This is a genomic window from Paraburkholderia lebeckiae (genome assembly GCF_050436325.1).
GTDB classification, from domain to species: Bacteria; Pseudomonadota; Gammaproteobacteria; order Burkholderiales; family Burkholderiaceae; genus Paraburkholderia; species Paraburkholderia tuberum.
The window spans coordinates 1671601-1786248 of record NZ_JBNDLZ010000003.1; the positions used below are offsets into that span (position 1 = coordinate 1671601).

The 114648-nt window shown below is 65.1% G+C and carries 103 protein-coding genes and 3 pseudogenes (1 of these 106 only partly in view); 54 read left to right on the forward strand and 52 right to left on the reverse strand.

What is annotated here, in order from left to right; all coding sequences use genetic code 11:
• Positions 1-99 precede the first annotated feature (99 nt).
• The 4 genes from ctaD to OKW44_RS25565 all read right to left on the reverse strand — a co-directional run bounded on the left by ctaD (position 100) and on the right by OKW44_RS25565 (position 5314).
• The gene (gene ctaD / locus OKW44_RS25550) at positions 100-1713 is read right to left on the reverse strand and encodes a cytochrome c oxidase subunit I (RefSeq protein ID WP_018419307.1); all 1614 of its coding nucleotides are present in this window, start codon (positions 1711-1713) and stop codon (positions 100-102) included.
• Positions 1714-1757: 44 nt separating this feature from the next.
• Positions 1758-3410, reverse strand: a complete 1653-nt coding sequence (gene coxB, locus OKW44_RS25555) for a cytochrome c oxidase subunit II (RefSeq protein ID WP_026225577.1) — start codon at positions 3408-3410, stop codon at positions 1758-1760.
• A gap of 64 nt (positions 3411-3474) precedes the next feature.
• Positions 3475-3951, reverse strand: a complete 477-nt coding sequence (locus OKW44_RS25560) for a DUF2244 domain-containing protein (protein ID WP_018419305.1) — start codon at positions 3949-3951, stop codon at positions 3475-3477.
• Positions 3952-4348: 397 nt separating this feature from the next.
• Positions 4349-5314: a methyltransferase domain-containing protein gene (locus OKW44_RS25565; RefSeq protein ID WP_026225576.1), complete on the reverse strand. Its 966-nt coding sequence runs from the start codon at positions 5312-5314 to the stop codon at positions 4349-4351.
• A 121-nt stretch (positions 5315-5435) separates the two neighbouring features.
• Between OKW44_RS25565 and OKW44_RS25570 the strand changes: the two genes are divergently transcribed.
• Positions 5436-6182, forward strand: coding sequence for an amidophosphoribosyltransferase (locus OKW44_RS25570; RefSeq protein WP_018419303.1), 747 nt, complete (start codon positions 5436-5438; stop codon positions 6180-6182).
• An 18-nt stretch (positions 6183-6200) separates the two neighbouring features.
• Positions 6201-6671 (forward strand): tRNA (uridine(34)/cytosine(34)/5-carboxymethylaminomethyluridine(34)-2'-O)-methyltransferase TrmL, encoded by a 471-nt coding sequence (gene trmL, locus OKW44_RS25575; RefSeq protein WP_018419302.1) that lies wholly within the window; start codon positions 6201-6203, stop codon positions 6669-6671.
• On the opposite strand, the gene OKW44_RS25580 is transcribed toward trmL, so the two are convergent.
• The 5 genes from OKW44_RS25580 to OKW44_RS25600 form a co-directional block, all read right to left on the reverse strand.
• Entirely contained in the window at positions 6644-7204 is a 561-nt protein-coding gene (locus OKW44_RS25580) for an O-acetyl-ADP-ribose deacetylase (protein WP_018419301.1), read from the reverse strand. The genes trmL and OKW44_RS25580 overlap by 28 nt on opposite strands.
• A gap of 97 nt (positions 7205-7301) precedes the next feature.
• Positions 7302-8300, reverse strand: a complete 999-nt coding sequence (locus OKW44_RS25585) for an NAD(P)H-dependent glycerol-3-phosphate dehydrogenase (protein ID WP_018419300.1) — start codon at positions 8298-8300, stop codon at positions 7302-7304.
• A 22-nt stretch (positions 8301-8322) separates the two neighbouring features.
• On the reverse strand, positions 8323-8799 hold the full coding sequence (secB, locus tag OKW44_RS25590) for a protein-export chaperone SecB (protein ID WP_018419299.1): 477 nt from the start codon (positions 8797-8799) through the stop codon (positions 8323-8325).
• Between the two features lie 147 nt (positions 8800-8946).
• Positions 8947-9207, reverse strand: a complete 261-nt coding sequence (gene grxC, locus OKW44_RS25595; protein ID WP_018419298.1) for a glutaredoxin 3 — start codon at positions 9205-9207, stop codon at positions 8947-8949.
• Positions 9204-9629, reverse strand: a complete 426-nt coding sequence (locus tag OKW44_RS25600; RefSeq protein WP_018419297.1) for a rhodanese-like domain-containing protein — start codon at positions 9627-9629, stop codon at positions 9204-9206. The genes grxC and OKW44_RS25600 overlap by 4 nt, the downstream gene beginning before the upstream one ends.
• A 137-nt stretch (positions 9630-9766) precedes the next feature.
• Here OKW44_RS25600 and gpmA point away from each other — a divergent pair, with 137 nt between their 5' ends.
• The 3 genes from gpmA to OKW44_RS25615 all read left to right on the forward strand — a co-directional run bounded on the left by gpmA (position 9767) and on the right by OKW44_RS25615 (position 13435).
• Complete coding sequence (gene gpmA / locus OKW44_RS25605) at positions 9767-10513, forward strand: 2,3-diphosphoglycerate-dependent phosphoglycerate mutase (RefSeq protein ID WP_018419296.1); 747 nt, start codon at positions 9767-9769, stop codon at positions 10511-10513.
• Positions 10514-10866: 353 nt separating this feature from the next.
• Positions 10867-12444 carry a S41 family peptidase gene (locus tag OKW44_RS25610; protein WP_018419295.1) on the forward strand — a complete coding sequence of 526 codons (1578 nt, stop codon included), beginning with the start codon at positions 10867-10869 and terminating at the stop codon, positions 12442-12444.
• A 232-nt stretch (positions 12445-12676) separates the two neighbouring features.
• Entirely contained in the window at positions 12677-13435 is a 759-nt protein-coding gene (locus tag OKW44_RS25615; RefSeq protein ID WP_018419294.1) for a HesA/MoeB/ThiF family protein, read from the forward strand.
• 99 nt (positions 13436-13534) lie between these two features.
• On the opposite strand, the gene ptsP is transcribed toward OKW44_RS25615, so the two are convergent.
• From ptsP to OKW44_RS25650, 7 genes are all read right to left on the reverse strand, one after another.
• Positions 13535-15277, reverse strand: coding sequence for a phosphoenolpyruvate--protein phosphotransferase (ptsP, locus tag OKW44_RS25620; RefSeq protein ID WP_018419293.1), 1743 nt, complete (start codon positions 15275-15277; stop codon positions 13535-13537).
• Between the two features lie 365 nt (positions 15278-15642).
• On the reverse strand, positions 15643-15912 hold the full coding sequence (locus tag OKW44_RS25625) for an HPr family phosphocarrier protein (RefSeq protein WP_018419292.1): 270 nt from the start codon (positions 15910-15912) through the stop codon (positions 15643-15645).
• A gap of 124 nt (positions 15913-16036) precedes the next feature.
• Positions 16037-16564 carry a PTS sugar transporter subunit IIA gene (locus OKW44_RS25630; protein ID WP_018419291.1) on the reverse strand — a complete coding sequence of 176 codons (528 nt, stop codon included), beginning with the start codon at positions 16562-16564 and terminating at the stop codon, positions 16037-16039.
• A gap of 233 nt (positions 16565-16797) precedes the next feature.
• Positions 16798-17754, reverse strand: coding sequence for a glutathione synthase (gshB, locus tag OKW44_RS25635; protein ID WP_018419290.1), 957 nt, complete (start codon positions 17752-17754; stop codon positions 16798-16800).
• 103 nt (positions 17755-17857) lie between these two features.
• Positions 17858-19147: a glutamate--cysteine ligase gene (gene gshA, locus OKW44_RS25640; RefSeq protein WP_018419289.1), complete on the reverse strand. Its 1290-nt coding sequence runs from the start codon at positions 19145-19147 to the stop codon at positions 17858-17860.
• Positions 19148-19398: 251 nt separating this feature from the next.
• The gene (locus tag OKW44_RS25645) at positions 19399-20865 is read right to left on the reverse strand and encodes an ammonium transporter (RefSeq protein WP_280784395.1); all 1467 of its coding nucleotides are present in this window, start codon (positions 20863-20865) and stop codon (positions 19399-19401) included.
• Between the two features lie 46 nt (positions 20866-20911).
• On the reverse strand, positions 20912-21250 hold the full coding sequence (locus OKW44_RS25650) for a P-II family nitrogen regulator (protein WP_013088261.1): 339 nt from the start codon (positions 21248-21250) through the stop codon (positions 20912-20914).
• Between the two features lie 389 nt (positions 21251-21639).
• Here OKW44_RS25650 and OKW44_RS25655 point away from each other — a divergent pair, with 389 nt between their 5' ends.
• Together OKW44_RS25655 and OKW44_RS25660 are read left to right on the forward strand one after the other, a co-directional pair.
• Positions 21640-21894 carry an accessory factor UbiK family protein gene (locus OKW44_RS25655; protein WP_018419287.1) on the forward strand — a complete coding sequence of 85 codons (255 nt, stop codon included), beginning with the start codon at positions 21640-21642 and terminating at the stop codon, positions 21892-21894.
• A gap of 120 nt (positions 21895-22014) precedes the next feature.
• On the forward strand, positions 22015-23625 hold the full coding sequence (locus OKW44_RS25660; RefSeq protein ID WP_018419286.1) for a YifB family Mg chelatase-like AAA ATPase: 1611 nt from the start codon (positions 22015-22017) through the stop codon (positions 23623-23625).
• A gap of 332 nt (positions 23626-23957) precedes the next feature.
• Here the strand turns inward: OKW44_RS25660 and OKW44_RS25665 are convergent.
• Positions 23958-24642, reverse strand: a pseudogene (locus tag OKW44_RS25665) (hypothetical protein).
• Between the two features lie 205 nt (positions 24643-24847).
• Here OKW44_RS25665 and OKW44_RS25670 point away from each other — a divergent pair.
• Positions 24848-25384 (forward strand): TlpA disulfide reductase family protein, encoded by a 537-nt coding sequence (locus OKW44_RS25670; RefSeq protein WP_018419284.1) that lies wholly within the window; start codon positions 24848-24850, stop codon positions 25382-25384.
• A gap of 59 nt (positions 25385-25443) precedes the next feature.
• Here OKW44_RS25670 and OKW44_RS25675 read toward each other — a convergent pair whose 3' ends face one another.
• From OKW44_RS25675 to OKW44_RS25705, 7 genes are all read right to left on the reverse strand, one after another.
• On the reverse strand, positions 25444-26793 hold the full coding sequence (locus OKW44_RS25675) for a sigma-54-dependent transcriptional regulator (RefSeq protein WP_018419283.1): 1350 nt from the start codon (positions 26791-26793) through the stop codon (positions 25444-25446).
• A gap of 31 nt (positions 26794-26824) precedes the next feature.
• Entirely contained in the window at positions 26825-28891 is a 2067-nt protein-coding gene (locus OKW44_RS25680; RefSeq protein WP_018419282.1) for a sensor histidine kinase, read from the reverse strand.
• A 45-nt stretch (positions 28892-28936) separates the two neighbouring features.
• Positions 28937-30217, reverse strand: a complete 1281-nt coding sequence (locus tag OKW44_RS25685; RefSeq protein WP_026225572.1) for a dicarboxylate/amino acid:cation symporter — start codon at positions 30215-30217, stop codon at positions 28937-28939.
• 376 nt (positions 30218-30593) lie between these two features.
• Complete coding sequence (gene ugpQ, locus OKW44_RS25690; RefSeq protein ID WP_026225571.1) at positions 30594-31346, reverse strand: glycerophosphodiester phosphodiesterase; 753 nt, start codon at positions 31344-31346, stop codon at positions 30594-30596.
• Positions 31347-31457: 111 nt separating this feature from the next.
• Positions 31458-32465, reverse strand: coding sequence for a lipoyl synthase (gene lipA / locus OKW44_RS25695; protein ID WP_018419279.1), 1008 nt, complete (start codon positions 32463-32465; stop codon positions 31458-31460).
• Between the two features lie 13 nt (positions 32466-32478).
• On the reverse strand, positions 32479-33204 hold the full coding sequence (lipB, locus tag OKW44_RS25700) for a lipoyl(octanoyl) transferase LipB (protein ID WP_018419278.1): 726 nt from the start codon (positions 33202-33204) through the stop codon (positions 32479-32481).
• A gap of 119 nt (positions 33205-33323) precedes the next feature.
• Positions 33324-33650 (reverse strand): DUF2917 domain-containing protein, encoded by a 327-nt coding sequence (locus OKW44_RS25705; RefSeq protein WP_026225570.1) that lies wholly within the window; start codon positions 33648-33650, stop codon positions 33324-33326.
• Between the two features lie 98 nt (positions 33651-33748).
• Between OKW44_RS25705 and OKW44_RS25710 the strand changes: the two genes are divergently transcribed.
• Positions 33749-34732 carry a transcriptional regulator GcvA gene (locus OKW44_RS25710; RefSeq protein ID WP_018419276.1) on the forward strand — a complete coding sequence of 328 codons (984 nt, stop codon included), beginning with the start codon at positions 33749-33751 and terminating at the stop codon, positions 34730-34732.
• Positions 34733-34753: 21 nt separating this feature from the next.
• Here the strand turns inward: OKW44_RS25710 and OKW44_RS25715 are convergent, their stop codons facing one another.
• The 10 genes from OKW44_RS25715 to OKW44_RS25760 form a co-directional block, all read right to left on the reverse strand.
• Complete coding sequence (locus OKW44_RS25715; RefSeq protein WP_018419275.1) at positions 34754-35023, reverse strand: DUF493 family protein; 270 nt, start codon at positions 35021-35023, stop codon at positions 34754-34756.
• A complete protein-coding gene (locus tag OKW44_RS25720) occupies positions 34995-35954 on the reverse strand; it encodes a D-amino acid aminotransferase (RefSeq protein ID WP_018419274.1) in 960 nt (319 codons plus the stop codon). The genes OKW44_RS25715 and OKW44_RS25720 overlap by 29 nt, the downstream gene beginning before the upstream one ends.
• Before the next feature lie 13 nt (positions 35955-35967).
• Positions 35968-37197 carry a D-alanyl-D-alanine carboxypeptidase family protein gene (locus tag OKW44_RS25725; protein ID WP_018419273.1) on the reverse strand — a complete coding sequence of 410 codons (1230 nt, stop codon included), beginning with the start codon at positions 37195-37197 and terminating at the stop codon, positions 35968-35970.
• A gap of 321 nt (positions 37198-37518) precedes the next feature.
• Complete coding sequence (locus OKW44_RS25730; RefSeq protein WP_018419272.1) at positions 37519-38163, reverse strand: alpha/beta hydrolase; 645 nt, start codon at positions 38161-38163, stop codon at positions 37519-37521.
• A 26-nt stretch (positions 38164-38189) separates the two neighbouring features.
• Positions 38190-38513 carry a (2Fe-2S) ferredoxin domain-containing protein gene (locus OKW44_RS25735; RefSeq protein ID WP_018419271.1) on the reverse strand — a complete coding sequence of 108 codons (324 nt, stop codon included), beginning with the start codon at positions 38511-38513 and terminating at the stop codon, positions 38190-38192.
• A 104-nt stretch (positions 38514-38617) separates the two neighbouring features.
• Positions 38618-39775, reverse strand: a complete 1158-nt coding sequence (locus OKW44_RS25740; protein ID WP_018419270.1) for a VanZ family protein — start codon at positions 39773-39775, stop codon at positions 38618-38620.
• A gap of 31 nt (positions 39776-39806) precedes the next feature.
• Positions 39807-40433, reverse strand: coding sequence for an ABC-type transport auxiliary lipoprotein family protein (locus OKW44_RS25745; RefSeq protein WP_018419269.1), 627 nt, complete (start codon positions 40431-40433; stop codon positions 39807-39809).
• A 30-nt stretch (positions 40434-40463) separates the two neighbouring features.
• On the reverse strand, positions 40464-41435 hold the full coding sequence (locus OKW44_RS25750) for an MlaD family protein (RefSeq protein WP_018419268.1): 972 nt from the start codon (positions 41433-41435) through the stop codon (positions 40464-40466).
• A gap of 46 nt (positions 41436-41481) precedes the next feature.
• Positions 41482-42360, reverse strand: coding sequence for an ABC transporter ATP-binding protein (locus OKW44_RS25755; protein WP_018419267.1), 879 nt, complete (start codon positions 42358-42360; stop codon positions 41482-41484).
• Positions 42357-43490: an MlaE family ABC transporter permease gene (locus OKW44_RS25760; RefSeq protein ID WP_018419266.1), complete on the reverse strand. Its 1134-nt coding sequence runs from the start codon at positions 43488-43490 to the stop codon at positions 42357-42359. The genes OKW44_RS25755 and OKW44_RS25760 overlap by 4 nt, the downstream gene beginning before the upstream one ends.
• A 147-nt stretch (positions 43491-43637) precedes the next feature.
• On the opposite strand from OKW44_RS25760, the gene OKW44_RS25765 reads away from it, so the two are divergent.
• From OKW44_RS25765 to OKW44_RS25775, 3 genes are all read left to right on the forward strand, one after another.
• On the forward strand, positions 43638-44576 hold the full coding sequence (locus OKW44_RS25765; protein WP_018419265.1) for a biotin--[acetyl-CoA-carboxylase] ligase: 939 nt from the start codon (positions 43638-43640) through the stop codon (positions 44574-44576).
• Positions 44573-45412 carry a type III pantothenate kinase gene (locus OKW44_RS25770; RefSeq protein WP_018419264.1) on the forward strand — a complete coding sequence of 280 codons (840 nt, stop codon included), beginning with the start codon at positions 44573-44575 and terminating at the stop codon, positions 45410-45412. The genes OKW44_RS25765 and OKW44_RS25770 overlap by 4 nt, the downstream gene beginning before the upstream one ends.
• A gap of 159 nt (positions 45413-45571) precedes the next feature.
• Complete coding sequence (locus OKW44_RS25775; RefSeq protein ID WP_018419263.1) at positions 45572-45811, forward strand: hypothetical protein; 240 nt, start codon at positions 45572-45574, stop codon at positions 45809-45811.
• 67 nt (positions 45812-45878) lie between these two features.
• On the opposite strand, the gene rfaE2 is transcribed toward OKW44_RS25775, so the two are convergent.
• The 6 genes from rfaE2 to OKW44_RS25805 all read right to left on the reverse strand — a co-directional run bounded on the left by rfaE2 (position 45879) and on the right by OKW44_RS25805 (position 52193).
• Complete coding sequence (gene rfaE2 / locus OKW44_RS25780) at positions 45879-46361, reverse strand: D-glycero-beta-D-manno-heptose 1-phosphate adenylyltransferase (protein ID WP_018419262.1); 483 nt, start codon at positions 46359-46361, stop codon at positions 45879-45881.
• Positions 46362-46521: 160 nt separating this feature from the next.
• Entirely contained in the window at positions 46522-47397 is an 876-nt protein-coding gene (locus OKW44_RS25785) for a ferritin family protein (RefSeq protein ID WP_026225569.1), read from the reverse strand.
• Positions 47398-48016: 619 nt separating this feature from the next.
• Positions 48017-48829, reverse strand: a complete 813-nt coding sequence (locus OKW44_RS25790; RefSeq protein ID WP_018419260.1) for a PhaM family polyhydroxyalkanoate granule multifunctional regulatory protein — start codon at positions 48827-48829, stop codon at positions 48017-48019.
• Between the two features lie 82 nt (positions 48830-48911).
• Complete coding sequence (locus OKW44_RS25795) at positions 48912-49769, reverse strand: enoyl-CoA hydratase/isomerase family protein (protein ID WP_018419259.1); 858 nt, start codon at positions 49767-49769, stop codon at positions 48912-48914.
• A gap of 54 nt (positions 49770-49823) precedes the next feature.
• Positions 49824-51077 carry an ABC transporter substrate-binding protein gene (locus OKW44_RS25800; RefSeq protein ID WP_026225568.1) on the reverse strand — a complete coding sequence of 418 codons (1254 nt, stop codon included), beginning with the start codon at positions 51075-51077 and terminating at the stop codon, positions 49824-49826.
• A 132-nt stretch (positions 51078-51209) separates the two neighbouring features.
• On the reverse strand, positions 51210-52193 hold the full coding sequence (locus OKW44_RS25805; protein ID WP_018419257.1) for a fumarylacetoacetate hydrolase family protein: 984 nt from the start codon (positions 52191-52193) through the stop codon (positions 51210-51212).
• 146 nt (positions 52194-52339) lie between these two features.
• Here OKW44_RS25805 and OKW44_RS25810 point away from each other — a divergent pair, with 146 nt between their 5' ends.
• From OKW44_RS25810 to OKW44_RS25840, 7 genes and pseudogenes are all read left to right on the forward strand, one after another.
• Positions 52340-53266 (forward strand): IclR family transcriptional regulator, encoded by a 927-nt coding sequence (locus tag OKW44_RS25810; RefSeq protein WP_018419256.1) that lies wholly within the window; start codon positions 52340-52342, stop codon positions 53264-53266.
• A 41-nt stretch (positions 53267-53307) separates the two neighbouring features.
• Positions 53308-54627: a DUF3108 domain-containing protein gene (locus OKW44_RS25815; protein ID WP_018419255.1), complete on the forward strand. Its 1320-nt coding sequence runs from the start codon at positions 53308-53310 to the stop codon at positions 54625-54627.
• Between the two features lie 151 nt (positions 54628-54778).
• Positions 54779-55567: an alpha/beta fold hydrolase gene (locus OKW44_RS25820; protein WP_018419254.1), complete on the forward strand. Its 789-nt coding sequence runs from the start codon at positions 54779-54781 to the stop codon at positions 55565-55567.
• A gap of 117 nt (positions 55568-55684) precedes the next feature.
• On the forward strand, positions 55685-55942 hold the full coding sequence (locus OKW44_RS25825; RefSeq protein ID WP_018419253.1) for a BTH_I0359 family protein: 258 nt from the start codon (positions 55685-55687) through the stop codon (positions 55940-55942).
• Between the two features lie 293 nt (positions 55943-56235).
• Complete coding sequence (locus tag OKW44_RS25830) at positions 56236-57306, forward strand: homocysteine S-methyltransferase family protein (RefSeq protein WP_018419252.1); 1071 nt, start codon at positions 56236-56238, stop codon at positions 57304-57306.
• 67 nt (positions 57307-57373) lie between these two features.
• Positions 57374-60103: pseudogene (gene metH, locus OKW44_RS25835) on the forward strand (methionine synthase); the annotation flags it as partial.
• A gap of 189 nt (positions 60104-60292) precedes the next feature.
• Positions 60293-60490 (forward strand): hypothetical protein, encoded by a 198-nt coding sequence (locus OKW44_RS25840; protein ID WP_018419250.1) that lies wholly within the window; start codon positions 60293-60295, stop codon positions 60488-60490.
• Positions 60491-60621: 131 nt separating this feature from the next.
• Here the strand turns inward: OKW44_RS25840 and OKW44_RS25845 are convergent, their stop codons facing one another.
• Positions 60622-60948, reverse strand: a complete 327-nt coding sequence (locus OKW44_RS25845) for a DUF1840 domain-containing protein (protein ID WP_018419249.1) — start codon at positions 60946-60948, stop codon at positions 60622-60624.
• 462 nt (positions 60949-61410) lie between these two features.
• Between OKW44_RS25845 and argS the strand changes: the two genes are divergently transcribed.
• The 6 genes from argS (at position 61411) to OKW44_RS25875 (ending at position 68378) form a co-directional block, all read left to right on the forward strand.
• Positions 61411-63201, forward strand: a complete 1791-nt coding sequence (gene argS, locus OKW44_RS25850) for an arginine--tRNA ligase (RefSeq protein WP_018419248.1) — start codon at positions 61411-61413, stop codon at positions 63199-63201.
• Positions 63202-63280: 79 nt separating this feature from the next.
• Positions 63281-64084, forward strand: a complete 804-nt coding sequence (locus tag OKW44_RS25855; RefSeq protein ID WP_035470531.1) for an SPOR domain-containing protein — start codon at positions 63281-63283, stop codon at positions 64082-64084.
• Between the two features lie 176 nt (positions 64085-64260).
• The gene (locus OKW44_RS25860; protein WP_018419246.1) at positions 64261-64899 is read left to right on the forward strand and encodes a thiol:disulfide interchange protein DsbA/DsbL; all 639 of its coding nucleotides are present in this window, start codon (positions 64261-64263) and stop codon (positions 64897-64899) included.
• 15 nt (positions 64900-64914) lie between these two features.
• Positions 64915-65688, forward strand: a complete 774-nt coding sequence (locus tag OKW44_RS25865) for an SDR family oxidoreductase (RefSeq protein ID WP_018419245.1) — start codon at positions 64915-64917, stop codon at positions 65686-65688.
• A gap of 3 nt (positions 65689-65691) precedes the next feature.
• Entirely contained in the window at positions 65692-66510 is an 819-nt protein-coding gene (locus OKW44_RS25870; protein WP_018419244.1) for a helical backbone metal receptor, read from the forward strand.
• Positions 66511-66791: 281 nt separating this feature from the next.
• Positions 66792-68378: an ABC transporter substrate-binding protein gene (locus tag OKW44_RS25875; RefSeq protein ID WP_018419243.1), complete on the forward strand. Its 1587-nt coding sequence runs from the start codon at positions 66792-66794 to the stop codon at positions 68376-68378.
• Positions 68379-68737: 359 nt separating this feature from the next.
• On the opposite strand, the gene OKW44_RS25880 is transcribed toward OKW44_RS25875, so the two are convergent.
• Entirely contained in the window at positions 68738-69811 is a 1074-nt protein-coding gene (locus OKW44_RS25880; protein WP_018419242.1) for an MBL fold metallo-hydrolase, read from the reverse strand.
• Positions 69812-69969: 158 nt separating this feature from the next.
• On the opposite strand from OKW44_RS25880, the gene OKW44_RS25885 reads away from it, so the two are divergent.
• From OKW44_RS25885 to bioB, 11 genes are all read left to right on the forward strand, one after another.
• The gene (locus tag OKW44_RS25885; protein ID WP_018419241.1) at positions 69970-70374 is read left to right on the forward strand and encodes a MerR family transcriptional regulator; all 405 of its coding nucleotides are present in this window, start codon (positions 69970-69972) and stop codon (positions 70372-70374) included.
• A gap of 39 nt (positions 70375-70413) precedes the next feature.
• Positions 70414-72231 carry a bifunctional isocitrate dehydrogenase kinase/phosphatase gene (gene aceK / locus OKW44_RS25890; RefSeq protein WP_018419240.1) on the forward strand — a complete coding sequence of 606 codons (1818 nt, stop codon included), beginning with the start codon at positions 70414-70416 and terminating at the stop codon, positions 72229-72231.
• A 70-nt stretch (positions 72232-72301) separates the two neighbouring features.
• Positions 72302-73510: an acetyl-CoA C-acetyltransferase gene (locus tag OKW44_RS25895; RefSeq protein WP_018419239.1), complete on the forward strand. Its 1209-nt coding sequence runs from the start codon at positions 72302-72304 to the stop codon at positions 73508-73510.
• Positions 73511-73538: 28 nt separating this feature from the next.
• Entirely contained in the window at positions 73539-74216 is a 678-nt protein-coding gene (locus OKW44_RS25900) for an SDR family oxidoreductase (protein ID WP_018419238.1), read from the forward strand.
• Positions 74217-74249: 33 nt separating this feature from the next.
• Entirely contained in the window at positions 74250-75380 is a 1131-nt protein-coding gene (locus OKW44_RS25905; RefSeq protein WP_018419237.1) for an acyl-CoA dehydrogenase family protein, read from the forward strand.
• A gap of 7 nt (positions 75381-75387) precedes the next feature.
• The gene (locus tag OKW44_RS25910) at positions 75388-75843 is read left to right on the forward strand and encodes a YchJ family protein (protein WP_018419236.1); all 456 of its coding nucleotides are present in this window, start codon (positions 75388-75390) and stop codon (positions 75841-75843) included.
• 619 nt (positions 75844-76462) lie between these two features.
• On the forward strand, positions 76463-77770 hold the full coding sequence (locus OKW44_RS25915) for a dienelactone hydrolase family protein (RefSeq protein WP_018419235.1): 1308 nt from the start codon (positions 76463-76465) through the stop codon (positions 77768-77770).
• A gap of 340 nt (positions 77771-78110) precedes the next feature.
• A complete protein-coding gene (bioA, locus tag OKW44_RS25920) occupies positions 78111-79472 on the forward strand; it encodes an adenosylmethionine--8-amino-7-oxononanoate transaminase (RefSeq protein WP_018419234.1) in 1362 nt (453 codons plus the stop codon).
• Positions 79472-80656: an 8-amino-7-oxononanoate synthase gene (bioF, locus tag OKW44_RS25925; protein ID WP_018419233.1), complete on the forward strand. Its 1185-nt coding sequence runs from the start codon at positions 79472-79474 to the stop codon at positions 80654-80656. Before bioA ends, bioF begins: the two co-directional genes overlap by 1 nt.
• On the forward strand, positions 80653-81393 hold the full coding sequence (bioD, locus tag OKW44_RS25930) for a dethiobiotin synthase (RefSeq protein ID WP_018419232.1): 741 nt from the start codon (positions 80653-80655) through the stop codon (positions 81391-81393). Before bioF ends, bioD begins: the two co-directional genes overlap by 4 nt.
• Before the next feature lie 51 nt (positions 81394-81444).
• The gene (gene bioB, locus OKW44_RS25935) at positions 81445-82545 is read left to right on the forward strand and encodes a biotin synthase BioB (RefSeq protein ID WP_018419231.1); all 1101 of its coding nucleotides are present in this window, start codon (positions 81445-81447) and stop codon (positions 82543-82545) included.
• Positions 82546-82648: 103 nt separating this feature from the next.
• Here bioB and OKW44_RS25940 read toward each other — a convergent pair.
• Both OKW44_RS25940 and OKW44_RS25945 read right to left on the reverse strand, forming a co-directional pair.
• A pseudogene (locus OKW44_RS25940) lies at positions 82649-82891 on the reverse strand (sulfate ABC transporter substrate-binding protein); the annotation flags it as partial.
• A 3-nt stretch (positions 82892-82894) separates the two neighbouring features.
• Complete coding sequence (locus tag OKW44_RS25945) at positions 82895-83497, reverse strand: RBBP9/YdeN family alpha/beta hydrolase (protein ID WP_018419230.1); 603 nt, start codon at positions 83495-83497, stop codon at positions 82895-82897.
• 316 nt (positions 83498-83813) lie between these two features.
• On the opposite strand from OKW44_RS25945, the gene OKW44_RS25950 reads away from it, so the two are divergent.
• The 6 genes from OKW44_RS25950 (at position 83814) to OKW44_RS25975 (ending at position 87989) form a co-directional block, all read left to right on the forward strand.
• Positions 83814-84755, forward strand: coding sequence for a 2-hydroxyacid dehydrogenase (locus tag OKW44_RS25950; protein WP_018419229.1), 942 nt, complete (start codon positions 83814-83816; stop codon positions 84753-84755).
• Between the two features lie 116 nt (positions 84756-84871).
• Positions 84872-85798 carry a hydroxymethylglutaryl-CoA lyase gene (locus OKW44_RS25955; protein WP_018419228.1) on the forward strand — a complete coding sequence of 309 codons (927 nt, stop codon included), beginning with the start codon at positions 84872-84874 and terminating at the stop codon, positions 85796-85798.
• 34 nt (positions 85799-85832) lie between these two features.
• On the forward strand, positions 85833-86354 hold the full coding sequence (locus OKW44_RS25960) for a YbaK/EbsC family protein (protein WP_018419227.1): 522 nt from the start codon (positions 85833-85835) through the stop codon (positions 86352-86354).
• A 5-nt stretch (positions 86355-86359) separates the two neighbouring features.
• Positions 86360-86605, forward strand: a complete 246-nt coding sequence (locus OKW44_RS25965; protein WP_018419226.1) for a DUF1289 domain-containing protein — start codon at positions 86360-86362, stop codon at positions 86603-86605.
• On the forward strand, positions 86602-87075 hold the full coding sequence (locus OKW44_RS25970) for a MaoC family dehydratase (RefSeq protein ID WP_018419225.1): 474 nt from the start codon (positions 86602-86604) through the stop codon (positions 87073-87075). Before OKW44_RS25965 ends, OKW44_RS25970 begins: the two co-directional genes overlap by 4 nt.
• Positions 87072-87989: an MBL fold metallo-hydrolase gene (locus OKW44_RS25975; RefSeq protein ID WP_018419224.1), complete on the forward strand. Its 918-nt coding sequence runs from the start codon at positions 87072-87074 to the stop codon at positions 87987-87989. Before OKW44_RS25970 ends, OKW44_RS25975 begins: the two co-directional genes overlap by 4 nt.
• Positions 87990-88279: 290 nt before the next feature.
• On the opposite strand, the gene OKW44_RS25980 is transcribed toward OKW44_RS25975, so the two are convergent.
• The gene (locus OKW44_RS25980; protein ID WP_018419223.1) at positions 88280-89218 is read right to left on the reverse strand and encodes a DMT family transporter; all 939 of its coding nucleotides are present in this window, start codon (positions 89216-89218) and stop codon (positions 88280-88282) included.
• Positions 89219-89329: 111 nt separating this feature from the next.
• Here OKW44_RS25980 and OKW44_RS25985 point away from each other — a divergent pair, with 111 nt between their 5' ends.
• Positions 89330-89800 (forward strand): Lrp/AsnC family transcriptional regulator, encoded by a 471-nt coding sequence (locus OKW44_RS25985; protein ID WP_018419222.1) that lies wholly within the window; start codon positions 89330-89332, stop codon positions 89798-89800.
• A gap of 49 nt (positions 89801-89849) precedes the next feature.
• Here OKW44_RS25985 and OKW44_RS25990 read toward each other — a convergent pair whose 3' ends face one another.
• Complete coding sequence (locus OKW44_RS25990) at positions 89850-90740, reverse strand: alpha/beta fold hydrolase (protein ID WP_018419221.1); 891 nt, start codon at positions 90738-90740, stop codon at positions 89850-89852.
• 316 nt (positions 90741-91056) lie between these two features.
• Between OKW44_RS25990 and OKW44_RS25995 the strand changes: the two genes are divergently transcribed.
• Positions 91057-92016 (forward strand): NAD(P)H-dependent flavin oxidoreductase, encoded by a 960-nt coding sequence (locus tag OKW44_RS25995; protein ID WP_018419220.1) that lies wholly within the window; start codon positions 91057-91059, stop codon positions 92014-92016.
• A gap of 38 nt (positions 92017-92054) precedes the next feature.
• On the opposite strand, the gene icmF is transcribed toward OKW44_RS25995, so the two are convergent.
• The 4 genes from icmF to OKW44_RS26015 all read right to left on the reverse strand — a co-directional run bounded on the left by icmF (position 92055) and on the right by OKW44_RS26015 (position 98765).
• Positions 92055-95435 (reverse strand): fused isobutyryl-CoA mutase/GTPase IcmF, encoded by a 3381-nt coding sequence (gene icmF / locus OKW44_RS26000; RefSeq protein WP_018419219.1) that lies wholly within the window; start codon positions 95433-95435, stop codon positions 92055-92057.
• 118 nt (positions 95436-95553) lie between these two features.
• Positions 95554-96486: a LysR family transcriptional regulator gene (locus OKW44_RS26005; protein WP_018419218.1), complete on the reverse strand. Its 933-nt coding sequence runs from the start codon at positions 96484-96486 to the stop codon at positions 95554-95556.
• Between the two features lie 151 nt (positions 96487-96637).
• On the reverse strand, positions 96638-97723 hold the full coding sequence (locus OKW44_RS26010; protein WP_018419217.1) for a porin: 1086 nt from the start codon (positions 97721-97723) through the stop codon (positions 96638-96640).
• Positions 97724-98228: 505 nt separating this feature from the next.
• Positions 98229-98765, reverse strand: coding sequence for a hypothetical protein (locus OKW44_RS26015; RefSeq protein ID WP_035470529.1), 537 nt, complete (start codon positions 98763-98765; stop codon positions 98229-98231).
• A gap of 556 nt (positions 98766-99321) precedes the next feature.
• Here OKW44_RS26015 and OKW44_RS26020 point away from each other — a divergent pair.
• From OKW44_RS26020 to OKW44_RS26060, 9 genes are all read left to right on the forward strand, one after another.
• Positions 99322-100347 (forward strand): bile acid:sodium symporter family protein, encoded by a 1026-nt coding sequence (locus OKW44_RS26020; protein ID WP_018419215.1) that lies wholly within the window; start codon positions 99322-99324, stop codon positions 100345-100347.
• A 370-nt stretch (positions 100348-100717) separates the two neighbouring features.
• Positions 100718-101704 (forward strand): LacI family DNA-binding transcriptional regulator, encoded by a 987-nt coding sequence (locus tag OKW44_RS26025; RefSeq protein ID WP_018419214.1) that lies wholly within the window; start codon positions 100718-100720, stop codon positions 101702-101704.
• Positions 101701-103002, forward strand: a complete 1302-nt coding sequence (locus OKW44_RS26030) for an AGE family epimerase/isomerase (RefSeq protein WP_018419213.1) — start codon at positions 101701-101703, stop codon at positions 103000-103002. Before OKW44_RS26025 ends, OKW44_RS26030 begins: the two co-directional genes overlap by 4 nt.
• The gene (locus tag OKW44_RS26035; protein WP_018419212.1) at positions 102999-103907 is read left to right on the forward strand and encodes a carbohydrate kinase family protein; all 909 of its coding nucleotides are present in this window, start codon (positions 102999-103001) and stop codon (positions 103905-103907) included. The genes OKW44_RS26030 and OKW44_RS26035 overlap by 4 nt, the downstream gene beginning before the upstream one ends.
• Positions 103908-104139: 232 nt before the next feature.
• Positions 104140-105498, forward strand: coding sequence for an IS110 family RNA-guided transposase (locus OKW44_RS26040; RefSeq protein WP_280784411.1), 1359 nt, complete (start codon positions 104140-104142; stop codon positions 105496-105498).
• Positions 105499-105671: 173 nt separating this feature from the next.
• Entirely contained in the window at positions 105672-105902 is a 231-nt protein-coding gene (locus OKW44_RS26045) for a hypothetical protein (protein ID WP_018419210.1), read from the forward strand.
• 77 nt (positions 105903-105979) lie between these two features.
• Positions 105980-106225, forward strand: coding sequence for a hypothetical protein (locus tag OKW44_RS26050; protein WP_018419209.1), 246 nt, complete (start codon positions 105980-105982; stop codon positions 106223-106225).
• Positions 106226-106460: 235 nt separating this feature from the next.
• Positions 106461-107438: an ion channel gene (locus OKW44_RS26055; protein ID WP_018419208.1), complete on the forward strand. Its 978-nt coding sequence runs from the start codon at positions 106461-106463 to the stop codon at positions 107436-107438.
• A 243-nt stretch (positions 107439-107681) separates the two neighbouring features.
• Entirely contained in the window at positions 107682-111269 is a 3588-nt protein-coding gene (locus OKW44_RS26060; RefSeq protein WP_018419207.1) for an indolepyruvate ferredoxin oxidoreductase family protein, read from the forward strand.
• A gap of 17 nt (positions 111270-111286) precedes the next feature.
• Here OKW44_RS26060 and OKW44_RS26065 read toward each other — a convergent pair whose 3' ends face one another.
• Both OKW44_RS26065 and OKW44_RS26070 read right to left on the reverse strand, forming a co-directional pair.
• Positions 111287-112003, reverse strand: a complete 717-nt coding sequence (locus OKW44_RS26065; protein WP_020565941.1) for a copper homeostasis protein CutC — start codon at positions 112001-112003, stop codon at positions 111287-111289.
• Between the two features lie 35 nt (positions 112004-112038).
• Positions 112039-113325: an EAL domain-containing protein gene (locus OKW44_RS26070; RefSeq protein WP_018419204.1), complete on the reverse strand. Its 1287-nt coding sequence runs from the start codon at positions 113323-113325 to the stop codon at positions 112039-112041.
• A 322-nt stretch (positions 113326-113647) separates the two neighbouring features.
• On the opposite strand from OKW44_RS26070, the gene OKW44_RS26075 reads away from it, so the two are divergent.
• Positions 113648-114648: the 5' portion of a Na+/H+ antiporter gene (locus tag OKW44_RS26075; RefSeq protein WP_018419203.1), read on the forward strand. The gene runs 655 nt beyond the window's last position; 1001 of the gene's 1656 nt are visible here — the first part of the coding sequence; it begins with the start codon at positions 113648-113650; its stop codon lies off the right edge, out of view.

The window sequence follows — 114648 nt, forward strand, 5'->3', positions numbered from 1 at the left end:
CTGAGTACGGTTCTTGACTGGCGAGGCCGCCGCGCGAAGCGCCCGAGTCCGGTGGCGGCATGTCGCGCCGCCGGAACCCGGCACCTCGCCGGAATAGGCTTACTCGACGGTCGGCGGATGCTCGAACGTGTGGAACGGAGCCGGGCTCGGTACGGTCCACTCGAGGCCCGTTGCGCCGTCCCACGGCTTGTCGCCCGCTTCTACGTGCTCGCCACCGCCACGGTAGGCCGGCAGCGCCACCGCGAACAGGAAGTACACCTGTGAGAGACCAAAGCCGAACGCACCGATCGAGATCACCTGGTTCCAGTCGGTGAACTGCGCCGGGTAGTCGGCATAACGACGCGGCATGCCGGCGAGACCGACGAAGTGCATCGGCAGGAACGCGAGGTTGAAGAAGAACATCGACGCCCAGAAGTGGATCTTGCCGCGCGTTTCGTTGTACATCCAGCCGGTCCACTTCGGCGACCAGTAGTACCAGCCGGCGAACAGCGCGAACAGCGACCCCGCCACCAGCACGTAGTGGAAGTGCGCGACCACGAAATAGGTACCGTGATACTGGATGTCGAGCGGCGCCATGGCGAGCATCAGACCCGACAGGCCGCCGAACGTGAACACGATCAGGAAGCCGACCGCGAACAGCATCGGCGTTTCGAACGACAGCGAACCGCGCCACATCGTCGCGACCCAGTTGAACACCTTCACGCCGGTCGGCACCGCGATCAGCATAGTCGCGTACATGAAGAACAGCTGGCCCGTCACCGGCATGCCGGTCACGAACATGTGGTGCGCCCACACCATGAACGACAGGATCGCGATCGACGCGGTTGCGTACACCATCGAGCTATAGCCGAACAGCGGCTTGCGCGAGAACGCCGGGATCACCTGCGAGACGATCCCGAACGCCGGCAAGATCATGATGTACACCTCGGGGTGCCCGAAGAACCAGAAGATGTGCTGGTACATGACCGGGTCGCCGCCGCCTGCCGCATTGAAGAACGACGTGCCGAAGTGACGGTCGAACAGCACCATCGTGATCGCGCCCGCGAGAACCGGCATCACGGCGATCAGCAGGTAAGCGGTGATCAGCCATGTCCATACGAACATCGGCATCTTCATCAGCGTGAGGCCGGGTGCGCGCATGTTCAGGATCGTCACGACGATGTTGATGCCACCCATGATCGACGAAGCACCCATCAGGTGGAGCGCGAAAATCGCGAAGTCCATGCCCGGGCCCATCTGCGTGGAGAGCGGCGCGTACAGCGTCCAGCCCGCGGCGGTCGCGCCGCCCGGCGCGAAGAACGAGCCGACCAGCAGGACGGCCGCGACCGGCAGCAGCCAGAAGCTGAAGTTGTTCATCCGCGCGAAAGCCATGTCCGATGCGCCGATCTGCAGCGGCACCATCCAGTTCGCGAAGCCGACGAACGCCGGCATGATCGCGCCGAACACCATGATCAGCCCGTGCATGGTGGTCAACTGGTTGAAGAACTCGGGACGCATGATCTGCAGACCCGGCTCGAACAGCTCGGCACGGATCATCAGCGCCATCACGCCCCCGGACAGGAACATGGTGAACGAGAAGATCAGGTACAGCGTACCGATGTCCTTGTGGTTGGTTGCGAACAGCCAACGGCGCCAGCCGTGCGGCGTTTCGTGGGCATGGTCGCCGTGCACATGCTCGTGGCCCGCGACTACATCGTGTCCGATGCTAGACATGACAATCTCCTAAAGCGAATTCTGCGGTGCTGACCATGAACACGTCAGGCTGCCGGGCTAATCTGAACGCGCCGGGCTTCCTTCGCGTCGGTGCCGCCGGTGATCGTTTCCGGCTTCTTCAAAATAATATGGTCTTCGGCAATGCCGGCTGCTTTCAGCGCGTCGCGAACGGCTTCGGCACGACTCTTCGCGAGCTTCGCGTTGACGTCGGCGGAGCCGGTTGCGTCGGTGAAGCCCGACAGCGTGAATTTCGCGTCCGGATGCGCCTTCGCGTAGGCCGCGGCCGCGTCGACCGCCGCTTTCGCGTCGGCCGGCAGCGTGCTCTTGCCGGTCTCGAAGTAGATGCTCGCCGGCAGCGCGGCCTCTGCGTTGTTCGAAGCAGCCGCGCCAGCCTCGTTGCCCGATGCGGCCGGTGCGGAAGCCGCTTCCGCGCCCGATGCTGCTTCCCCGCCCGATGCCGCAACGGCGCCGCTCGCGGCAGCACCGGCGTTGGCCAGATGATCGCCGCCTTCCGGCAGCTTGCCGTTGCGTGCGTCGGCGACTTGCTTCGGCTGCAGAATGTCGCCCGTGTGGTTGCCCCACGAGTTACGTTCGTACGTGATCACCGAGGCGATTTCGACGTCGTTCAGCGTCGGCGCCCACGAAGGCATCGCGTTCTTGCCCTTCAACACGAGGCTCACGTGCTGCCCGATCGGACCGTTGGCGATCTTGCTGCCGTCGAGCGCCGGGAACGCGCCCGCGCCCTTGCCGGTCGGCTGGTGGCAGACCGCGCAGTTCGACGCGTAGACCTTGCCGCCGCGTTCCATCAGCTCGGCCATCGTGTAGGTCTTGTTCGGATCGTCCTGGCCGGCGGCCATTTTCTTCTTCTGCTCGTCGACCCATTTCGCGTAGTCGTCGGCAGACAGCACCTCGACGACGACCGGCATGAACGCGTGTTCCTTGCCGCACAGTTCCGTGCAGAAGCCGCGGAACGTGCCGGTGCGGTTGGCCTTGAACCACGTGTCGCGCACGAAGCCCGGAATCGCGTCCTGCTTCACGCCGAAGGCCGGCACGTACCAAGAGTGGACCACGTCGTTCGCGGTGGTGATGATGCGGATTTTCTTGTCGACCGGCACCACGAGCGGGTTGTCGACTTCCTGCAGATAGAGCGTGGAGATCGGCTCGCGCCCTTCGGTTTGCGCGCGCGGCGTGACGAGCGTGGACAGGAAGCCGATGCCCTCGCCCGGCCCCTTCACGTAGTCGTAGCCCCACTTCCACTGGTAGCCGGTAACCTTGATCGTGAGGTCGGCGTTCGAAGTGTCCTTCATCGCGACGACGGCCTTGGTGGCGGGCAGCGCCATCAGCACGACGATGATGAACGGCACGATCGTCCAGATGATTTCGACGGTGGTGCTTTCGTGGAAATTGGCAGCGTTGTGGCCTTTCGATTTGCGGTGCGCGAAGATCGAATAGAACATCACGCCGAACACACCGATAAAGATCACGGTGCAAAGGCCCAGCATGAACATATGGAGGCTGAACAGCTCCTCAGCGATTCTCGTTGCAGGCGGCTGGAGATTGATCGCGTTGACGGCGGGGCCGCCCGGAGCATCGCCCACTGCCAGGGCGGCACCGGCGAAAAGCAGTCCGCTCGTCGCCAGCACGCTCATGAGCGCTCGCTTGATTGTTTTCATAGCTTCCTTACCCAAATTTTCCATTCAAACCCCTCGACCCCGCTGGCAGCGTGTCGCGCCCCCTTGAACGTCGCGCGTCCAGCACCATCTAACAGCGTGCCAGCCACATACGCAGTTCGCCTGCGAACTGCGCGCGCCGATTCTGCGCGAGATGTTGCCCGATCATGATCGTCTGCCCGCGCGAGACCAGCTTGATCTGATCGCGCGGCGTTGCGCCCGGCTCTATCCGCACCCAGCGCGGATTGAATTCGAACTGCATAATCTGCTCGGCACTGACCTGCTCGATCACGAGCCGGTTCGGAAACAACCGGATGCGCTCGTAATCGACAGCATGTCGCGCATATATTGCAAACGCGATACCTACGGCCAGCAATTCGATTCCGGTGAACGGCAACACCAGCCAGGCCCCGACCAGAAACAGCATGAAAGCAATTGCCAACGAGAACAACGCAAGCGACACGTACAGACAGACGAATTGCCGCGGCGATATCGAACAGTTGCGCTTCATGGTCCAGTCCCTGAGGATCGGTTCTGAATCCGCCAGCAGATAATCTGATGCGCCCATCGCTGCCTCCTGCGAATCGTCGCGTCCGGCCTGCCTTCTTTTACTTCCGGATGCATCTCGCGGCCGCCGTTCGTGTCACTGTTTACAGCATCACTCGCGACCGCGCCAACCCCTACCGCATCACTTCATTTTGCAGCCCCCGCGCCCTCGGGCTTGCCACCCCAAATGTGGGAACCTCGGGTGACAAACTGACGCATTATAGGCGCGATCCATAGCATCGACAAGCAAGCCCCGATCGGCCCGCAAGCCAGGCGCGACAAGCCTTCGCGCCATTTTGCCCGGCATTTTGCGGCTCTTTTGGAGGGCAAATCCCAGGCATAACGGATGTCCTCTTTACCGCTTTTGCAACACGTCAGCCGCACCGTCGGCAAGCAGTTGATGACAGCGCCGCAATCTGCTATCCACGCTTGCCCGGACCTCGTCCGATGTCCTCGAGCCGCACAATGCCATGTCCTTCCGCCGTGGTGCGCGGCACGGCCTTCCATGCGTGTCCGTAGATCACCTCGAAGGTCAGCGCGATCGTGCCGTCGGCGCGCCGACGCGCTTCGAGCGCGGCGAGCAGGGCTTTGTGCAACCGACGCGCGAGCGCGCCGTCATGCGCATCGCGCTCGAACGGATACGCGCCCCAGCGGCGCACGTCCGCGAGCAGCGACTCAGGCGACCTGTAGGTGATCGTCAGCGTCTCCTGGTCCATCACCGGAATCTCGAAGCCCGCCTCGACGAGCATGTCGCCGAGATCGTGCATGTCGACGAAGTCGATCACATGCTTGCGAGACGCGACGCCGTGCGCGGCCTCGATCTCGGCGTAGGCACCACGCAACTCTTTCAGCGTGTCGGGGCCGAGCGTGCTGAACATTAGCAGGCCGTTGACCTTCAGCACGCGCTGCCATTCGGGAAAGACCAGATCGGGCCGCGAGTGCCAGTGCAGCGCGAGGTTGGACCAGATGAATTCGAATGCGCTGGACGTGAACGGCAGCGCGGAGAAATCGGTTTGCGCGAAGCGCGGGCCACGTGCGCCGAGCGCCTTGCCGAGCGAGGCGGGAAGAAAACGCCGCCAACTGGTGTCGCCGGCATCGTGACGCAGCGCGCGGCGGAGCATGCCGTGCGACAGATCGGCGCCGAACACCGGCGCCTCGGGAAAGCGTTCGCGCAATGCGGGGAGGTCTTCGCCCGCGCCGCAACCGGCGTCGAGCACGCTCGAGGGCGCCACCTTGATGTAATCGAGACGCTCGCGCATGCGCTGCGCAATCTCTCGCGGCAGGAACGCAACCTCGTCGAAGGTAGCGGCGCGACGATCGAAAATACGCCTGAGGCGCCGTGAATCGTAGGCCGGACGGCCAGATTGAGCGGAGGTTGGGGACATGTGTGTCGTGCTGGCGTGAGCTCGAAGTATACTCGTTCGTTCCCCTTCATTCAGCGAGAACGGCTTTCACCGGCGCTCATTCGTGCGATTCCAGTCATTTTCTTCGTCGTGTCGAAATCAGATGTCGCGTTTTGCGCGCGGTCTGCATTCGGCATGGCCGCGGGCCTTGAACGCCGCGCTGCCGAATCTGTGCGCGCTGTGCGGCAATTTGTCGCATAAGACGTTGTGCGACGGTTGCGACGCGGCCTACTGGAATGAGAGCCGGCTGCGCTGCACCGTTTGCGCGGTGCCGTTGCCGGCGTCACGCTGGGTCGCGCAGGCGCGGTATCGCTGCGCGGATTGCGTGGCCGAGCCGCCGCCGTTCGACGCGAGCTTCGCGCTCGCCGACTATCGCGCGCCGCTCGATACGCTCGCGGTCGGCCTGAAGTTCCGTGCCCGGCTGATGCTCGCGCGAGACTTCGCGCAACGCCTCGCGCGGCTCGCCGAAGCCAATTGGCACGACGCGGCCGAGCGGCCCGACGTGATCGCGCCAGTGCCGCTCGCCGGCCGCCGTCTGGTCGAGCGCGGCTACAACCAGGCCTGGCAGATCGCGCGGCCGCTCGCCCGGGCGCTCGGCGTGCGCAGCGACCCGACGCTGCTCGAACGAACGCTCGACACCGCGCCGCAATCGCGCCTCGATCTCGATGCGCGCCGGCAGAACGTCGGCCGCGCGTTTCGCGTCGCGCGCCCAGTGCGCGGCCTGCACGTCGGCATCGTCGACGATGTGATGACGAGCGGCGCGACGCTCGAAGCGCTCGCGCATACGCTGAAGGCCGCCGGCGCGCGGCGGGTTACGAACTTCGTCGCGCTGCGCACTCCGAAAAACTAGCTTTTACGTGGTCTTCTTATGTTCAACGTCGTTCTCGTAGAACCCGAAATTCCGCCCAACACCGGCAACGTGATTCGCCTGTGCGCGAACACCGGCGCCCGGCTGCACCTGATCGAGCCGCTCGGCTTCCCTCTCGACGACACCAAGATGCAGCGCGCCGGCCTCGACTATCACGAGTACGCGGAAATGAACGTGCATGCCGATTGGGACGCGTTCATCGCGAAAGAAACGCCCGATGCGTCGCGCATGTTCGCATTCACGACCCGCGGCTCCGGGCGCTTTCACGACCACGCGTTTCAACCGGGCGACTGGTTCGTGTTCGGCGCCGAAACGCGCGGCCTGCCCGGCACGGTGCTCGAGCGCTTTGCAAACGAACAGCGCGTGCGTCTGCCGATGCGTCCCGGCAATCGAAGTCTGAATCTGTCGAATACGGTGGCGATCGTGGTGTTCGAAGCGTGGCGTCAGGCCGGCTTCGAAGGCGGCGCCTGACGGCGTTCGAGCTCGGCCTCGTAGCGTGCGAACATCGCGTCGTCGAAGCACGCGAACGTCACGTGCTTCATGTGTGGTGTGCGCGGCAACGTGTCGAGTACGGTCGCGACCGCGATGCTGACCGCATCGTCGGCGGGGAAACGGTAGATACCGCAGCTGATCGCTGGAAACGCGATGCTCGTGCACTGAGTTTCGCGCGCGACTTCGAGTGAGCGCTGATAGCACGATGCGAGCAGGTCGGCTTCGCCATGCGCGCCGCCACGCCACACTGGACCGACCGCATGAATCACATGCTTCGCGGGCAGACGATAGCCGGCGGTGATTTTGGCGTCGCCGGTCGCGCAGCCGCCGAGCGTTTCGCATTCGCGCAGCAACTCCTTGCCGGCCGCGCGATGAATCGCGCCATCGACACCGCCGCCACCGAGCAGCGAAGTATTCGCGGCATTGACGATCGCATCGACGGCGAGCGTCGTGATATCTACCACGCGCGCTTCGAGCGTGCACGTGCCTCGACTGAGATTGAAGGTGGGCATGGCAACCTCGCTGACCCGAGTCTCGTTAACGAAGTGGACAACCGGGCGAGGTAGCCGTTCAACGCGAATTTCCGCTAAACGGCTGAGAGAAAAGGCTTTATTCCGCCTTCGAGTCGCGCCGCAGCAGCGCGCTAACCGCATCGCGCGGCGCCACGCCGTCGAACAGCACCGCGCAGACCGCCTGCGTGATCGGCATTTCGATTGCATGAGCACGCGCGATCGAGAGTACCGCCTGCGCGCAGCGCACGCCTTCGGCCACGTGACCAAGACCGCCGAGGATGTCGCGGAGTGTGCGGCCCGTGGCGAGTTGCAGGCCCACCGTGCGGTTGCGCGACAGATCGCCGGTAGCAGTCAGAATCAGATCACCGAGGCCGGTCAACCCGGTAAAGGTTTCCGCGCGCCCACCGAGCGTCACGCCAAGCCGCGACATTTCGGCGAGGCCGCGGGTGATCAGCGCCGCGCGTGCATTGAGGCCGAGGCCGAGGCCATCGGCGATGCCCGTGGCGATGGCGAGCACGTTTTTCACCGCGCCGCCCACTTCGACGCCGACGACGTCGTCGCCGGTATAGATGCGCATCGCGCCGTGATGGAACGCCGCGACCGTGCGTTCGCGGCACGCCGCCGACGAGCTCGCGATCGTCAACGCAACCGGTAGCCCCTGCCCGACTTCGCGCGCGAAGCTCGGTCCGGACAACACGCCGTTGCTCGCATGCTCGGGCAATTCCGCCGCGACCGCCTGATGCGGCAACAACTGCGAATCCGCTTCGAACCCCTTGCACAGCCACACGATATGCGCAGGCACCTTGCCCGCATCGCGCATCGCCCGTAACAGACCGCGTAGGCCAGCCACGGGCGTCGCGACCACGCATAGCGCGTCATCGTCGAGCGCGTGATCGAGCGCTACGCCGAGATCCGCTTCGTAACGAAGCGCGGGCGGCAACGCGACGCCCGCCAGATAGCGGGCGTTTTCATGCGAAGTGGAAAGCTCGGCGATGAGCGCGGACTCGCGCGCCCACAACACCGTGTCGTGCCTTACGGCCAGATGGCCGGCGAGGGCGGTGCCCCAGGCGCCAGCGCCGAGAACGGCGATTTTCATAGCCGGCACTGCGCGCGGCGCCTTAATGCGTGACGCCTTTTTGCGCCGCGCCGTCCTGCTGGGCCGCGCTCATCTGAGCGAGACGCTGCTCGTACAGCGCCTGGAAGTTGATCTCGGCGAGGTGGATCGGCGGGAAGCCGGCGCGGGTGATCGCATCGGCGATGTTCGAGCGCAGGTACGGGAACAGGATGGTCGGGCAGGCAATCCCGACGAGCGGATCGATCTGCTCGGCAGGAATGTTGCGAATGTCAAAAATGCCGGCCTGTTTCGCTTCGATCAGGAACGCGACCTTGTCCGACACCTTGGCCGTGACCGTGCCCGTCACGAGAATTTCAAACACGGATTCGGCGAGGCGCTCGGCCTTCACGTCGACTTCGACTTCGACCGACGGCATTTCCTGCTCGAGGAAGATGCCCGGCGAATTCGGCTGCTCGAGCGACATGTCCTTCAGATAGATGCGCTGGATGTTGAAGAACGGCTGGTTATTCTCGTCGGACATGATGGTGATTCCTGATAGGTGTGCATGGCGGCGGCCGATGCACGCATGGGCCGCCAGATTATTGCGCCGGCTCGCCGGCTCCACGAGGAGCGCGTGCGCCGGCTTATCGAGTGGTCCGCCCGCTCGCGCGGCGCGAAACGCGCGAACTCAGGCTGCTTCGAGCAGCGGCGTCAGACCGCCCGCGCGATCGAGCGCGGAAAGGTCATCATAGCCGCCCACATGCGTCTCGCCGATGAACACCTGCGGCACCGTGCGACGACCGGTCCGGGTCATCATCTCCTCACGACGGGCCGGGTCCTTGTCGATCAGTACTTTCTCAACGAGCTCGACGCCGCGCGACTTTAAAAGACGTTCGGCCATCTGGCAATACGGGCACACCTGGGTGCTGTACATGATCACTTTGTTCACTTGGCTGCTCCTTGTTTCACAACCGGCATACCGGCTTTCTGCCAGGCGTCGACGCCGCCCTCGAGAACATGGACTTCCGCGTATCCCGCTTCCTGCACGATACGCGCGGCCTTGTTCGATTGCTGGCCGGTCTGGCACACCAGCAGCACCGGGTTGCTCTTGTTCTTCGCGAGTTGCGTGACTTTCGCCTGCAACTCTGCGAATTCGAAATGCCGTGCCGCGGGCAGGTGCCCCTTGGCGTAATCGGCGGACGGCCGCAGATCGATGACCGCCGCGTTGCGCCGGTTGATCAGTTGGGTGGCTTCAGCGGCCGACAGGCCGCCACGTCCACGCCGACTGATGGTCGGCCACAGCAGCAACCCACCAGAGATAAGGACGATTGCGATCAGGACAAGGTTTGTGTATTCGGTGAAAAACTTCACGGAAGATCCGCCGGAAAGAGAGAAATCGAAAGGGCCAACCCGAGCATTATAAAATAACCGTTTGACGCGATGGCGATGCGCCGCCCGAGGCGCCGCACAGCGCGAGACCGCTTCCTCACTACCGACCGGCAACTCTCATGTACAAACTCGTTCTCATCCGCCACGGCGAATCGACTTGGAACAAGGAAAACCGCTTCACCGGCTGGGTCGACGTCGACCTCACCGAGCAGGGCAACCTCGAGGCGCAGCAGGCGGGCGTGCTGCTCAAGGAATCGGGCTATACGTTCGACATCGCCTACACGTCGGTGCTCAAGCGCGCGATCCGCACGCTGTGGCATGTGCAGGACCAGATGGATCTGATGTACCTGCCCGTCGTGCATTCGTGGCGCCTGAACGAACGCCACTACGGCGCGCTGTCGGGTCTGAACAAGGCCGAAACCGCCGCGAAGTTCGGTGACGAGCAGGTGCTGGTCTGGCGCCGCAGCTACGATACGCCGCCGCCCGCGCTCGAGCCCACCGACGAGCGCGCGCCGTACACCGATCCGCGCTACGCCAGGGTGCCGCGCGAGCAGCTGCCGCTGACCGAGTGCCTGAAAGACACGGTCGCGCGCGTGTTGCCGCTGTGGAACGAGTCGATTGCGCCCGCCATCAAGTCGGGGCGCAGCATCCTGATCGCCGCGCACGGCAACTCGATCCGCGCGCTGGTCAAGTACCTCGACAACATCTCGGACAGCGACATCGTCGGCCTCAACATCCCGAACGGCGTGCCGCTCGTCTATGAACTCGACGAGAACCTGAATCCGATCAAGCACTACTATCTCGGCGACCAGGACGCGATCGCCAAGGCGCAAGCCGCGGTCGCAAGCCAGGGCAAGGCGGGCTGATCCGGCATTTCCGGGCGCGGCCCCACGCCACGAAAACGCGCGGGGCCGCACGCAGACAACCGGACCGAAGAAATTCTGTATTGCGCCCGGCGGTCAGATTCAGAGGCCCGCTGCAGGGTTCACCGTAGCGGCGACCGCATCCGCTGGCCTTGCGCGGCAACTCTCAGTCCCGACCCGCCGAGTGCCATGTCGTACGGCTCGCCATCCGCGGGCCGGGTCGCAAGAACCAGGACCTTCCCGTACTGTCGAAGCACGATTGCCTGCACCGCGCCCTGAGCAGGCGGGTGTGCAGTTATACTTGTCCGTCCAATCTTTATCGACGCTGCCACGCGCTTCCGACCGCAACAGACTCTATGCGAAAGAACCTGAAAAATATCGGCCTGATTGCCGCGGGCCTTGCTACCGGTGTCTTTGCCACCCTGCAATACTCCGCCTCGGCCCAGCAACCCGCTAGCGCCGCGGTCGCCCCGCTGCCGCTAGACCAGCTCAGGCTCTTCGCCGAAGTGTTCGGGCAGATCAAGCACGAATACGTCGAACCGGTCGACGACAAGAAGCTGCTCACCGCCGCGATCAAGGGCATGGTGTCGAGCCTCGACCCGCACTCGTCGTACCTCGACAAGACCGACTACCAAGAGCTGCAGGAGCAGACCAAGGGCCGCTTCGCGGGCCTCGGCATCGAAATTTCGTCGGAAGACGGGCTGATCAAGGTGATTTCGCCAATCGAAGACACGCCCGCGTTCCGCGCCGGCATCCGTCCGGGCGACCTGATCACGCGCATCAACGACAAGCCCGTGCGCGGCATGACGCTCGATCAGGCGGTCAAGCAGATGCGCGGCGACCCGGGCACCAAGGTCACGCTAACCATCTTCCGCAAGACCGATGAGCGCACGTTCCCGCTCACCGTCACGCGCGCGATCATCAAGGTGCAGTCGGTGAAGGGCAAGATCGTTGCGCCGGGCTTCGCGTACGTGCGCATCACGAGCTTCCAGGAACGCACCACGCCTGACCTCGCGGCCAAGCTGCAAGATCTCGCGCGCCAGGAGCCGAACCTGAAGGGTCTCATCCTCGACCTGCGCAACAATGGCGGCGGCCTGCTGCAAAGCGCGGTCGGCGTCGCGGGCGCGTTCCTGCCGCCGAATTCGGTGGTGGTGTCGACCAACGGTCAGATTCCGGATTCGAAGCAGATCTATCGCGACACCTACGATAACTACCGTCTGCAATCGTTCGACAGCGATCCCCTCAAGGACGTCCCGGCCATCTTCAAGACCGTGCCGATGATCGTGCTGACCAACGCGTATTCGGCGTCGGCGTCGGAAATCGTCGCGGGCGCGCTGCAGGATCAGCACCGCGCGCTGATTCTCGGCAAGACCACGTTCGGCAAGGGTTCGGTGCAAACCGTGCGCCCCATGACGGCCGACACCGCCCTGCGCCTGACCACCGCGTATTACTACACGCCGAGCGGCCGTTCGATCCAGAACAAGGGCATCCGCCCCGACCTTCCTGTCGACCAATACGCGGACGGCGATCCGGACGACGCGCTCGTGACCCGCGAAGTCGACTACTCGAATCACCTTGCGAACACGCAGGATCCGAACGAGAAGAAGGAAGCGGAGCAACGCGAGCAGGAGCGCATGGACCAGTTGCGTCAGCTCGAAGAGCAGAACGACAAGAAGACGCCGGAACAGCGCCAGAAGGAGCGTGACCGCAAGCCGGTCGAGTTCGGTTCGGCCGACGACTTCATGCTGCAACAGGCGGTCGACAAGCTCGAAGGCAAGCCGGTTCAGGAATCGAAGTCGCTGATGGAGCGCCGTCTCGCGCAGAACAAGCCGGGCACGTCGGCCTCCGCGCCGGTCGCGGTGAAGCCGACGCAACCGGTGCCGGGCGCATCGGGACCGGCGCCGGCTTCGGCACCGGCTCCTGCTGGCAAGTAAGCTGGCAAAGGGAGCGAACCCCCACGTGTCTTCGCAGCACGATCGTCTGCGAAGACACGCCACAACAGTTTCAGCGAAAGCCCCCGCCTAACCGGTGGCGCATCACGGCAAGCCGCAACAGCCACCCTCTCCGCGCGATTAAAATATCAGCCACGAATGCGCGCCGCGGCCCCTCGGCCTGCCTCTCCTTGCGCGACACAGCGACATAGCGACACACCCCACGCGCCCCGCCATGAATGACGATCAACTCCTTCGCTACTCCCGCCACATCCTCGTCGACGAAATCGGCATCGAGGCGCAGCAGCGTTTTATCGACGCCCACGCGATCATCGTCGGCGCGGGCGGGCTCGGTTCGCCAGCCGCGCTGTATCTTGCGGCGGCGGGCGTCGGCCGTCTGACGCTCGTCGATGCCGATACGGTCGACCTGACCAATCTGCAGCGGCAGATCCTGCACGTGAGCGCGTCGGTTGGACGTAGGAAGGTCGAGTCCGGGCGCGACATGCTCGCGCAGATCAATCCCGAGGTCGTCGTCAACGCGGTGGCCGAGCGCGTCGACGATGCGTGGCTCGACCGCGAGGTGCCGCACGCGAGTGTCGTGCTCGATTGCACCGACAACTTCGCGACGCGTCACGCGATCAACCGCGCGTGCGTCAAGCATCGCGTGCCGCTCGTGTCGGGCGCGGCGCTGCGCTTCGACGGCCAGATCAGTACTTTCGATTTCCGCGATGAAGCGTCGCCGTGCTATGCGTGCGTGTTTCCCGAAGACCAGCCGTTCGAGGAAGTCGCATGCTCGACGATGGGCGTGTTCGCCCCGACGGTCGGCATCATCGGCTCGATGCAGGCTGCCGAAGCGCTGAAGGTGATCGGCGCAATCGGCACGCCGCTCGTGGGCCGCCTGACGATGCTCGATTCGCTGCGGATGGAATGGAACACGATGCGCATCGGACGTCAGCCGGATTGTCCGGTGTGCGGCCACGCGCACGGCTCTTGAGGCGGTTCTGCACTGCCCGTTCGCGTGACGCCGAAATAGCAAAACGCCGCACATGTGCGGCGTTTTTTCGTTCAACGAGGCACAACGATGCGCGTCAGATCAAACCAGCGCGACCCGCTTGAGCGCCGCCTGCACCTCCTCCGGCTCGAACGAAGCCAGCACGTCGGCAACGGGTTTTTCGAGCGTCTTCAGATGCGAGCGCAGCACCTCCTGCTTGACTTCGAGGAGTTGGCTCGGATGCATCGAAAATTCGGTCAGACCCATGCCGAGCAATAGACGCGTCAACGCCGGATCGCCCGCCATCTCACCGCACACCGACACGGGCACGCCCGCGCGTTTCGCCTCGCGCAGCGTAAACGCGATCAGATGCAGCACGGCCGGATGCAGCGGGTCGTACAGATGCGCGACCGCGTTGTCCGCGCGATCGATCGCGAGCGTGTACTGAATCAGATCGTTGGTGCCGATCGACAGGAAATCGAGCCGCTTCAGAAACAGCGGCAACGCGATCGCGGCCGCCGGGATCTCGATCATCGCGCCCACCTGCACGTTCGGATCGTAAGCGATTCCCGCGTCGTCGAGTTGACGCTTCGCTTCGCGGATCAGATCGAGCGTCTGGTCGATTTCCTGCGCGTGCGCGAGCATCGGGATCAGGATCTTCACCCTGCCGAACGCCGACGCGCGCAGGATCGCGCGCAACTGCGTGAGGAACATCTGCGGCTCCGACAGGCTCCAGCGAATCGCGCGCAAACCGAGCGCCGGATTCGCGGCGGTCTCGTAGCCGTCGCCGCCCATCGAATCGAGCGGCTTGTCGGCGCCGACGTCGATCGTGCGGATCGTGACCGGCAAGCCGTTCATCAGTTCGACCGCGCGACGATACGCGCTGAACTGCGCCTCCTCTTCGGGCATCCGGTGCTTGTGATTCATGAACAGAAACTCGGTGCGGAACAGACCCACGCCGGTCGCGCCCGATTCGACCGCCGCGCGCGCGTCGTCCGGCAACTCGATGTTCGCGCACAGTTCGATGCGCGTGCCGCACAGCGTTTGCGTCGGCGAGAACTTGAGCCGTTGCAGCTTGCGCTGCTCGAGTTCCTTCTCGCTTTGCCGGTACGAGTATTCCTCGAGCACGATCGGCGCGGGATCGACGATCACGATGCCGTGGTCGCCATCGACGATGATCAGATCGTCCTGGCGGATCAGCGCGCTCGCATGCTGCACGCCAACCGCGGCCGGAATGCCGAGGCTGCGCGCGACGATCGCGGTATGCGACGTGCGCCCCCCGAGATCGGTGACGAAGCCCTGAAACGTCTGCGTCTTGAACTGCATCATGTCGGCCGGCGCGATGTCGTGCGCGACCACGATCATCTCGTCGCACGCGCCATGCACGTTGCCGACGATGCCCGGCGCGCCCGCGAGCGCCTTCAGCACGCGCTCGACGACCTGCTCGATATCGGCCTTGCGCTCGCGCAGGTATTCGTCTTCGATAGTGTCGAAATGGCGCGACAGTCTTTCGAGCTGTTCGGTCAGCGCCCATTCCACGTTGTAGCGGCGCGTGCGGATCAGGTCGATGGTTTCCTGAACGAGCATGACGTCGTTCAGGATCATCGTGTGAACGTCGATGAACGCGCCCATTTCGCTCGGGGCATCCGCGGCAAGATCGGCGCGCAATACGTTGAGTTCTTCATGCACGCGTTGCTGAGCCGCGCGAAAACGCCCGACCTCCCCTTCGATCTGGAGCGGTTCGATCAGATAGTGGTCTACGTCGAGTGCTGCCGGGGCGATCAGATAGGCCCGCCCGATGGCGATACCGCGTGACACGGGAATTCCATGCAGCGTGAATGACACGCGCACCTCCTCTAGTTGTGTAATGCCGCGGCAAACCGCTGCAATGCTCTCAGACTGTACTGGGCATTATAAATTCCGCGCCTTTTTGAAGTAAGTCAGCGGTGTGTGCAGCGCAGCACGGATTATCGCAATGCGGTGCCCTCGTACCCGGCGAAGCTTTATACCCGTCGCGCAAAACATATGGTTTAAACATTGAAAACGCATGTCGCCTTAGCACTCTTCCCGATGGCTTTCGCGCCGCTTCTAGATCCCTTTAGTCTCGATTAACAGCGCGCCTCTTCTGATATTCAGATGTCGGCGCACGAAAAAAAACCGCGGACTGAGCCGCGGCATTTTCGGGTTTGTCGAACGCAAAACGCGCGGCTTTATTGACCTTCGCCAAATTTATCGGCGATCAGTTTCAGGAGCGCGTCCATCGCGTCCTGTTCGTCGGTGCCTTCCGTTTCGATCAGCACGGTACTGCCGATGCCCGCGGCCAGCATCATCACGCCCATGATGCTCTTCGCGTTGATACGACGGCCATTGCGGCTCATCCAGATTTCCGCCTGGTAGTTGCCCGCGAGTTGCGTCAACTTGGCCGACGCGCGCGCGTGCAGCCCCAGCTTGTTCACAATTGTCGTTTCCTGTTGCAGCATGTGATGGTCCGAAGCGCGGGTGAATGAAATGGTGAAAAGTGTTACTGCAAAGCGGCTTCAATGCGATCGGCACCGTTGTGAAACCGCTTGAATCCGTCGAAGCTTGCCTGCGAACCAGCCCGGCTTACAGGCCGGTCGCGTCGGTCTTTTGCGTCAGATCGGCATCGGCCGGCAAAGCGGGAACACAGTCGGCGGCCGCCGCGTCAGGCGGCAGCGCCGGCAGGCACTCGGCAGCGCACGCTGGCGGCGTGACCGGTGTCGGCATCGCCGGTCCAATCGCGTGCACGCCCTTGGTCGCGCCGGCGAGCGCCTTGTCGACGAGCGTGTCGAGCGGCGTCGCGCGATAGCAGACCGCGCGCACCAGCATCGGCAAATTGACGCCGCACAGCACACGCACGTCCGGCACGGTGGCGAGCCGGCCCGCGATGTTGGCCGGCGTCGCGCCGAACATGTCGGTCAGCACGAGCGCGCCGTTCTCTTCCTTCAGCCGCACGACTTCCGAATTCGCGAACGCGACGACCTGCGCAGGATCGCAATCCGGCGACACGTCGATCACGCCGATACGCGCCGGCAAACCGCCATAGATGTGGGAAACGCAATCGCGCAACGCGGTGGCGAATGGAGCGTGCGCAATGATCAGAATGCCTGCCATGTCAGCCTTACTGCAAAAGAACGGCCCCAAAACCGTGGACCGGGACTCGAGCCCGGATCGCCATCGCCCCGAACCGGCCGTGGGTCGCGAGGGCGGGAATGCATCGTCGGGCGAGCGGGCATTGTAGCAGCCTCATTTTCGCGCCAATTCCGACGGCACGCCTGATGCGGATTTACTACACAGATTGGGGGTGCCGCCGGGCAATCAAGGCCGCTGCGTCGGCGCGCCACGCGTCAGCCGACCGCGCGCTCCAGCGCCTCGACGAACATCGCGGCGACGTCGAAGCCGGTCTGGTCCATGATCTCGCGGAAGCACGTCGGGCTCGTGACGTTGACTTCGGTGAGCCAGTCGCCGATCGCATCGAGTCCGACCAGCAGCAGGCCGCGCGCCGCCAGCACCGGCGCGAGCGTATCGGCGATCTTGCGATCCTGCTCGCTGAGCGGCCGCGCGACGCCCAGTCCGCCGGCCGCCAGATTGCCGCGCACCTCATTACCCTGAGGAATACGCGCGAGCGAGTACGGCACCGCTTCGCCGCCGATCAGCAGGATGCGCTTGTCGCCTTCCTTGATCTCGGGGATGAATTTCTGCGCCATCACCGAGCGCGCGCCGTCGTGGCTCAGCATTTCGACGATCGAGCCGAGGTTCATGCCGTCCGCCTTCACGCGGAATACGCCCATGCCACCCATGCCGTCGAGCGGCTTCAGGATCACGTCGCCGTGCTGTTCGTGGAACGCGCGCAGACGCGCCGGGTCGCGCGTGACCAGCGTCGGCGCGACGAACTGCGCGAACTCGCCGATTGCGAGCTTCTCCGAATGATCGCGGATCGCCTGCGGTTTGTTGAAGATGCGCGCGCCGCCACGTTCGGCCAGTTCGAGCAGCCATGTCGACGTCACGTATTCCATGTCGAACGGCGGGTCCTTACGCATCACGACCGCGCCGAAGCTCGCGAGCGCGCGCGGCGTGGCGGCATCGGCGGCGAACCAGACATCACGACGCAGATCCGTGGTATCGCCGACGATCGCAATGCGCTCCACGTTCGCCTCGACATCGCCGCCCGTCCACGCCAGATGCTTCGGCTCGCAGGTGTGAACCGTGTGACCGCGCCGCGCCGCTTCGGCCATCATCGCGTAGGTCGTGTCTTTGTAGACCTTGAAATGGCTGAGCGGATCGGCGATGAAAAGAATGTCCATGAAAGTCCCGGTGCGCCCTGACAGGCGTGACATTGTTCGTCAATATAGTGTTTGAAGACGGCGATGGCGGCCCGCGTGCCGCCATCTTGCCGCGCGGGGTGGCTTAGACCTGGATGGCTTCGGGATCGGTCTTTTCGAGCTCGACCGATGCGGCCAGCAGGCCCAGCCGCGCCACGACGCCATACATATAGAAGCGGTTCGGCGGCGCCGCGCCGGGCTTCGCGTGCGCATCGGGCAGCGCCGTGTGTTCGAAGCCGAGCGGCACGAAGTGCATGCCCGGCGCGTTCAGGTTCTGGTCGCGCTCGCGGCTGCCGTGCACGCGATAGAAGCCGCCCACCACATAGCGGTCGATCATGTAGACGACCGGCTCGGCGACTTCCTCGCCGATGCGCTCGAACGTGTAGACGCCTTCCTGCACGATTACGTCGTGCACTTCGAGGCCATCTTTGGTCGCGGCCATGCGCGTGCGTTCGCGCTTCGTCAACGCGGCGACTTCCGACGCGTCGTGCACGGTCATCACGCCCATGCCGTAGGTGCCCGCATCGGACTTGATCACGACATACGGTTTTTCGGAGATGCCGTACTCGCGATACTTGCGCGCGATCTTCTTCAGCACGCCGTCGATCGCATCGGCAAGGGCTTCCTCGCCTGTGCGCTGCTGGAAGTCGACGCCCTCGACGTGCGCGAAATACGGATTGATCATCCACGGATCGATCTCGACCATCTTCGCGAACTTCTTCGCGACGTCGTCATAGCACGAGAAATGCATCGACTTGCGACGCACCGCCCAGCCCGCATGCAGCGGTGGCAGCAGATACTGCTCGTGCAGGTTTTCGAGCACGGGCGGAATACCGCCGGACAGATCGTTGTTCAGCAGGATCGAGCACGGGTCGAAATTTTTCAGACCAAGGCGCCGCTGCGAGCGCTCGAGCGGTTCGAGCACCAGCTTCTGGCCGTCCGACAGCGCGATCGTGACCGGGCCGTTGATGGTTTCGTCGAGCGTGCCGAAGCGTACGTTCAGACCCGCCTGGCGCATGATCGACGCAAGCCGGGCGACGTTTTCGAGGTAGAACGCGTTGCGGGTGTGACGCTCGGGAATGACGAGCAGATTCTTCGCGTCCGGGCAGATCTTTTCGATCGAGGCCATCGCGGCCTGCACCGCGAGCGGCAGAACTTCCTGCGGCAGATTGTTGAACGCGCCGGGAAACAGATTGGTGTCGACCGGCGCGAGCTTGAAGCCCGCGTTACGCAGATCGACGGAACAGTAGAACGGTGGCGTGTGCTCCTGCCATTCGAGCCGGAACCAGCGTTCGATAGCGGGCGTGGCGTCGAGGATCTTCCGCTCGAGGTCGAGCAGCGGGCCGTTTAACGCCGTAACTAGGTGCGGAACCATTGATCACTCGCAGACTGGAGAAAAAAGATTGTAGAGCAAATGCTTTGTCCATTTGGGGACGGTTTCTCCATTCGCAAGCAGACTCGAATGCATTCTCCCTATCCCGATGATAGGCGCGGAAAATCGCCGTTCGCAACCCAATCAGCAAGAAAAAAGCCCGCCATGAAGGCGGGCGAAATTGCTGCGCTTGCTTAACCATTTTTCTTACTGACGGGCCCGCGAGCGCGGGCCGAACCGGGACAGGTTCTCCGTTATTCGACTTTCTCGCCATGCAGGCTCACGTCGAGGCCTTCGCGCTCCTGCTCTTCGGTCACGCGGATGCCTATCACCATGTCGATGATCTTCAGCAGCACGAAGCTCACCACGCCGCTGTAGATCAGCGTCGTCAGCACGCCCTTCGCCTGCAGGATCACGCTGCCGTCCGCGCCGCCGATGTCCTTGACCGCGAACACGCCGGTCAGCAGCGCACCGATGATCCCGCCGATGCAGTGCACGCCGAACGCGTCGAGCGAATCGTCGTACCCGAACTTGTGCTTGAGCCACGTGGCCGACCAGAAGCAGACCACACCCGCGACGATACCGATCACGAGCGCCCCGAGCGTGCCAACGAAGCCCGACGCCGGCGTAATCGCCACCAGACCCGCGACCGCGCCCGACACGATACCGAGCACCGACGGCTTACCCTTGGCCGCCCATTCGGCGAACATCCACGCGAGCGCCGCCGCGGCGGTCGCCACCTGCGTCGCGAACATCGCGAAGCCGGCACGGCCGTCCGCTGCCACGGCCGAACCCGCGTTGAAGCCGAACCAGCCGACCCACAGCATCGCGCCACCGATCAGCGTGAGCGTCAGGTTGTGCGGCGCCATCGCTTCCTTGCCGTAGCCGACGCGCTTGCCGAGCACCAGACAGCAGACCAGACCCGCGATACCGGCGTTGATGTGCACCACCGTGCCGCCCGCGAAGTCGAGGATGCCCGCGCTAGCCAGCCAGCCGCTCGGCTCCCACACCATGTGCGCGATCGGCGAGTAGACGATGATCGACCACACCGTCATGAACACCAGCATCGCCGAAAACTTCATGCGGTCCGCGAACGCACCGGTGATCAGCGCCGGCGTGATGATCGCGAAGGTCATCTGATAGACGAAGTAGACCGTCTCGGGGATCGTCGGCGCGAGGTGGCTGACGGTCAGCGTCGTGGCCTTGTCGCCCTTGATATAGTTCATGCCTGTCATGAATACGCGCGAGAAGCCGCCGATGAACGAGCCGCCAGGCGTGAACGCGAGGCTGTAGCCCACCACGGTCCAGACGATCGTCACGACACAGGTGATCGCGAAGCTTTGCATCAGCGTCGCGAGCACGTTCTTCTTGCGGACCATGCCGCCGTAGAACAGCGCGAGACCCGGGATCGTCATGAACAGGACCAGCGCGGTGGAGGTCAGCATCCACGCGGTGTCGCCGGAGTTGATCTTCGATGAATCGACCGAGAACGGTGCGGTCGGGGTGGCCGGCGCGGCGGCGGCGGCGGCCGATGCGTCGGCGGCGGGAGCCGAGGCAGCCGGGGCAGCGGCTGCGGCAGAGGCGTCCGGTGCGGGCGCGCTCGCCGTCGTATCGGGAGCGGAGGCGGCTGCGGGAGCGGACGCATCGTCCGCGAGGGCGGTGCCGACACCGCCCGCGAGCAGCGAGCCGGCCATCAGCAGGGACATCATTAGTTTGCGCATCTTGGTTTTCCTCTTGTCGCTATCCGTGTCGCTATGTTCTGGTCTTTTACAGTGCGTCCGCGCCGGTCTCGCCGGTGCGGATCCGAACCACCTGCTCGATCGGCGTGACGAAGATCTTGCCGTCGCCGATCTTGCCGGTACGCGCGGCGCGCTCGAGCGCCTCGATCGCCTGATCGACGATGTCGTCCGATACCGCCGCTTCGATCTTCACCTTCGGCAGAAAGTCGACAACGTATTCGGCGCCCCGATACAGCTCGGTGTGGCCCTTCTGCCGTCCGAAGCCTTTGACTTCGGTCACCGTGATGCCCGACACGCCGATCGCCGACAGGGCTTCGCGCGCTTCATCCAGCTTGAACGGCTTGATGATTGCGGTAATGAGTTTCATGAAATCCTCGCTAGTTGTTGCTGATCCGTTGGGCCCCGTGGCGTACCCCTGACGGCGGTCTCCTGCGCTACCGGGAAAAGCGCCCTGGCAGTGCGCGCGCGGGGCAGTAACAGCAACTCCTATGCCATGTCGTGTCGGAGCGCGCCTCGCGCGCGTGGCGCAGCGCGCCCGAGCGGCCTTGTCCGAACGGCCAGCGGCGCGGCGGGCGGTGGCGCGGCGGGGGGATCGTTGCTAGAGTGTTCGAACGTTCTGAACGCGCGCGCGCGCACCAAACACGCTCACGCGGCCGCGGCAACCAATACGTCGCGCGCACCAGGATCGCCCGTTCGCCATAACGGGGCACGGGCGCAATGAAACATGCACACTTTTTGTGCACCAAGGGGAACACGATGAAACAACCAAACGACGTTTTTAGCGACTTCCAGGCTCGCGTCAGCGATCTGTTCAAGAATTCGCCGGCCAAGGATGTCGAACGCAACGTCAAGGCAATGCTGTCACAGGGCTTCTCGAAGCTCGATCTGGTCACGCGCGAGGAATTCGATACGCAGACCCAGGTGCTCGTGCGTACGCGCGCGCGACTCGAAGAACTCGAGCGCCGCGTCGCAGAGCTCGAGCAGAAATTGCCGCTCACGCAGACGCCGTAAGCGCTGCTGGCAGCTTTCGCGCTGCGCAGTGCCGCACATCACAGGCAAGCGGGCCGTGACGTCATCAGCGTTTTAGGGGATTCGCGCGCGCTGTGAGCGCGCCGTCCGACGGGAGAGAATATGTCGCTTGCCGTGGTGCGCAGCCGCGCGCCGGCCGCTGGCCGTGCGCCCGAAGTGACCGTCGAGGTTCACCTCGCCAATGGACTGCCGTCCTTTTCGATCGTCGGCCTGCCCGACCTGGAAGTGCGCGAGAGCCGTGAACGCGTGCGCGCGGCGCTGCAGAACTGCGGTTTCGATTTTCCAGTCCGCCGCATCACCGTCAACCTCGCGCCCGCCGATCTACCGAAAGAATCCGGTCGTTTCGATCTGCCGATCGCGCTCGGCATCCTCGCCGCAAGCGGGCAGATTCCCGCCGAATCGCTGCTCCATCGCGAGTTTGCCGGCGAGCTCTCGCTGACCGGCGCGCTGCGGCCGATGCGCGGCGCGTTCGCGATGGCCTGCGGCACCGCCCGCGGCGCTCTGGCGAACGCCGGCGACGCCGACGCTTCCTCCGAAGCGCGTTCTGCGTTGCCCGCCCTCCTCGATCAACTAGCCGCACCGGCCTTCCATACCCCACAGCTTTACCTGCCGGCCGCGAGCGCGGCGGAAGCGGCGCTCGTGCCCGGCGTCGACGTGTTCGGCGCCGCCGATCTGCCGTCGCTATGCGCGCATCTCGCAGGCTCGGCGGACGCGCGTCTTGGTCCGGTCGCCGCGCCCGAGCTCAACGAGCACGCCGCTGCCTCGGCGCCGGACATGGCCGACGTGATTGGCCAGCGCGCCGCTCGGCGCGCACTCGAAGTCGCGGCGGCCGGCGGCCATCACGTGCTGCTGATCGGGCCGCCCGGCGCCGGCAAGTCGATGCTCGCGGCACGCCTGCCCAGCTTGCTGCCGCCCATGACCGACGACGAAGCGCTCGCCTCCGCCGCGCTACTGTCCGCGAGCCGCATCGGCTTCAAGCCGTCGCAGTGGCGCCAGCGGCCGTTTCGCGCGCCGCACCATTCGTCGAGCGCGGCCGCGCTGGTCGGCGGACGCAATCCGCCGCAGCCTGGCGAGATCACGCTCGCGCATCTGGGCGTGCTGTTTCTGGACGAGCTTCCCGAATTCGATCGCGTGGTGCTCGAAACGCTGCGCGAGCCGCTCGAAGCTGGCCGCATCACGATCTCGCGCGCCGCCTGGCAAGCGGATTTCCCCGCCGCCTGCCAACTGATCGCCGCAATGAACCCGTGCCCGTGCGGCTGGCGCGGCGATCCCGGCGGGCGCTGCCGCTGTACGCCGGAAGTTGCGGCGCGCTATTTGCGTAAATTGTCGGGACCGCTGCTCGACCGCATCGACATCCAGCTCGAAATTCCAGCACTGACCGCCACCGAACTCGCGGCACGCGCCGCCACCGCCGGCGAAGCAAGTGTGGCGATCGCGCAGCGCGTGAGCGTTGCGCGCGAGCGGCAACTGGCCCGGCAAGGCAAGACCAACCGCGAGCTGGACGGACGCGAAGTCGACGATGTATGCCGCCCGGACGCAGCGGGCGAGGCGCTGCTGCGCGAAGCCGGCGAGCGCTTTGGCTGGTCGGCGCGGGCGTACTACCGGGTGTTGAAAGTCGCGCGCACCGTCGCGGACCTGGCTGGCGCGGCTATGCCGAGCGCCGCGCAGGTCGCCGAGGCAATCCAATACCGTCGCGCTTTTGGCTCGTTATGAGGAGAAAAAACGACTGTCAAGACTTGACTTATTCACATATGCGCGATCCTGTTAGATTTTGATACAACTCAAAAGCGCGCAGACGAGCACCCCGCTAAGCCACTGATTTAATTGTATTTTTTTAAATTCCCTATGCCTGTGGATTTTGCCGGAAGGCCCGCCTGATGGGCTTTTGCGGCCATTGAGGCCGACTTCTCAACAGAGTTATCCACAGGCTGTGCGCGTAACTCAAAAATCTCAACGTAAACCGGCAATTAGCGTACAAACCTGCGAAGGAACTTTCACTGCGTTCGGCACTCCGAGGTGCGCCCTACAGGCCAAAAATACCGCATTTAGTACAGCTGGAACGACGAAAAAAACTGGTCGACCTGGTCTTGCGGCAGCGGTTGATCGGCAATGATCGCCGCCTGGTACACGTGCCGGCCGCGCGCGACGAGCCGCGCATACACCGTGCGCGTCTCGTGCTTGGCGCCCGCCGCGCCGCTCACCGTCATTTCCAGCCCCGGTATCTTGCCGCCCGCCGCCAGCGGGATTTGCGCTGGGTGAGCATCGGGCGTCGCGCCGACATTGCGCGCCAGTCCTGCGCGCAGGAAATCGAGTGCGGCACGCTGGGTCGCGTCGCTGTCGTCGGGCAGCATCACGGTGCCGACCGCAAAGACCGCATTGCCCGCTTCGGCGGTCTGCATTGCCATCTGCATCGGTGTGCCGCCGATCTGCACCGCGCGCTGATCGTCGCCCGGCTTCGCTGGGAAGTCGACCGTGTAGCCCTTGTCGTTGTTCATCACGGAGCCGCCAGTCGAAGGTCGGTGAGCAGGCGCTGAGCGCGACGCCGAGCGCCAACGCGGCCGTCGCCGCGCCGATCACGGTTCGAGCGTGACCGGATCGCGTGAATGCGCGGAGAAATAGGTCCGCCGGTTGGAAGATGCCCGCACGGCGGGCGGACAATCGGCTGATCAACGGAAAACGGAAAGAAACGCGGGCAACTAAAGAGCAGACGCGAAGAACGGTTCGGAGCATGGGACGGAAGATCGGACTTCTCGGAGCGTAAAGCGCCATTATCCGCTGATCGACTGCCGGGCCGACGCGCGGAGCGCAGCCGTCCCGTCATTTCGGCGCAGCCGAACCCATTGGAGCTAGAATAGAGGAGCTGTTCAGTACCGGCCCGCGGGCCACCACACCGCCCCATTGTTCCGCGCCGCGCGCGACTCACGAGGTTCCGTCCATGAGTGCCAATTCACCGACCGCCGTCCGGCGCAAGAACCCGCTTCGCTATCTGATTGCGGTGGCCGTGGCCATTGCGCTCGCCGTCGCAGGTTACTTCGCGTTTGCCGGCCAGCAGCGCGTCCCGGATGCGACCTTCACGCTGCTATCGGGACAGAAGCTCACGACCGCGGACCTCAAAGGCAAGGTTTATCTGGTCAACTTCTGGGCAACGAGTTGCGACACGTGCATGAAGGAAATGCCGCAGATGGTCGAGACCTATAACCGCTTCAAGGGCCAGGGCCTCGAATTCGTCGCGGTGGCAATGAACTACGACGCGCCGATGTACGTGACCAACTACACGCAAACGCGTCAGCTGCCGTTCAAGGTGGCGATGGACGACGGCTCGGCCGCCAAGCAGTTCGGCAACGTGCAGCTCACGCCGACCACCTTCGTCGTCGATAAAGACGGCAAGATCCTGAAGCGCTATGTCGGCGAGCCGCAGTTCGCGGAACTCGACCAGTTGCTCGCGAAAGCGCTGAAGGCTGGCGCGGCTTAAGCCGGCGCAACCAGATCCCCACGCGCCGGCGCAACCTCCCGCCGCCGGCGTCCGCCTCCTCACCGCTCCCCTTCCCCTTTGGCCGCAAGGCCATATCGCTTGATCTTCTCGTAGAGCGTCGCCTTGCCGAGCTGCAGCCGGTCCGCCGCGACCGCAACCACGCCCCCCGCCTGCTCCAACGCCTCGGCGATCATCGCGCGCTCGAACTGCTCGACACGCTCCTTCAGCGGATGGGTGGCCCCGCCGTCTTCGCCGAACGACAGCACCGGTTCGTCGGCGATGCCGAGCACGAAGCGGTCGGCGGCATTACGCAGCTCGCGCACATTGCCCGGCCAGTCTCGCTGCATCAGACTCGCACGTTGGCGATCAGTGAGCATCGGCGCCGGCCGCTGATAACGGACGGCAGCATCGAGCAGGAAATGCTCGAACAGCGGCACGATGTCCTCGCGACGCTCGCTCAAAGGCGGCAGCGCGATCGTCACCACGTTGAGCCGGTACAGCAGATCGCGCCGGAACGAGCCATCCGCGACGTGCTCGGCCATGTCGCCTTTTGCAGCCGCGACCACGCGGCAATTGACGCGAATCGGCTGATTCGAGCCGAGCCGTTCCAGCACGCCGTCCTGCAGCACGCGCAGCAGCTTGACCTGCAGCGCGAGCGGCATGCTCTCGATCTCGTCGAGAAACAGCGTGCCGCCCGACGCATGTTCGAGCTTGCCGATCCGCCGTTTGGCCGCGCCGGTGAACGCGCCCGGCTCGTAGCCGAACATCTCCGATTCGAACATCGGCTCGGGCAGCGCGCCGCAGTTCACTGCGATGAACGGCTTGTCACGCCTTGGCGACAGCTCGTGCAGGCTGCGCGCGATCAGCTCCTTGCCCGCGCCGGTATCACCGTTGATCAGGACGGACGCATCGGTCGGCGCGACGTTGGCGATCAGCCGCCGCACCTGCTCGATCGCCGGACTGCGGCCGATGATGCGCGGCGCGACCGCGTTCTGCCCGGCCAGCTCACGGCGCAGCGCGAGGTTTTCGAGCACGAGCTTGCGGCGCTCCAGCGCGCGCCGTACGGTTTCGATCAGCCGCTCTGACGCGAACGGCTTTTCGATGAAGTCGTAGGCGCCATCGCGCATCGCCTGCACGGCCATCGAGATATCGCCGTGGCCGGTGACCAGAATCACCGGAACGTCGGGCGCTCGCTCGTGGCACTGCGCGAGCAGGTCGAGACCGCTCGCGCCGGGCAGCCGGATATCGCTGACGATCACGCCGGAGAAGTCCGCGCTGATCAGCTTCGCCGCGGCCTCGACCGACGCATGGCCGACCACGTCGAAGCCCGCCAGTTGCAGGCTCTGCACGCTCGCGCGGCGCACCAGTTCGTCGTCTTCGATATACAGCACTTGCAGGCCGTCGTTCATTGCGTGTTCCGGGTGATGCTTCGGGGTGAAATCAGGAGCCCGCAGTCAGCGGATCGTGCGAGGGGCTGGTCTGCACGCGCGCGCGACGCAGCGTCAACACGAATGATGCGCCACCGTGCGGCGCGTTGCGCGCGACGAGCGAGCCGCCGCAATCGCGCGCGATCGACGATGAAATCGCTAGACCAAGGCCGAGCCCCTGGCCCATTTCCTTCGTCGTGAAAAACGGTTCGAACAGGTGCGGCAACACGTCGTCGGGAATGCCGGGGCCGTTGTCGCCGACCGCGATCGACAGGTTCGCGACGCCGGCCGCCACCTCGACCGTGATACGCGGCGGGTTCATGCCGGCGGTTGCGTCGAGCGCGTTGCCGAGCAGGTTGATCAGCACCTGTTCGAGCCGCAGATCGTCGCAATTCGCGACCAGCTCCGGATGATCGTCGGCGAGATTCAGCGGCGTGCGCGCGCCGCCTGCCGCAGCGGCGGCGGCGGTGTCGGTGTCGGCCTCGGTATCGATCAGCACGAACTCGAGTTCGACGCCCTGCAGGCGCTTTTGCAGCAGCCCGACGACGTTGCGCAGGGCCCGCACGATCGACGCGCGCGCGCTGCGCGGCCGCGCACGGCCGACGAACAGCTTCAGCTGGTTCGTGATCTTGCCCATGCGCTCGGTGAGCGCCGCGATCGCTTCGAGATTCTCACGCGCCGATGCCTGATCGCCGCGTTCGAGCAGCACGCGCGTGTTATCGGAAAAACTGCGCAGCGCGGCAAGCGGCTGGTTCAGCTCGTGCGTGATGCCGGCCGCCATCTGGCCGAGCGCGGCCAGCTTGCTCGCCTGGATCAGTTCGTCTTGCGCGGCGCGCAGTTCCTGCTCGGCGCGTGTACGCTCGCCGACTTCCTTGTGCAACTGCTCATTCGCCTCGGACAGATCGGCGGTGCGCTCGGCGACGCGCTGGTTCAGCTCGGCATAGGCCTTCTGCAGCAGCGCGCGGCTGCGCATCATTTCGCGCACACGCGCGCGCCGCATGCGCCAGTAGAACGCGAGCAGCACCAGCGACACATAGCCGAAGCCGGTGACGATGGTCGCCTTGCGCGCGTCGGCATCGACCGGATCGACCGGCGACATCGTGATCAGATGCCAGTCCGGCTCGCCCATGGCGTGACGTGACGCGAGAAAGCGCGGCGCGGAGCGCCCGCCGCCGATGCGCAGGATCTGCGCATTACCTTGGAGCATGCGCTCGACCGTCACCGGTAGCGGCTCGATCGGCTGCTGCGCGTACTGGCGGGCCTGGTAGATCGAATCGGCGATCTGGCCGGGCAGCGGCCGAATCGTGTGGTACTTCCATGCCGGAACCGACGACAGGAAGATCACGCCATGATCGTCGGTAACGACGAGCGGCTCGGACGCGTCCACGCCCTGAAACCATTCGAGATCGAGCTTGACGACCGCCACACCGACGATCTTGCCGTCGCGCCGCACCGGCTGCGAGATGTAGTAGCCGGGCGCCTGCGAAATCGTGCCGATGCCGAAGAAGCGGCCGACGCCGCCTTTCACCGCATCGACGAAATACGGCCGGAACTGATAGCCCGCGCCGACGAAGCTGCCCGGCCCGCGCCAGTTGCTGGCGGCGACGCAGTAGCCGTCGAGCGAAATAATGTAGGTGACCGTCGCGCGCGCGTGGCGGTTCAGGTCTTCGAGATAGAGATTCGCGCGCTTGACGTTGGCTGGGTTCGGATCGATCAGCACGTCCTGCACGATCGGATACTCGGCGAGCAGATACGGCAGCGATTCGTAGCGTTCGAGCGTGCTCTTGAGCGCGCTCGCGGTGCGCTCGGCGCGCACGGCGGCGTTGCGCCGCAGCGTGTCGACACCGCTTTTCCACGCAAGGCTGTAGGTGAGCCAGCATGCCGCCGCGAGCCCGGCTGCGAGTGCGATGAAAATCAGCAGGCGGCGGGTCACGTTGGCAAAGTCCGATCGATGTGCATCGGACATTGTGGCATAGGGCGGCAAGGCGTCGCCGCCAGATGCGTCGCGGGCTGGGCCGCGACTTTTGCCGGCGGTCTCGCCGGCAGACGCCTCGGAAGGACGCGCGGACGCCGGTTTCATGCTTAAGCGTCCGCGAGGATCACGACAAGGTTGGCGAGGCGCGACTCAAACGCCGGCCGGCTCTTTGATCGCCACATCGCCGCGCAGCACCTTGTTCAGCTTGCTGCGATCGAGCTCCTTTTCCCAGGCCGACACGACGACCGTTGCGACGCCGTTGCCGACGATGTTCGTCAGCGCGCGGCACTCGCTCATGAAGCGGTCGATGCCAAGGATCAGCACCATGCCCGACAGCGGAATCGTCGGCACCACGGCCAGCGTCGCCGCGAGCGTGATGAAGCCCGCGCCGGTCACGCCGCTCGCGCCCTTCGAGGTCAGCATCGTCACCGCGAGCAGCGTCAGCTGCTGGCCCCACGTGAGGTCGGTGTTGGTCGCCTGAGCGATGAACAGCACCGCCATCGTCATGTAGATGTTGGTGCCGTCGAGGTTGAACGAGTAGCCGGTCGGCACCACGAGGCCCACTACCGAGCGCGAGCAGCCGAGCTTTTCGAGTTTCAGCATCAGCTGCGGCAGCGCGGCTTCGGACGAGCTCGTGCCGAGCACGATCAGCATCTCTTCCTTGATGTATGCGACGAAACGCAGGATGTTGAAGCCCACCGCCCGCGCGATCGCGCCGAGCACGACCACCACGAACACGATCGAGGTCAGATAGAACGTGCCGACCAGCTTGAGCATCGGCAGCAGCGAGCCGATGCCGTACTTGCCGATCGTGAAGGCCATCGCGCCGAACGCGCCGATCGGCGCGAGCTTCGTGATGATGCGCACCATGCCGAACAGGATGTGCGAGAGCCCTTCGATGAAGTTGGTCACCGGCTTGCCCTTCTCACCGGCCGTCGCGAGCACGGCGCCGAACAGCAGCGCGACCAGCAGGATCTGCAGGATCTCACCCTGCGCGAACGCCGACGACAGCGTGTCCGGAATGATGTGCATGAAGAAGTCGACCGTCGACTGGCCGTGCGCCTTCGCGGCATACGACGCAACCGCGCGGCCGTCGAGCGAGGCCGGGTCGACGTTGAAGCCGGCGCCGGGTCGCAGCAGGTGCGTGGCGGCGAGGCCGAGCACCAGCGCGAAGGTCGAGACGATTTCGAAGTACAACAGCGCCTTGCCGCCGACGCGTCCAACCTTCTTCATGTCCTCCATGCCGGCGATGCCCGTCACGACCGTGCAGAAGATGATCGGCCCGATCACCATCTTGATCAGCTTGATGAAGCCATCGCCGAGCGGCTTCATGTCGATGGCGAGATTCGGGTAGAAATGCCCGAGTACGATGCCGACGATGATCGCCACGATCACCTGGACGTACAGCACTTTATGGATAGGTTTCTTCACGATGGTTCCTGCGAGGGATATGAGCTGATGACCCGCCGCGAGGCGCGACACGCGAACGAAACGTCGTCGCGCGGGCGCACCTTGGCGGACCGCTGCAAAGACGACGAATTCAGAAATACCGGGAAGGGAAATCGGACACTTTGTCTCCTTGCTTTTTTGTCGGGCCGTGGCGGCCACGCGCTTTACTTTGCAAGGTCGATGCCAGTTTGATTTCAGACTGGAAGCCTTGATTTTTATGGGTTTTCCAGCACACCTCGGCACGCGCCGTCCGGGTTTCCGGAAATCCGGACGAGCGCCGTCGGGGAATCCGGAATTCGGTGCGCGCGCGTTTGCGGGGAAACCCGCAGGGGTTTGTGCGGAGCTTGCCAGTGCGACGTCACGTCAACAGATCGATCCGGTCCGTGCAGATCATGTCGACGCCCCATTCTTCGAGCAACCGCGCGCGCGCCGGATCGTTCACCGTGTAGGCGAGCACGCGCAGCCCGGCCGCGCGGATCTGCGCGACCAGCGGCTCGCTCAGATAGCGGTGACTCGCGTGCAGCGAGACGCAGTCGAGTTCGCGCACGATGCGCAGCCAGTCCGCCGGCACCTGCTCGAACAGCATGCCGCGCGGCAGCGACGGCGCGGCATCGCGCGCGGCGGCGAGCGCGTCGAACGAAAACGACGACAACAGCGGCGGCGTCTGCCCTTGCCAAAGCTCGAGCGCGCCTTGGGCGACGAGTGCGCCGGTGATGACTTCGCGGCCCGGGCACGGCTTGATCTCGATGTTCGCCGTGATGCCGTCGCGCTCGCAACGCTCGGCCGCGTCGGCCAGCGTCGGCAGCCGCGTGCCGGCGAACTCCGCACCGCGCCAGGCGCCGGCATCCAGAGCGGCGAGTTGCTGCCATGTGTGCGTGACCGCCGGCCCGTGCCCGTTGGTCGTGCGATCGAGCGTGTCGTCGTGCAACAGGAACAGCGCGTTGTCGGCGGACAGCTTCGCGTCGAATTCGACCATGCGATAACCGTAGCGCACGCAGGCGTCGAAACCGGCCAAGGTGTTTTCCGGCGCAAGCGTACCGCCGCAGCGGTGCGCGATCAGCCGCGGATAAGGCCATTGTGCGGAGGTCCCGCGATCCATCGGGGTTGCCACGTCTCGTTTCCTTGCTGATAGAAGAGCGGTCTATGAAAAAAGCCCGCACATCGGCGGGCTTTTCGTTTCTGCGGGCATGAAGCGACGCAACAGCGGCGAGGCGCCAGCGCGTCAGACCACGCCGGCTCCATGCGCCTGCACGTCGGCGTGATAGCTCGAACGAACCATCGCGCCCACCGCGGCGTGCGTGAAGCCCATCTTGTACGCCTCTTCCTCGTACATCTTGAAGGTGTCCGGATGCACGTAAGCGCGGACCGGCAGATGGTGCTCCGACGGCTGCAGGTACTGGCCGATCGTCAGCATGTCGACGTCGTGCTCGCGCAGATCGCGCATTACCTGCAGGATTTCCTCTTCGGTTTCGCCGAGGCCGACCATCAGGCCGGACTTGGTCGCGACGTGCGGATGCAGCGCCTTGAAGTCCTTCAGCAGCTTCAGCGAATGCGCGTAATCGGACCCCGGGCGCGCTTCCTTGTACAGACGCGGCACCGTTTCGAGGTTGTGGTTCATCACGTCGGGCGGCGCCGCGTTCAGAATGCCGAGCGCGCGGTCGAGGCGGCCACGGAAGTCCGGCGTCAGGATTTCGATACGCGTTTGCGGCGACAGCTCGCGCGTCTGACGGATACATTCGACGAAGTGCGCCGCGCCACCGTCGCGCAGATCATCACGGTCGACGCTGGTGATCACCACGTACTTCAACTTCAGCGCAGCGATAGTGCGCGCGAGGTTGGCCGGTTCGTCGGCGTCGAGCGGATCGGGACGGCCGTGGCCGACGTCGCAGAACGGGCAGCGGCGCGTGCACTTGTCGCCCATGATCATGAAGGTCGCGGTGCCCTTGCCGAAACATTCGCCGATGTTCGGGCAACTCGCCTCTTCACACACCGTGTGAAGATTGTGCTCGCGCAGGATCTGCTTGATCTCGTAGAAGCGCGAATTGCCGGTGGCCGCCTTGACGCGGATCCAGTCCGGTTTCTTCAGCTTTTCGATCGGGACGACCTTGATCGGGATGCGCGCGGTCTTGGCTTGCGCTTTCTGCTTCGCGGTTGCGTCGTAGGCGGCGGGGGCCGGCACGCCTTCGGGCGCGGGGGTGGCTGCTGCGGAATTCGCGGTTACGTCAGTCATTCGTTCGATCCAGTCAGGCGGTGAGCGCACCGGCCTGCGGTTGGGCGACGGCCGCGGGATCGCCGTCGAGGTTTGCGGTGAGACTTGCTGCGAGGGTACGGGCCACGTCGTCCCAGCCGGCGGCGGCGCCGAGCGTCGCCATGTCGACTGTTTCGAGCCCCGCGTAGCCGCATGGATTGATCGCGAGAAACGGCCGCAGGTCCATGTTCACGTTCAGACTCACGCCGTGATAGCTGCAGCCGTTGCGGATTTTCAGGCCAAGCGCCGCGATCTTGGCGCCGGCATGGAGCCCGGCGTCGGGCCCGGGCGCCACGTAGATGCCGGGGGCGCCCGCCTTGCGTTCTCCGGCGAGATTATACGCCGCCAGGGTGTCGATCACGGCCCGCTCGATCCGGGTGACCAGCTCGCGCACCATCAGCTTGCGCCGGCGCAGGTCGAGCAGCAGATATGCGACCACCTGGCCGGGCCCGTGATACGTGATCTGCCCGCCGCGGTCGACCTTGACGAGCGGAATGTTGCTGTCTGCCGCGAGCAGGTGCGCCGGATCGCCGGCCTGGCCGAGCGTGAAGACGGGCGGATGTTCGACGAGCCAGATTTCGTCGGCGGTGTCGGCGGTGCGGGCGTCGGTGAAGGCGCGCATCGCGTCGAAACTGGCTTCGTAGAGTTCGCGGCCGAGCCAGCGCAGCGTGGGCGGCTCGATGGCAGGTAAAGGAGACGGAGAGACCGGGGTGGCGCACATGATTCCGGGAGTTTACCGAAATCTCGGAAACCGCGCCCGAGGCCACCGGGAACCTGCGCAGCCGGGGCCGGTACGCTGCCGGCCCCGTCGTCATACGCGGCTTTTGCGCCGCGCCACCGTCAAACGGTGCGCCAGCCGCCACGCACACGCATCATCCAGCGCTCGCCGATGCGAGCGAGCCAGTTCAGCGCGCGCTCGTCGCAGCGCGTCGGCACCGAGAACGTAACCTTCGCGAACGTGGCGCCCTCGGCGCTGAGCCAGAGCCGCTCGCCGCGCCGCAGATGCAGCGTCTGCCCGGGCTGCAGCCAGTAGTCCTTCGTGTCGTCGCTGCGCGTGACCCACACCGCGCCGCCACGCACGCGCAACTTCGTGCTGCGCGCGACCTTCAGCGGCAGCGTGTCGCCAGTGCGGATTTCATATGCAATGCTAGAGGAAATTTCTCGCATGAGGCCCTCGCCAAAAATCATTTCGTGACTAGAATCCTAGGTGCAGCAAGGACTTGGTCAAAACGATCAATTTTCACGTCTATGTGAGAAATATTGCGATGGACCTGCGTCAACTCCCCGCCCTGAACGCGATCAAGGCGTTCGAAGCCGCCGCCCGCCACGAAAGCTTTTCGCGCGCCGCCGACGAGCTGTTCGTCACGCACGGCGCGGTCAGCCACCAGATCCGCGCGCTCGAGGCCGAGCTCGGCGTGTCGCTGTTCGCGCGCGACGGCAAGCGCGTGCGCCTCACCGAAACCGGCCGCCGCTACGCAACGCAGGTGCGCGCCGCGTTGATGGAGCTCGCCGACGCGACTCGCGCGATCCGTGCCGGCGACCGCGAGCGGCGCCTCGTGATATCGATGCTGTCGTCGTTCGCGGCCCGCTGGGTGACGCCGCGCATCGGCAGCTTTATCGAGTCAAATCCGCAGTGGGATCTCGAGTTGCTGACCACCAATGCGCTGACGGACTTCGCGCGCGACGGCGTCGACGTCGCGATCCGTTTCGGCTTCGGCAAATATCCGGGGCTGCACGCCGAGCTGCTGCTCGACGAGATTTTCTTCCCCGCCTGCTCGCCCAACTTCAACGGCGGCAAGCTGCCGCAAACCCCCGCCGATCTCGCCAAAGTCCCGCTGCTGCGCTCCGACGACGAGCTATGGCGCCCATGGTTCGACGCCGCCGGCCTCACCGACTGGCCGGAGCCGAAGCGCGGCGTGCTGTATCAGGATTCGTCGAATCTGTTGCAGGCGGCCGTCGACGGCCAGGGGGTCGCGCTGACGCGCCGCTCGCTCGCGATGCACGAAATCGCGGCGGGCCGGCTCGTGCGGCTCTTTGATGTGGATGGGCCGAGCCCGTGGCAATACTATTTGGTCTGCCTGCCGCAGATGCTGGGGACCGCGCGGGTCAAGGCGTTTCGCGACTGGGTGTTCGACGAGGTGGCGCGCTTCAGGCTGCTGTTCGATCTCGCCTGCGAGGCGGGTCCCGCGGCGAGCGCGCGCCTGGCAGCGCAGGGAGTGACGGCGGACGCGTTGCGCGTTGCGCCATAAGATGAAAAACCGCGCGCGGTGTTACAGCACGACCTTGACCATCGGATGGCCGGTCAGCGCACGATAGATGTCGTCGAGATGCGCACGGCTCGTCGCCCGCACGTGGACGGTCAGCCCCGTGTAGGTGCCGCTGCTCGACGGCCGCGTCTCGACGCGCGACGCATCGACCTCGGTATCGAACACGCGCACCACTTCGACGATCGTCGCGGCAAACTCGGGGTGCGATTTGCCCATGATCTTGATCGGGAAATCGCAGGGGAATTCAAATAGTGAGTCGTTCTCGGGATTCATTCTCTACTCCTTCTTCCGCCGCGGCGGCTTCAGCCGCCTTGGCTCGCTGATACGCCGCATACAGCTCCGCAAACACCGCGCCCGGGTGGCCCGCGCCGACCGGCGCGCCATCGAGCCGCGTGACCGGCAGCACTTCCCTGGTCGCCGAGCTGACGACGATTTCATCGGCCGCGCGCACTTCAGCTTCGGTAATGTCGCGCGCTTCGAAGCGGATACCGCATTCGGCCGTCAGCTCCTCGATGAGCCCATAACGGATCCCTTCGAGAATCCTGTTGCTGCGCGGCGGCGCGGCCAGCACGCCATCCTTCACGATCCACACGTTCGACGACGACCCTTCGGTCAGCAAACCATCGCGGAACTGCAGCGTCTCGAAGGCGTCGTTTTCGGCCGCGTATTGCGCCATCAGCACGTTGCCGAGCAGCGACACTGACTTGATGTCGCAATTGAGCCAGCGACGATCCTCGGCGCTCACGCACGCGACACCGCTCGCGCGCTGCGCGGCGTCGGGCAGGTTCAGCGGGGTGACCATCACGAACACGGTCGGCTTCACGCCGGCCGGAAATGCGTGAGCGCGCTTCGCGACGCCACGCGTCACCTGGATGTATGCGATCGCGTCCTGATCGGCACGCAAGCCGCCGTCCGTCTCGTTGACCTTGACCACGCGTCCGATCAGCTCGCGCCAGCCAGCGTCGTCGAGCGGATTGGCGATGCCGATCTTGCCGACCGAGCGCGCGAGACGCGCCAGATGCTGCTTCAGACGAAACGCGGTGCGCCGTCCGCTCGCGTGCGCGTACAGCGGCGCCACTTCGTAAATGCCGTCGCCGAAAATGAAGCCGCGGTCGAGCACCGGCACGCGCGCTTCGGACAACGGCACCAGTTCGCCGTTCAGATGAACGATCGGGTCCGGCGAAACCCCGGAGACAACGGTCATTGCGACGTAGCCCTTACTTTTTCTTGTTGAACATCAGCATCAGCGAATCCCACACGCGGCCCACCACACCGGCTTGCTGCACCGGCTGCAGCGCGACTACCGGGAATTGCGCGAGCACCTTGCCGTCGGCGACGAGCTTGGCGGTGCCGATCTGCTGGCCGTTGGCGATCGGCGCGACGAGCGGATCGTTGAGTTCGATCTGCGGCTTCGCCTTGTCGGCGGCGCCCTTCGGCAGCGTGATGTACTGGTCGCTCTTCACGCCGACCTGCACGCTGTCCTGCGAACCCTTGTAGACGCGCGACGTGGCCACGACCTGGTTCGCCTTGTACAGACGCGTCGTGTCGTAGGCGGTGTAGCCGTAGTTCAGCATCTTCAGGCTGTCCTGCACGCGGTCGTGCTCCTTGGTCTCGCCCATCATCACCGAGACGAGACGGCGCGACGCGTCGGTCGTGCCCGGCAGCGGACGCTTCGCGCTCGCGATCAGGCAGTAGCCGGCCGCTTGCGTGTGACCGGTCTTCAGACCGTCGACGGTCGGGTCGATCCACAGCAGACGGTTGCGGTTCGGCTGCTTGATCTTGTTGTACGTGAATTCCTTGACCGAGAAGATGTTGTAGTACTCGGGATAGTCGCGAATCAGGCGGGCCGACAGGATCGCGAGATCACCCGCCGTGGTGTAGTGCTGCGGGTCGGGCATGCCGTTCACGTCGGCGAAATGCGTGTGCGTCATGCCGAGCTTTTGCGCCTCCTTGTTCATCATGTCGACGAACTGCGCCTCGCTGCCGCCCACCAGTTCGGCGAGCGCAATTGCCGCGTCGTTGCCCGACTGCACGATCATGCCGTACACGAGGTCGTGCACGGTCACCGGCTTGAGCGCCTCGATGAACATGCGCGATTCGTCGTTGCGCACGCGCCGCACGGCTTCGCTCGGCTCGATGCTCTGATCCATCGTGATCTTCTTCGTGTCGAGCGCTTCGAACACGAGATACGCGGTCATCAGCTTGGTCAACGACGCCGGCTCGACGCGCTCGTCGGCATTGGCAGACGCGAGCACCTGGTTGCTGGTCGCGTCGACGAGCACCCACGATCGCGCGTTGACGCCCGGCGGCGGCACCTGCGCGAACGCGGTGCTGGCGACGAGCGTGGCCGGCAGCACGAGGCCGACGGCGATGGCGCGATTGAGCGGAGCGGGAACGAAAGAAGCGAGTGACGGGAATGACGTGCGGCCAGAGGAGGAGAAACGCATAGGGTCGATTCGTGCAGAAAGATACGTTGCGCGACAGCGCGCGGAGTTGGGGGAGCCGGTCGGCGGGGCATCTGGCCGTAAAACGGCGGGCGCCCGTTGGACTGATGGCGACGCAATCGGTTCGCGAGCGCAGCGCTGCGCACCCGGCCGCGCCCTCCCGCGAAATGATTCCGCGGCGCGCGATTCTGCCGGCTGGGCGGCGCTGTGCCCAAAAAAAGAGCGCCCATTATACGCGCGCTACCTGGTCAGCTTCGCCCGCGTGTCGTCGATTTGCACACGTTTGCGCGCACCTGCCCCCCGCAAAATGCGCGTCGCGCGTTTTCAGCGCCAGGCGTCGACGATGATCCGCTTCAGGACGTGAAGCTTGCGATGCAGAAAGTGCTCGGCGCCCGGAATCACGACGACCGGAAGTTCTTGCGGTCGCGCCCAGTCGAACACGGACTGAACGGGAACGGTCTCGTCGACTTCGCCGTGGATCACGAGTGTGCTTTCGGGCACGGGCGCGACGTCCCAGCGGCTCGCCGCGGTACCGACGAACACGATGCGCTCGATTTCCCGGCCTTCATCGCGCAGCTTCGCCGCGACGTGCGACAACACCACGGTGCCGAACGAAAAGCCCGCCAGTACGAGCGGCAGATCGCCGTAGGCCGGATCGGCGCGCATGTGCTCGAGCACCGCGCGCAGATCGTCGCGCTCCCCGACGCCCGCGTCGTGCTCGCCCTGGGTCTGGCCGACGCCGCGGAAATTCGACCGGTAAGTGACGTAGTTCAGTTGCACGAGCGTGCGCGCGAGGGTCTGCGCGACCTTGTTGTCCATCGTGCCGCCAAACAGCGGATGCGGATGCGCGACGAGCGCGATGCCGCGCGGCGCGGCGCCTTTTTCGCGCACGCCGTCGGGCAGGTCCTGCGCGACCTCGATCTTGCCGACCGGGCCGTCGATCAGATACTTCTTCGTGTTGACGTTCATCGGGATGGATCGTTTCGTGGTTCGCGTTATTGATCGATCTTCAGACGCTCGACGATCTTGCCGTTCGCAAGATGCGATTCGACGATCTCGTCAATGTCGCTCTCGTCGACGTAGGTGTACCAGACCGCCTCGGGATACACGACGAGCGTCGGGCCCAGTTCGCAGCGATCGAGGCAGCCGGCCTTGTTGATGCGCACCTGGCCGGGCCCGGCGAGGCCAAGTTGCTTCACGCGTTTTTTCGCGTATTCCTGCATCGCCTGTGCGTTGCAGTTCGCGCAGCTCGGACGCTCGGCGCCGGGGTCGCGTTGATTCAGACAGAAGAAAACGTGGTGTTTGTAGAAGGAATCCATGATGTTCGGGAGGTGAGCCTGAAAGGAAGTGCAATGGCGGTGCGGACGATTATAGCCACCGGGCTGTGCAGGCGTCGGGACCTGGCGGCCGGCGCGCAAGCACGTCACGCCCGCCTCGCGCGCCGTTTGAGCCACGCCCGCTCGACCGCGAACGCGAGCCAGACCAGCGCCGCATAGGGCCATATCCACGCGAGCCAGCGCGCGAGCCCGTTGAAATGCAGATAGCGTCCCTGCCGCCAGTCGGCGAGCACGGCGTCGAAATACGGGTTCACCGACAGCAGATTGACGAACACGAGCGCGACGACCAGCGCGACCCCGGCGAGCGTCGCACGTAACCGCCTCCGCAGCGGCAGCGCGACGAGCGCCGCGACGGTGCCGCACGCGAGTCCGATTAGCGCGCCGGGCGTCGCCCAGTCGAACGCGAGGCCTGATTGCGATTGCAGGAACGTCGCGCCGGCCTTCACGCACAAGGTCGCGACGATGAACACCAACAGCAGGCGCACACGTGGCGCATGACGGCGTGCCGGCAGCGATGCAAGCGCGAGCGCCGCGAACAGGTTTAGCGCCGTGATCAGCGCTTCCCATGTGTCGTCGTCCAGCCACGCGGCCGCCGCCGCCGGCCATGCGCCGACATGCCACGCGGACGGCGTCCACGCGAGCAGCGCGTCCTGGGTGGCCGGATCGACGCTCAGCCACAGCGCGCGCGGCCAGTTGCCGAGACCGAACAGACGCGGCGACGGATACATCGTCGCAAACGGCCACGCGGCGACGAGGCACGCGAGCGTCGCATGGCCGCGCTCGAACCACAGCAACCGCACACGCCTGAGCAGGCCGCGGTCGAGCAGCGCGCCGGTCAACGGCGACATCATCGCCGCGCCGACGAGCGCGCCGAGCGTGTTGGCGGCGAGGTCGAGATTGGAAGCGACGCGTGTCGGCAGATAGGTCTGCACGGCTTCCATCGTGCCCGACAGCAGACCGCCCAACACGAACGCGAGCGCGACGGCCAGCGTGCCGCGCCAACGCGGGTACACCGCGAGCACCACCAGCGCGCCGAACGGCATATAGCCGAGCACGTTGGTGACGACGTCGAACGCCGTCAGGTACTGCGGCATCGGATCGAACAGATAGGCGAACGGCGCGATGCCGAGCGAGCGCCAGCCCGAGAACGGATACCACGACCCGTAGAGGATCAGCGCCGTGTAAAGCAGCAGCGCCTGACGGGCCAGCGTCGACGGGCGGCGCAGCCAGGGGCGTTCGCTCATGCAGCGCTCCGTTGCGTGCGCTGCCCGCCCGTCATTGCGCGGCGACCAGCGCCTGCGAGCCGAGCCACGTGGCGATCTGCGCGACGAGGTCGTCGCAGGCCGCGGCGAGCGCCCGCGCGCCGCCGGCCGCATCCGCCGAATGCGCGGGCGCGTGCGCGACGAAGGTCTGCTGGCCGATCACCTTGCCGCCCTGCATCAGCGTCGCGCGCGCGGTGATCGCGCCGTGGCTGTCCGTCTGGCTGTCGAACACCTGCTCGAACTCGGTCAGATCGACCCGCAGCACCGGCGCGGTCACGCCGTCCGCGCCCGTCAGCACGGTGCCGCGCTCGCTCAGCGCGTTCCGCAGGCGCTGCGTCAGCAGTTGCGACGGCATCATCGTCCAGTGGCTGTTGGCGTAGGCGGCCGTCTGCTGCGCGTCGGCGTAGCTCAGCCGATAAGTCAGCCGGTCGGATTCGAGCACGGACGGCGCGCTGACCTCCAGCACCTTGACGGCCGGCAGCCGGCTCGCCGCGGCGGCCTGCGGCGGTGGTCCGAAGTCGTAGCGGATGTCCGAGACCACCGCGGACGTGCCCGCGCAGCCCGCCGCCAGCACGCCGAACGCGAGCAACGCCGCGAGCGTGGCGCGCGAGGACAACAGTCGGTGAATCGAGCGTGACATGAGCATCTTCCTGTGTTCTAGCCTGCGGAGTTAGTGGGCTGCGGGCGCGGCGGCAGCGGCGGGCCACGCGAAGCCGGCCTCGCCCGGACCCGGCGCCGGGCGCGGCGCGCCGAACAGCACGCTGCGCGGATTGGTGTTGAAGGTGTCGGCGGCGCGGTCGATCGATTGCGCCGCCGAGCGCACCTCCTCGGTCAGCGAATTCACGCGCGGCAGCGTCTCGTAGCCGACCCGGGCGGACAGATCCTGCAGCGACGAGTTCATCTGCGTGAGCGCATTGCCCGCCTGCTGCGCGGCCGTGCCGACCTTGTTCAGATTGCGCTCGAGGGGCCCGTCCGGACGGTTCAGGCCCGTGATCATCTGGTTGGTCGACGCGAGCGTGCGGTTCAGCTGGTCGACCGTGCCGGGCAGCTTGCTGGCGACGGGCCCCATCTCACGCGTCAGCGTCGCGACGCCCGAGGCCGCCTGCGCGATGCTCGCCGCCGTATCGTGCAGCTGCGCGACCATTTCCGGCGACAGCATGTCGTTCACGTTGTCGGTCACTTTTTCGAGCTTGCGCAGCAGCACCTCGCCGCGTTGCTGCAACTGGTCGAACAGACCCGGACGCATCGGCAATTGCGCGACCTTTTGGGCCGACGACGGCAGCGGCGTCGGATCGCGCCCGGTATCGTCGAGCTGGATGAACGCGATGCCGGTCACGCCCTGCAAGCCGAGACTGCCGAACGTCGAATGCGTGATCGGCGCGTGCTCGTCGACCATGATGCGGATCAGGATCTGCCCCGGATGTGTCGGATCGAACTTAATCGACTGCACACGGCCGACGTCGAGCCCGCGAAAGCGCACCGCCGCGTCCGCAAAGAGGCCGGTCACGTTGGTGCGCGCGATCAGGTCGTACGGCACCCGCACGGTGCGGTCGACGTTGAACAGATACGCCGCCAGCGCGATCGCCGCCGTCAGCACGACCGTGAAGAGCCCGGCCCAGAACGCATGCGCTTTGTTTTCCATTGTCAGTTTTCCTGGTTCGTAGCGGCCCGGCTCATGGCGGCCCGCCTCACAGCGGCAACTCCGACGACGCCGGCTCGAGCGCCGCCTGCGGCAGCTTCGCGCGGCGCTCCGGCGGCAGCGCCTGCAGCGCGCGGCGCCCGCGCAGGCCGAGGAAATATTCGTGGATGAACGGATGGTCGACGCCCGCGGCCTCCTCGACCGGCGCGTTGACGAGCACTTTGCGATCGGCCAGCACGGCCACGCGTGTCGACAGTGCGACCATCGTATCGAGATCGTGCGTGATCATCACGACCGTCAGACCGAGCGCGCGATGCAGCCCTGAGATCAGCTCGACGAATTCGTCGGACGCCTCCGGGTCGAGGCCGGCGGTCGGTTCGTCGAGGAACAGCAGTTCGGGTTCGAGCGCGATCGCGCGCGCGATGCCAACCCGCTTGATCATGCCGCCCGACAGCGCCGATGGCATCTTCGACGCGTGCTTGCACGGCAGCCCGACCATTTCGAGCTTCAGCATCACGATGTCGCGCAGCAGGTCTTCGGGCACCTTGCCGAGTTCGCGCACCGGTTGCGCGACGTTGTCGAACACGGACAGCGACGAGAATAGCGCGCCGCGCTGGAACAGCATGCCAGAGCGGCTGCGCATCAGCAGCGCGGTGTCGGGCGAGATCGTTGCGAGGTCTTCGCCGAACAGCTTGATCGTGCCCCTCGACGGTCGCTCGAGGCCGAGAATCTGCCGCACCAGCGTGGTCTTGCCCGAACCCGAGCCGCCGACGATCGACACGATCTCGCCGCGCCGCACGTCGAGGCTCAGATGCTGATGCACGATGTTGCGGCCGTAGCGCTTGGTGATGTCGATCACCTCGATCACCGGCTCGGCGATCGACGGTACGGGCTGGCCGCGTACGGCTTCGGTTAGTGGCGCGATCATCCTAGCCCCACCCTTTGAAAGAGGATCGCGAACACCGCGTCCGCGAGAATCACGATGGTGATCGACGTGACCACCGAGGTCGTCGTGCCTTCGCCGAGACTCTGCGAATTGGCTTTGATACGGAAGCCGAAATGGCAGCCGGCGATCGCGATCAGCATGCCGAATACCGCGCCCTTGCCAAGCCCGATCCACAGGTTCGCGATCGGCACGACGCTCGGCAGCTGGCGCGCGAAGAAGCTCATGTCGATGCCGAGCACGAGCTTCGCGGCGAGCGCGCCGCCCGTCAACGAGATCACGTTGGTCCACATCACGAGCAGCGGCATCGCGACGGCCAGTGCGATCACGCGCGGCAGGATCAGCCGCAGGCCGTGCGGGATGCCCATTACGCGCATCGCGTCGAGCTCCTCGGTCACGCGCATCACACCGATCTGCGCGGTGATCGCCGAGCCCGAGCGGCCTGCCACCAGAATCGCCGACAGCACCGGGCCGAGTTCGCGAATCACCGCGAGGCCGAGAATATTGACGATGAACTGGTTCGCGCCAAAGATGCGCAATTGCTGTGCCGACAGATAGCTCAACACGATGCCGATCAGGAACGCGACCAGCGCGGTGATCGGCAGCGCGCGGGCGCCGGCGTTGTAGACGTTCGCGGAGATTTCGGTCCACGGCGTGAGTTTCGGCTTGCGCAGGATCGCGAGCAGATCGAGCACGAAGCGCCCGAGCATCGCGACGCCGCCCTGCATGTGCTCGACGAACGAGAAGAGCCCGAGGCCGAGACGCGTAAAGGGATCGAGGCGCTTGACCGGCTCGGCGCTCTCGCGCACCGTGTCGAGCAGCGCGATGCGCTCGAAGATATCGCGCTGCGTGTCCGTGAGCGCGGTGCCCGGCGGCATCTTGCGGCCCCACACGCGCCACAGCGCCTGGCCGCCGACGTGGTCCATCCTGTCGACGCGCGACAGGTCCCACTCGCCGATGCCCTGCGCGCCGGTCAGCGAACGCAGTTGCGGAATCACGTGCCCGGTGTCGCGATCGCGCGCGAGCGCGAGCGCCGTCCACTGGCCCGAGAGACGGACGATCTTGCCTTGGCTGCCGGCCGCGACTTCAAGGCCGGGCGGAGTGTCGTAGTTCAAGGATCGCGTGAATCTGGTTATCGGATTAGCGGCCATTGTAACGAAGGCTCGGCCGCCGGTCCGCACTGATGCACGTCGATCGGCGTCACCCCTTCACCGCTGCGCATTCGAGTCCCGGGCGGGTTCGCTGTGGCTACAATATGGGACATGAATGCCTCCAAGACTCCCGCCTCTCCGTCCGCAGCGACGAGCACGGCACCAGCCTCGTCGTCGGCTTCGACCGACTGGCGCATCGATCGCGAACGGGCGGTCAAGCTGTTCGGCTCGCATGCGCATGACTGGCCGATCGAAATCGTCGAAGAAACCGGTTCGACCAACGCCGACCTGATGGCCCACATGAAAGCACTGCCCCGACGCGCCAACGCGCTGCCGCGGCCGATCGTGCGCGTCGCGTATCTGCAGACCGCTGGGCGCGGCCGCCGTGGGCGGCCGTGGTACGCGGAGCCCGGCAACGCGCTGCTGTTTTCGGTCGCGTGCGTCTTGCCGCGACCGCTCGAAGGGCTCGCTGGCTTGAGTCTCGCGGTGGGCGTCGCGCTCGTCGACGCGCTGCGCTCGCTGCCGGTCGCGGGTCCCGGACAGATCGCGCTGAAGTGGCCGAACGACGTGCTGCTCGAAGGCGACAAGCTCGCCGGCATCCTGATCGAAACCGCGTGGAGCACCGACGACGCGAGCGCGGTCGTGATCGGCATCGGCACCAACGTGAAAGGCGCCGACGAACTCGCGGCGAAGGTCGGCGCGCTGAACGCCGAGGTACCGCCGCAGGCGCTCGGCACCGTGCCGACCGCGTTGCAACGCGCGCTGCCGAACGCGAATCTGACCGATACGCTGGCAGCCGAATTGAACGCGCTCGAACCGATGCTGCAGCGCTTCGGCGCCGAAGGCTTCGCGCCGTTCCAGCCGCGCTGGAACGCGGTGCATGCTTACGCGGGCCGCGAAGTCGTGCTGCTCGAACAAGGCCAGGAGCTCGCGCGCGGCGTGGCGGCAGGCGTTGACGAGCGTGGCCAGTTGCTACTCGATACGGCTGAGGGCCGCCAGAGCATCGCGACCGGCGACGTGTCGCTGCGCCTCGCCCACGGTGTCGCATGACGCAGCGCGCGCCATATCTGCTGATCGACGCGGGCAATAGCCGGATCAAGTGGGCGCTGGTGCAGCCCGATGGGACGCAGTTGGCGAGCGGCACGCTCGCGCATGACGAGCTTGCCGGGCCACGCGCGCGGTCGGGTGCGCAACCCGGTTGGACTGACTGGCCGGCGCCATGCGGCGCGTGGCTCTCCAACGTCGCGGGCGCGGAGGTCGCGACGCACATCGCGGCGCTCGTCGACGCGCACTGGCCGCGACTGCCGCTCGCGACGATCCGCGCAAGTGCCCGTCGATGCGGCGTGACCAATTGCTACACGACACCGGACTCGCTCGGCAGCGATCGCTGGGCCGGCATGATCGGCGCGCACGCGACCTTTCCCGGCGAGCATCTGCTGCTCGCGACCTTCGGCACCGCGACGACGCTCGAGGCCTTGCGCGCCGATGGCGCGTTCATCGGCGGATTGATTGCGCCGGGCTGGACGCTGATGATGCGCTCGCTCGGTGAGCACACCGCGCAACTGCCGACGCTCGACGCCGCGCGCGCGCGTGGTCTGCTCGACGCGGCCGATACCACCGGCGCGGGCCGTCGCGGGCCGTTCTTCGCAACGGATACGCCGCGCTCGCTGTCGGCGGGCTGCACGCTGGCGCAGGCCGGATTGATCGAGCGGATGTGGCGGGACCTGCAGGATGAGTGGCAGGTGCCGGTGCGTCTCGTGGTCAGCGGCGGCGCCGCCGACGAAGTGGCGAGCGCCCTGAAAGTGCCGCATACTCGCCACGATTCGCTGGTGCTGTCAGGGCTTGCGCTGATCGCAGCCGATGATACGGCGCGGCAAGGCGGCTGATTGCCTGCCGTAGCTAGCGTTCGATTCACGACCGCGTGGCGCGTGATGTACGTGTAGAACGTGCGCCGGAGTTGCGCGCAATTCGCCGCCCATTTTCCGAACCCGAGTTTCTCCCGCACGCCCCAGGCTCAACTTCTTTCTGAATTGGAAACACCCACAATGCTTCGCTGGCCGATCGCCATTCTGATTGTTGTCAACGTGCTGGCTTTCGCCGCGCTGCTTGGCGCCTTCGGCCCCACACCCACCGCCAGCGGACGCGAGCCGAATCATCTGAACCGCCAGATTCATCCGGACTGGCTGAAGGTGCGGCCGGTCAGCGCCGCCGATGCGGCCGACCAGGCGGTGGTCGGCGGACCCGCGCCGCAGGCGCCGATTTCGACATCGGAGTTGCCGCAGTAATCAGGGGAGCGAGGCGGTCGGTCAGAAGATCAGCAGTGCGCCGCGCGTGTTGCGGCAACGGACGGCATCAATCCTGCGTCCGCACCTTCTTCAACAGCGCGGTCGTCGAGCGATCGTGCTCGAACGCAATCGCGAGCGCCTTGCCGCCCCAACCGCGCACGAGCGCCGATTCGGGCAGCGAGTCCATGTCGTAGTCGCCGCCCTTCACGAGCACGTCCGGGCGCAACGCGGAAATCAGCTCGACCGGCGTCTTCTCGCCGAAGCCCACCACGTAGTCGACACTTTCCAGCGCCGCTAGCAAGGCCATGCGGTCGGCCTCGTTGTTGATCGGCCGGTCGTCGCCTTTGCCGAGCATCCGCACCGACGCGTCGCTATTCACACCAACGATCAGGCACGCGCCCAGCGCCTTGGCGTCGGCCAGATAGGTCACGTGACCACGATGCAGGATATCGAACACGCCGTTCGTAAACACGACGGGCGCGCGCAGCGAAGGACGAAGCTTCACCAGGGCATCGCGCGTCAGAATCTTGCGTTCAAAGATGGCGGTCATCGCACGGTCACAGAGTTGGGGAATTGGGGAGTTGGGGCGTTACGGGAACACGAATGCCAGGTGCCGTCACGATACACGGTGGACGGCCCGAAGCAAAACGGTCCGGCAAGCTCACGCTTGCCGGACCGCCGTTTGATACGGTGCTGAAACGCCTGAGTCGTTACGCCGGCTGCTGCGCCGGGTTTTGTTCAGCGGCTTGCAGACGCGCGACCACTTCCTTGCGATAACGGTTCAGTTCCTGCGCGGTGTTGAACGTGCGTTCGAACAGCAGCGACAGGTTGTGCAGAATGCGCTCGATGACCTTCTTTTCCCAGCCGTCGTCGAAACGGATCTGCTCGTCGAGCCAGCGCTCGAGCCATTCCGGATCCGGCAGACGCGACTGGATCGTGTCGCGCGGGAACAGCGCCTGGTTCACGTGCAGGTTGGTGGGGTGCAGCGGCTTTTCGGTGCGACGCGCCGACGCCATCAGCACGCCGATCTTCGCGAACGCGGCACGCGCGATGTCGCCGGTTTGCGCCATCGCCTTCTTCATGTAGCGCAGATACGCGCCGCCGTGGCGCGCTTCGTCGCGCGAGATAGTTTCGTAGATGTGCTTGATGACTGGCTCGGTATGCCATTCGGCGGCGCGGCGATACCAGTGATTCAGGCGGATTTCGCCGCAGAAGTGCAACATCAGCGTTTCCAGCGGTGGTGCGGGATCGAACTCGAAGCGCACTGCGTGCAGTTCCTCTTCGGTCGGGACCAGTTCCGGCTTGAAGCGGCGCAGGTACTCCATCAGCACCAGCGAGTGCTTCTGCTCCTCGAAGAACCACACGCTCATGAATGCGGAGAAATCGCTGTCGTGATGATTGTCACGCAGAAACATTTCCGTGGCGGGCAACGCCGACCATTCGGTGATCGCGTTCATCTTGATCGTCGCCGCCTGCTCGTCGGTCAACAGCGATGCATCGAATTTGTCCCAGGGAATGTCCTTCTCCATGTCCCATCGAACGGATTCGAGCGATTTATAAAGTTCCGGATAAAGCATGGTGTTCATAGTCCCACCCCTGTTCTGCACATACTGTGTGTGTCTGTTGCTGCTACGTGTAGCCGTTTTTACCTACGACGAACGGACGTGCCGTTTATCGGCCAAGCATTCAATTTTACGCGTTAATCAGCCGCCCAGAAGCATCGGGCAGCAAAGAAGTCCGGGCTTTTGTATTGGCGCCTGAAGCGTGAATCAGGCGCCGGGCCAACCGTGGGGAGGGATACCCTTTGCCTGAGGTCGAGCCAGTCTGGGTCGACAACCGCACGTCCCGCCCTGCACCGGTAGCGCCGGCGGCGAATGACGCGAAGGCGGCGGGATTGATTGTTTTCGGCGCACGCCCCAAAGCCATATCAAGCTTACACAATCATAGCACGCGCCTCCCACGAAACCCGTGACAGAAGCGGCGCGAGCGCACTGTGGCATTGACTTCTCTCAACAAAATCGGCGATTCGCGCGGGCGGAAACCGCCGGCGTTGTAATACAGCAAAAACGCAGGCGATGGGTTGCCTTCGTCATCGGGCACTGATTCGCGGGGCGACAGGCGGAGGAAACGCAGACTCGACCGCGCTCCTTTTGTCGTTGCTGTCGCTGTCGCACCGGGTGCGAGCGCGTTGCCCGCACTGCCCGCTTACGTCGACTTTTTCATTGTCGCCGCGCTCGTCCCCTCGCCCGACGCGCGTTTGGCCGACGGCGCGGCGCGCTTCGCCGCCGGCCGTTTGACGGCGGGCTTCGCGTTTTGCGCGGCGGCGCCCGACGCTTCGGCGCCCGACGCATCGGCGCCCGACGCATCCGCGGCCTTCGACGGTTCCGGCTTGCCCTGCGTGCCCCCGCCCGCCGCGGCGACCGCGACGGACGGCTGCGTCATCGCGAACTGCGCGATCTGGTTGAACTGCGATTGCAGCAGATTCCACCACGCGGATGCATCGAAAGCGGGCGCCGCGGGCGCTTCCTCTTCGTCGCTGGCGGCCTGCGTGGCGCTTTCGGGCGTGGGCTCGGCCGGCTTCGTCCAACTTGGCGCCGGGGCGCGGCGCGGGGCGGCGTTCGGCGCGTCACTCGCGGCGGCACCCGACGCAGCAGCGGCCGCCTGCGACATCGACGATTGCGCGAACGCGCCGAACGCGCGCAGCGTCGCGAGCGTCGCACGTTGCACTTCGAGCGCCTGGATCGCCGACTGCAGCATGCTCAGATTCAGGTTCAGCCATTGCTCGACCGCGCGCATGTCGGTGATGCGCTTGTCGAGTTCCTCGACGCTCGTGAGCGGCGCCATCATGTCGGACATCATCGACAGCGACGGACTCGTGCCCCCACCCGGCTGCGCGCCCGTCATGGCGGCGCCGAACGGCGACAGCCGCATCATGCTCCACATGCGATCGAGCATTTCAGCGGGCGGAAAACCGGGAAAGCCGGGAAAGGGCGGCGCGGAGCCAGTGGTGTCGGTCATGGTTGTCGCCTCGGTGCTAGATGATAGGTGGAGCGCGCGATGCCGCGTGCGTCGATTCGATCATACCGTGTGGGGTATGACATCACGATCGTTCGTCGTTACGTGGACCGCCCGCGCCAAAATCGGGCGCGCGCCGCTCGCGCAACGAGCTCAGGCCTTCGCGCACGTCGGGCCCCGCGAAGCCCATGAATTCCAGCGCGAGCGACGTGTCGAACGCCGGCCCCGCCGTGCGCAGCCAGTTGTTCAACGCATACTTGGTCCAACGGATGGCGGTTTGCGAACCGTCGGCCAGCTTGCGCGCGACTTCGAACGCCTTTGGCAGCAGATCGCTTTCGTCGACGGCCAGCGACACGAGCCCGATGCGCTCCGCCTCCTCGCCGCTCACCGGCTCGCACAGCAGCAGGTAGTACTTCGCCTTCGCCATGCCGCACAAGAGCGGCCAGACGATCGCCGCATGATCGCCCGCGGCGACGCCGAGGCGCGTGTGTCCGTCGATGATGCGGGCCGTCTTCGCCGCGATCGAGATATCGGCGAGCAGCCCCGCGACGAGCCCCGCGCCGACCGCCGGCCCGTGCATCGCCGACACGATCGGCTTGCCGCAGTTGATCACGTTGTAGACGAGATCGCGCGCTTCGCGCCACACACGCGTGCGCACCTCGAAATCGTTCGCCATGTCCTCGACGAGCGGCAGATCGCCGCCGGCCGAAAAGCCTTTGCCCTCGCCGCGAATGATCGCGACGCGCGTATCGGGATCGCGATCGATGTCGCGCCAGATTTCCGCGAGCTCGTAATGCATGCGTGCGTTCGCGGTCGCGAGGCCACTTTTATTCGCGCCCTCGCCGCTCATCACGACTTCGAGCACACCGTACGGATGACGCTGCAAACGCAGCGACTGGTAGTGCGCGTAGTACGCGTCGTTCGGTTGCGATGGCTGAGGCATGGTGAGCAGTCCGGAGGAGATTCGTTCAGTCGCGCGCGGAACGCCGCGATCCGTTCAATGCGGCTGATAAAGCCACTTGCCATTGGTGATTTCGACCATCACGCGGGCGCGCTGATCGAGCCCGAGATGATCGGTCGCGCTCATGTTGACGACGCCATTGGTGTCCGCGAGACCGCGTGTTCCTTCGAGCGCGTCGCGCAGCGCGCGGCGAAACGGCGGCGTGCCGGGCGCGCCGGCTTTCAGCGCGAGCGGAATCGCATGCTCGAGCAACGCGCCCGCGTCCGACGTGTACGAACCGAATGCCGACACGCTGCCCGCGCCGTGCCGCGCCTCGAAGCGCTCGATGTAATCGAGCGCGAGACGCCTGGCCGGATGATCGGCCGGCAATTGCGTGGCGACCAGCACCGGGCTCGCGGGCAGGAAGGTGCCGTTGCAATCGGCGCCGCACACGCGCAGGAAGTCGTTATTGCCGACCCCGTGGTTGTGATAGATGACGCCCTTGTAGCCACGCTCGCGCAGCGTTTTCGGCGGCAACGCGGCAGGCGTGCCGGCCGCGCCGACCACCACCGCGTCGGGATGGGTCGCGAGAATCTTCAGCACCTGGCCGGTCACGCTCGGATCGGTGCGATTGAAACGCTCGCTCGCGACCACGTCGATGTGATGCAGCTGCGCGAACTTCGCGACCTCGGCGTAGAACGTCTCGCCGAGCGCGTCGGCCTGGCCGATGAACGCGATCGTCTTCACACCGTGTCCGCTCGCATGCTCGGCGATCGCCGAGGCCATCATCGCGTCGGTCTGCGGCGTCTTGAAGACCCAGCGACGTTTCGCGTCGACCGGTTCGATGATTTTCGCGGACGACGCGAGCGAGATCATCGGCGTCTCGCCCTCGGCGACCACGTCGATCATCGCGAGCGAATTCGGCGTGATCGACGAGCCGATGATCGCGTCGACGTGATTCTCGCTGATGAGCTTCCTGGTGTCCTGCACGGCGTGGGTCGTGTCCGATGCATCGTCGAGCACGATGTATTCGACGTTCTGCCCGCCGATCCGTTTGGGTAGCAGCGCGACCGTGTCGCGCGCGGGAATGCCGAGCGACGCGGCCGGCCCGGTCAGCGACAGCACGAGACCGATCTTCACCTGCGCAACCGATGTCAGCGGCAACGCGCAGGCAAGCGCGGCGCACAGCGTCGCGGCGCGCCGCGCGAAGCGCCGACCACGTTGACGCAAGCCACGCTCGCTCGTGCGCGCTTCAACGGGCGACGCGCAAGCGCGCCGACGTCCAGCTGCGGAGAAGTCCAATCGCGGCATGCTGTCTCCTCACGTCGGGGTTTTCGTTGTGATGTTTGCCGCAGTGTAGCCGCGCGCGCAAGTGGCGGCATCGGGCGAAACCCTTTCGCGCGTGCCGCCCGCGTCAAAGCATTGCCGCGTGAGCGCCGGGCTTCATTCGAGCGGCGCGATGCTCTGCTCGATCGCACCGAAAATCGACTTGCCCGCATCGTCGAACATTTCGATCCTCACGGTGTCGCCGTATTTCATGAACTCCGTTTGCGGCGCGCCGTGCTCGATCGTTTCGAGGCAGCGCTTCTCGGCGATACAGCAGTAGCCGCGTTTCGCGTCCTTGTTCGACACCGTGCCCGAACCGACGATGGCACCAGCACGCAAATTGCGCGTTTTCGCGGCATGCGCGATCAGCTGACCGAAGTGAAACACCATATCGGTGCCCGCGTCGGGCTGGCCGACCTTCCTGCCGTTCCAGTGGACGATCATCGGCCGATGCACGCGGCCTTCGCGCCAGTGTTCGCCGAGCTCGTCGGGCGTCACGGCGACCGGCGCGAACGAGGTGGCCGGCTTGCTCTGGAAAAAACCGAAGCCCTTCGCGAGTTCGGCGGGGATCAGGTTGCGCAGCGACACGTCGTTGACGAGCGTGACCAGCCGCACGCCGCGCAGGGCCTGCTCGGGCGTCGCGCCCATCGGCACATCGCCGGTGACGACCGCGACCTCGGCCTCGAAGTCGATGCCGTACTCTTCCGATGCGCACGCCACGTCGTCGCGCGGGCCGATGAAGTCGTCGCTACCGCCCTGGTACATCAGCGGGTCGGTCCAGAATTCGGGCGGCATTTCCGCGCCGCGCGCGCGCCGCACGAGCTCGACGTGGTTCACGTACGACGAGCCGTCGGCCCACTGGAACGCGCGCGGCAGCGGCGCCATGCACTCTTTGGCGTCGAATGAAAAGCTGTTGCGCGCACGGCCCTGGTTCAGCGCATCGTAAAGGTCGTGCAGTTGCGGCGCGTAGAAGGCCCAGTCGTCGAGCACGCGCTGCAGCGTGGGCGCGATCGTGTCGGCGATGGCCGCCGTGTGCAGGTCGCGGGACACGACGATCAGTTGACCGTCGCGCGTGCCGTCTTTCAGCGAGGCAAGTTTCATAGAGCTGTGAACCGTGTATTGGTGACGATCGAAGGAATCTATTCTACGATGGTGAATCGGCGCGGCCCAATATCTGCGTGTTCGTCGTCGTGTCACCGTAGCCGTCTCCATTACGATCACCGAACGCGCTGCCCGCGCCTTTGCACATGTCCGCCAACGCCCGCTCCGGCATAATCCGCACCCGCACCGACCCCGCGTCCGCCGACGATCTGCTCGATCCCGCCCATGCAACCGACGCAACCGGCGCCGATGACGAACCCGGCGAACCCGGCGAAGAAAAACTGCGCTCGGGCATTCAGTCGATCGAGGTCGGTTTCAGGCTGCTCGACGTACTGACCCACGAGCCGCGCGCGATGATGCTGCGCGATCTCGCGCAGCGCGCGGGCATGAGTCCGGCGAAGGCGCATCGCTATCTGGTCAGCTTTCTGCGTCTCGGCGTGGTCGCGCAGGACCCGCTGTCGGGCCGCTACGAACTCGGCGGCTTCGCTTTGCAGCTGGGGCTCGCGCGGCTCGCTCGCGTCGACGGTGTGAAGCTCGCGCGCATCGCGCTCGCCGAACTGCGCGACCGGCTCGACCTGACCGTCGGCATCGCGGTGTGGGGCAATCAAGGACCGACGATGGTGCACTGGATGGAGTCGAGCTATCCGGCCAAGGCGTCGCTGAAGCTCGGCGACGTGATGCCCTTGCTCAGTTCGGCGACCGGTCTGCTGTTCGCCGCCTACCTGCCGTCCGGCAAGACCGCCGCGATGCTCGAGCGCGAGCTGGCCGACTCGCGGCGCTCATCGTATAGCGGCGCGCCACGCACCCGCGAAGACGTCGACAAGGTGCTCGCCGAGGTGCGCGAGCACGAGGCTGCGCGCGTCGAAGGCATGCTGCTGCCGACGATCCACGCGTTTTCGATGCCGGTGTTCGATTCGACCGGCGAACTTGCGCTCGGTCTGGTCGCGCTCGGCCATGAAGGCGCGTTCGATATCCGCTGGGGCGGCGAGATCGATACCGCGCTGCGCGATTGCGCGCGCAAGCTGTCGTACGAACTCGGCTATAGCGCGACGCCGCGTAGCGACAACGGTTGATACGCACCGATCCTTTCAAGCTCTCACCGATTCAAGCGCCGATGGATTCTGCTTCCGCCAACCGCCGTCATGATCGCCTGCCCGCTTTTGGTAGCGGGCCGGGACGCGGCGCGCGCGCGTGGCGCTGGATCGCCGTCCTCGTGGCCGTCGCGGTTGTGCACTGGATCGCGGCGCAATGGTTCGAGCGCAATCGCGTGGATCTGAATCCGGCGAATCACGAGCATGTGCCGGTGCAGGTCGCGCTGCTGACGCCCGAAAGGGTCGAGCGTCAACCCGCGCCACCGCCCGCCGTGCCGGCACCGCATCCGCCCTCGCCTGCACGCAAGCCCGCGGCGAGGCCGCCGCGCGAGCAGCATGTGATGACCGCGTTGCAGCCGGCCAAACCGAACGAGCCCGCGGCCACGCCGGCATCGGAGGTGGCGGCTAGCGAGCCACCCGCCACCGCGAACGCGAATACATCGGCCCAAGCGAATGCCAGCGGCGCCGTCGCGAGCGCCCCTGCCGCGGCCAGCGCGCCGCAAGCGTCGCAGGGCGTGAAGTTTTCGGTACCGCCGTCGGCCGAACTCGACTACGACACGTTCTACAACGGCGTGCGCAACGCGCCCGGCACGATCCATTGGGCGAACAACGGGCAGGGCTACGAAATGGTCGTATCAGTGCCGCTGCCGTTCGTCGGTCCGTTCGTGTTTTCGAGCCACGGCGGCATCGATGCTTTTGGCCTCGCGCCGGCTCAGTACAGCGAAAAGCGTGGCCGTCGCGCCGAAGACATCGCGATCTTCAATCGCAACGACAAGAAGATTGGCTTTACGCGCACGCCCGCCTCGTTGCCGTTGCCCGACGGCGCGCAGGATCGCTTCAGTGTCGTGATGCAGCTCGCGAGCCTCGTGCGCGGCGATCCTGACGCCTATAAGCCTGGCGTGACGCGGCAGTTTTTCGTCGTCGATACCGATAGCGGGGAGAACTGGCCGATCGAGACGATCGGCGACGAAACGATCCGCGCCGCGCAAGGCTATCTGCAGACGCGTCACTTCAAACGTCTGCCGCGGCACGATGGCGACCAGCGCCGCGTCGATGTGTGGCTCGCCCCGTCCCTTGGCTGGCTGCCGGCGCGCATCCTGCAGACGGAGCCGAACGGTACCCAGTTCGAACTGGTGTGGCGCGGCAAGCTGAATGTCGATGGCACGTCGCCGGATGACCGCGGCAATGGTGGCGCGCCGGCCACGCCTGCTGCACCCGCAGCCCCCGCTGCCGCGGGCCCTGCAACGCCGGCGCCAGCTCCGGCCGACGCATCGGCAGTAACACCCGAGGCCGCCCCCGCTGCACCGGTCGATTCGACCGCTCCGACCATCATCAAACCGTGACACTTTTCGTGACACAGTGTCACGAGCAGATCTGCTCGAGATCGGCGAAACTTCCTTCGCAACGTTGACTCGCACGTCAACGGAGCCCCCGTTCGCGCGAACGAGGCGACCCACCGCGCTTTTTCACTGCGTTTCCTTCAAAGGAGTCCGCATGCAAGTGAACATCAACGGTATCGACACACGCTACGTGCTGAGCAACGAAGGCGGCGGCCCGTGGCTCACGTTCATCCATCAGCTGGGCGGCGATCTTTCCATCTGGGATCAGATGGCCGGCTATTTTCGCGACGATTACACGGTGCTGCGCTACGACGTGCGCGGCCACGGCCACAGCGCGGTTGCGCGCGAGCCGTTCACCATGCGCGATCTGGCCGACGATCTCGCCAAACTGCTCGATGCCCTCGGCGCGCGGACGACGCACCTGGTCGGCCTGTCGCTCGGCGGCATGATTGCGCAGCAGTTCGCGCTCGACCATCCATCACGCATCGACACGCTGACGATTGCCGACAGCACCGGCGGCACTCCGCCTGAGAATCGTGAGTTGTGGAATCAGCGCGCCCACACCGCGCGCAGCGACGGCATGGAGGCGCTGTTACCGTCGACGATCGCGCGTTGGCTCACGCCCGACTTTCAGGCCGGCCATCCCGAAGCGGTCGAGCCGATCCGTGAGACATTTGCGCACACCTCGCCGGAAGGTTTTGCGATGGCCTGCGAGGCACTGCGCGATTTCGACCTTCGCGGCCAGCACGGCGCAATCCGCTCGCCGACGCTGACGGTGGCCGGACGTCACGACACTGGCACGCCCCCTGCTGCTACGCAGGCAATAGCGGAGGCGATCGAGGGCGCCCGCTTCGAGTTGCTGGACGCCGCGCATCTCGCGCCAATCGAGCAATCACACCGTTTTGCCGCCTTGCTTGAATCGTTTCTGGAGCGGCGAGTCTAACCGTCAGGTCCGGAGTTTTTACCTGCGTCGTCCGGACCCACCCCTTGAATTCCATCCCACATGCTCCACCTACGGTGCAGAAAGGGCAGGAGCCCAACGGAAATAAGGAGTGTCGCCATGCAAATGATCTATAACAGCCCTAACTACTGTGTCGTCGAGTTTCCTCCGCAGGAAGGTCAGTTGGCCATGAAGTCGGGCGGCTATGAGATTGTCGACAAGAACATGCAGCGCGAAATCTACATCGATGGGGCAATGGCGGCGCGTTTTCGCGAGCATGTGCAAAAGCTGATCGAAGGCGAGCCGACGCTCGACGAGGTTGATGAATTCCTCGGTCAATTCGACAGTCTGATGCAGCAACCGGTGGTCCTGCATTGACCGGAGGTGTTCAGCTGGCGCTCTGGCGACATCGATCGACCGCACCGCGCGGCTTGGGCGGCGGGTTCCATCAAGCGGTCGGCGGCAGCGAAACGGCCCGGCAGGCTTTGGCTTGCCGGGCCGTTTTTTATTGCATCGTTTGTTAGCGCGTTTCTGAGTTCGCGGCGCGGCGTGTTCGTATCGGTCGATTTTGCCGGCCGCGCCTCACACTCTCCTCCGCGCCGGGCGCATCCGCCCGGCAGCGGCTACAATGACAGGCTTTCCGCCAACGCCGGCGCAAGCCCTCGTCCGCCATGACCCAGCCTGCTCAATCCATCACGCCAGTCCGTTCGGAGCCCGCCTACACCCGCGGCGCAGCGCTGCCCGCGCTGCTGAACTCGCGCATCCTGATTCTGGACGGCGCGATGGGCACGATGATCCAGCGCTACAAGCTCGACGAAGCCAGCTATCGCGGCGAGCGCTTCAAGGACTACGCGCGCGACATCAAGGGCAACAACGAACTGCTGTCGATCACCCAGCCGCAGATCATCTCCGAGATTCACGAGCAGTATCTCGCGGCGGGCGCGGACATCATCGAGACCAACACGTTCGGCGCGACCACGGTCGCGCAGGCCGACTACGGCCTGGAATCGCTCGCCGTCGAGATGAACATCGAATCGGCGAAGCTCGCGCGCGCCGCGTGCGACAAATACGCAACGCCGGACAAGCCGCGCTTCGTCGCCGGCGCGATCGGCCCGACGCCGAAAACCGCCAGCATTTCGCCGGACGTCAACGATCCGGGCGCGCGCAACGTGACCTTCGACGAACTGCATGCCGCGTACTACGAGCAGGCGAAAGCGCTGCTCGACGGCGGCGCGGACCTGTTCCTCGTCGAAACGATCTTCGACACGCTGAATGCGAAGGCCGCACTGTTCGCGCTCGACGAGCTGTTCGAAAGCACCGGCGAGCGTCTGCCGATCATGATCTCAGGCACCGTCACCGATGCGTCGGGCCGCATTCTGTCGGGCCAGACCGTCGAGGCCTTCTGGAACTCGCTGCGTCACGCGAAGCCGCTCACGTTCGGCCTGAACTGCGCGCTCGGCGCGGCGCTGATGCGTCCGTACATCGCCGAGCTCGCGAAGCTGTGCGACACCTACGTGTCGTGCTATCCGAACGCCGGCCTGCCGAACCCGATGAGCGACACCGGCTTCGACGAATTGCCCGCGGATACCTCTGGCCTGCTGAAGGAATTTGCCCAAGCGGGGCTCGTGAACATCGCGGGCGGCTGCTGCGGCACGACGCCCGAGCACATCGCGGCGATCGCGAAGGCGCTCGCCGAGCTGAAGCCGCGCAAGTGGCCGAGCCAGTATCGTGACGCGGCCTGAGCCCGCCTGAAACACTTCGCCCCGACGCCTGCACGCACTGCACGTCCCTTAACGCACGCACCCGACTCGCACACACGCCATGACCGATCACACCATGCGCCTTGCCGGCCTCGAGCCGTTCAACGTCACGTCCGGGACACTCTTCATCAACGTTGGCGAACGCACCAATGTGACCGGCTCGAAGGCGTTCGCGCGAATGATCCTGAACAATCAGTTCGACGAAGCATTGGCCGTCGCGCGCCACCAGGTCGAGAACGGCGCGCAGGTAATCGACATCAACATGGACGAGGCGATGCTCGATTCGAAAGCGGCAATGGTCCGCTTCATGAATCTGATCGCGTCGGAGCCGGACATCGCGCGTGTGCCGATCATGATCGACTCGTCGAAGTGGGACGTGATCGAGGCGGGTCTCAAGTGCGTGCAGGGCAAGGCGATCGTCAACTCGATCTCGCTGAAGGAAGGCAAGGAAGCGTTCGTTCATCATGCGAAACTGATTCGCCGCTATGGCGCGGCCGCCGTCGTGATGGCGTTCGACGAACAGGGCCAGGCCGATACGTTCCAGCGCAAGACCGGGATTTGCAAGCGCTCGTACGACGTGCTCGTCAACGAAGTCGGCTTTCCGCCCGAGGACATCATCTTCGATCCGAACATCTTTGCGATCGCGACCGGCATCGAGGAGCACAACAACTATGCGGTCGACTTCATCGAAGCGACCCGCTGGATCAAGCAGAACCTGCCGTACGCGAAGGTGAGCGGCGGCGTGTCAAACGTGTCGTTCTCGTTCCGCGGCAACGATCCGGTGCGCGAGGCGATTCACACCGTGTTCCTCTATCACGCGATCCAGGCGGGGATGGACATGGGCATCGTCAACGCGGGCCAGCTAGGCGTGTATGCCGAGCTCGATCCCGAACTGCGCGAACTCGTCGAAGACGTCGTGCTGAATCGCCGTCAAGACGGCACCGACCGCCTGCTCGAAGTCGCCGACAAGTTCAAGAGCGGCGCCGCGAAGAAGGAAGAGAACCTCGAGTGGCGCAACCAGCCGGTCGAGAAGCGTCTCGCGCATGCGCTCGTGAGCGGCATCACCACGTTCATCGTCGAAGACACCGAGGAAGTGCGCGCGAAGATCGCCGCTGCAGGCGGCCGTCCGATCAACGTGATCGAAGGTCCGCTGATGGACGGCATGAACATCGTCGGCGACCTGTTCGGCCAGGGCAAGATGTTCCTGCCGCAGGTCGTGAAGTCGGCCCGCGTGATGAAGCAGGCGGTCGCGCATCTGATCCCGTTCATCGAGGAAGAAAAGCGCCAGCTCGCGGCCGCCGGCGGCGACGTGCGCGCGAAGGGCAAGATCGTCATCGCAACCGTGAAAGGCGACGTGCACGACATCGGCAAGAACATCGTGTCGGTGGTGCTCCAGTGCAATAACTTCGAAGTGGTCAACATGGGCGTGATGGTCCCGTGCAGCGAAATCCTTGCGAAGGCCAAGGTCGAGGGCGCGGACATCATCGGGCTGTCGGGCCTGATTACGCCGAGTCTCGAAGAAATGGCCTACGTCGCATCGGAAATGCAGCGCGACGACTACTTCCGCGTCAAGAAGATTCCGCTCCTGATCGGCGGCGCGACGACCTCGCGTGTGCACACGGCGGTGAAGATTTCTCCGCACTACGACGGGCCGGTGGTCTACGTCCCGGACGCGTCGCGCTCGGTATCGGTCGCCTCGAGCCTGCTGTCCGACGAGGGCGCCGCGAAGTACATCGACGAACTGAACGCCGACTACAACCGCATCCGCGATCAGCACGCGAACAAAAAAGCACAGCCGATAGTCACGCTCGCGCAAGCGCGCGCCAATAAGACGAAGATCGACTGGGCAGCCTATCAGCCGGTCAAGCCGAAGTTCATCGGCCGGCGCGTGTTCAAGAACTTCGATCTGAACGAGCTCGCGAACTATATCGACTGGGGTCCGTTCTTCCAGACGTGGGATCTCGCCGGCCCATATCCGGCGATTCTCAACGACGAGATCGTCGGCGAATCGGCGCGGCGCGTGTTCTCCGACGGCAAGTCGATGCTCGCGCGCCTGATTCAGGGCCGCTGGCTGCAGGCCAACGGCGTGATCACGCTGTTGCCGGCCAACACGGTGAACGACGACGACATCGAAATCTACACGGACGAATCGCGCACCGAAGTCGCGCTGACGTGGCGCAATCTGCGTCAACAGAGCGTGCGGCCGGTGGTCGACGGGGTGATGCGACCGAACCGCTCGCTGGCCGACTTCATCGCGCCGAAGGACTCGGGCGTCGCCGACTACATCGGCATGTTCGCGGTGACGGCGGGTCTTGGCGTCGACGTGAAGGAGAAGCAGTTCGAGAAGGATCTCGACGACTACAGCGCGATCATGCTGAAGGCACTCGCGGACCGGCTCGCCGAAGCATTCGCCGAAGCGTTGCACGCGCGCGTGCGGCGCGACCTGTGGGGCTACGCGAACAGCGAAACCCTCTCCAACGACGAGCTGATCGCCGAAAAATACCGCGGCATCCGCCCGGCGCCAGGCTATCCGGCCTGCCCCGACCATCTCGTCAAGCGCGACATGTTCGACGTGCTGCAGGCGAACGAAATCAACATGAGCGTGACCGAATCGCTGGCGATGCTGCCGGCCGCGAGCGTATCGGGTTTCTACCTCGCGCATCCGGACAGCACCTATTTCTCGGTCGGCAAGATCGGCGCGGATCAGCTCGACGACTACGCGCAGCGGATGTCGCTCACGAAAGCGGACGCCGAGCGCGCGTTGGCGCCGTTGCTTTGAGCGTGAAGCGATACGTGGCCGGGCCGTGCGGCCCGAGCCGCGCGTGCGCGACTATATCGAGTCCGAAAGACTGAATATTTGGCGCCGCGACAATTTCGGCTTTGTAGACTGAGTCGGCTTTCATCCCGTCAGGCGCGAGCACAACGCGCCGGCTTACCGAGATTGCAACCGTCAACGGAGAAAAATCGTATGAAGAAGCTGACACTGTTATTGACCGCTGTTTCGCTGGCCGCGGGCGCTTCCGTGGCGCTCGCACAACCCGCCGCGCCGGGCGGATCGAGCGCGGTCAGCTCCTACTCGCCCCCCACCGAGGCGCATGTCAAAAAGGCGAAGAAGCAAAAGATGAAGAAAGGCGCGGCAGCGTCGGCGGCCCCCGCGAGCCAGTGAGCGGCGAGGCGGACAAGCCCTCTGAATGACAAAGAGCCCGCGTCAAGCGGGCTCCTTTCTTTGAGTGCGCCCCAAAAGCGCTTATGAAGGCCTTCCGAGACCGGGCCGCGGCGCTCGGGGCCCAGCAGAAATCAAAGCCCCCAGACGATATCCGCATTTTCCTTCTGCGCCGCGCGCAGCATGTCGAGGAACGGATACGCGCGCTGCGCGAGACCGGGCGGAATCTCGTGACGATCGCGGCCGTCTTCGCCCTCGTGGAAGTGGCCCTCGTGCTCGGCGCGCTCCTGCTTGTCGGAGGTGATCGCCGCTTCGAGCTTCTCGATGGCCGGGCCCAGTTCGTCGTGAGTAATGACGCCCCTCTGCCCAAGGCGTTTGCCGACAATGCCGACCAGATACTGCGCCAGATTCTCCAGCATCATCACGTCCGGGCAGGCGTGGCACTTGAAAGTAATCAGCATGACTGTTCCCTTTTTCGTTATGTCGGGCTAACGCATGAGCGTCCCAAGGGCGGCAACAGCGCGCGCCTGACGTGGCGCCGGCAAGGCGCGGCGGCCACAGCCCCTCGTGGGCAACTCATTGAACATATTAGCACCTGCTAAAATCCGTCTGAACGGAAAAGCGCGCCGCCCAGCGCCACGTATGGCAAGGCTCGACGAGCATCGCGCACGTGTGCAGGCGGGGGCGTCGAACCATCGGCCGCAATCCGCATGCCGCGCGAGCCTGCGTGCCGGCGGGCCGCCGAGCGGAGCCCACCGCGTTGCGCTGCTTGCGTTGCGTCTCGTCGCATCGCCTGGGGGACAGTCTGCCGGCAGCGGGGCCATCAGCGCCGCAAAGCGCGGCGGCGTTCTACACTTGCGACATCGGCCTCGGCCGGCGCCTCTTCCGCCTTACCGGATTGCCTCACTGGACTCGCAACAAGCATGCTGCCCGCACATAAACACACACTCGAAACACTGCTCGCCGAGACGGTGAAGCAGGTCGCAACTGCCACCCAAGGCGCGACGGAAGCCGCCTTCGTCTCGCCCGCCATCGCGCTGGAGCGCCCGAAAGTCGCCGCGCACGGCGACGTCGCGTGCAATGTCGCGATGCAGCTCGCCAAGCCGCTGCGCGCCAATCCGCGCCAGCTCGCGCAACAGATCGTCGATGCACTGCTCGTCAATCCGCAGGCCAAAGGCCTGATCGACACCGCCGAAGTGGCGGGCCCCGGCTTCATCAACCTGCGGCTCACGGCCGCAGCCAAGCAAGGCGTGATCGCCGCGGTGTTCGCCGAGAAAGACGCGTACGGTCGCTCGCGGCGCGACGCCGGCAAGCACGTGCTGATCGAGTTCGTGTCCGCCAACCCCACCGGCCCGCTGCACGTCGGCCACGGCCGCCAGGCCGCGCTCGGCGACGCGCTCGCGAACGTGCTCGCGTCGCAGGGCTGGGACGTGCACCGCGAGTTCTACTACAACGACGCCGGCGTGCAGATCCACACGCTCGCCCTGTCGACCCAGGCACGCGCACGCGGCCTCGCCCCCGGCGACGAAGGCTGGCCCGCGTCGGCCTATAACGGCGAGTACATCGCCGACATCGCGAAAGACTATCTGGACGGCATCACGGTCGCGGCGAGCGACGGCGAGCCCGTCACCGGCGCGCGCGACGTCGATGACCTCGAGGCGATCCGCCGCTTCGCGGTCACGTATCTGCGTCGCGAGCAGGACATGGACCTGCAGGCGTTCGGCGTGAAGTTCGACCAGTACTACCTGGAATCGTCGCTGTACACGGAAGGCCGCGTCGAGAAAACGGTCGACGCGCTGATCGCCGCGGGCAAGACCTACGAGCAGGAAGGTGCGCTGTGGCTGCGCACCACCGACGACGGCGACGACAAAGACCGCGTGATGCGCAAGACCGACGGCACCTACACGTACTTCGTGCCGGACGTCGCCTATCACGTCGCGAAGTGGGAGCGCGGCTTCACCAAGGTCATCAACGTGCAGGGCTCGGATCACCACGGCACGATCGCGCGTGTGCGCGCAGGTCTGCAGGGTCTCGGCATCGGCATTCCGAAGGGCTACCCCGACTACATCCTGCACAAGATGGTCACGGTCATGCGCAACGGCGAAGAGGTGAAGATCTCGAAGCGCGCGGGCAGCTACGTGACGGTGCGCGACCTGATCGAATGGTCAGGCGGCGCGACGCCGGGCTCGGAAGCGGCCGTCGATCTGATCGACGAGGAAACCATTCGCCGCGGCCGCGACGCAGTGCGCTTTTTCCTGATCTCGCGCAAGGCGGACACCGAGTTCGTGTTCGACATCGACCTCGCGCTGAAGCAGAACGACGAGAATCCGGTGCACTACGTGCAGTATGCGCACGCGCGCATCTGCTCGGTGATCGCCGAGTGCAACGCGCGCTACGGCCTGGACGAGAACGCGCTCGCAAGCGTGGAGCTCGCGCCGCTGACAAGCGAGCGCTCGATGGCGCTGCTCAACAAGCTCGCCGAATTCCCGGACATGCTGCAGCACGCCGCCGACGAACTCGCGCCGCACGCGGTGGCCTTCTACTTGCGCGAACTCGCCGGCGAATTTCACTCGTTCTACAATGACCGTGCCGAGCGCGTGCTGGTCGACGATGCGGCCGAACGCAACGCTCGCGTCGCGCTGCTCGCGGCCACGCGCCAGGTGCTGGCCAACGGTCTCGCGACGATCGGCGTCTCCGCTCCCGTCAAGATGTAACTCCTCTAGCGTAATATGCGCGCGGCCGTCGTTATAATCGGCGGCCGTTCCTGGATTCTTTTTGCAGGTGATTCGTACGATGGCAAAACCACGCCGCACAACAAAGCAATCGAAGCAAACCGGGGGCACTTTTCTCGGCATCGTGCTGGGCCTGATCGTCGGCCTGGCGATCGCGGTAGTGGTGGCGCTGTATATCACCCGTGCACCTACGCCGTTCGTGTCGAAGGTCGCGCCGCCAGCGGCGACCGACAACGGTGCGAGCCAGGCGCAATACGATCCGAACCGTCCGCTGCAGGGCAAGACGCCGGGCCAGCCGGTGCCGCAGGCCGCGCAACCGGCTCCGCCGAACACCGCGCCGGGCCAGACCAACGCCCAGACCCAGTCGGGCATGCTCGAAGAACCGCAGATCGTCGAAGTGCCGCCGTCGACTGGCAACGCAAATAACAACGGCACGGCGGTCGCGCCGAATCCCGCGCAAGAGAACGGCACCGGCGGCATCGTCGCGCCGGCGCCGGCGAAGAAGCCGCAGACGTCGAGCGCGCCCGCCGCCACCGCGGCAGGCTCCGCGCCTAAGAGCCCGAACGCGACCACGGCCGCCAACGCCAAGCCGGGCTCGGCTGCCGCTCCGGCACCGGGCGAGGCGAACACCGGCTATTTCCTGCAGGTCGGCGCGTACAAGACCGCCGCCGATGCCGAACAGCAACGCGCGCGCCTCGCGTTCCAGGGCTTCGAATCGAAGGTCACCCAGCGCGATGCCGGCGGCGTCACGTACTACCGCGTGCGCATCGGGCCGTTCTCGAAGTTCGAGGACATGAATTCGAGCCGTCAGCGTCTGTCGGACGCGGGTGTCGATACCGCGGTGATCCGCTTCACCAAACAATAAATAAACGGTAATGCCGGCTCGCGCGGTGCGTCGAACTATCCGCGCGGCGCGCGGGTCACAAGCACGATGGCCGCTTCGACCTGTATTGTGGCGGGCGGCCACACCGAATCCGACCAGCGGCGACGGGCCTTTCGCATGGCGTCGCCGCGCTACCGCCTTATCTAGGTCTACACAACATGAAAAAGCTGCTGAGCATCCTGTTTCTCTCGCTGGGCCTGATCGGGGCCAGCGCGCATGCGTCGCCGACCGCGCCGGTTGCCGGCAAGGACTACACCGTGCTGGCCTCGCCGCAACCGACCGACGTGCCGGCCGGCAAGATCGAAGTCACCGAATTCTTCTGGTACGGCTGCCCGCATTGCAATGAATTCGACCCGTTCCTCGAAGCCTGGGTCAAGAAGCAGGGCCCGGACGTCGTGTTCCGCCGCGTGCCGGTCGCCTTCCGCGACGACTTCATCCCGCACTCGAAGATGTACCACGCGCTCGACGCGCTTGGCGTCGCGAACGAACTGACGCCGAAGGTGTTCAACGAAATCCACGTCAACAAGAACTATCTGCTGACGCCGGAAGACCAGAGCAAATACCTCGCGACGCTCGGCGTCGATCCGAAGAAGTACATGGAAGCGTACAACTCGTTCTCGACGCAAAGCGCGCTGCAGAAGGACAAGAAGCTGCTCGACGACTACAAGATCGATGGCGTGCCCACGCTCGCGGTGCAGGGCAAGTATGAAACCGGCCCGGCCGCGACGGGTACCCTGCCGGGCACGATCCAGGTGCTCGACTACCTCGTCTCACAAGTCCGCGCCAAGAAGATGTAATCACGAGGCGCCGGTATGACCTCTCCGCTGAAGGTTTTCATTACCGGCGCTTCGAGCGGCATCGGCCTCGCGCTCGCCGGCGAATACGCACGGCGCGGCGCGATTCTCGGCCTCGTCGCCCGCCGCGGCGACGCGCTCGCCGCGTTCCAGCGGTCCCATCCCCAGAACACCGTCTCGATCTATGCAGTCGACGTGCGCGACGCGGAAGCGCTCGCCGATGCGGCCGCGCGCTTCATCGCCGCGCACGGCCTGCCGGACGTCGTGATCGCCAACGCCGGGATCAGCCGCGGCGCGCTGGCGGGTCACGGCGATCTGCGCACGTTCCGCGAGGTGATGGACATCAATTACTTCGGCATGGTCGCGACGTTCGAGCCATTTGCCGCCGCGATGGCCGCATCGAAGCGCGGCACGCTGGTCGGCATTGCGAGCCTCGCGGGCGTGCGCGGCTTGCCCGGTTCGGGCGCGTACAGCGCGTCGAAATCGGCGGCCCTGAAGTATCTCGAGGCGTTGCGCGTCGAGATGCGGCCGTTCGGCGTCGGGGTCGTCACGATCGCGCCTGGCTATATCCGCACGCCGATGACCGAGCACAATCCGTACAACATGCCGTTCCTGATGGACGCCGACCGTTTCGCGGCGAAGGTCGCGCGGGCGATCGAACGGCAGACATCGTTCGCGGTGTTTCCGTGGCAGATGCGCGTGGCCGCGATGCTGCTGCATGTGCTGCCGCGCTGGCTCTACGACCGCGTGTTCGAACGCGCGCCGCGCAAGCCGCGCGCCGCCACCGAGTAAGCTATGCAGTCCCGTGTCGTCGATGCAGCCGGCGTCGCGCACGAATCCGCGGGCACCGACGCGCGCATCGTGTCGCTGGTGCCGAGCCTCACCGAAACGCTGTTCGCGCTCGGCCTCGAGCGGCAGATCGTCGGGCGCACCGGCTTTTGCGTGCATCCGCGCGACAAGGTCCGGGCGGTGCCGAAGGTCGGCGGCACGAAGGCCGTCAAACTGGACGCGATCCGCGCGCTGCGCCCCACCCATCTGATCGTCAATGTCGACGAGAACGAACGCGACACCGTCGAGCAACTGCGCGCGTTCGTGCCGCACATCGTCGTCACCCATCCGCAGACGCCGCGCGACAACCTCGCGCTGTTCGCGCTGCTCGGCGCGATCTTCGGACGTGAAGAAGAAGCGCGGCGCTTGAGCAACTCGCTCGAAGCGCGTCTGCGCGAAGCCGCCGCTCACGCCTTCGCCGCGCAGAGCGTGCTGTACCTGATCTGGCGCGAACCGTGGATGAGCGTCGCACGCGACACGTACATCGCCGCGATGCTGCGCCTCGTGAACTGGCATACGCTGCCCGACGTGCGCGGCGGCAGCGCGGGCGCCGCGCGTTACCCCACGCTCGACTTCGACGACGCGCCGTGGCTCGCGCAGGTCGAGCGCGTGCTGCTGTCGAGCGAGCCGTACCGTTTCACGGCCGCGCATCGCGATGCGCTCGCGCGCGATCCGCGCCTCGCCGGCAAGCGCATCGATCTGATCGACGGGGAAATGACGTCGTGGTACGGCGTGCGCGCAATAAGTGGCATCGGCTACCTGCTGCGTCAGGCCGCCGCAGCCTGAGGCGGCAGCACGGGCGCGCCGCCCCCATATGGATATGTCGATTAAAGTGTTGTCGCCAAAATGGCCCTTCGATAAGCTTGCGCGAAGGCGCGCCGCCGGCCAGGCCTCGAAGGCCGGCCCCCAGGCCTCAGGCCGGGATCGCCCGACCTGTACGACGGCGCCGGGAACGTATCACAATCGTGGCGACGCGCGCGTCGGGACCGCTGACCTGCCCGCTCACGCGTCGCCGCCATAAACACAACCAGACGCACTGCCTGACTGCGCTCGTTACCGGAGATCCCATGCGCTTCAAACTGCTCGCAGCCGCCATCCTGCTCACCGCGCCCGCGCTCGTGCTCGCCAAACCGTTGACCGTCTGTACCGAATCGAGCCCCGACGGCTTCGACGTCGTGCAGTTCAATTCGCTCGTCACGACGAATGCATCGGCCGACGTGATCTTCAACTCGCTGGTGTCGTTCGACGAAGCCGCGAAGAAGGTCGTGCCCGCGCTCGCCGACAAGTGGGAAGTGAGCCCCGACGGCCTGACGTACACGTTCCACCTGCGCCCCAACGTGCAGTTCCAAACCACCGACTACTTCAAGCCCACCCGCGCGCTGAATGCCGACGACGTGATCTTCACGTTCGACCGCATGCTCAACGACAGCAATCCGTGGCACAAGGTGGCGGGCGCGAGCGGCTTCCCGCATGCGCAATCGATGGGGCTGCCGAAGCTGATCAAGTCGATTACCAAGGTCGACGACGACACGGTCAAGTTCGAGCTGAACGAGCCGAACGCGACGTTCGTGCCGATCCTGACGATGGGCTTCGCGTCGATCTATTCGGCCGAGTACGCGGACCAGTTGCTGAAGGCCGGCAAGCAGGTCGATCTGAATGCGAAGCCGATCGGCACCGGCCCGTTCGTGCTGAAGAGCTATACGAAAGACGCGGTGATCCGTTATGACGCGAACCCAACCTACTGGGGGCCGAAGCCGAAGATCGAGCGCCTGATTTACGCGATCACGCCCGACGCGACCGTACGCGCGCAGAAGGTGAAGGCTGGCGAATGCGAGATCGCGCTGTCGCCGAAGCCGCAGGATCTCGCCGACGCGAAGAACGACAAGTCGCTCGCGATCGTGCAGACGCCCGCGTTCATGACGGCCTTCGTCGCGCTGAACACGCAGCAGAAGCCACTTGAAAACCAGAAGGTGCGCGCCGCGCTGAACATGGCGTTCGACCGCACGACATATCTGAAGACCGTGTTCGACAACACCGCGACGCCGGCCGTGAACCCGTTTCCGCCGAATACGTGGAGCTACAACCACTCGATCAAGGGCTGGCCGTACGACCCGGCGAAGGCGAAGAAGCTGCTCGCCGACGCGGGCTATCCGAACGGTTTTGAAACGACGATCTGGGTGCGTCCGAATGGCAGCGTGCTCAATCCCAATCCGAAGGCCGGTGCCGAACTCCTGCAGGCCGACTTCGCGAAGATCGGCGTGAAGGCGGACGTAAAGGTGATCGAATGGGGCGAGCTGATCAAGCAGGCGAAGCAGGGTCAGCATGACACGCTGTTCATGGGCTGGGCCGGCGACAACGGCGATCCGGACAACTATCTGTCGCCGCTCTTCAGTTGCAACGCGGTTAAGTCGGGCATCAACTTCGCGCGCTTCTGTAATCAGGATCTCGACAAGCTGATCGCCGACGGCAAGGCCACGGCCGATATCGCCAAGCGCACCAAAGCGTATGAAGCCGCGCAGCAGATCATCCACGACGAAGCGCTGTGGATTCCGCTCGGCTATCCGACCGCTGCCGCGATCACGCGCACGAACGTGAGCGGGTATCACGTGAGTCCGTTTGGTCGGCAGAATTTCGGGGCGGTGGTGGTGCAGTGATTTTGCACTGCGGTTAGCGCAGGCGGCCCTGCAAGAAAGCCCGGTTTTTGAACCGGGCTTTTTTATTCAACGCGTGAATTGGCTGACTGCATCTGACACTGCGTAACCCTTTTTCGACGTGATCTCGGGCCTTCTCGCCAGACCGATTCCTAATGCGATTTTCCTCAGGCAAGAAGCTGATAGTTGCTTGCAAAGCGAACTCAACAACCGGCGAGCCCAGCAACTACGCGACGCTGCCTCTGACTTGCCGTTGAAGTAGTTCGCACGAAAGGACGCCTGGCATCGTTGCGCCGCTCAGTGCCTCCGCGTAGCGCGGACCTATTCGTCCTCGTTTCTACGCCCGCAGCCAACGGCCGAGATCACACCGCCGCAAACCGAATCACCCCATCCGCATCCTGCGTCCGCTTCAAATCCCCCGCGCGCCACAGCAGATGCAAATGCGCGAGCGCCTCACCCATCGCGAATGTCATCTGATGGATATCGAGCTGGCGCTTGAACATCAACAGCACGATATCGGCGGCGCTGCGCGGCTTTTCCGCGCATGCTTCGCGCACTTCGGCGAGCCGCGCGTCGTGATGCTCGCGCAGTTGCTGAATGCGCGTGCGCGCGCCGCGAAACGGCTTGCCATGCGACGGCAGCACGAGCGTGTCTTCAGGCATCGTTTCGTAGCGGCCGAGCGACTCCAGATACAGTTCGAGCGGCGAACCCTCGGGCTCGATATCGAACACCGACACGTTGGTCGAAATGCGCGGCAGCACCATATCGCCGGAAATCAGCGTGCGGGTTTCCGCGCAGTGCAGCGCACAGTGTTCCGGCGAGTGGCCGAAGCCCGTCACCACGCGCCACGTCCTGCCGCCAATCCTCACGTCCTCGGCTTCGCGCAAACGACGGTATTGCCCCGGAATCGCCGGCACGAGGCTCGCGTAGTAGCTATTGCGATTGCGCAGTTTCTCGAGCGATTCGGCGTCGGTCAGACCGTGCCGCGCGAAGTGCCGCGCCGCCGCCTCGCCACCCGCGTTAGACCCATCGCCGGTTGCCATCACGCGCGCCTGCATGTATTCGCCGAGCGTCATCCACAGCCGCGCGTCCCAACGCTTTTTATCGCCACCGCCGCACACCCAATGCGCGAGGCCGATGTGATCCGGATGGCAATGCGTGACGATCACGCGCAGCACCGGCAGGCCGTCGAGCACCGATTCGAACACGCTCTCCCAATTCGCCTTGATCGTGTCCGACGTGATGCCGCAATCGACCACGGTCCAGCCTTGCTGGCCGTCGATCTCATCGCGCAGCAGCCACAGGTTGATATGGTCGAGCGCGAATGGCAGCGGCATGCGCAGCCAAAGGACGCCGGGCGCAACTTCCATCGTGCGGCCCGCGTCGGGCATCGTGTCGTTGAAGGGGTATTCGAGCTGGTGTTCGAGTGCATTCATGGGGACTGTCTTCCTCCGACGACCCTCCGGCATGGCGAGGTGTGCGATGCCGGTCGGCCTGGTTGTGGTTGCTTTCCGCTCAGGTTGACGATAACGTAAACGTCGATTCTATCGTCCAATCCGGTTTTGTGCCGGCCAAGCGGCTACGAGATGTCCCGATGAATACGCAATACACGATCACCGAGCTCGCGCGCGAATTCGACGTCACGCCACGCGCGATCCGTTTCTACGAAGATCAGGGTTTACTCGCACCGAGTCGCGAGGGTTCGAGCGGCTTGCGGCGCGTCTATTCGGGCCGCGACCGCACGCGTCTGAAGCTCACGCTGCGCGGCAAGCGGCTTGGCTTTACGCTATCGGAGATTCGCGACCTCCTGGACGCCTACGAATCGCCGACCGACACCGTGCCGCAACTGCACGCATTTCTCGCCACGGTCGCGCGTCATCGCGAAGTGCTCGAACGTCAGCGCGAAGATCTCGACGCCACGCTCGAAGATCTCGCGCAGTACGAAGCGCAGGCGCGCGCGCTGCTCGATGGCGCGAGGCACGACGCCAAGCCTGCCTGAAGCGGCCTGACTCTGACCGGCGTTTGCGGAGCGCGCGTGATGAATCACTTCCCCAAACTGTTATCGTCGCAAATCGGTTTCGACGTCGCGCAGACGATGCTCGAAGGGTTCGACCGTCACTACCGGATCTTTCGCGACGCGGCGATCCACGCGAAGACGCTGTTCGAAGCCGGCGACTGGCACGGCCTGCAAAAGCTCGCGCGAGACCGCATCACGTCGTACGACGATCGCGTGCAGGAATGCGTGCAGTTGCTCGAAGACGAGTACGACGCGGAGAACATCGACGGCGAAGTGTGGCAGCAGATCAAGCTGCACTACATCGGCCTCCTGACCACGCACCGTCAGCCGGAATGCGCGGAAACCTTCTTTAATTCGGTTTCCTGCAAGATTCTGCACCGCTCGTACTTCAACAACGATTTCATTTTCGTGCGCCCGGCGATCTCGACCGAATACATCGAGAACGACGAACCGGCCGCGAAGCCGACCTACCGCGCGTATTACCCCGGTACTGATGGACTTGCCACAACGCTCGAACGGGTCGTCACGAACTTCCAGCTCGATCCGCCGTTCGAGGATCTGACGCGCGACGTCGCCTGCGTGATGCAGTCGATTCGCGAAGCGTTCGGCGTGTTCGACGAAGCGCCGAACTTCCAGATTCACGTGTTGTCGTCGCTGTTTTATCGCAACAAGGCTGCATATGTCGTCGGGCGCATCATCAACGGCGAAGCGCTGCTGCCGTTCGCGGTGCCGCTGCGTCACGTGAAACCGGGCCTGCTCGCGCTCGACACCGTGCTGCTCAAGCGCGAGCAGTTGCTGATCATCTTCAGCTTCTCGCACTCGTATTTTCTGGTCGACATGGAAGTGCCGTCCGCGTATGTCGAGTTTCTGCGCACGATCATGCCGGGCAAGCCGAAGGCGGAAATCTATACGTCGGTGGGTCTGCAGAAGCAGGGCAAGAATCTGTTCTATCGCGATCTGCTGCATCACCTGAAGCATTCGAGCGACCGCTTCATCGTCGCGCCCGGCATCAAGGGGCTCGTGATGCTGGTGTTCACGTTGCCGTCGTTCCCCTATGTGTTCAAGCTGATCAAGGACAACTTTCCGCCGCCGAAGGAAACCACGCGCGCGCAGATCCAGCAGAAGTATCTGCTCGTCAAACGTCATGACCGGCTCGGCCGGATGGCCGACACGCTCGAATATTCGAGCGTCGCGCTGCCGCTCGCGCGGCTCGACGAAACGCTGTTGCGCGAACTCGAAAAGGAAGTGCCGTCGCTGATCGAGTACGACGGCGACAACCTCGTGATTCGCCATCTGTACATCGAGCGACGCATGGTGCCGCTCAATCTGTTCCTGCAGAACGGCAACGACGACGACGTCGAGCACGGCATCAACGAATACGGCAACGCGGTGAAGGAGCTGATCCAGGCGAATATCTTCCCCGGCGACTTGCTGTACAAGAACTTCGGTGTCACGCGACATGGCCGCGTCGTGTTCTACGACTACGACGAGATCGAATACCTGACCGACTGCAACGTGCGTGCGGTGCCGGCGCCGCGCAACGAGGAAGACGAAATGTCGGACGAGCCGTGGTATGCGGTCGGTCCGCACGATATTTTCCCGGAGACTTACGGCACGTTCCTGCTCGGCGATCCACGCGTGCGGCGCTCGTTCATGCGGCATCACGCGGATTTCTTCGAGCCCGAGCTGTGGCAGCGATACAAAGATTTTCTGTTGAAGGGCGATCTGCCCGATTTTTTCCCGTACGACCGGAGCGTGCGCTTTTGCGTGCGCTATCCGGAGCGGTTCGCCGAAGCAACCGATGCGCAGGCGAACGAGCCAGATGTGCGCGTGGCTTGATGAATCCCACGAGGGTTCGCAGCAGGCAACGCGCGGCGGTAGCCATCCAAGCTATGAAAGGAGCTGAACCATGAGTGACGCAAATCAAAGTGGTATTCACGCCGATCCGATCGTGATCGTCAGCGCGGCGCGTACGCCGATGGCCGGCTTTCAGGGCGACTTCGCGTCGCTGAGCGCGCCACAACTCGGCGCGGTCGCGATCAAGGCGGCAGTAGAACGAGCGGGGCTGAAGCCCGAGCAGATCGACGAAGCGGTGATGGGTTGCGTGCTGCCCGCCGGCCTCGGCCAGGCGCCCGCGCGCCAGGCCGCGCTCGGCGCGGGTCTGCCGCTCGCCACTGGCTGCACGACGGTCAACAAGATGTGCGGCTCCGGCATGCGGGCGGCGATGTTCGCGCACGACATGCTAGCCGCAGGTTCGCTCGACGTGATCGTCGCGGGCGGCATGGAGAGCATGACGAACGCGCCCTATCTGCTGCCGAAAGCGCGCGGCGGCATGCGCATGGGCCACGGCCAGGTGCTCGACCACATGTTCTACGACGGCCTCGAAGACGCCTACGACAAAGGCCGTCTGATGGGCGCGTTCGCCGAGGAATGCGCGGCGTCGTTCGACTTCACGCGCGAGGCGCAGGATGCGTTCGCGGTCGAGTCGTTGAACCGCGCAAAGCGCGCGAACGAGGACGGCTCGTTCGACTGGGAAATCGCGCCGGTCACCGTAGCGGCCCGCAACGGCGACGTCACGATCGCGCGCGACGAGCAGCCGTTCAAGGCCAATCTCGACAAGATACCCACGTTGAAACCCGCGTTCAGCAAGACCGGCACCGTGACGGCGGCGAACTCGTCGTCGATCTCGGACGGCGCGGCCGCGCTCGTGATGATGCGCGAGTCGACCGCGAAACGGCTCGGCGTGGCGCCGCTCGCGCGCGTCGTCGGTCATTCGACGTTCGCGCAGGCGCCCGCGAAGTTCACCACCGCGCCGGTCGGCGCGATCCGCAAGCTGCTTGGGAGGAACGGCTGGCGCGCCGGCGAAGTCGATCTGTACGAGATCAACGAGGCGTTCGCGGTCGTCACGATGGCCGCGATGAAAGAGCACGATTTACCGCACAACAAGGTCAACGTGAACGGCGGCGCGTGCGCGTTAGGCCATCCGATCGGCGCCTCGGGCGCGCGCATTCTCGTCACGCTGATCGGCGCGCTGAAGAATCGCGGGCTGAAGCGCGGTGTCGCGACGCTGTGTATCGGCGGCGGCGAGGCGACCGCGATGGGTGTCGAACTGATCTGACGCAGCCACCAAAACTTCGAGGAATACGATGAAAACAGTGTTGATCGTCGGTGCATCGCGAGGCATCGGCCAGGAATTCGTCCGGCAGTACAGAAAGAGCGGCTGGCGCGTGCTCGCGACCGCGCGCGACGGCGCCGCGCTCGACGCGCTCAACGAACTCGGCGCCGAAACCTTCGCGCTCGACGTCACCGCGCCCGAAGACATCGCGGCGCTCGGCTGGAAGCTCGACGGCGAACGGCTCGATGCCGCGATCCTGGTGTCGGGCGTGTACGGTCCGCGCACCGAAGGCATCGAAACGATCACCGCCGAGGACTTCGATCACGTGATGCACACGAACGTGCGCGGTCCGATGCAGCTGCTGCCAATCCTGCTGCCGCTCGTCGAGGAAACGGACGGCGTGCTCGCAGTGATTTCGAGTCGCATGGGCAGCATCGCCGACGCAAGCGGCACGACCGGCTGGCTATATCGCGCGAGCAAGGCTGCGTTGAACGACGTGCTGAAACTCGCGTCTCTCGACGCGCAGCGCGCAACCTGCGTGTCGCTGCATCCGGGCTGGGTGCGCACCGACATGGGCGGCGCGCAGGCCGCGCTCGATCCGGCGCACAGCGTCGCAGGCATGCGCGAGGTGCTGGCGCAGGCGGCGGCATCGCGCGACGCGTTCCACGGCCGCTTCTTTCAGCACGACGGCACGCAGCTCGACTGGTAGACAACTACGTTGCATGGGACCGGAGACACGCTCATGGTGCTTGATCAGGATCACTTGATGGTGCGCGACGCGCTGCGCACCTTCGTGCGCGAAGCGATCACGCCGTACGCGGCGCAATGGGACCGCGAGCGCAGCTTTCCGCGCGACGTGCACCGGCAGCTCGCCGAGCTCGGTGCTTATGGCGTGCTGGTGCCCGAAGCGTATGGCGGCGCCGGCATGGACGCTCTCGCGCTCGCGTTGATCCTCGAAGAAATCGCGGCCGGCGACGGCGGCACGTCGACCGCGATCTCGGTGAACAACTGCCCCGTGTGCAGCATTCTGCTCGCTTATGGCAACGACGCGCAGAAGCGCGACTGGTTGACGCCGCTCGCGCGCGGCGAGATGCTCGGCGCATTCTGTCTGACCGAGCCGCAAGCGGGCTCGGATGCGTCGGCGCTGCGCACCACCGCGACACGCGACGGCGACGCGTACGTGCTGAACGGCGTCAAACAGTTCATCACGAGCGGCAAGAACGGCGACGTCGCGATCGTGATGGCCGTCACCGACAAGGCCGCTGGCAAGCGCGGCATCAGCGCGTTCGTCGTGCCCACCGGCACGCCGGGCTACGTGGTCGCGCGCGTCGAAGACAAGCTCGGCCAGCATTCGTCGGATACCGCGCAGATCGTGTTCGAGGATTGCCGCGTGCCGGCCGCGAACCTGATCGGCGCGGAAGGCGAAGGCTACCGGATCGCGCTGTCGGGTCTCGAAGGCGGGCGCATCGGCATCGCTGCGCAAAGCGTCGGCATGGCACGCGCCGCGTTCGAGGCGGCGCTGACTTACGCAAAAGAACGCGAGAGCTTCGGCACGCCGCTGTTCTCGCACCAGGCGGTGCAGTTCCGTCTTGCCGAGATGGCGACCCAACTCGAAGCCGCGCGTCAATTGATCTGGCATGCGGCGTCGCTGAAGGACGCGGGCCAGCCGTGTCTGACCGAAGCCGCGATGGCAAAACTGTTCGCCTCCGAAGCGGCCGAGCGCATCTGCTCGGCCGCCCTGCAAATTCACGGCGGTTACGGTTATCTGAGTGACTTCCCGGTCGAGCGGATTTACCGCGACGTGCGCGTGTGCCAGATCTACGAAGGCACGAGCGACATCCAGAAGATCCTGATCGCTCGCGCGCTCAATTGAAATTTCAATGAACAAGCCATTGTTGTCACAGCAAAGACCTGTCGACTGTCCGTGCGGCGGCGCGGCGCCCGACGCACGCGGGGGCACCGCGACCAAAGCCCCGCGTTTCGCGCAATGCTGCGGCCGCTATATCGACGACGGCGAAGCGGCGCCGCGCGCGCTCGAACTGATGCGCTCGCGCTATAGCGCGTACGTGCTCGGTGCAACCGACTACCTGCGCGCGACGTGGGACTCCCGCACCTGCCCCGCCGATCTCGACGTCGATCCCACCGCGCCCGACGCGCCCCGTTGGCTCGGATTGCAGATTAAAGGCTTCGCCGAAAGCGATGCCGATCACGCGACCGTCGAATTCATCGCCCGCTACAAAGTGGGGGGACGTGCTTATCGGTTGCATGAATCGAGTCGATTCGTGCGCGGCGATGATGGCCGCTGGCGTTATGTCGATGGCGACGTCAATGAGTAAATGAAGAGCACGCGACGATTAAGTAATCGCTGCATTCCGCGCCGAAGCTTTCTCGTGCCTTTCACTCGCTCTCGACAAACTTTATAAAAGGCCTGTGCACAGGCCTCTTTTCGTTCCTTTCACGTGGGCTTCTTCGTTGGCCTCGCACCACAGCACTTACACGACCTTTACTCATCGCTTCCCGCCACATATCCCCGGCCCTTGCCCGGCAAGGCTTTGAAGCCTCGTTCGCACATGCAGCAATTTTTTCGTCACGGGTTCTCCTTGATTGCACAAAACAAAATTGTCGTGCCAGGATGAGTCCGTAGTTTCATGACGTCACATTGCGAGAGCGGGTCATACCGGCTCCGCAACATGCAAAGGAAGGCTGACCGGCCGCTAATCGAACGCGAGCCGCGCGGACTCCGGCAGCATCAGGTGACGTTCATCCTCGGCGCGTGGGGTCGCGTCGGCCGTTGGGTTCATCCCGTGTGATCTCGATTTGCGTGCGTGTGCTTCCCGCAACGTTCGCGAGTGAGTCTGTTTGTGTCGAAATCGCGAACGAAAGCTGAATGTCAGCAGCGTTTTGCGCAACCGGACAGCACGGAGTTCAGGACAGGTCTTTAAAGCAGGTGCGTCAATGGTGTTGAGCAAAGTTCTGACGAAGTGTGCGGCGATCTGCGCCGCGGCCACGTGTGCTGTCACGATCGCGCACGCCGATCCGCTCGCCTACTCGTCCCATTCCGCACATAACGCGACGCCGTCGAGCGACATCCAGGGACCGCTGTCGCGCGCCCGCGTGCCGCGCATCGCTCTGGACGACGACGTCTACCTGCCCACCGCTCACCTGAACGAAAAGATCATCCGCGTGCCGGTCGACGCCACCGGCACGGTCACGCTTGAAACCACGATCTACAAGCCGGACGGCCCCGGCCCGTTCCCGATGATCGTCTTCAACCACGGCAAGATTCCGGGCGACCCGCGTACGCAGGAACGCAGCGACCCGCTGGCGTTCGCGCGCGAATTCGTGCGCCGCGGCTACGTGGTCGTCGCGCCGAACCGCCAGGGCTTCGGTCACTCGGACGGCGTCTACGAGCAGGACGGCTGCGACGTCGAGCGCAACGGCCTTGGCCAGGCCAGCGACATCGCAGCGACGATCGATTACATGTCGAAGCAACCTTATGTCGACGCGACGCACATCGCGGTGGCCGGCACCTCGCATGGCGGTCTTGCGACGATCGCATACGGCACCGAAGCGGCGCCTGGCGTGCGCGCGCTGATCAATTTCTCGGGCGGTCTGCGCCAGGACGCCTGCGAAGACTGGCAAGGCAATCTGACGCGCGCATTCGGCGCGTACGGCGAAAAGACTGCGGTGCCGTCGCTGTGGCTCTATGGCGATAACGATTCGGTGTGGAACGCGCCGCTCGTCGCGGGCATGTACGCCGCGTACGGCGCACACGGCGCCAGCGTGAAGATGGTCGACTTCGGCCACTACAAGAACGACGCGCATCGGCTGGTCGGCGACCGCGACGGCGTGCACGTATGGTGGCCGGCCGTCGAAGCGTTCCTCGCGCGCGCCGGTATGCCGACTGCCGTGCAGTATCATGTCGCCGATCCGGCCGCGCCGAAGGCAACCGGATTCGCCGCGCTCGACGCGGTCGACTCGGTGCCGTACCTCGACAACGAGGGCCGCAATGGCTATCGCAACTTCCTGCATCAGTATCCGAGCCGCGCGTTCGCGGTGTCTGACTCGGGCGCGTGGTCGTGGGCCGAGGGCGGCGACAATCCGATGTCGGTGGCGGTGACGAATTGCCAGAAGCAGAGCTCCGATCCGTGCCGGTTGTATGCGGTCGATAACGCGGTCGTGTGGGGCAATCAGAACTCGCAGACGGCGGATGCGGGTGATGCCGATGCCAACGGCCGGAAAGCGATTGCGAGCCGGGAGTGAAGTACGAATAGAGGCGTGAATCGCGCCTGATTCTGATATGCCGCAAGCCCGCCGTATCGGCGGGCTTTTTCTTGTGCGCTCCGTTCCCCCGCAAAAAACACCTCGTCACCCCACATTCTGGCCAGTAACAGCCCATTACTTTGACGTCGCTATCTCCGTCGATTGGCGAGCTTCCCTCACGAAATCAAACCAGCTGCATCGAACGATGCTAAACCTCGATGCCACCGCGAAAAACGAGCATTTCGCGGTTGATGCGCGCGACCAAATAAACCGCTAATCTCGACCCCGCGCACTCGCCGAGGCTTGCGTGCGTGGCAAAAAAGCACCTTGGAGTACCTCTTTGGAAAAGTCAGCAGTCCCCCCGGTCGCCCCTGACGACTGGGTCGTCCGCAGCCTGCGCGCGGTGTGGCATCCGTGCACGCAGATGAAGCACCACGAACGCCTGCCGTTGATCCCCATCGCGCGCGGTCAAGGCGCGTGGCTGTACGATCGCGCCGGTCATCGCTATCTCGACGCGATCAGTTCGTGGTGGGTCAATCTGTTCGGTCACGCGAACCCGCGCATCAACGCGGCGCTGAAAGATCAGCTCGATACGCTCGAACACGCGATGCTCGCCGGCTGCACGCACGAGCCCGCCGTCGAACTCGCGGAACGTCTGCACGCGTTGACCGGCAACACGCTCGGCCACGCATTCTTCGCGTCGGATGGCGCGTCGGCGGTCGAGATCGCGCTGAAGATGAGCTTTCACAGCTGGCGCAACCAGGGCTACGCCGACAAGCAGGAATTCGTCTGCATCGCCAACAGCTATCATGGCGAGACGATCGGCGCGCTCGGCGTGACCGACGTCGCGCTGTTCAAGGACGCATACGACCCGCTGATTCGTCACGCCCACGTCGTCGCGTCGCCCGATGCGCGGCTCGCGCAAGCGGGCGAAACCGCCGCCGACGTCGCGCGCCGCGCGCTCGACAATGTGCGCGCGCTGTTCGAGGCGCGCGCGAACCGCATCGCCGCACTGATTGTCGAGCCGCTCGTGCAATGCGCGGCCGGCATGGCAATGCACGACGCGTCGTACGTCGCCGGATTGCGCGCGTTATGCGACCAGTACGCCGTGCATCTGATCGCCGACGAAATCGCGGTCGGCTGCGGCCGCACCGGCACGTTCTTCGCGTGCGAACAGGCGGGCGTGTGGCCGGACTTCCTGTGTCTGTCGAAAGGCATCAGCGGCGGCTATCTGCCGCTGTCGATCGTGCTGTCGCGCGACGAGATCTTCGCGGCCTTCTATCACGACGACACCGCGCGCGGCTTCCTGCACTCGCACTCGTACACCGGCAATCCGCTCGCGTGCCGCGCCGCGCTCGCGACGCTCGATCTGTTCACGAGCGACGACGTGCTCGCCGCCAACGCGCGCAAATCGGCGACCCTCGCGGCCGCGCTCGCGCCGCTCACCGAGCACGCGCAGGTGCGCAATCTGCGTCAGCGCGGCACGATCTTCGCGTTCGACGCAGTGATCGACGATCCTCAGCAAGCCAAAACGTTCTCGCGCCGCTTCTTCGAAAACGCGCTGCAACGCGAGCTGTTGTTGCGCCCGATCGGCACCACCGTGTACCTGATGCCGCCGTACATCCTCGACGACGAAGAACTCGCGCTGCTCGCCACGCGCACGCGCGACACCTTCGACGCCACGCTCGCGGAGGCCCGCTGATGCATCTGCTCGACACACTCGCCGAAGGCCTGAAGGAAATCGACGCGCGCGGCCTGCGCCGACGCCGGCGCACCGCAGACACACCATGCGCCGCGCACATGACGGTCGACGGCCGTGAAATCATCGGCTTCGCGAGCAACGACTATCTGGGCCTTGCCGCGCATCCGCAATTGATCGACGCGATCGCCGAAGGCGCGCGCCTGTATGGTGCGGGCAGCGGCGGCTCGCATCTGCTCGGCGGTCATTCGCGTGCGCATGCGCAACTCGAAGACCATCTCGCCGAATTTGCCGGCGGCTTTCTCGACGATGCCCGCGCGTTGTATTTCAGCACCGGCTATATGGCGAATCTCGCGACGCTGACCGCGCTCGCGGGCCGCGGCACGACGCTGTTCTCCGATGCGCTCAATCACGCTTCGCTGATCGACGGCGCGCGGCTGTCGCGCGCGGACGTGCAGATCTATCCGCACTGCGACGTGGATGCATTGAGCGCGATGCTCGAAGCGTCGGAGGCGGATGTCAAGGTGATCGTGTCCGACACGGTGTTCAGCATGGACGGCGACATCGCGCCGCTGCCGCGTTTGCTCGAACTCGCCGAGCGGCACGGCGCATGGCTGATCGTCGACGATGCGCACGGCTTCGGCGTGCTCGGTCCGCAAGGCCGTGGCGCGATCGCGCAGGCCGCGCTGCGCTCGCCGCATCTGATCTCGATCGGCACGCTGGGCAAGGCGGCGGGTGTCTCCGGCGCGTTCGTCGTCGCTCATGCGACCGTGATCGAATGGCTCGTGCAGCGTGCGCGTCCGTATATCTTCACGACCGCGTCGGTGCCGGCGGCCGCGCATGCGGTGTCGGCGAGTCTGCGCATCATCGGTGGCGAGGAAGGCGATGCGCGCCGCGCGCATCTCCAGCAACTGATCGAACGCACGCGCGCGATGCTGAAGGCGACGCCGTGGCTGCCCGTCGATTCGCATACGGCCGTGCAACCGCTGATCATCGGCGCGAACGATGCGACGCTCGACATCGCCGCGTCCCTCGATCGCGCGGGGCTGTGGGTGCCCGCGATCCGTCCGCCGACCGTGCCGACCGGCACGTCGCGTCTGCGCATCTCGCTGTCCGCCGCGCACTCGCATGCGGATCTCGACCGGCTCGAGGCCGGCCTGCAACAAGTCGGAGCGCGCGCGGCATGAGCAACTTGAATAACGATGACGGCGCGCTGTCGCTGTTCGTCACCGGCACCGATACGGAAATCGGCAAGACCTTCGTGTCGTCGGCGCTATTGCGCGGCTTCGTGCGCGAAGGGCTGCGGGCAGCAGCGATGAAGCCGATCGCGGCGGGCGCGTTCGAAGTGAACGGCGTACTGCACAACGAGGACGCGGATCAGCTCGACGCCGCGTCGAGCGTGCTGCTGCCGGCCGCCATGCGCACGCCGTATCTGCTGAAGGAACCGGCCGCGCCGCACATCGCGGCCGCGTTGGAAAACGTCTCGTTCGATCTCGAGCACATCGTCGCGTGCCACAGCCAAGCGCTGAAGCTCGCCGAGGTCGTCGTGGTCGAAGGTGTCGGCGGTTTTCGTGTGCCGTTGACCGCGACGCAGGACACCGCCGATCTCGCCGTCGCGCTGAAGCTGCCGGTGGTGCTGGTGGTCGGCATGCGGCTGGGCTGCATCAGCCACGCGCTGCTGACTGCCGAAGCGATCGCCGCGCGCGGTCTAACGCTCGCGGGCTGGGTCGCGAATCGCATCGACCCGGACATGACCTTTCCCGACGAAAACATCGCGTCGATTCGCGCGCATCTTGCGCAAGCGTACGACGCGCCGTTGCTCGGCGTCGTGCCGCATATCAGCCCACCGTCGCCGGAGCTCGCAGCGCAACAGCTCGACATTCGACGGCTTCTGCAAACGCTGCGCCAATTGCGCGCGGCATAGCGCTGCCCGCAGCGCCGAACCCAAATTCATCCGTTTACGAGGATCGATCACATGACACAACTGAATATCGCAGCGGGCACCGCCGAACCGAGCGCCGCCAACAGCAATCCGACCGCAGCCGCCACTGAAGCGAAGCCGCTCGCGCGCTGGCGCGTCGCCGATATCGTCGCGTTGTACGAACTGCCGTTCAACGACCTGCTGTTTCGCGCGCAGCAAACGCATCGCGAGCATTTCGACGCCAATGCGGTGCAACTGTCGACGCTGCTGTCGATCAAGACCGGCGGCTGCGAGGAGGATTGCGCATACTGTCCGCAATCGGTGCATCACGACACGGGTCTCGTGGCCGACAAGCTGATGCCGGTCGACGAAGTGCTCGCCGCCGCGCAGGTCGCAAAGCAGAACGGCGCGACGCGCTTTTGCATGGGCGCCGCGTGGCGCAATCCGAAGGACCGCCACCTGGAGCCGATCAAGGACATGATCCGCGGCGTGAAGGCGATGGGCCTCGAAACCTGCGTGACGCTCGGCATGCTCGAAACGCACCAGGCACAGGCGCTGCGCGATGCGGGCCTCGACTACTACAACCACAATCTCGATACGTCGCCGGAGTTCTACGGCCAGATCATTTCGACGCGCACGTATCAGGATCGGCTCGACACGCTCGAACGCGTGCGCGACGCGGGCATCAACGTGTGCTGCGGCGGCATCGTCGGTATGGGCGAATCGCGCCGCGAACGCGCGGGGCTGATCGCGCAGCTCGCGAACATGGAGCCGTATCCGGAATCGGTGCCGATCAACAATCTGGTGCAGGTGCAAGGCACGCCGCTGACCGGGACCGAAGCGATCGATCCGTTCGAATTCGTGCGCACGATCGCGATTGCGCGCATCACGATGCCGCGCGCGATGGTGCGTCTGTCAGCCGGCCGCGAGCAGATGGACGAGGCGTTGCAGGCAATGTGCTTCCTCGCGGGCGCGAATTCGATTTTCTACGGCGATCAGTTGCTGACCACGAGCAACCCGCAGGCGGAAGCGGATCGCAAGCTGCTCGCGCGCCTGGGGATTCGCGCTGAGGCTGCGCAGCAGATGCCGGTCGAGCAGAGTGGGGGCGAGCATGGGTGTGCGCATGGGCATGGGGATCACAGCGTGGCGAATTGAGTCGCGGAACTGTTTCGTCGATATGTCGCATGCGCCAGGCGTGTGCGAATAGAAAAGGCTGCCTCGTTTTGCGAGGCAGCCTTTTCTTTGACGCAAAACCCGGCGTCCCCCCATCGGAGAAGTGCGTGTCCTGCGCCTTTTGCCAGTTGCCGAACATCTCCTCCACCGTGAACGTCCTGATCGGCTTGAACTCGGCCGCGTGCTTCGCAAGCACGTTCTTGTCGCGCGGAAGCAGATGATGCTGAGCGATGATCTCCTGCGCGGCCGGCGACCACAGATAGTCGAGATACGCCTGCGCTTGCTTGCGCGTGCCACGCTTGTCGACGACCTTATCGACGATCGACACCGCTCACACGGGCGCATGCTGTGCGGTTTCGATCGCCTCTTCGCGAAAGCGCAGCGGCGCCGCGCAATGCACGAGCGTTTCGACAAAATACTTCGCGCGCGGCCACGGACCGAACCCCGCAGCCGTGTTGATATGCCCCGCATCGCCGAGATTGACGAACGCGCTGCCGAAACGCTGCGCGAGATCGCGCGCGTCGGCGAGCGTCATCCACGGATCGGTTTCGCTGCCGATCAAAATCGACGGCACGCCCAGACGTCGCGCGTCGAACGGTCCCGCGAATTCGAACCTGCGCGGACTCGCGGGCGCGACGAACAGCACGCCGACCACGTCGCTGGCAAGCGCGCCCTGCTGCAACGCATGCGCGGTCGCGAGGCAGCCAAAGCTATGCGCAGCCAGCACGAACGGACCGCGTTCGCGCGCGAGCAGATCGCACAACGACTTTGCCCATCGCGCGAGATCGGGCGCGTCCCAGTTGGCCTGCTCGACGCGCAACGAGCGCGCGAACTGCCGCTCCAGCCATGTTTGCCAATGCGCGCCTTCGCTGCCGTGCAAGCCGGGAACGGTGACGAGCCGTGGCGGCCAGCTCGACCGGGTGCATGAAAGCATGTGCGTGCCTCGCTGCGCAAGGAATCCAGGCAAGCATTGTCCCGCCCGGTCGCGTATCGATGAACCAAGTTTTTGTGCTTTCGTTATCGGGCAAACGAAGAAATGCGCGGGTACGCGCGAACTCGACGCCCACCACGGCATCCATCTCGAAGCGCACGTGCGTGCGCAAACGCGCGCGATTCGCGTCGAAAAAGTAGAATGAAGCCTATTCATACCGGGAGGAGACCCCCATCCCGCACGCGTCGTCCGATTGCCGTCGCGCGCTCCGGGTCCGTCCCGCTCATGCCCACATCGACGCCGACGGATTCCGGACCGCATGAAAATACTCTTCTACGCACCGCACACCGAAGCCGCCGCGTGGCTGCACGACTTTGCGCGCGCTCTGCCCGCCGCCGAGCTGCGCGAATGGAAGCCCGGCGACACCGGCCCAGCCGATTTCGCGGTGGTCTGGCGTCCGCCGCGCGAGATGCTGGCCGGACGCAATACGCTGCGCGCGATCTTCAATCTCGGCGCTGGCGTCGATGCGATTCTCGCGCTCGAACGCGCGCATCCAGGCACGTTGCCGCCCGAGGTGCCGTTGATTCGCCTCGAAGATACCGGCATGGGCGCGCAGATGGCCGAGTACGTGACGCATGCGGTGCTGCGCTATCTGCGCCGCTTCGACGAATATCAGGTGCTGCAAGGCGAGCGCCGCTGGAAAGTGCTCGAGCCGCATCCGCGCGCAACGTTCACGGTGGCTGTGCTCGGCCTCGGCGTGCTCGGCACACAGGTCGCGCAAACGCTCGCTTCGTTCGGCCTGCCGGTGCGCGGTTATAGTCGCGGCGAGAAGCAGATCGATGGCATCGCGACGTTCGCCGGCGACGCGCAATTCGATAGCTTCCTCGACGGCGCGAAGGTGCTCGTCAATCTGCTACCGCATACACCCGACACGGAAAGCGTGCTGAATGCGCGAGTCTTCGCGAAGCTCGCGCGCGGCGCATATCTGATCAACGTCGCGCGCGGCGCGCATCTCGTCGAAGCGGATCTGCTCGCTGCGCTCGCGAGCGGCCAGCTCGCCGCCGCGACGCTCGACGTGTTCCGCGAGGAACCGCTGCCCGCCGATCATCCTTTCTGGCGCGAGCCGCGCATCACGATCACGCCGCACACGTCGGCGCTGACGTTGCGCGAGGACAGCGTCGCGCAGGTCGCGGACAAGATCGGCGCGATGATGCGCGGTGAGCAGGTGAGCGGCGCAGTGCAACTGGAACGCGGCTACTGAGTGAAACCCGCGCCCGCACGCGTCGCAGGCGTGCGGGTTGAATTGAACTGCAGCAACGCGGCAGCACCCATCCCGGATGGGACAGCGATAAAACCGCATCGGATCGGAGACACATCATGGCCTTACCGAAGCAAGTGAAAATCGTCGAAGTGGGTCCGCGCGACGGGCTGCAGAACGAGAAGGAATTCGTGCCGACCGCGACCAAGATCGAGCTGATCAACCGTCTGTCGGCGGCGGGCTTCCGCAACGTCGAGGCAGCGTCTTTCGTGTCGCCGAAATGGGTGCCGCAGATGGCCGACGGCGCAGACCTGATGGCCGGCATCGAGCGCCGCGACGGCACGATTTACTCGGTGCTGACGCCGAACCTGCGCGGTTTCGAAGGCGCGCTCGCCGCGCGCGCCGACGAGATCGTCATCTTCGGCGCGGCGAGCGAGGCGTTCTCGCAGAAGAACATCAACTGCAGCATCGCGGAGAGCATCGAGCGATTCGCGCCAGTCGCCGCGGCGGCGAAACAACATAAGCTGCGGATTCGCGGCAGCGTGTCGTGCGCGCTCGGCTGCCCGTACCAGGGCGAAGTGCCGGTCGCGTCGGTCGTCGACGTCGTCAAGCGCTTCGCGGCGCTCGGCTGCGACGAGATCGATATCGCCGACACGATCGGCGTCGGCACGCCCAAGCGCACCCGCGAAGTGTTCGAGGCCGTGACCGAAGTGTTTCCGCGCGAGCATCTGTCGGGACACTTTCACGACACCTATGGCCAGGCGCTCGCGAACATCTACGCGGCGCTGCTCGAAGGCGTCGAGATTTTTCACGCGTCGGTCGCGGGGCTCGGCGGTTGCCCGTACGCGAAAGGCGCGACCGGCAACGTCGCGACCGAAGACGTGCTGTATCTGATGAACGGCCTCGGCATCGAGACCGGTATCGACCTCGCCCAGGTGGTCGAAATCGGCGACTTCATTTCGACCGCGATCGGCCGGCCCAACGTGTCGCGCGCCGGTAAAGCGCTGCTCGCGAAGGCCCGTAGCGAAGCGAATACCTGCGTATAAACGCTCTATCCATTTTCGATCAGGATCCCCAACGATGAACGACCTCGCGTCCTTCGACTCCGACGATCTCGCCGCGCTGCCCGACTCGGCACGCCGCGTCGCGCTGCTGCTGCGCGAACGCGGTCACGCGGGGCGAATCGTGATGCTGCCGGAAACCGGCAAGACTTCCGCCGAAGCGGCCGCCGGACTCGGCTGCTCGGTCGCGCAGATCGCGAAGTCAATCCTGTTCCGGCGCCGCGAAGACGACACGCCGGTGCTCGTGATCGCGAGCGGCGCGAATCGCGTCGACGAAAAGAAAGTGGCCGCGCAGGTCGGCGAGATCGGCCGCGCGGACGCGAAGTTCGTGCGCGAAAAGACCGGCTATGCGATCGGTGGCGTGTGCCCGGTCGGTCACGCGACCGAGCCTGTCACGTTGATCGATGCGGATTTGCTCGAGCTGGAGAGCCTGTGGGCGGCCGCCGGTCATCCGCACGCGGTGTTCAATCTGACCGCGCAGGAGCTGATCTCGCTCACAGGTGCGCCGGTCGTCGATGTCGCGTTGCGCGAGCCGGCCTGAACACGATGGCGAGCAGCAACGATTACGACGACAGGGACGAAGACGGTTGCGTGCCGTCGCCGTGCATCAGCGTGTGCAGGATGGATGCATCGACCGGCTGGTGCGAAGGATGCCTGCGCACGATCGACGAAATCGCCGGCTGGTCGACGCTCGACAACGACGCGAAGCGCGCGGTGTGGGACGCGATCGAAGTGCGCCACGCGACGTTAATGGCGCTGCGCACGACATCGACGACGAAGGAGAAGCAATGAACGCCGCGCCGCGCATCGTGACGCCCGGTGAAACGTTCAGTTCGACGCTCGAGTTGTCGGTGGATTCGATCAAATCGTTCGCGACGCTCGTCGTCGATCTGAACCCGTTGCATCACGATGAAGCGTATGCCGCGCAAAGCCGCTTTGGAGGCTTGATCGCATCGGGCACGCAACCCACCGCGTATTTCATGGCGCTGCTCGCCACGCATTTCTCTACTTACGCGCAACCGCTCGGCCTCGAATTCGATATCAAGCTGAAGAAGGCAGTGCAGGCGCACGACACCCTGACGATCACGTGGCGTGTGCACGACGCTCACTGGAAGCCGAGCCTGAACGGCGATCTGACCTATCTCGAAGGTTCGGTGGTCAATCAGCGCGGCGAGCTGATGTTGACGGGTACCTCGACGATCCTCGTGATGCCGAAGCCCGACGCGGTCGTGGACGCGCAAGCGAGAACGGTCGCACCATGATCGCGCTGCCCGCATCGATCCAGGTGTTCGAGCGCGGCTGGCTGTCGTCGAACAACGTGCTGCTCATCGACGACGCGTGCGCCGCGCTGGTCGATACCGGCTATGCGACGCACGCATCGCAGACGGTCGCGCTGGTACGCAACGCGTTGCGCGCGCGGCCGCTCGATCTGATCATCAACACGCATCTGCATTCGGATCACTGCGGCGGCAACGCGCTGTTGCAGGCTACGTGGCCTTGCCGCACGTTGATTCCGTCATCCGAAGCTGATGCCGTGCGCGGCTGGGACGAAACTCGCCTCAGCTTTCGCGCGACTGGTCAAACCTGCGAGCGCTTCGGCTTCACCGGCACGCTGGCACCCGGCGCACGTTTGCGGCTGGGCGCGCTCGACTGGCAGGTGCTCGGCGCGCCCGGCCACGATCCGCATTCGCTGATGCTCTATTGCGCGGACGAGCGCTTGCTGATCAGCGCGGACGCGCTATGGGAAAACGGCTTCGGTGTGATCTTTCCCGAACTCGAAGGCGAAAGCGGCTTCGCCGAGCAGCAAGCCGTGCTCGACCTGATCGCAACGCTCGACGTGCGCGTCGTCATCCCAGGCCACGGCGCGCCGTTCACGCATGTCGAAGCGGCGCTCGAACGCGCGATGTCGCGCGTCGCCTGGTTGCGCGCCGATCCCGCGCGCAACGCAAGGAACGCGCTGAAGGTGCTGATCGTATTCAAGCTGCTCGAAGTCCGCGAGATGAGCGTGGACACGCTTTTTCGCATGCTCGACGACGCGGCCGTGATGCGCGCCGCCGCCTCAATGCTGAAGCCGCGCGGCGAATGGCCAGCGTTGCTGAAGGGTATGATCGGGGAACTCTCGGCGAACGGTGGACCGCTCGAAGTGGACGGCACGCGCATTCTCGCGCGGCCTTGAACGTGTGATTGGCCCGTGCGGCGGAAAAGCGCACCGGAACGCAAACCCGTTCACACAAAAAGAAAGCCGCTCGACGAAGCGAGCGGCGGAACATCTGTTGGACGTGATCAGCGTCGCTACCAATGATACGCGTGTGGGTTTTTGCATCGCATCGGTGATTTCCCTACGGAAATTTGACGCCACGTTTTACGAATGCATACATGATCTGTCATCAAACGGCGTTAGGCGCTTGAACGCTTGCGCGTTATTCCGGAATCCGTAGCAATATCCGATTGAGTGTCGAATCGGCATTACGTGGACGATAAGCGCTTTCTCTGCGGCACGATCCGCCACCCGAGATTGACGCCCGCCGCCGCCAGCAGAATCAGCGCGGCGCCGAGCACCTGAATCCATGCGAGCGTCTGTCCGAACGCAAGCCGGTCGACGATGATCGCGACCACCGGATAGATGAACGACAACGCGCCTGTCATCGACGTCGGCAGCTTCTGGATCGCGCCATACAACAGAACGTACATGAGACCGGTATGGACGACGCCGAGCACGATCAGTTCGAGCCACTGCGCGCCGTTTGCCGGCAACGCGTCGAAGCGTACGAACGGCGCGAGCAACAGCACGCCGAGCGATACCTGGATCAGCGCGAGCAGATGCGGCGGCGTGCCCTTCAACCGCTTCGTGATGATCGACGACACCGCGTACATCGCCGCCGCGCCGACCGCATACGCGACGCCGACCAGATACTGCCCCGGCACCGCGAGCACGGCCGGCTCGACCTTCACGACGAACACGAGCCCGACGAACGCGACCACGAGCCACGCGATCGTCGATGCGCTGATGCGCTCGCGAAACACCAGCGCGCCGAGCCCGACCAACATGAACGGCTGCGTGTTGTAGACGGCCGTCGCCATCGAAATCGACGCGCGTGAATACGCGGCGAACAGCAATACCCAGTTCACGACGATCGCCGCGCCGCCGAGCAACGCGAGGCCGAGCATCTTCCACGAAAACTGCTCGCGGCGGAACAGGCCGAGTACGGCACACACGAGCGCGAGCGTCGCGCCGCCGAAAATGCAGCGGAAAAACACCACATTGAAGGGGCTTTGCTGCGACGATACGACGAGCCAGCCGATCGTGCCCGACATCAGCATCGCGATGCTCATCTCCGCCGCGCCACGGCGGATGTCGCTGGGCGAACTGCTCGAGGTCGTGACGGAAGCGTTGTTTGAAGCCATGATTCGATCCCGGATTGTGACTGCATAACTGGCAGTGTAATTAATCCACCCGCGCCAATACATGGCTAAACTTAAGCGTTACCGCATTTTCACCTCATAAACGAAGGCCTCGTGAGCAAACGCTTTGCATCGATCGGCGCGGTCGCACTCGACGACACCGACCGCGCACTGCTCGCCGCGCTCGCGCAGGACGCGCGCCAGCCGGTCAGCGAACTCGCGCGCGTCGTCGGCTTATCGGCGCCCAGCACGGCCGAACGGGTGCGGCGGCTCGAAGCGCAGGGCGTGATCGAGCGCTTCACCGTGCAGATCGATCCGCGCGCGCTCGGCTTCACGCTGCAGGCGATAGTGCGCGTGAAGCCGCTGCCCGGGCAGCTGCATCTGGTGGAGGAAGTGATCCGGCGCATTCCGGAGTTCGTCGAATGCGACAAGGTGACTGGCGACGACTGTTTCATCTGCCGCCTGTACCTGCATTCGATCGAGCAGCTCGACGAGATCCTGTCGAAAGTGACCGAGCGCGCGGAGACCAGCACGGCGATCGTCAAGTCGACGCCGGTCGCGCGACGGCTGCCGCCACTCGGCTAACGAAGGTCCATCGCAGGTCAAACGAAGGTCGCGCGAAGCAGCCCGGCGCTTATTGTTCGAGCGTCTCGAAAAACGACAGCATCTCGGCGACCAGTTCGTCCGGCGCTTCCTCGGGCAGATAGTGCCCGCACGATAGCGCGCGGCCGCTCACGTCGCGCGCGACATGCCGCCATTCGTCGAGCGCATCGAAGCATTTTTCGATCACTCCCTTGTCGCCCCACAGCACCCGCAGCGGACAGCCGATCTTGTTGCCGCGCTCGATATCGGCGCGATCATGTTCGAGGTCGATGCTCGCCGACGCGCGATAGTCCTCGCACATCGCGTGCACCGCACCCGGTTGGGCGAGCGCCGCCCGATACGCGTCGAGCGCGGTGGGATCGAACGGTGCGAGACCCGCGTGACGTCCGCCCATCACCGCGTCGACATAGGCGGCCGGATTTGCGCCGATCAACGTTTCGGGCAGCGGCTCGGGCTGGATCAGGAAGAACCAGTGGAAGTAGTGCGTTGCGAACGCGCGGTCGGTGGCTTCGTACATCGCGAGTGTCGGCGCGATATCGAGCAGCATCAAACGCTCGACCGCCTCGGCATGATCGAGCGCCATCCGGTGCGCGACGCGCGCGCCGCGATCGTGCGCACAGACGAGGAAGCGCTCGAAGCCGAAGTGGCGCATCACCGCGACCTGGTCGGCGGCCATCACGCGTTTCGAATACGGTGCGTGCGCGGCATCGCTCGGCGGTTTGCCCGACGCGCCATAGCCGCGCAGATCGGTTGCGATCACCGTGAAGTGCTGCGCGAGCGGCGCGGCGCAGCGTTCCCAGATCAGATGCGATTGCGGATGGCCGTGCAGCAGAAGCAGAGGCGGCCCGGCACCGCCCTTCACTCCGAAAATGTCGACATCGCCCACGGCGACGCGAAAAGACGTGAAATTTTCGAAGGCCATGACGTCTCGTTGATCGTTTGAGGTCCGTGCATTGTAGAAGGCCAACAGGTCCGTGCGAGGTGGGATATCCCACGCAGACATGGAACCTGAATACTCCTTCGAACCGTTCCAAACGGGCCTACCGTGGGTGGGTCGCCCGCTTCGCCTATAATCGAACGACCGTTCTTAAATGTTTGCCGCGACTTCGGACGCCGGTTTCGTTCGATTGCCACACGCATTCGCCGGTCAACCCGCCGCAAGCCGTGTGCCGCTAAACTCATTCATCTATTCGCCGGGCGCACGTCGCACCGGTTGGCCCCACCTGGAGACTCGCACCATGGCATTGCCCGCCGTTCTGCAAAACCTCGCGCTGCCCGTCGTCGCTTCGCCGATGTTCATCGTCAGCTATCCCGAACTCGTGCTGGCGCAGTGCAAGGCCGGTATCGTCGGCTCGTTCCCTGCTCTCAACGCGCGTCCGGCCGAGCTGCTCGACGAATGGCTGACGCAGATCCAGGCGCAACTCGCCGGGCACAAGGCCGCGAACCCGGATGCGGTGATCGGCCCGATCGCGGTCAATCAGATCGTTCATCAGTCGAATGCGCGGCTCGAGCATGACGTGCGCGTCTGCGTCGAGCACAAGGTGCCGATCTTCATCACCAGCCTGCGCGCGCCGGCACGCGAGATCGTCGATGCGGTGCATAGCTACGGCGGCATCGTGCTGCACGACGTGATCAATCTGCGTCATGCGCAGAAGGCGCTGGAAGCCGGCGTCGACGGGCTGATTCTGGTCGCATCGGGCGCGGGCGGCCACGCTGGCACCACCTCGCCGTTCGCGCTGGTCGGCGAGGTGCGGCGCATTTTCGACGGCCCGATCGTGCTGTCGGGCTCGATCGCCAACGGCGGCTCGATTCTCGCCGCGCAGGCGATGGGCGCGGACCTCGCGTACATGGGCACGCGCTTCATCGCCACCAAAGAAGCGCACGCGGTCGACAGCTACAAGCAGGCGATCATCAATGCGAAGGCGTCGGACATCATCTACACGAATCTGTTCACCGGCGTGCACGGCAACTACATCCGCGAGAGCATTACGAACGCGGGCCTCGATCCCGACGCGCTGCCCGAATCGGACAAGACCAGGATGAACTTCGGCGGCGACAAGGCGAAGGCGTGGAAGGACATCTGGGGCGCGGGCCAGGGCGTCGGCCTGATGGACGACGTGCCGGACGTCGCCGAACTCGTGCGGCGTCTGAAGAACGAATACGACGACGCGAAGGCGCGGCTCGGCATCGCGCGCTGAGGTGAAGAACGGAGCGGGCCGGGGCGCCCGCTCGCGGCCTACATATTCCGCCGATACTGCCCACCCACCTCGAACAGCGCGTGGGTGATCTGCCCGAGCGAACACACGCGCACCACGTCCATCAGCACCGCGAACACGTTGCCGTCGTCGATCACCGCGCGCTTCAGGCGTTCGAGCGCCTCGGGCGCGGCCTCGCGGTGGCGCGTCTGGAAGTCGCGCAACCGCCGCAGTTGACTCTGCTTCTCCGCGTCGGTGGAACGCGCGAGCACCAGCGGCCGCGGCGCTTCATGCGGATGCGCGCTCAGGAACGTGTTCACGCCGACGATCGGATACGAGCCGTCATGCTTGCGATGCTCGTACAGCATCGACTCGTCCTGAATCCGTCCGCGCTGATAGCCGGTTTCCATCGCGCCGAGCACGCCGCCGCGCTCTGTCAGCCGCTCGAATTCGGCTAGCACCGCTTCCTCGACCAGATCGGTCAATTCGTCGATCACGAAGCTGCCCTGATTCGGATTCTGGTTCTTCGCGAGCCCCCATTCGCGATTGATGATCAGCTGGATCGCAACTGCGCGGCGCACCGATTCCTCGGTCGGCGTCGTGATCGCTTCGTCGAACGCATTGGTGTGCAGCGAGTTGCAGTTGTCGTAGATCGCGATCAGCGCCTGCAGCGTCGTGCGGATGTCGTTGAAATCGATCTCCTGCGCGTGCAGGCTGCGGCCCGACGTCTGCACGTGATACTTGAGCTTCTGACTGCGCTCGTTCGCGCCATAGCGCTCGCGCATCGCGACCGCCCAGATGCGTCGCGCGACGCGGCCGAGCACCGTGTATTCCGGGTCCATACCGTTCGAGAAGAAGAACGACAGATTCGGCGCGAAGTCGTCGATCGACATGCCGCGCGCGAGATACGCCTCGACGTAGGTGAAGCCGTTCGCGAGCGTGTACGCGAGCTGCGAGATGGGGTTCGCGCCGGCCTCGGCGATGTGATAGCCGGAAATCGACACCGAATAGAAATTGCGCACGCCGTGTTCGACGAAATACGCCTGAATGTCACCCATCACCTTCAGGCTGAATTCGGTCGAGAAGATGCAGGTGTTCTGCCCCTGGTCTTCTTTCAGGATGTCGGCCTGCACGGTGCCGCGCACGTTTTCGAGCGCGGCGCGGCGCGTTGCGGCGAGTTCGGCTTCGGTCAACGGGCAGCCTTGCTGTTGCTCGCCCAGCGCGATCTGCTGGTCGATCGCGACGTTGAAGAACATCGCGAGGATCGTCGGCGCGGGGCCGTTGATCGTCATCGAGACCGACGTATCCGGCGAGCACAGATCGAAGCCGTCATACAGCGTCTTCATGTCGTCGAGCGTCGCGACCGACACACCCGAATTGCCGACCTTGCCGTAGATGTCCGGGCGCTCGTGCGGCTCCTCACCGTAAAGCGTCACCGAGTCGAACGCGGTGGATAGCCGTTTGGCCGGCATGCCTTCCGACAGCAACTTGAAGCGACGATTCGTGCGCTGCGGATCGCCCTCGCCCGCGAACATGCGCGTCGGGTCCTCGTTCTCGCGACGAAACGGAAACACGCCAGCGGTGAATGGGAAATAGCCGGGCAGATTGTCGAGCATCAGCCAGCGCAGGATCTCGCCGTGATCGACGAATTTCGGCAGCGACACTTTGCGGATTTCGGAGCCGGACAGCGTCGTGACCGTCAGCGCGGTGCGGATTTCGCGCTCGCGGATGCGCACCACATGTTCGTCGCCCGCATAGGCGGCCACCGTTTGCGGCCACGCGTCGAGCAGCTTGCGTTCGCGCTCGCCGAGCGCGGCGCCGCGTTGGTCGATCAGCGCATCGAGCGACGAGCCGTCGCTGCCCGCCTCGCCGAGCATGCGGCGCGTCTCGACGATCTGCCAGCGTTCCCGCGCGATTTGCGCCTGCGCGTCGGCCCGCGCTCGATAGCCGCGTACCGTCTGCGCGATGTCGGCCAGATAGCGCACGCGCGCGGGCGGCACGATCGCATGCAGGTTGCTCGAAAAGCGCAGGCCTTCGGTCGCGCCGAGCCGTGCGCCGCCCTCGCGCAGGCCATGCGTGCGCAGCCCATTAGCGATGCGCCGGTACAGCGCGGTCACACCGTCGTCGTTGAAGCGCGACGCGATCGTGCCGAACACTGGCATCGCGTCGGGCGATGTCGCGAAGTCCCCGCGATTGCGCTGCACCTGCTTCGCGACGTCGCGCAGCGCATCCTGCGCACCCTTGCGATCGAACTTGTTGATCGCGACGAAGCTCGCGAAGTCGAGCATGTCGATCTTCTCTAGCTGGCTCGCGGCGCCGAACTCCGGCGTCATCACGTACAGCGATTCGTCGACGAACGGCACGATCGCCGCATCGCCCTGACCGATCCCCGAAGTCTCGACGACGATCAGATCGAAGCCCGCCACCTTGCACAGCATCAGCGCGGCGGGTAGCGAATCGGAGAGTTCGGTCGATGCCTCACGCGTCGCCATCGAGCGCATATAGATGCGGGCGCCGCCGCCCCAATCGCCGATCGCATTCATGCGGATGCGGTCGCCAAGCAGCGCGCCGCCGGATTTTCGGCGCGACGGATCGATCGCGAGCACGGCGATGTTCAGCGTGTCGCCGTAATCGAGCCGGAAACGGCGGATCAGCTCGTCGGTCAGCGACGACTTGCCCGCGCCGCCGGTGCCGGTGATGCCCAGCACCGGGATGCGTGGCGCTTGCGCGAGCGTCGCTAGCTGGTCGCGCGCGGCGGCGTCGACGCTGTTCGTTTCGAACGCGCTGATCAGTTGCGCGAGGCGGCGGAAGATCGGCGCGGCGGGATCGGCGGGGTGCGAGCCAGGAGCAGTGCCAGCGTGCGGAGCATGGGCCTCACCGCAACGCGGCAATGGCCGCGCGGCCAGCTCGGCGAGCCATTCGCGCACCGGCGTCGGCCGCGCCGCGTCGGCCGCGCGCGCCCCTTCGACGCAGCGGGCGATCATGTCATCGATCATGCCTTGCAGACCGAGCCGCTGACCGTCGTGCGGCGAGTAGATTTTTTCGACGCCGTCGCGTTCGAGCGCGGCAATTTCCTCGGGGACGATCACGCCCCCGCCGCCGCCGAATACCTTGATGCGCTCGCCGCCGCTTGCACGCAGCAAATCCACCAGGTAGCGGAAGTATTCGTTGTGGCCGCCCTGATAGCTCGACACGGCGACGCCGTCGGCGTCCTCGTTGAGCGCGGCAGTCGCGACTTCGGCGACGGAGCGGTTGTGGCCGAGGTGGATCACCTCGACGCCGCTTGCCTGCAGGATGCGCCGCATGATGTTGATCGACGCGTCGTGGCCGTCGAACAGCGCGGCGGCGGTGACGAAGCGCAAGCGCCGGCCCGCGGGCAGCTCGTGGCTGCCGGCACGCTGCGGCGTGGACAGATCGGTCATGTCTCCCCCAGATCATTTGACTGACGGGTGTTCACAGTCAGTATATAGAAATGGGGTAACACGGCGCCGGGGCGCGGGGCGGGCGATTGGCGACGTAGGTTCGGTGCTTCGCGAAACGCTACCGCACCGCCAACGCCTTGATCTCGTCGAGCGACGGCCACAGCGATTCGCTTGCGAACCGCGCCGCCAGAAAATCGACGAATGAGCGCACCTTGGCCGATAGATGCCGTCGGCTCGTGTAGACGACGTGGATCGGCAGCTCCCGCGGCGGCACCTGGTCGACGAGCAGCGGCACGAGCCGCCCTTCGGCGAGATCGCTGCCGATCACCTCGGTGCCCAGCATCGCGATGCCCGCGCCATGCAGCACGACCACGCGCTGCGCCTCGAGCTGATTGACGATCAGGTTGCCCGACAGGCGCACACGCGAGCCCGCGTCGCCGGTCGCGACTTCGAGCGCCGATACGCCCGCGTACTGCAGATAGTTGTGGCGCGCGAGATCGGCGACGCTCTTCGGCGTGCCATGCTTGCGCAGATAGGCGGGCGATGCGCACAGCACCAGATGCGCGGTCGCGATCTGCCGCGCGATCAGCGACGACGACTTGAGCCCGCCAGGCGACGCGCGGATCGCGACGTCGAAGCCCTCGTCAATCAGCTCGACGACGCGGTCGGACAGTGTCATATCGACGGTGACCTGCGGGTACTGCGCGGCGTAGTCCGCGACCGCGGCCATCACGTGATTCAGGCCGAACGCCGACAGCGACGACACCCGCAGCCGCCCGTGCGGCACGACGCTTGCCGCGCCGACCGCCTGGCCGGCTTCGTCGAGCTCGGTGAGCGCCTGACTCAGCCGCTCGTAGTACTCGCGGCCTGCCTCGGTCGGCGCGACGCGGCGCGTGGTGCGGTTCAGGAGCCGCGCGCCGAGCTGCTGCTCCAGATGCATCACATGCTTGCTCGCCATCGCCGCCGACATCTCCATCTTCTCCGCCGCGCCGACGAAACTGCCGGCTTCGACCACGTGGCGAAACACTTTCATGCTGACGAGGGTGTCCATCTCAGTCGCTCGCTTCAGGAATCAATCGACGTCATTTTGCCGGGTTTATCAAAAGGACGGCAGCAAACGCTCGTACTCGACGGCACCCGAAAACGACAAAGCCCGCGTTCCGGGCGGAACGCGGGCTTTGCGGTGACACCGTGGGCCGAGATCAGAACTTCGCGCGCAACCCCGCGCCATATGTATTGCCGCTCGACTGACCGGTGATGTGGTCATACAGGTACGCGGCATAGACATCGGTGCGCTTGGACAGCGGATAGTCGTAGCCGACCGCCGCCGTCTGGCGCGTCTGGTTAGAACCGCCGCCGTTACGCGAATACGCATACGACGCCATCACCGTGCCCGGCCCAAACGGCACCGTGACGCCGCCCTGTCCCGTGTTGACGTGCCAGCTCGTGACCTGCTGGTCGTTGTACGTGTACATGTACTGGCCGTACAGCTTGACGAACTTCAGGTCGTACGACACGCCCGCCTGCGCGACGCTCTGGCTGCGCAGACCCGGCACGCCCGACGTTTCGAAGCTGCCGAGGTCGCCCGGCACGTTGTTGAAGTTCACGTACTGGTACACCGCCGTCGCCGCGAACGGCCCGTGGAAGTACAGCACCTGGCCGCTCCACTTCTTCGCGCCATTCTGGGTCGTGTTGCCGAGCGCGTACATCGCCGTCGCCGACAGACCGTTGAAGTTCGGCGTCGCATACGACACCGCGTTGTTCCAGCCGGAGTCGCCGGTCACGCCCTGGTCGGTCGTGTAGGTCGGGAACGTGCCCAGGCCGAGGTACACGTGATAGACCATCGGCGAGAACCAGTACGAATCGACGAACGGGTTGAACAGGATCGTCGACACGAACAGCGGCGTGGTCAGACGGCCGGCGGTCACCGTGCCGTACGGCGATTCGATGCCGACGTAAGCATTGCGCGAGAACGTCGTGTCGCCGGTGAAGCGGCCGTACTCGCCGGTTTGCGCGCGGAAGAAGCCTTCGATAGTGAAGATCGCCTTGTAGCCGTTGCCCAGATCCTCGGTCCCCTTGAAGCCCCAGTACGACGTCGACATGCCACCGCCCGACACGACCACCGCGGTCTTGCCACCCGGAAACTTCTGCGAGCCGACCCATTCGTCGACCTGGCCGTAGAGCTGCACGCTCGATTGCGCGAACGCCGACGACGCGCCCGCCAGCGCGGCGACGCATGCGGTGGCCTTGAGAGTAGTCTTCAGCGCGCTGCTGAGGCTTGTGTTCATGGATTCTCCAATTTTTGTCAAAAGGGTGTGGCTGTGCGAAAGGGGGAGCTCGCGCGAAACGTTGTTGTTATCCGTTCGATCGTCGAGTCAATCTGGGCGGGTTCCATCTTTGCGGACCATTTTTATAAACAAAAATATCGCTGCTTATTGCGGGTATATCGGTCTGATTAGTTTGGTCGGTTATCGGCTTGATACGACGCTTCAGAGCGGACTGGCGCCGCCCCCTGGACGCAATGCGGCATGCGGCGAACGGCGCGCCACAGCGTGCGTGAACGCCTTAAATGACGGGCCGATGACGCGACGCGGCAGAATGCCAAGATTTGACCCTGACCGGTACTTCGATGCCGGGTGTTTTCAAAAAAGTGTGGCGTCGAAACGTCAGATTCGGGGCTACGGCGCAGAGGGAGGCGCGCGAAGCCGCGCGAGGGATCGCGGGAAGGGATCTGGAAGACGGGTTTCGAGACCGCGGTTGTCGCGGTTAGGTGGTTTGCGAAATCGCGCTCAGCTAATTCCGATACGGTGAACCGCCCGGCTGCCGCGGATCGTCGGCGGGGCGTTGCATCGGGCGCGCTGCGCCACGCTCTTCGTTGTAACGGGCGACGTCGGCGCGGATCGAGCCGTTGCGTATCGGCATGTTGGACGGGGGATGCGGCACCGGACGCGACTCGGCGCTGACCGGCGTGATCGCGCCCGCATAGCTGGACGGATCGCCGACACGGCGCATGCCGGACTTGTAGCTGCCGAAGCCGTAACCGAAATTGGCGTCCGCGATACTCGGGCTGCCGCGCTGCGCGCGTGCGTCATGAGAAGCCGTCGCATTGTGCGAGCCGCGCGGAGCAGGTGCGCCGCCCGCACCGGAATAACGGCCGTCGCCACGCATCTCCATGCGCGGTGCGCGCCCGGCAGCGTCGCGCGAATAAGCGCCGCCCGCGGCGGCACCGCCGCCATGCGGCCCATCCGTCCCCTTCGCATAGGCGAACGAGCACAGCACGGCGATGACCGCGCCCCACGCCCAGTGCCTCGTTCTCGACAACCCGTCCACCTTGTGACTCTCACGCCCGAAGACTTGCCTGAAATCCACCGTTCGAGCTGCGATGGACCTGTTGCGGGAGGAGAAAAGCGCCGCGTTCGTGTCGCGGCGCAGGGCATCCCTGCGGCGTTTGAACGAGTAATTTATGGTCGGGGGCAGAGGGTGTCGAGCCAAAAAGTGTTAGGTCTCGTCGGTGGATGTAACGCCCTGTTACTGCGGCGTTTTTCCGCGCCGGAGCCCTCATGCGGACGCGCCTCGGCGGCTTGCTGGCCGGCGTTTTCGCCTGGTCCGCGCGGGCGCCGGTTGTTGCAAATAAACGGCGCTTGCAACGTCAACGGTTAAACGGTTTGTCGCGGGAGAGCACCTCGCCAATACTGAAACCTGGCGCGTCGCGCAAATGGCCTCGGCCTGATTGGGGGGCAATGCGCAAACCTCATTAATCGATTCGGCAAATGAATTTGTGTTTTCAATCGGTTTTCGACAACAATAGCCGCTTTCCATTGGCATGGACCCCGCCCTGACAGGCCCGTCCCATGCTTACACCGCCTCATTGAATCGAGATTGCGACATGGCCCGCGCGAAATTCCTGCCCGATAACTTCACCCTGTGCCTCGTCGGCACCGTGATCCTCGCCAGCTTCCTGCCCGTTCATGGACAGGCCGCCGTGGGGTTCGACTGGGTGACGAACATCGCGGTCGGCCTGCTGTTCTTCCTGCACGGCGCCAAGCTGTCACGCGAGGCGATCATTGCGGGCGCGACGCACTGGCGCCTTCACGTCGTGGTGCTGCTGAGCACGTTCGCGCTGTTTCCGCTGCTCGGCCTCGCGCTTAAACCGGTCCTCTCGCCGCTGGTCACGCCGTCGCTCTACGCCGGCGTCCTCTTCCTCTGCACGCTCCCATCGACGGTCCAGTCGTCGATCGCGTTCACGTCCATTGCCAAGGGCAACGTGCCGGCCGCGGTATGCAGCGCGTCCGCCTCGAGCCTGCTCGGCATCTTCGTCACTCCAGCACTCGTCAGCGTCATCGTGACGAATCAGGCCGCGAGCGGCGGTGCGTCGCCGTGGCATACGATGGGCAACATCGTGCTGCAACTGCTCGTGCCGTTCGTTGCCGGCCAACTGCTGCGCCCGCTGATCGGCAAGTGGATCGAGAAGAATCGCGGCGTGCTGAAGTTCGTCGACCAGGGCTCGATCCTGCTCGTGGTGTACGGCGCGTTCAGCGAGGCCGTCACCGAAGGCCTGTGGCACACGATTCCGCTGTCGGCGCTCGGCGGCCTCGTCGTGGTAAACGCCGTGCTGCTCGCGCTCGCGCTGGCCGTGACGATCTTCGCGAGCAAGCGGCTCGGCTTCAACCGCGCGGACCAGATCACGATCATCTTCTGCGGCTCGAAGAAGAGCCTCGCCGCCGGCGTGCCGATGGCCAAAGTGATCTTCGCGTCGCATGCGGTCGGCGCCGTGGTGCTGCCGCTGATGCTGTTCCACCAGATCCAGCTGATGGTCTGCGCCGCGCTCGCGCAACGCTGGGGCGCCCGCGACCTCAGCGGCGAGAACAATGCCGCGGCGCGGCGACCCGCCGCCGCCGTCGCGCGCCGTTGAAAACACACGCAATGCAAACAGGACATTCATAAGCGCCCTCCCTGAGCGTCGTTTTGATCGTGTAAAGCAAGCCGCCTTCGGGCGGCTTTTCTTTTGGCTCTTCACTGGCCTTTGTCGTTATTTCACGCGCAAACGCTCTCGCTGTCGCCTCGGCCGGATGGCATAGGACGATTCTCGAACCGTCTCGAAAACGGCATCCCGCGTGGTGTTTAGTTGTTTTTACTAAACACTTTAATTTCAAATAAGTCCATAAAATACGGGTATTTACGGGTGTCATACGGGCGTTTTGCGGGCAGCTTCAGCTGCGTTTTACTATACAATCGCCCGACCTGAACCCGTGCTGCCTCGCCTCGCGCGGCAGTTTCATTCGATGGCCACAACCATCCGCGACGTCGCCCGCGCGGCCAGCGTTTCGATCGGCACCGTGTCGCGCGCGCTCAAGAATCAGCCGGGCCTTTCCGAGGCCACGCGCGAGCGCGTCGTCGAAGCGGCGCGCCAGCTCGGCTACGACCCGGCGCAGTTGCGTCCGCGCATCCGCCGGCTAACTTTCCTGCTGCATCGTCAGCACAACAACTTCGCCGCGAGCCCGTTCTTCTCGCACGTGCTGCACGGTGTCGAAGACGCGTGCCGCGAGCGCGGCATCGTGCCGTCAGTGCTGACTGCCGGGCCGACCGAGGACGTAATTCATCAGATGCGCCTGCATGCGCCCGACGCCGTCGCGATCGCCGGCTTCGTCGAGCCCGAAACGCTCGCCACGCTGGTCGCGATGCAACGCCCGCTGGTGCTGATCGATCTATGGTCGCCGGGCTTGCGCTCGGTCAATCTCGACAACGCCGGCGGCGCCACGCTCGCGATGCGCCATCTGTTCGCGCAGCAGCGCAAGCGCGTCGCGTTCATCGGCGGCTCGCTCGCGCATTTCAGCATCGCCGAGCGCGCGCTCGGCTACCGGCGCGCGTTCTTCGAAGCGGGACTGCTGTTCGACCCGTCGCTCGAAGTGAACATCGACGCTGGGCTCGATCCCGACACCGGCGCCGCGCGCGCGATGCAGCGCCTGCTCGACGCGCCGGGCCCGCGCCCCGACGCCGTATTCGCATTCAACGACGCCGCCGCGCTTGCCGCGCTGCGCGTGTGCCTCGCGCGCGGCCTCAGCGTGCCCGACGACATCGCGATCATCGGTTTCGACGACATCCCCGCCGCCGCCCACGCTACCCCGCCGCTATCGACGATCGCGGTCGACAAGGAAGCGCTCGGCCGACGCGGGGTCGAACTGCTGCTCGAAGACTCGCCCGCCGAACTCGAAGTCCGCTTGCCCGTTCAACTCGTTGCCCGTGCCAGTACTTTGGTGAAAACGCCATGACGCTAACCGATCCGCTTCAACTTTCCACCGACGCCGCGAAGGCGCCGCCGGTCGCCAGCTTCCGCAAGCGCGAGTTTCTGCTCACGCACATCGAGGACACGCTGCGCTTCTACGCGCCGAACGTGCTCGACCCGAGCGGCGGCTTCTACCACTTCTTCCGCGACGACGGTTCGATCTACAACCGCACCACGCGCCACCTGGTCAGCAGTTGCCGCTACGTGTTCAACTACGCGATGGCATACCGGCAGTTCGGCGACCCGAAGCACCTCGAATACACGCGCCACGGCCTGCGCTTTCTGCGCGACGCGCACTGGGACTCGCAGCACGAGGGCTACGACTGGGAAATCGAATGGCGCGACGGCAAACAGCGCACGCTCGACGCGACGCGCCACTGCTACGGCCTCGCGTTCGTGCTGCTCGCGTACTCGCACGCGGCGATGGCCGGCATCGAGGAAGCGAAGCCGATGATCGGCGCGACCTTCGAACTGATGGAGCACCGCTTCTGGGACGCCGCCGCCGGCCTCTATGCCGACGACGCGTCGGCCGACTGGCGTGTCAGCACGTATCGCGGGCAGAACGCGAACATGCATACCACCGAGGCGCTGCTCGCCGCGCACGAAGCGACCGGTCATCTGGTGTATCTCGATCGCGCCGAGCGCGTCGCGTCGAATATCACGCTGCGCCAGGCGAAGCTGTCGCAAGGGCTCGTGTGGGAGCACTTTCACGCGGACTGGTCGGTCGACTGGCACTACAACGAAGAGGACAGCTCGAACATCTTCCGTCCGTGGGGCTTTCAGCCCGGTCATCAGACCGAATGGGCGAAGCTGCTGCTGATTCTCGAACGCTTCCGTCCGCTGCCGTGGCTGCTGCCGCGCGCGATCGAACTGTTCGACGCCGCGATGACGCACGCGTGGGACGAAGACCACGGCGGCCTCTACTACGGCTTTGGCCCCGACGGCACCGTGTGCGATCACGACAAGTACTTCTGGGTGCAGGCCGAAACGTTCGCGACCGCCGCGCTGCTCGGCAAGCGCACCGGCAACGAGCGCTTCTGGGACTGGTACGACGAGATCTGGCGCTATTGCTGGACGCACTTCGTCGATCACAGGTACGGCGCGTGGTATCGCATCCTGACCTGCGACAACCGCAAGTACAGCGACGAAAAGAGCCCGGCCGGCAAGACCGACTATCACACGATGGGCGCGTGCTACGAAGTGCTCGCCCATGCGCTCGGCGAAAACGCTGCGGCTGAATCAGCCGCTCCCGCCGCAGCGGCTTCCGCGGAGAAAGCACAATGAGCGCGACAACCGAACTCCCCGTTTTCATATCCGCCGGCGACATCCTGACCGATCTCGTGCGCACCGGCGCATCGCACTGGCTGTCGCGTCCGGGCGGCGCGGGCTGGAACGTCGCGCGCTGCGTCGCGCGGCTCGGCCTGCCGACCGCGAGCGCGGGCTCGCTCGGCGTCGATAACTTTTCCGACGAGCTGTGGCACGCGAGCGTCGCGGCCGGCCTCGACATGCGCTTCCTGCAGCGCGTCGAGCGCCCGCCGCTGCTCGCGATCGTGCATCAGACGCATCCGCCCGCGTACTTCTTCATGGGCGAGAACGGCGCCGACCTCGCGTTCGATCCAGCGAAGCTGCCCGCCGGTTGGATGAACGCGGTGAAGTGGGCGCACTTCGGCTGCATCAGCCTCGTGCGTCAGCCGCTCGGCGACACACTGGCGAAGCTCGCCGCCGAGTTGCGTTCGCACGGCGTGAAGATCAGCTTCGATCCGAACTATCGCAACCTGATGGAGCACGGCTACGAGCCGACGCTGCGTAAGATGGCCGCGCTTGCGGATCTGATCAAGGTATCGGACGAAGACCTGCGCATGATCTTCAAGACCAGCGATGAAGCCGCCGCGCTCGCGCAACTGCGCGCGATGAATCCCGCCGCCACCGTGCTCGTCACGCGCGGCCCCGAAGCGGCGATGCTGCTAGAAGGCGCCGCGATGATCGAGGCGAAACCGCCGCGCGTCGAAGTGGTCGATACGGTCGGCGCGGGCGATGCGTCGATCGGCGGTCTGCTGTTCAGCCTGATGAGCGCGCCGCAACGCGGGTGGCCCGAGCATCTCGCGTTTGCGCTCGCGGCCGGCGCGGCGGCTTGCGGCCACGCCGGCGCGCATGCGCCGACGCTCGACGAGGTGGTCGCGCTGCTATAAAACATCCAAAGGGCCATGCCCTCCCCAAGGAGCAGAAACTCCGGGCAAGTCCTACACTGGCCACGCTGAAGGGAGCGGCCGTCCGCTTACTGGTGACTCATCCCGTTAAAAAACATGGTCCAGGGACCGATGCGGACCCGGCATTGGTGACACCGTGAGGTGATCCCGTTCAGGAAAGTGATAGATACCGCAGTCCCGCCCTTTGGCACTTCCATGACCAGGAGGGCCAGACATGGCACAGCCCAAACCGAGGCGAACCGTCGCTCGCCGCACCGATATGTCCGTTGTCAATCCGCACGCCGCAGGCATCGATGTCGGCGCACAGTTTCACGTGGTCGCGGTTGGACCCGAATGCGCCGAGGACCCAGTGCGTTCGTTCCGCAGCTTCACCGCCGATCTTCACGAACTTGCCAGGTGGCTCAGGCAGGTCAAGGTCACGACTGTCGTGATGGAGTCGACCGGGATTTACTGGCTTCCCGTGTTCGAAATCCTCGAGTCTTATGGTTTCGAGGTGTTGCTGGTCAACGCCCGGGAGGCAAAGAGCGTACCGGGCCGCAAGAGCGATGTGAACGATGCCCAGTGGCTGCAGAAGCTGCACCGGTACGGACTGCTGCGCGCCAGCTTCCGCCCCCGACAGGACGTGGCCACGCTACGATCCTATCTGCGGCAGCGGGAGCGCCTGCTGGAATATGCGGCGTCCCATATCCAGCATATGCAGAAGGCAATGATGCAGATGAATGTACAGTTGCATCACGTCGTTCAGGACATCACAGGCGTCACCGGCATGAAGATCATCCGGGCGATCGTCGCGGGTGAGCGCGATACCGATGTCCTTGCACAGCATCGCGACATGCGCTGCAAAGCCTCCATCGAGACAATCCGTGAAGCGCTGGGCGGTCATTACCAGCCCGAGCACGTGTTCGAGCTCACCCAGGCCGTGGCCCTGTACGACTTCTACCAGACCCAGGTGACGCAATGCGATCAGCGGATCGAAATCGCGCTCAAGCAGTTGCAGGCTGGCATCGAACCCGTCGCCGCGCCACTGCCGGCAGCGCGACATCGAGGCAAGCAGTCAAACGACTTCTCATTCGACGTGCGTGCTGCGCTGTACGGGATGCTCGGTGTCGACCTGACGCAGATTCACGGCCTGGGACCCTACGTGGCGCTCAAGCTCATTGCCGAATGCGGCAACGACATGTCCCGCTGGCCGAGCGTGAAGCACTTCACGTCATGGCTGTGCCTCGCACCTGGCAACAAGATCTCGGGCGGCAAGATCCTGTCTTCGAAAACGCGCCGCTCCTCCAGCAAGGCCGCTGCCGCGTTGCGGCTCGCCGCCGTCACGGTCGGCAGGACCGACACCGCTCTGGGCGGCTTCTACCGACGGCTGTCAGCCCGCATCGGCAAGGCGAAGGCCGTCACTGCCACCGCACGCAAGATCGCGGCGCTCTTCTACAACACACTGCGCTACGGCATGGAATATGTCGATCCAGGCGCAGCCTATTATGAGGAACGTTACCGGCAGCGGGTCCTGAACAACCTGACGCGCCGGGCCGAGTCCCTGGGCTATGTCCTTCAGGCCAAAGCGACCTGACTCAGGGGAGTTTCTCAGGAAACGCGGCGCTGTAATTCTGCTGCCCTGGGGCGCGCGTAGCGTAACGGATGTCGAGCACGTCGCGCGGCGCGAAGCCGCCCCGGGCGGGAACCGATCCCGCCACGCCGTGCTAGGATGAAAACATCGAAACCTTTGCGAAAAGGAGCGAGGCCATGGAAGACGTCACCTACACCAAAGGGCTCTACACGGCCACCGCGTCGATAAGAGAAGTCGCACATGACGCCTGGCAAGGTGTCGTCACCCTCGCTCGCGACGAAGGCGAACCCAGCGCCGATCAGGAAACCACGCTCTACGAAGTCGACTCGACGTCGTCGACGCCAGGAGAAGCGCTCGAAGAAGCCAAAGCGCTCGCACATCGTATCCTCGGGGAAATCGAACTGTAGGCCGAACCAAGGGGCAGCGCGTCGCGCGTCCTCGCGCATCGGCGCGCCGCTGCCGGATCGGCCGGCTGGAGGCGATCATGGCTGAACAGCTGTTCCAATACGGCGTGTATTCGATCCACGTTCGTCCGCTCGAACTCAGTGGCGCGCGCTGGGACGCGGAATACGAAATCCGTCATCGCGAGAAGGCCGTCAAGGCGTGGACCACGGTCGGCGGCGACGCGGGTTATGCCGAGCAGTCCGAAGCGGTGGAAAGTGCGCATCGGCAGGCGGTCGACGATATCGAGCATGGAGCGGGAATTCCGAAGCCGCGCGTGTTTCCGTGACGGCGGGGGGTGGGTGTGGCGCGCGGCTGCGCCCAACCCGCACGCCGCGCGTGATGCAACCTGACCCAGCCTGAAATCCGGGACGCGCCCGGAAGCATTTCGACGACGGCATCGCGCAACCTCGCACCTGGCGATACATCGCGCCGCGCCGCCTTCGCACCGCGCGGAAACTCGCGCAGCGCGCACAATGCACACCATGCTACGCTGTGCACGTCTTCATCCCCACGAGCGCGTGATGGCAAGCGAACCGTCAGACCGTTTTTCCACGCTCGGCGACACCGACACCGACGCAAGCGCGCCGAGGCGCCGCGCGCGCGGCAGTCGCGAAATGCGTCTCGACGATCGCGTGGTGATCGCGCACGGCATGCCGACGCCGCTGTGGCAAGACCTGTATCACCGCGCGCTCGGCGTGCGCTGGCCCGGGTTCTTCGTGTCGCTCGCGCTGCTGTTCCTGCTGCTCAACACCGTGTTCGCCATGCTCTACATGCTCGGCGACGCTCCGATCGCGAATCAGTTTCCGAAGGGCTTCGCCGGCGCGTTCTTCTTTAGCGTCGAAACCCTCGCGACGGTCGGCTACGGCGACATGCATCCGCAAACCGTCTACGCGCACTGGATCGCGACGCTCGAAATCTTCATCGGTATGTCGAGTATCGCGTTGGCGACCGGGCTGATCTTCGCGCGCTTTTCGCGGCCGCACGCGAAGATCATGTTCGCGCGCTACGCGGTGATCCGGCCGATCGACGGCCGCATGACGTTGATGGTGCGCTCGGCCAACGCGCGTCAGAACGTGATCGCCGAGGCACGCGCGCGGCTGCGCATCATGCGTCTGGAGACCTCGATCGAAGGCTTTACGCTGCGCAAGCTCTACGACCTCGCGCTGGTGCGCGACCAGCACCCGGTCTTCAAGCTCGGCTGGACGCTGATGCACATCATCGACGAAGCGAGTCCGCTGTTCGGCGAAAACGCCGAATCGTTGAAAGGCCGCGACGTGTCGCTGCTGCTGACGCTCGAAGGCATCGACGAATCGACGTCGCAAACCATGCAGGCGCGCCACATGTGGACTTGCGACCAGATCGTCTGGCAGCACCGGTTCGTCGACATCATGAGTGAGCGCGACGGCGTGAGCCACATCGACTACGCGCACTTCGACGAAATCGTGCCGCTCGATGCGGCACCGCTCCAACCGGACCTCGCGGCGAACACGGCGCAATAGCAATAGCCATCGTCCCATTCGCCGCCTCACGACACCCCAGGGCATACCCCAACCGCGCCGCCGCGTGGCAAATCCGGCTCAAAAGCGGGCCGAAACGCGCGACTCATCGCGCCCATTCGCGCACGCCCGATTAAAGAAGAAATAATTCACTCTCACGAGCGCTAAAAAATAGAGTCTCTTTCGCTACGCGGCATCCGTGACTCCACCGCCCGCGCGCGAAGCCAGAACCTTGGAGACTCCCCCATGACCGCTCGCCTGCCCATCGACGGCACGCCCGCTCTCGCCGACTACAAGCTGTCCGACAATCTCATCGCGACGCGCGGCCGGATCTTTCTGACCGGCACTCAGGCGCTCGTGCGCCTCGCGCTGATGCAGCGCGCGCTCGACAAGACCCGCAACCTGAACACGGCCGGCTTCATCAGCGGCTATCGCGGCTCGCCGCTCGGCATGGTCGATCAGCAGTTGTGGAAGGCGAAAAAACTGCTTGCCGCGAGCGATATCCGCTTTCTGCCCGCGATCAACGAAGAACTCGGCGGCACCGCCGTGCTCGGCACGCAGCGCGTCGAAGCCGATCCCGAGCGCACCGTCGATGGCGTATTCGCGATGTGGTACGGCAAAGGCCCGGGCGTCGACCGCGCGGGCGATGCCTTGAAGCACGGCAACGCGTACGGCTCGTCGCCGCACGGCGGCGTGCTGGTGGTCGCGGGCGACGATCACGGCTGCGTGTCGTCGTCGATGCCGCATCAGAGCGACTTCGCGATGATCGGCTGGCATATGCCGGTCGTGAATCCGTCGAACATCGCGGACATGCTCGAATTCGGCCTTTATGGCTGGGCGTTGTCGCGCTTCTCGGGCGCGTGGGTCGGCTACAAGGCCATTTCGGAGACCGTCGAATCGGGCTCGACCGTCGATCTCGACGCGCTGCAAACCGGATGGACACCGCCACCGGAATTCGAAGCACCAGCCGGCGGTCTGCACAACCGCTGGCCCGATCTGCCGAGCCTTACGATCGAAGCGCGTCTGCACGCGAAGCTCGACGCGGCGCGCCAGTTTGCGCGCATGAACAGCATCGACAAATGGATCGCGCCGAGCCCGCACGCCAATGTCGGCATCGTCACGTGCGGCAAGGCGCATCTCGATCTGATGGAAGCGCTGCGCCGGCTCGATCTGACGGTCGCCGATCTCGACGCGGCCGGCGTGCGCATCTACAAGGTCGGACTGTCGTTTCCGCTGGAGATGACGCGCATCGACGCGTTCGTGTCGGGTCTGTCCGAAGTGCTCGTGATCGAAGAGAAAGGCCCAGTGATCGAGCAACAGATCAAGGACTATCTGTACAACCGCACACAAGGCACACGACCGGTCGTGATCGGCAAGCACGCCGAAGATGGCACGTTGCTGCTGTCGTCGCTCGGCGAATTGCGGCCGTCGCGCATTCTCCCGGTGTTCGCGAACTGGCTCGCGAAGCACAAGCCGGCGCTCGATCGCCGTGAACGCGTCGTCGATCTGGTCGCGCCGCAGATCCTGTCGAACGCGGCGGACAGCGTGAAGCGCACGCCGTACTTCTGCTCCGGCTGCCCGCACAACACGTCGACGAAAGTGCCGGACGGCTCGATCGCGCAGGCGGGCATCGGCTGTCATTTCATGGCGTCGTGGATGGAGCGCGACACGACCGGGCTGATTCAGATGGGCGGCGAAGGCGTCGACTGGGCCGCGCATTCGATGTTCACGAAAACCCGCCACGTATTCCAGAATCTCGGCGACGGCACCTACTTTCACTCCGGCATTCTCGCGATCCGCCAGGCGGTCGCCGCGAACACGACGATCACCTACAAGATCCTCTATAACGACGCGGTCGCGATGACGGGCGGCCAGCCGGTCGACGGCAGCATCTCGGTGCCGCAGATCGCACGTCAGGTCGAAGCCGAGGGCGTATCGCGCTTCGTCGTGGTCAGCGACGAGCCCGAGAAATACGACGGCCATCACGGCCAGTTTCCGCAGGGCACGACGTTTCACCATCGCAGCGAGATGGACGCGGTGCAGCGTCAGTTGCGCGACACCGACGGCGTGACCGTGCTGATCTACGACCAGACCTGCGCGGCCGAAAAACGCCGGCGCCGCAAGAAGGGCGAATTCCCCGACCCGAACAAACGGCTCTTCATCAACGAGGAAGTCTGCGAAGGCTGCGGCGATTGCGGCGTGCAGTCGAACTGTTTGTCGGTGGAACCGGTGGAAACCGCGCTCGGTCGCAAGCGCCGCATCGATCAGTCGTCGTGCAACAAGGACTACTCGTGCGTGAACGGCTTTTGCCCGAGCTTCGTCACCATCGAAGGCGGTACGCTGAAAAAAGCCGCGGGCGACGCGTTCGATCCGCAGGCGCTCGCCACGCACGTCAACGCGTTGCCGATTCCCGCGACGCAACTCGACGCCGCGCCGTACGACATCCTCATCACGGGCGTCGGCGGCACCGGTGTTGTGACGGTCGGCGCCTTGATCAGCATGGCCGCGCACCTCGAAGGCAAGAGCGCGTCGGTGCTCGACTTCATGGGCTTCGCGCAGAAGGGCGGCGCGGTGCTGTCGTTCGTGCGCTTTGCCGCCCGCGACGAATGGCTGAACCAGGTCCGCATCGACACGCAGCAGGCCGACGTGCTGCTCGCCTGTGACATGGTGGTCGGCGCGAGTGCCGATGCACTGCAGACGGTGCGACATGGCCGCACCCGCATCGTCGTCAACACGCATGCGATTCCGAACGCGAGCTTCGTGCAGAACCCGGATGCGACGTTGCATGCCGACGCACTGATCGACAAGATGCGCCACGCGGCCGGGGAAGAGCGTATGTCGACGTGCGACGCGCAAGCGCTCGCAACGCGTTTTCTCGGCGATACGATCGGCGCGAACATTCTGATGCTCGGCTTCGCGTGGCAGCTCGGTCTCGTGCCGGTGTCGTTCGCCGCGATGATGCGCGCGATCGAACTGAACAACGTCGCCGTGCAGATGAACCAGCTCGCGTTCTCGATCGGGCGCATGGCCGCGGCTGATCCCGCCGCGCTCGAATCGCTGTGGCAATCGCGTCACGCACCGAAGCCGAGCGTGCGGGTCGATACGCTCGACGAGCTGATCGCCCATCGCGAAGCACGGCTGCTCGCGTATGGCGGCGCGGCTTATGTGAAGCGGTATCGCTCGCTCGTCGATGCAGCGCGGCGCGCGGAAGCCGCCGTCGATGCGGCGAGCGAGCGCGTGACGCGCGCGGTCGCGACCACGTTCTACCGACTGCTCGCGGTAAAGGATGAATACGAAGTTGCGCGTCTGCATACGGATGCCGCGTTCCGCGATGCGCTCGAAGCGCAGTTCGAGGGCGTCGCCGGCAAGGACTTCACGATCCGCTTCAACCTCGCGCCGCCGACGCTCACGCGCGCGCAGCCCGGCGCCGTGCCGACGAAGAAAACCTATGGTCAGTGGATGTGGCCCGTGCTCGGCCTGCTCGCGAAATGGCGCGGTCTGCGTGGCTCTGCGCTCGATCCGTTCGGCCGCACGCTCGAGCGCAAGATGGAGCGCGAGCTCGCGAGCGATTACGAAGCCACGCTGCAACGTGCGCTAGCGAAACTCGACGCGAGCCATCTCGACGACGTCGCGAAACTCGCTGAACTGCATGCGCGCGTGCGCGGGTATGGGCACGTGAAGCTGGCGAATCTGGCGGGCGTCAAGCGTGGTGAGCGTGACCTCGCTGCGCGCCTCGGCATCGATGCGGCGACGGGTGTCGCGGTGAAGAAGTCGCTCGAGGAGATGAAGGGCGCCGGGCAATTGCGCGGCATTCCGGTGGTAGTCGCGAAGTAAGCGGTTCGTTGCGTTGCTCACCGTTGCATCGCGTCGAGCAGCGCCCTCACCTGCATCACCTTCGCCGGATCGACTGGCGCGAGTCCGTTACCGTTCACGCGCACGCCGGAGCCGAAATGCACGGCCTCGACGTGCGTTTTGCTCACGAAGTCCGCGACCGCATCGACCGTCAAGCCGGCACCGGCGAGCACCGTGCAATGCGAGCCGGCAGCCTGCCGCAGCAGTTCGCCGATCGTCGCTTGCGCCCGCAGCACCGAGGGCTGTCCGCCCGACGTCAGCACATTCGTCACCGCCTCGAAACCGAGCAATACGTCGAGCGCTTCGCGCAGATCGCGCGCCTCGTCGAATGCGCGATGGAACGTGATCGCGAGTCCATCGGCGGCCTCGCACGCGCGCGCGAGACCTTCGCGGTCGATCGCCCGCTCGGCATCGAGCATGCCGATCACGATGCCGTTCGCGCCGGCCGCCTTGACGGCCCGGATGTCGCGCAGCATCACCGCGTAGTCGTCGGCATCGTAGACGAACGCGCGGCTATGCGGCCGCACGATCACGTTCACGGGCACGCCGGCTGCCCGGACGCCGACCGCTGAAACCACCGCCTCGATCAACCCCACACTCGGCGTCAGTCCGCCCTCGCCCATCGCGGTCACGAGTTCGAGACGGTCGGCACCGGCCTGCGCGGCAGCGCGCGCATCGGCGACGGTCGTGGCAATCACTTCGAGCAGCACGGACATGAGCGCAACCTGGTGTCGTCGAAAACGACATCATGTCAGATGCGCGCGTCGCGTTCGTCTTCGACCCAGTCGATATCGCCGCACAGCACGCAGGTCTCGCTGCCGACGCGCGTTGCCACCGACAGCGTCACGCACGGCAACGCCTCGTTGATCGACAGATACGGCCGCGTCACGTGCACGCGCTCCGGCGCATTGATCGCGACGCTGAAGTACGGACGACGCAGCCAGTTCGCGCCCTGCGCGTCGGCGAGCGGCAGAAAGCGCGTTTCGTGCGCCGCGCGATCGGCGCGCAGCACGACGTTGCGGCCGGCCTGGCGCCCCTTCGCGTCGAGCAGAAAACAGCGCGCCACGTGATCGAGCGCGAGGAAATTCCAGCACACCTCGTCGAGCGGCTCACCGGCTGCGAGACGCTCCGCGGCGCGCTCGAACGCGCGCAGATACGGCGCGAGCCGACTCGCGCTGCGCCGCTCGCGTGCCTCGGCCTGCTCACGATAACGCTCGGTGACTTCGCCGATGCAGACCGCCGCGTGAATCGCATCGGCAACACCCGGATTCGGCCGGCCAAAGAAAAAGCCCTGCACGAAGTCGGCATTGCAGGCGAGCGCCATCTGCGCTTCGTGCTCGGTTTCGACGCCCTCGATCAGCACCAGCTTGCCCGCTTCGTGCAGCATCGCCACGAGCCCCGGCAGGATCGTCGCCATGTCGGCGCGATGCGCGGCATGCGACAGCATGACGCGGTCGAGCTTCACGATGTCGGGATTCAGTTGCCAGATCCGCTCGATGTTCGAATGACCGGCGCCGAAATCATCGAGCGCGATCAGGAAGCCGCGCTCGCGAAAGTCGCGCACCGCGTCGGCAAGTCGATCGAGATCTTCGGCGCTCTGCTCGAGCACTTCGAGCACGACGCGCCGCGGCGACAGATCGAGCCGCCGCAGATTGGCGAGCAAAGCGGCCGCGAGATACGGGTCGGTCAGCACGCCCGGGTGCACGTTCAGGAACAACCATTCGCGCTCGGCGCCGAGCACCTTGAAGTTCTCCAGATGCAGCGTCTGCGCCAGCCGATCGATCTGCAGCGCGTCGCCGAGGCGTGCGGCCTCGCCGAACACATCGAGCGGCGACACCGCGCGATCGAGCGCGTCGTGCGCGCGCAGCAAGCCCTCATAGCCGACCGCGCGCAGGTGCGACAGACTGAAAATCGGCTGGAACACGCTGGTAAGCGTCAGTTCGCCGTGCTGCACCGAATACCTTTGAAGGCCCGAGGTCACCTCGACCTCGAAGCCGTGCGGCATGCTCGCCGCCCTGTCCTGTTGCGCAATGCTCATGCAATCCTCTCACGCGAGAGCCGGCCGGTCCGAACGCGACCGGCAACGAGGCCGATGGTCTCTCAAAATGTGCGTCGTCATTACCGGTTAAGCAAGGTCCATGCGCGCGGTGGCGCACACTGCGCTGTAACTCGCTCGAAAGATTGCACCGGCGACAGCGCTCGTGCGCCGCCCGTGGGCGTCGCGCGCACCGTTGCGGTGCACGGATTCGCAGGCCGCGTCGCGGCGAAGCTCGCGGCAACTGCGTGCGCCGCCGGGCTACACTCGACCCTGCGCATCGCGCCCTCTCCCGGGACACCCCCTTCATCCCCCGAAACACACGATGGAAATTGTCTTTACCGTCCTGATCCTGCTACTTGCCGTCGCCGCGTCCGGCATGCTGACCCGCGCGCTGCCGTTCAAGCTGCCGCTGCCGCTCGTGCAGATCGCGATCGGCGCGATGCTCGCGTGGCCGCGCCTCGAATTGCACGTCGCGTTCGATCCGGAAATCTTCATGCTGCTGTTCATTCCGCCGCTGCTGTTCGCGGACGGCTGGCGCATCCCGAAGCGCGAGTTCTTCATGGCGCGCCGCGCGATCCTGATGCTCGCGCTCGGTCTCGTGTTCATGACGGTGCTGGTGGTCGGTCACTTCGTGCACGCGCTGGTGCCGCAGATCTCGCTGCCGGTCGCATTCGCGCTCGCCGCCGTGTTGTCGCCGACCGACGCGGTCGCGCTGTCCGGCATCGCCGGTAAGGGCAAGATTCCGGTGCAGCTGATGCATATTCTCGAAGGCGAGGCGCTGATGAACGACGCGTCAGGCCTCGTCGCGCTGAAGTTCGCGATCGCCGCCGCGCTGACCGGCGCGTTCTCCCTGCGTGAAGCGTCGGTGAGCTTCGTGATCATCGCGGTGGGCGGCCTCGCGGTCGGCGCGGCGGTGAGCGCGATGTTCAGCTTCGTGTCCGCGCGCTTCCTGAATCTCACCGAAGAAGGCGATCCCGCGCCGGGCGTCGTGATGACGCTGCTGATCCCGTTCGCCGCCTACCTGACCGCCGAGCGCTTCGAGCTGTCGGGCATTCTCGCCGCGGTCTCCGCCGGCATGATGATGAACTACGCGAGCATCACGGAAAAATGGCAAGTCGCCTCGCGCGTGCGGGCCTCGAGCACGTGGACGATGATCGAGTTCGTGTTCAACGGCATGGTGTTCATCATGCTCGGCCTGCAGTTTCCGCACATCCTCGGCCGCGCGCTGCTCGACGCGCACGAAACCAACGACGCGCAGGTCGCGCTGCTGATCGGCTATATCGTTGCGGTGGCGCTCGCGCTGTACGCGATGCGCTTCGCGTG

What these genes read in the sequence shown, in the direction of transcription:
- ctaD (WP_018419307.1), bottom strand. Translation starts at nt 1,713, where the DNA reads ATGTCTAGCATCGGACACGATGTAGTCGCGGGCCACGAGCATGTGCAC.
- coxB (WP_026225577.1), bottom strand. Translation starts at nt 3,410, where the DNA reads ATGGAAAATTTGGGTAAGGAAGCTATGAAAACAATCAAGCGAGCGCTC.
- OKW44_RS25560 (WP_018419305.1), bottom strand. Translation starts at nt 3,951, where the DNA reads ATGGGCGCATCAGATTATCTGCTGGCGGATTCAGAACCGATCCTCAGG.
- OKW44_RS25565 (WP_026225576.1), bottom strand. Translation starts at nt 5,314, where the DNA reads ATGTCCCCAACCTCCGCTCAATCTGGCCGTCCGGCCTACGATTCACGG.
- OKW44_RS25570 (WP_018419303.1), top strand. Translation starts at nt 5,436, where the DNA reads ATGTCGCGTTTTGCGCGCGGTCTGCATTCGGCATGGCCGCGGGCCTTG.
- trmL (WP_018419302.1), top strand. Translation starts at nt 6,201, where the DNA reads ATGTTCAACGTCGTTCTCGTAGAACCCGAAATTCCGCCCAACACCGGC.
- OKW44_RS25580 (WP_018419301.1), bottom strand. Translation starts at nt 7,204, where the DNA reads ATGCCCACCTTCAATCTCAGTCGAGGCACGTGCACGCTCGAAGCGCGC.
- OKW44_RS25585 (WP_018419300.1), bottom strand. Translation starts at nt 8,300, where the DNA reads ATGAAAATCGCCGTTCTCGGCGCTGGCGCCTGGGGCACCGCCCTCGCC.
- secB (WP_018419299.1), bottom strand. Translation starts at nt 8,799, where the DNA reads ATGTCCGACGAGAATAACCAGCCGTTCTTCAACATCCAGCGCATCTAT.
- gpmA (WP_018419296.1), top strand. Translation starts at nt 9,767, where the DNA reads ATGTACAAACTCGTTCTCATCCGCCACGGCGAATCGACTTGGAACAAG.
- OKW44_RS25610 (WP_018419295.1), top strand. Translation starts at nt 10,867, where the DNA reads ATGCGAAAGAACCTGAAAAATATCGGCCTGATTGCCGCGGGCCTTGCT.
- OKW44_RS25615 (WP_018419294.1), top strand. Translation starts at nt 12,677, where the DNA reads ATGAATGACGATCAACTCCTTCGCTACTCCCGCCACATCCTCGTCGAC.
- OKW44_RS25625 (WP_018419292.1), bottom strand. Translation starts at nt 15,912, where the DNA reads ATGCTGCAACAGGAAACGACAATTGTGAACAAGCTGGGGCTGCACGCG.
- OKW44_RS25630 (WP_018419291.1), bottom strand. Translation starts at nt 16,564, where the DNA reads ATGGCAGGCATTCTGATCATTGCGCACGCTCCATTCGCCACCGCGTTG.
- gshB (WP_018419290.1), bottom strand. Translation starts at nt 17,754, where the DNA reads ATGGACATTCTTTTCATCGCCGATCCGCTCAGCCATTTCAAGGTCTAC.
- gshA (WP_018419289.1), bottom strand. Translation starts at nt 19,147, where the DNA reads ATGGTTCCGCACCTAGTTACGGCGTTAAACGGCCCGCTGCTCGACCTC.
- OKW44_RS25645 (WP_280784395.1), bottom strand. Translation starts at nt 20,865, where the DNA reads ATGCGCAAACTAATGATGTCCCTGCTGATGGCCGGCTCGCTGCTCGCG.
- OKW44_RS25650 (WP_013088261.1), bottom strand. Translation starts at nt 21,250, where the DNA reads ATGAAACTCATTACCGCAATCATCAAGCCGTTCAAGCTGGATGAAGCG.
- OKW44_RS25655 (WP_018419287.1), top strand. Translation starts at nt 21,640, where the DNA reads ATGAAACAACCAAACGACGTTTTTAGCGACTTCCAGGCTCGCGTCAGC.
- OKW44_RS25660 (WP_018419286.1), top strand. Translation starts at nt 22,015, where the DNA reads ATGTCGCTTGCCGTGGTGCGCAGCCGCGCGCCGGCCGCTGGCCGTGCG.
- OKW44_RS25670 (WP_018419284.1), top strand. Translation starts at nt 24,848, where the DNA reads ATGAGTGCCAATTCACCGACCGCCGTCCGGCGCAAGAACCCGCTTCGC.
- OKW44_RS25675 (WP_018419283.1), bottom strand. Translation starts at nt 26,793, where the DNA reads ATGAACGACGGCCTGCAAGTGCTGTATATCGAAGACGACGAACTGGTG.
- OKW44_RS25680 (WP_018419282.1), bottom strand. Translation starts at nt 28,891, where the DNA reads ATGAAACCGGCGTCCGCGCGTCCTTCCGAGGCGTCTGCCGGCGAGACC.
- lipA (WP_018419279.1), bottom strand. Translation starts at nt 32,465, where the DNA reads ATGACTGACGTAACCGCGAATTCCGCAGCAGCCACCCCCGCGCCCGAA.
- lipB (WP_018419278.1), bottom strand. Translation starts at nt 33,204, where the DNA reads ATGTGCGCCACCCCGGTCTCTCCGTCTCCTTTACCTGCCATCGAGCCG.
- OKW44_RS25705 (WP_026225570.1), bottom strand. Translation starts at nt 33,650, where the DNA reads ATGCGAGAAATTTCCTCTAGCATTGCATATGAAATCCGCACTGGCGAC.
- OKW44_RS25710 (WP_018419276.1), top strand. Translation starts at nt 33,749, where the DNA reads ATGGACCTGCGTCAACTCCCCGCCCTGAACGCGATCAAGGCGTTCGAA.
- OKW44_RS25715 (WP_018419275.1), bottom strand. Translation starts at nt 35,023, where the DNA reads ATGAATCCCGAGAACGACTCACTATTTGAATTCCCCTGCGATTTCCCG.
- OKW44_RS25720 (WP_018419274.1), bottom strand. Translation starts at nt 35,954, where the DNA reads ATGACCGTTGTCTCCGGGGTTTCGCCGGACCCGATCGTTCATCTGAAC.
- OKW44_RS25725 (WP_018419273.1), bottom strand. Translation starts at nt 37,197, where the DNA reads ATGCGTTTCTCCTCCTCTGGCCGCACGTCATTCCCGTCACTCGCTTCT.
- OKW44_RS25730 (WP_018419272.1), bottom strand. Translation starts at nt 38,163, where the DNA reads ATGAACGTCAACACGAAGAAGTATCTGATCGACGGCCCGGTCGGCAAG.
- OKW44_RS25735 (WP_018419271.1), bottom strand. Translation starts at nt 38,513, where the DNA reads ATGGATTCCTTCTACAAACACCACGTTTTCTTCTGTCTGAATCAACGC.
- OKW44_RS25740 (WP_018419270.1), bottom strand. Translation starts at nt 39,775, where the DNA reads ATGAGCGAACGCCCCTGGCTGCGCCGCCCGTCGACGCTGGCCCGTCAG.
- OKW44_RS25745 (WP_018419269.1), bottom strand. Translation starts at nt 40,433, where the DNA reads ATGTCACGCTCGATTCACCGACTGTTGTCCTCGCGCGCCACGCTCGCG.
- OKW44_RS25750 (WP_018419268.1), bottom strand. Translation starts at nt 41,435, where the DNA reads ATGGAAAACAAAGCGCATGCGTTCTGGGCCGGGCTCTTCACGGTCGTG.
- OKW44_RS25755 (WP_018419267.1), bottom strand. Translation starts at nt 42,360, where the DNA reads ATGATCGCGCCACTAACCGAAGCCGTACGCGGCCAGCCCGTACCGTCG.
- OKW44_RS25765 (WP_018419265.1), top strand. Translation starts at nt 43,638, where the DNA reads ATGAATGCCTCCAAGACTCCCGCCTCTCCGTCCGCAGCGACGAGCACG.
- OKW44_RS25770 (WP_018419264.1), top strand. Translation starts at nt 44,573, where the DNA reads ATGACGCAGCGCGCGCCATATCTGCTGATCGACGCGGGCAATAGCCGG.
- OKW44_RS25775 (WP_018419263.1), top strand. Translation starts at nt 45,572, where the DNA reads ATGCTTCGCTGGCCGATCGCCATTCTGATTGTTGTCAACGTGCTGGCT.
- rfaE2 (WP_018419262.1), bottom strand. Translation starts at nt 46,361, where the DNA reads ATGACCGCCATCTTTGAACGCAAGATTCTGACGCGCGATGCCCTGGTG.
- OKW44_RS25785 (WP_026225569.1), bottom strand. Translation starts at nt 47,397, where the DNA reads ATGAACACCATGCTTTATCCGGAACTTTATAAATCGCTCGAATCCGTT.
- OKW44_RS25790 (WP_018419260.1), bottom strand. Translation starts at nt 48,829, where the DNA reads ATGACCGACACCACTGGCTCCGCGCCGCCCTTTCCCGGCTTTCCCGGT.
- OKW44_RS25795 (WP_018419259.1), bottom strand. Translation starts at nt 49,769, where the DNA reads ATGCCTCAGCCATCGCAACCGAACGACGCGTACTACGCGCACTACCAG.
- OKW44_RS25800 (WP_026225568.1), bottom strand. Translation starts at nt 51,077, where the DNA reads ATGCCGCGATTGGACTTCTCCGCAGCTGGACGTCGGCGCGCTTGCGCG.
- OKW44_RS25805 (WP_018419257.1), bottom strand. Translation starts at nt 52,193, where the DNA reads ATGAAACTTGCCTCGCTGAAAGACGGCACGCGCGACGGTCAACTGATC.
- OKW44_RS25810 (WP_018419256.1), top strand. Translation starts at nt 52,340, where the DNA reads ATGTCCGCCAACGCCCGCTCCGGCATAATCCGCACCCGCACCGACCCC.
- OKW44_RS25815 (WP_018419255.1), top strand. Translation starts at nt 53,308, where the DNA reads ATGGATTCTGCTTCCGCCAACCGCCGTCATGATCGCCTGCCCGCTTTT.
- OKW44_RS25820 (WP_018419254.1), top strand. Translation starts at nt 54,779, where the DNA reads ATGCAAGTGAACATCAACGGTATCGACACACGCTACGTGCTGAGCAAC.
- OKW44_RS25825 (WP_018419253.1), top strand. Translation starts at nt 55,685, where the DNA reads ATGCAAATGATCTATAACAGCCCTAACTACTGTGTCGTCGAGTTTCCT.
- OKW44_RS25830 (WP_018419252.1), top strand. Translation starts at nt 56,236, where the DNA reads ATGACCCAGCCTGCTCAATCCATCACGCCAGTCCGTTCGGAGCCCGCC.
- OKW44_RS25840 (WP_018419250.1), top strand. Translation starts at nt 60,293, where the DNA reads ATGAAGAAGCTGACACTGTTATTGACCGCTGTTTCGCTGGCCGCGGGC.
- OKW44_RS25845 (WP_018419249.1), bottom strand. Translation starts at nt 60,948, where the DNA reads ATGCTGATTACTTTCAAGTGCCACGCCTGCCCGGACGTGATGATGCTG.
- argS (WP_018419248.1), top strand. Translation starts at nt 61,411, where the DNA reads ATGCTGCCCGCACATAAACACACACTCGAAACACTGCTCGCCGAGACG.
- OKW44_RS25855 (WP_035470531.1), top strand. Translation starts at nt 63,281, where the DNA reads ATGGCAAAACCACGCCGCACAACAAAGCAATCGAAGCAAACCGGGGGC.
- OKW44_RS25860 (WP_018419246.1), top strand. Translation starts at nt 64,261, where the DNA reads ATGAAAAAGCTGCTGAGCATCCTGTTTCTCTCGCTGGGCCTGATCGGG.
- OKW44_RS25865 (WP_018419245.1), top strand. Translation starts at nt 64,915, where the DNA reads ATGACCTCTCCGCTGAAGGTTTTCATTACCGGCGCTTCGAGCGGCATC.
- OKW44_RS25870 (WP_018419244.1), top strand. Translation starts at nt 65,692, where the DNA reads ATGCAGTCCCGTGTCGTCGATGCAGCCGGCGTCGCGCACGAATCCGCG.
- OKW44_RS25875 (WP_018419243.1), top strand. Translation starts at nt 66,792, where the DNA reads ATGCGCTTCAAACTGCTCGCAGCCGCCATCCTGCTCACCGCGCCCGCG.
- OKW44_RS25880 (WP_018419242.1), bottom strand. Translation starts at nt 69,811, where the DNA reads ATGAATGCACTCGAACACCAGCTCGAATACCCCTTCAACGACACGATG.
- OKW44_RS25885 (WP_018419241.1), top strand. Translation starts at nt 69,970, where the DNA reads ATGAATACGCAATACACGATCACCGAGCTCGCGCGCGAATTCGACGTC.
- aceK (WP_018419240.1), top strand. Translation starts at nt 70,414, where the DNA reads ATGAATCACTTCCCCAAACTGTTATCGTCGCAAATCGGTTTCGACGTC.
- OKW44_RS25895 (WP_018419239.1), top strand. Translation starts at nt 72,302, where the DNA reads ATGAGTGACGCAAATCAAAGTGGTATTCACGCCGATCCGATCGTGATC.
- OKW44_RS25900 (WP_018419238.1), top strand. Translation starts at nt 73,539, where the DNA reads ATGAAAACAGTGTTGATCGTCGGTGCATCGCGAGGCATCGGCCAGGAA.
- OKW44_RS25905 (WP_018419237.1), top strand. Translation starts at nt 74,250, where the DNA reads ATGGTGCTTGATCAGGATCACTTGATGGTGCGCGACGCGCTGCGCACC.
- OKW44_RS25910 (WP_018419236.1), top strand. Translation starts at nt 75,388, where the DNA reads ATGAACAAGCCATTGTTGTCACAGCAAAGACCTGTCGACTGTCCGTGC.
- OKW44_RS25915 (WP_018419235.1), top strand. Translation starts at nt 76,463, where the DNA reads ATGGTGTTGAGCAAAGTTCTGACGAAGTGTGCGGCGATCTGCGCCGCG.
- bioF (WP_018419233.1), top strand. Translation starts at nt 79,472, where the DNA reads ATGCATCTGCTCGACACACTCGCCGAAGGCCTGAAGGAAATCGACGCG.
- bioD (WP_018419232.1), top strand. Translation starts at nt 80,653, where the DNA reads ATGAGCAACTTGAATAACGATGACGGCGCGCTGTCGCTGTTCGTCACC.
- bioB (WP_018419231.1), top strand. Translation starts at nt 81,445, where the DNA reads ATGACACAACTGAATATCGCAGCGGGCACCGCCGAACCGAGCGCCGCC.
- OKW44_RS25945 (WP_018419230.1), bottom strand. Translation starts at nt 83,497, where the DNA reads ATGCTTTCATGCACCCGGTCGAGCTGGCCGCCACGGCTCGTCACCGTT.
- OKW44_RS25950 (WP_018419229.1), top strand. Translation starts at nt 83,814, where the DNA reads ATGAAAATACTCTTCTACGCACCGCACACCGAAGCCGCCGCGTGGCTG.
- OKW44_RS25955 (WP_018419228.1), top strand. Translation starts at nt 84,872, where the DNA reads ATGGCCTTACCGAAGCAAGTGAAAATCGTCGAAGTGGGTCCGCGCGAC.
- OKW44_RS25960 (WP_018419227.1), top strand. Translation starts at nt 85,833, where the DNA reads ATGAACGACCTCGCGTCCTTCGACTCCGACGATCTCGCCGCGCTGCCC.
- OKW44_RS25965 (WP_018419226.1), top strand. Translation starts at nt 86,360, where the DNA reads ATGGCGAGCAGCAACGATTACGACGACAGGGACGAAGACGGTTGCGTG.
- OKW44_RS25970 (WP_018419225.1), top strand. Translation starts at nt 86,602, where the DNA reads ATGAACGCCGCGCCGCGCATCGTGACGCCCGGTGAAACGTTCAGTTCG.
- OKW44_RS25975 (WP_018419224.1), top strand. Translation starts at nt 87,072, where the DNA reads ATGATCGCGCTGCCCGCATCGATCCAGGTGTTCGAGCGCGGCTGGCTG.
- OKW44_RS25980 (WP_018419223.1), bottom strand. Translation starts at nt 89,218, where the DNA reads ATGGCTTCAAACAACGCTTCCGTCACGACCTCGAGCAGTTCGCCCAGC.
- OKW44_RS25990 (WP_018419221.1), bottom strand. Translation starts at nt 90,740, where the DNA reads ATGGCCTTCGAAAATTTCACGTCTTTTCGCGTCGCCGTGGGCGATGTC.
- OKW44_RS25995 (WP_018419220.1), top strand. Translation starts at nt 91,057, where the DNA reads ATGGCATTGCCCGCCGTTCTGCAAAACCTCGCGCTGCCCGTCGTCGCT.
- icmF (WP_018419219.1), bottom strand. Translation starts at nt 95,435, where the DNA reads ATGACCGATCTGTCCACGCCGCAGCGTGCCGGCAGCCACGAGCTGCCC.
- OKW44_RS26005 (WP_018419218.1), bottom strand. Translation starts at nt 96,486, where the DNA reads ATGGACACCCTCGTCAGCATGAAAGTGTTTCGCCACGTGGTCGAAGCC.
- OKW44_RS26010 (WP_018419217.1), bottom strand. Translation starts at nt 97,723, where the DNA reads ATGAACACAAGCCTCAGCAGCGCGCTGAAGACTACTCTCAAGGCCACC.
- OKW44_RS26020 (WP_018419215.1), top strand. Translation starts at nt 99,322, where the DNA reads ATGGCCCGCGCGAAATTCCTGCCCGATAACTTCACCCTGTGCCTCGTC.
- OKW44_RS26025 (WP_018419214.1), top strand. Translation starts at nt 100,718, where the DNA reads ATGGCCACAACCATCCGCGACGTCGCCCGCGCGGCCAGCGTTTCGATC.
- OKW44_RS26030 (WP_018419213.1), top strand. Translation starts at nt 101,701, where the DNA reads ATGACGCTAACCGATCCGCTTCAACTTTCCACCGACGCCGCGAAGGCG.
- OKW44_RS26035 (WP_018419212.1), top strand. Translation starts at nt 102,999, where the DNA reads ATGAGCGCGACAACCGAACTCCCCGTTTTCATATCCGCCGGCGACATC.
- OKW44_RS26040 (WP_280784411.1), top strand. Translation starts at nt 104,140, where the DNA reads ATGGCACAGCCCAAACCGAGGCGAACCGTCGCTCGCCGCACCGATATG.
- OKW44_RS26045 (WP_018419210.1), top strand. Translation starts at nt 105,672, where the DNA reads ATGGAAGACGTCACCTACACCAAAGGGCTCTACACGGCCACCGCGTCG.
- OKW44_RS26050 (WP_018419209.1), top strand. Translation starts at nt 105,980, where the DNA reads ATGGCTGAACAGCTGTTCCAATACGGCGTGTATTCGATCCACGTTCGT.
- OKW44_RS26055 (WP_018419208.1), top strand. Translation starts at nt 106,461, where the DNA reads ATGGCAAGCGAACCGTCAGACCGTTTTTCCACGCTCGGCGACACCGAC.
- OKW44_RS26060 (WP_018419207.1), top strand. Translation starts at nt 107,682, where the DNA reads ATGACCGCTCGCCTGCCCATCGACGGCACGCCCGCTCTCGCCGACTAC.
- OKW44_RS26065 (WP_020565941.1), bottom strand. Translation starts at nt 112,003, where the DNA reads ATGTCCGTGCTGCTCGAAGTGATTGCCACGACCGTCGCCGATGCGCGC.
- OKW44_RS26070 (WP_018419204.1), bottom strand. Translation starts at nt 113,325, where the DNA reads ATGAGCATTGCGCAACAGGACAGGGCGGCGAGCATGCCGCACGGCTTC.